83 protein-coding genes (2 of these 83 cut by a window edge) are annotated in these 115,343 nt (G+C 34.2%); 41 read left to right on the forward strand and 42 right to left on the reverse strand.

Features of this window, described 5'->3' with window-relative positions; genetic code table 11:
- Nucleotides 1–148, forward strand: the final stretch of a protein-coding gene (locus AC5YGG_RS13400; RefSeq protein WP_496144974.1) for a helix-turn-helix domain-containing protein. It extends 740 nt beyond the left edge of the window; 148 of the gene's 888 nt are visible here — the last part of the coding sequence; its start codon lies off the left edge, out of view; it ends in the stop codon at nt 146–148.
- 272 nt (nt 149–420) lie between these two features.
- On the opposite strand, the gene AC5YGG_RS13405 is transcribed toward AC5YGG_RS13400, so the two are convergent.
- Nucleotides 421–1,527, reverse strand: a complete 1,107-nt coding sequence (locus AC5YGG_RS13405; RefSeq protein ID WP_496144975.1) for a DNA topoisomerase IB — start codon at nt 1,525–1,527, stop codon at nt 421–423.
- Nucleotides 1,528–1,729: 202 nt separating this feature from the next.
- Nucleotides 1,730–2,167 (reverse strand): DUF6526 family protein, encoded by a 438-nt coding sequence (locus AC5YGG_RS13410; RefSeq protein ID WP_496144976.1) that lies wholly within the window; start codon nt 2,165–2,167, stop codon nt 1,730–1,732.
- A 339-nt stretch (nt 2,168–2,506) separates the two neighbouring features.
- On the opposite strand from AC5YGG_RS13410, the gene AC5YGG_RS13415 reads away from it, so the two are divergent.
- The 4 genes from AC5YGG_RS13415 (at nt 2,507) to AC5YGG_RS13430 (ending at nt 6,784) form a co-directional block, all read left to right on the forward strand.
- Complete coding sequence (locus AC5YGG_RS13415; protein ID WP_496144977.1) at nt 2,507–4,276, forward strand: aminopeptidase P family protein; 1,770 nt, start codon at nt 2,507–2,509, stop codon at nt 4,274–4,276.
- 287 nt (nt 4,277–4,563) lie between these two features.
- Entirely contained in the window at nt 4,564–5,130 is a 567-nt protein-coding gene (locus AC5YGG_RS13420; protein ID WP_496144978.1) for a Crp/Fnr family transcriptional regulator, read from the forward strand.
- A gap of 53 nt (nt 5,131–5,183) precedes the next feature.
- Nucleotides 5,184–6,209, forward strand: a complete 1,026-nt coding sequence (locus tag AC5YGG_RS13425) for an NAD-dependent epimerase/dehydratase family protein (protein ID WP_496144979.1) — start codon at nt 5,184–5,186, stop codon at nt 6,207–6,209.
- A complete protein-coding gene (locus AC5YGG_RS13430) occupies nt 6,206–6,784 on the forward strand; it encodes an NAD(P)H-dependent oxidoreductase (protein WP_496144980.1) in 579 nt (192 codons plus the stop codon). Before AC5YGG_RS13425 ends, AC5YGG_RS13430 begins: the two co-directional genes overlap by 4 nt.
- Nucleotides 6,785–6,831: 47 nt before the next feature.
- Here the strand turns inward: AC5YGG_RS13430 and AC5YGG_RS13435 are convergent, their stop codons facing one another.
- The gene (locus AC5YGG_RS13435; RefSeq protein ID WP_496144981.1) at nt 6,832–7,554 is read right to left on the reverse strand and encodes a siderophore-interacting protein; all 723 of its coding nucleotides are present in this window, start codon (nt 7,552–7,554) and stop codon (nt 6,832–6,834) included.
- 153 nt (nt 7,555–7,707) lie between these two features.
- The gene (locus AC5YGG_RS13440) at nt 7,708–8,616 is read right to left on the reverse strand and encodes a helix-turn-helix domain-containing protein (RefSeq protein WP_496144982.1); all 909 of its coding nucleotides are present in this window, start codon (nt 8,614–8,616) and stop codon (nt 7,708–7,710) included.
- 215 nt (nt 8,617–8,831) lie between these two features.
- On the opposite strand from AC5YGG_RS13440, the gene AC5YGG_RS13445 reads away from it, so the two are divergent.
- Nucleotides 8,832–10,550 carry an amidohydrolase gene (locus AC5YGG_RS13445; protein WP_496144983.1) on the forward strand — a complete coding sequence of 573 codons (1,719 nt, stop codon included), beginning with the start codon at nt 8,832–8,834 and terminating at the stop codon, nt 10,548–10,550.
- 77 nt (nt 10,551–10,627) lie between these two features.
- Here AC5YGG_RS13445 and AC5YGG_RS13450 read toward each other — a convergent pair whose 3' ends face one another.
- Nucleotides 10,628–11,263 (reverse strand): LysE family translocator, encoded by a 636-nt coding sequence (locus AC5YGG_RS13450; RefSeq protein WP_496144984.1) that lies wholly within the window; start codon nt 11,261–11,263, stop codon nt 10,628–10,630.
- Nucleotides 11,264–11,461: 198 nt separating this feature from the next.
- On the opposite strand from AC5YGG_RS13450, the gene AC5YGG_RS13455 reads away from it, so the two are divergent.
- Both AC5YGG_RS13455 and AC5YGG_RS13460 read left to right on the forward strand, forming a co-directional pair.
- The gene (locus AC5YGG_RS13455; RefSeq protein WP_496144985.1) at nt 11,462–12,058 is read left to right on the forward strand and encodes a helix-turn-helix domain-containing protein; all 597 of its coding nucleotides are present in this window, start codon (nt 11,462–11,464) and stop codon (nt 12,056–12,058) included.
- Between the two features lie 87 nt (nt 12,059–12,145).
- Nucleotides 12,146–13,633 (forward strand): serine hydrolase domain-containing protein, encoded by a 1,488-nt coding sequence (locus tag AC5YGG_RS13460; RefSeq protein ID WP_496144986.1) that lies wholly within the window; start codon nt 12,146–12,148, stop codon nt 13,631–13,633.
- 133 nt (nt 13,634–13,766) lie between these two features.
- Here the strand turns inward: AC5YGG_RS13460 and AC5YGG_RS13465 are convergent, their stop codons facing one another.
- Nucleotides 13,767–14,312, reverse strand: a complete 546-nt coding sequence (locus tag AC5YGG_RS13465) for a hypothetical protein (protein WP_496144987.1) — start codon at nt 14,310–14,312, stop codon at nt 13,767–13,769.
- A gap of 285 nt (nt 14,313–14,597) precedes the next feature.
- Between AC5YGG_RS13465 and AC5YGG_RS13470 the strand changes: the two genes are divergently transcribed.
- Genes AC5YGG_RS13470 through AC5YGG_RS13480 form a run of 3 tightly spaced genes read left to right on the forward strand, consistent with a single transcriptional unit; the run spans nt 14,598 to nt 23,317 of the window.
- Nucleotides 14,598–15,803 (forward strand): hypothetical protein, encoded by a 1,206-nt coding sequence (locus tag AC5YGG_RS13470; RefSeq protein ID WP_496144988.1) that lies wholly within the window; start codon nt 14,598–14,600, stop codon nt 15,801–15,803.
- Nucleotides 15,754–17,190: a hypothetical protein gene (locus AC5YGG_RS13475; RefSeq protein ID WP_496144989.1), complete on the forward strand. Its 1,437-nt coding sequence runs from the start codon at nt 15,754–15,756 to the stop codon at nt 17,188–17,190. Before AC5YGG_RS13470 ends, AC5YGG_RS13475 begins: the two co-directional genes overlap by 50 nt.
- A gap of 25 nt (nt 17,191–17,215) precedes the next feature.
- Nucleotides 17,216–23,317 (forward strand): alpha-2-macroglobulin family protein, encoded by a 6,102-nt coding sequence (locus AC5YGG_RS13480; RefSeq protein ID WP_496144990.1) that lies wholly within the window; start codon nt 17,216–17,218, stop codon nt 23,315–23,317.
- Nucleotides 23,318–23,393: 76 nt separating this feature from the next.
- Here AC5YGG_RS13480 and AC5YGG_RS13485 read toward each other — a convergent pair whose 3' ends face one another.
- The 7 genes from AC5YGG_RS13485 to AC5YGG_RS13515 form a co-directional block, all read right to left on the reverse strand.
- Nucleotides 23,394–24,632, reverse strand: coding sequence for a hypothetical protein (locus AC5YGG_RS13485; protein ID WP_496144991.1), 1,239 nt, complete (start codon nt 24,630–24,632; stop codon nt 23,394–23,396).
- The gene (locus AC5YGG_RS13490; RefSeq protein WP_496144992.1) at nt 24,632–25,558 is read right to left on the reverse strand and encodes a hypothetical protein; all 927 of its coding nucleotides are present in this window, start codon (nt 25,556–25,558) and stop codon (nt 24,632–24,634) included. The genes AC5YGG_RS13485 and AC5YGG_RS13490 overlap by 1 nt, the downstream gene beginning before the upstream one ends.
- 3 nt (nt 25,559–25,561) lie before the next feature.
- Nucleotides 25,562–26,590 carry a hypothetical protein gene (locus AC5YGG_RS13495; RefSeq protein WP_496144993.1) on the reverse strand — a complete coding sequence of 343 codons (1,029 nt, stop codon included), beginning with the start codon at nt 26,588–26,590 and terminating at the stop codon, nt 25,562–25,564.
- 921 nt (nt 26,591–27,511) lie between these two features.
- A complete protein-coding gene (locus AC5YGG_RS13500; RefSeq protein WP_496144994.1) occupies nt 27,512–28,645 on the reverse strand; it encodes a 1-acyl-sn-glycerol-3-phosphate acyltransferase in 1,134 nt (377 codons plus the stop codon).
- 398 nt (nt 28,646–29,043) lie between these two features.
- Nucleotides 29,044–30,216 (reverse strand): McrC family protein, encoded by a 1,173-nt coding sequence (locus AC5YGG_RS13505; RefSeq protein ID WP_496144995.1) that lies wholly within the window; start codon nt 30,214–30,216, stop codon nt 29,044–29,046.
- 75 nt (nt 30,217–30,291) lie between these two features.
- Nucleotides 30,292–32,781 carry an McrB family protein gene (locus tag AC5YGG_RS13510; RefSeq protein WP_496144996.1) on the reverse strand — a complete coding sequence of 830 codons (2,490 nt, stop codon included), beginning with the start codon at nt 32,779–32,781 and terminating at the stop codon, nt 30,292–30,294.
- Nucleotides 32,782–33,170: 389 nt separating this feature from the next.
- Nucleotides 33,171–33,677 carry a hypothetical protein gene (locus AC5YGG_RS13515; protein WP_496144997.1) on the reverse strand — a complete coding sequence of 169 codons (507 nt, stop codon included), beginning with the start codon at nt 33,675–33,677 and terminating at the stop codon, nt 33,171–33,173.
- Nucleotides 33,678–33,887: 210 nt separating this feature from the next.
- On the opposite strand from AC5YGG_RS13515, the gene AC5YGG_RS13520 reads away from it, so the two are divergent.
- Nucleotides 33,888–34,301, forward strand: a complete 414-nt coding sequence (locus AC5YGG_RS13520; RefSeq protein WP_496145143.1) for an XRE family transcriptional regulator — start codon at nt 33,888–33,890, stop codon at nt 34,299–34,301.
- 66 nt (nt 34,302–34,367) lie between these two features.
- On the opposite strand, the gene AC5YGG_RS13525 is transcribed toward AC5YGG_RS13520, so the two are convergent.
- The 14 genes from AC5YGG_RS13525 to AC5YGG_RS13590 all read right to left on the reverse strand — a co-directional run bounded on the left by AC5YGG_RS13525 (nt 34,368) and on the right by AC5YGG_RS13590 (nt 61,648).
- The gene (locus AC5YGG_RS13525; RefSeq protein WP_496144998.1) at nt 34,368–36,227 is read right to left on the reverse strand and encodes a DNA/RNA helicase domain-containing protein; all 1,860 of its coding nucleotides are present in this window, start codon (nt 36,225–36,227) and stop codon (nt 34,368–34,370) included.
- A gap of 60 nt (nt 36,228–36,287) precedes the next feature.
- Nucleotides 36,288–36,617: a nucleotide pyrophosphohydrolase gene (locus tag AC5YGG_RS13530; RefSeq protein ID WP_496144999.1), complete on the reverse strand. Its 330-nt coding sequence runs from the start codon at nt 36,615–36,617 to the stop codon at nt 36,288–36,290.
- Nucleotides 36,618–36,688: 71 nt separating this feature from the next.
- Entirely contained in the window at nt 36,689–38,614 is a 1,926-nt protein-coding gene (locus AC5YGG_RS13535) for an HsdM family class I SAM-dependent methyltransferase (RefSeq protein WP_496145000.1), read from the reverse strand.
- A gap of 21 nt (nt 38,615–38,635) precedes the next feature.
- Complete coding sequence (locus AC5YGG_RS13540; RefSeq protein WP_496145001.1) at nt 38,636–40,072, reverse strand: DUF8370 family protein; 1,437 nt, start codon at nt 40,070–40,072, stop codon at nt 38,636–38,638.
- 164 nt (nt 40,073–40,236) lie between these two features.
- Entirely contained in the window at nt 40,237–40,776 is a 540-nt protein-coding gene (locus AC5YGG_RS13545) for a hypothetical protein (RefSeq protein WP_496145002.1), read from the reverse strand.
- Entirely contained in the window at nt 40,773–42,023 is a 1,251-nt protein-coding gene (locus AC5YGG_RS13550; RefSeq protein WP_496145003.1) for a condensation domain-containing protein, read from the reverse strand. Before AC5YGG_RS13550 ends, AC5YGG_RS13545 begins: the two co-directional genes overlap by 4 nt.
- Nucleotides 42,020–43,291, reverse strand: a complete 1,272-nt coding sequence (locus AC5YGG_RS13555) for a condensation domain-containing protein (protein WP_496145004.1) — start codon at nt 43,289–43,291, stop codon at nt 42,020–42,022. The genes AC5YGG_RS13550 and AC5YGG_RS13555 overlap by 4 nt, the downstream gene beginning before the upstream one ends.
- A gap of 3 nt (nt 43,292–43,294) precedes the next feature.
- Entirely contained in the window at nt 43,295–45,697 is a 2,403-nt protein-coding gene (locus AC5YGG_RS13560) for a glycosyltransferase (RefSeq protein WP_496145005.1), read from the reverse strand.
- Between the two features lie 17 nt (nt 45,698–45,714).
- Entirely contained in the window at nt 45,715–46,473 is a 759-nt protein-coding gene (locus tag AC5YGG_RS13565) for an alpha/beta fold hydrolase (RefSeq protein ID WP_496145006.1), read from the reverse strand.
- The gene (locus tag AC5YGG_RS13570) at nt 46,464–46,763 is read right to left on the reverse strand and encodes an acyl carrier protein (RefSeq protein WP_002977699.1); all 300 of its coding nucleotides are present in this window, start codon (nt 46,761–46,763) and stop codon (nt 46,464–46,466) included. Before AC5YGG_RS13570 ends, AC5YGG_RS13565 begins: the two co-directional genes overlap by 10 nt.
- The gene (locus AC5YGG_RS13575) at nt 46,751–51,016 is read right to left on the reverse strand and encodes a beta-ketoacyl synthase N-terminal-like domain-containing protein (RefSeq protein WP_496145007.1); all 4,266 of its coding nucleotides are present in this window, start codon (nt 51,014–51,016) and stop codon (nt 46,751–46,753) included. Before AC5YGG_RS13575 ends, AC5YGG_RS13570 begins: the two co-directional genes overlap by 13 nt.
- Nucleotides 51,017–51,035: 19 nt before the next feature.
- Nucleotides 51,036–58,076 carry an SDR family NAD(P)-dependent oxidoreductase gene (locus AC5YGG_RS13580; RefSeq protein ID WP_496145008.1) on the reverse strand — a complete coding sequence of 2,347 codons (7,041 nt, stop codon included), beginning with the start codon at nt 58,074–58,076 and terminating at the stop codon, nt 51,036–51,038.
- Nucleotides 58,077–59,137: 1,061 nt separating this feature from the next.
- Complete coding sequence (glsA, locus tag AC5YGG_RS13585) at nt 59,138–60,151, reverse strand: glutaminase A (RefSeq protein ID WP_496145009.1); 1,014 nt, start codon at nt 60,149–60,151, stop codon at nt 59,138–59,140.
- Nucleotides 60,152–60,319: 168 nt separating this feature from the next.
- Complete coding sequence (locus tag AC5YGG_RS13590) at nt 60,320–61,648, reverse strand: hypothetical protein (protein WP_496145010.1); 1,329 nt, start codon at nt 61,646–61,648, stop codon at nt 60,320–60,322.
- 207 nt (nt 61,649–61,855) lie between these two features.
- Between AC5YGG_RS13590 and AC5YGG_RS13595 the strand changes: the two genes are divergently transcribed.
- The 4 genes from AC5YGG_RS13595 (at nt 61,856) to AC5YGG_RS13610 (ending at nt 67,135) form a co-directional block, all read left to right on the forward strand.
- Nucleotides 61,856–62,566, forward strand: a complete 711-nt coding sequence (locus AC5YGG_RS13595) for a hypothetical protein (protein ID WP_496145011.1) — start codon at nt 61,856–61,858, stop codon at nt 62,564–62,566.
- A 436-nt stretch (nt 62,567–63,002) separates the two neighbouring features.
- On the forward strand, nt 63,003–63,257 hold the full coding sequence (locus tag AC5YGG_RS13600) for a T9SS type A sorting domain-containing protein (RefSeq protein WP_496145012.1): 255 nt from the start codon (nt 63,003–63,005) through the stop codon (nt 63,255–63,257).
- Between the two features lie 75 nt (nt 63,258–63,332).
- Nucleotides 63,333–65,201 (forward strand): T9SS type A sorting domain-containing protein, encoded by a 1,869-nt coding sequence (locus AC5YGG_RS13605; protein WP_496145013.1) that lies wholly within the window; start codon nt 63,333–63,335, stop codon nt 65,199–65,201.
- Nucleotides 65,202–65,275: 74 nt separating this feature from the next.
- Complete coding sequence (locus AC5YGG_RS13610; protein WP_496145014.1) at nt 65,276–67,135, forward strand: T9SS type A sorting domain-containing protein; 1,860 nt, start codon at nt 65,276–65,278, stop codon at nt 67,133–67,135.
- Nucleotides 67,136–67,219: 84 nt separating this feature from the next.
- Here the strand turns inward: AC5YGG_RS13610 and AC5YGG_RS13615 are convergent, their stop codons facing one another.
- The 4 genes from AC5YGG_RS13615 to AC5YGG_RS13630 form a co-directional block, all read right to left on the reverse strand.
- Entirely contained in the window at nt 67,220–68,026 is an 807-nt protein-coding gene (locus AC5YGG_RS13615; protein WP_496145015.1) for a phospholipase D-like domain-containing protein, read from the reverse strand.
- Nucleotides 68,027–68,656: 630 nt separating this feature from the next.
- A complete protein-coding gene (locus AC5YGG_RS13620; RefSeq protein ID WP_496145016.1) occupies nt 68,657–69,790 on the reverse strand; it encodes a hypothetical protein in 1,134 nt (377 codons plus the stop codon).
- 123 nt (nt 69,791–69,913) lie between these two features.
- A complete protein-coding gene (locus AC5YGG_RS13625) occupies nt 69,914–72,547 on the reverse strand; it encodes a T9SS type A sorting domain-containing protein (protein ID WP_496145017.1) in 2,634 nt (877 codons plus the stop codon).
- A 52-nt stretch (nt 72,548–72,599) separates the two neighbouring features.
- The gene (locus AC5YGG_RS13630) at nt 72,600–74,372 is read right to left on the reverse strand and encodes a beta strand repeat-containing protein (protein ID WP_496145018.1); all 1,773 of its coding nucleotides are present in this window, start codon (nt 74,370–74,372) and stop codon (nt 72,600–72,602) included.
- A 1,307-nt stretch (nt 74,373–75,679) separates the two neighbouring features.
- Between AC5YGG_RS13630 and AC5YGG_RS13635 the strand changes: the two genes are divergently transcribed.
- The 3 genes from AC5YGG_RS13635 (at nt 75,680) to AC5YGG_RS13645 (ending at nt 80,237) form a co-directional block, all read left to right on the forward strand.
- A complete protein-coding gene (locus AC5YGG_RS13635) occupies nt 75,680–77,485 on the forward strand; it encodes a tetratricopeptide repeat protein (RefSeq protein WP_496145019.1) in 1,806 nt (601 codons plus the stop codon).
- Between the two features lie 114 nt (nt 77,486–77,599).
- Nucleotides 77,600–78,301, forward strand: coding sequence for a DUF1826 domain-containing protein (locus AC5YGG_RS13640; protein WP_496145020.1), 702 nt, complete (start codon nt 77,600–77,602; stop codon nt 78,299–78,301).
- A gap of 133 nt (nt 78,302–78,434) precedes the next feature.
- Nucleotides 78,435–80,237, forward strand: a complete 1,803-nt coding sequence (locus AC5YGG_RS13645; RefSeq protein ID WP_496145021.1) for a POTRA domain-containing protein — start codon at nt 78,435–78,437, stop codon at nt 80,235–80,237.
- Nucleotides 80,238–80,298: 61 nt separating this feature from the next.
- Here AC5YGG_RS13645 and AC5YGG_RS13650 read toward each other — a convergent pair whose 3' ends face one another.
- The 4 genes from AC5YGG_RS13650 to AC5YGG_RS13665 all read right to left on the reverse strand — a co-directional run bounded on the left by AC5YGG_RS13650 (nt 80,299) and on the right by AC5YGG_RS13665 (nt 84,252).
- Entirely contained in the window at nt 80,299–80,718 is a 420-nt protein-coding gene (locus tag AC5YGG_RS13650) for a helix-turn-helix domain-containing protein (RefSeq protein WP_496145022.1), read from the reverse strand.
- Complete coding sequence (locus tag AC5YGG_RS13655) at nt 80,693–81,451, reverse strand: tetratricopeptide repeat protein (protein WP_496145023.1); 759 nt, start codon at nt 81,449–81,451, stop codon at nt 80,693–80,695. The genes AC5YGG_RS13650 and AC5YGG_RS13655 overlap by 26 nt, the downstream gene beginning before the upstream one ends.
- A 1,250-nt stretch (nt 81,452–82,701) precedes the next feature.
- Entirely contained in the window at nt 82,702–83,217 is a 516-nt protein-coding gene (locus AC5YGG_RS13660; RefSeq protein WP_496145024.1) for a phage tail-like protein, read from the reverse strand.
- Between the two features lie 18 nt (nt 83,218–83,235).
- Nucleotides 83,236–84,252 (reverse strand): phage tail-like protein, encoded by a 1,017-nt coding sequence (locus tag AC5YGG_RS13665; RefSeq protein ID WP_496145025.1) that lies wholly within the window; start codon nt 84,250–84,252, stop codon nt 83,236–83,238.
- Nucleotides 84,253–84,807: 555 nt separating this feature from the next.
- Here AC5YGG_RS13665 and mnmE point away from each other — a divergent pair.
- From mnmE to AC5YGG_RS13720, 11 genes are all read left to right on the forward strand, one after another.
- Entirely contained in the window at nt 84,808–86,193 is a 1,386-nt protein-coding gene (mnmE, locus tag AC5YGG_RS13670; protein WP_496145026.1) for a tRNA uridine-5-carboxymethylaminomethyl(34) synthesis GTPase MnmE, read from the forward strand.
- 160 nt (nt 86,194–86,353) lie between these two features.
- The gene (locus AC5YGG_RS13675) at nt 86,354–87,493 is read left to right on the forward strand and encodes a tyrosine-type recombinase/integrase (RefSeq protein ID WP_168237406.1); all 1,140 of its coding nucleotides are present in this window, start codon (nt 86,354–86,356) and stop codon (nt 87,491–87,493) included.
- Nucleotides 87,490–88,314: a hypothetical protein gene (locus tag AC5YGG_RS13680; protein ID WP_496145027.1), complete on the forward strand. Its 825-nt coding sequence runs from the start codon at nt 87,490–87,492 to the stop codon at nt 88,312–88,314. The genes AC5YGG_RS13675 and AC5YGG_RS13680 overlap by 4 nt, the downstream gene beginning before the upstream one ends.
- A gap of 99 nt (nt 88,315–88,413) precedes the next feature.
- On the forward strand, nt 88,414–88,698 hold the full coding sequence (locus AC5YGG_RS13685) for a helix-turn-helix transcriptional regulator (RefSeq protein WP_168237404.1): 285 nt from the start codon (nt 88,414–88,416) through the stop codon (nt 88,696–88,698).
- A gap of 88 nt (nt 88,699–88,786) precedes the next feature.
- Entirely contained in the window at nt 88,787–90,016 is a 1,230-nt protein-coding gene (locus AC5YGG_RS13690; RefSeq protein ID WP_496145028.1) for a primase-helicase family protein, read from the forward strand.
- 214 nt (nt 90,017–90,230) lie between these two features.
- Nucleotides 90,231–91,061, forward strand: a complete 831-nt coding sequence (locus AC5YGG_RS13695) for a DUF8464 domain-containing protein (protein WP_168237403.1) — start codon at nt 90,231–90,233, stop codon at nt 91,059–91,061.
- A 124-nt stretch (nt 91,062–91,185) separates the two neighbouring features.
- Entirely contained in the window at nt 91,186–91,488 is a 303-nt protein-coding gene (locus AC5YGG_RS13700) for a plasmid mobilization protein (protein WP_168237402.1), read from the forward strand.
- Nucleotides 91,485–92,327, forward strand: coding sequence for a relaxase/mobilization nuclease domain-containing protein (locus AC5YGG_RS13705; RefSeq protein ID WP_496145029.1), 843 nt, complete (start codon nt 91,485–91,487; stop codon nt 92,325–92,327). Before AC5YGG_RS13700 ends, AC5YGG_RS13705 begins: the two co-directional genes overlap by 4 nt.
- Before the next feature lie 4 nt (nt 92,328–92,331).
- Entirely contained in the window at nt 92,332–94,149 is a 1,818-nt protein-coding gene (locus AC5YGG_RS13710; protein ID WP_496145030.1) for a type IV secretion system DNA-binding domain-containing protein, read from the forward strand.
- A 10-nt stretch (nt 94,150–94,159) separates the two neighbouring features.
- The gene (locus AC5YGG_RS13715; protein ID WP_496145031.1) at nt 94,160–94,369 is read left to right on the forward strand and encodes a hypothetical protein; all 210 of its coding nucleotides are present in this window, start codon (nt 94,160–94,162) and stop codon (nt 94,367–94,369) included.
- 14 nt (nt 94,370–94,383) lie between these two features.
- On the forward strand, nt 94,384–95,760 hold the full coding sequence (locus tag AC5YGG_RS13720) for a GIY-YIG nuclease family protein (RefSeq protein WP_496145032.1): 1,377 nt from the start codon (nt 94,384–94,386) through the stop codon (nt 95,758–95,760).
- Between the two features lie 127 nt (nt 95,761–95,887).
- Here AC5YGG_RS13720 and traM read toward each other — a convergent pair whose 3' ends face one another.
- Nucleotides 95,888–96,325 (reverse strand): conjugative transposon protein TraM, encoded by a 438-nt coding sequence (gene traM, locus AC5YGG_RS13725; RefSeq protein WP_496145033.1) that lies wholly within the window; start codon nt 96,323–96,325, stop codon nt 95,888–95,890.
- A 177-nt stretch (nt 96,326–96,502) separates the two neighbouring features.
- On the opposite strand from traM, the gene AC5YGG_RS13730 reads away from it, so the two are divergent.
- From AC5YGG_RS13730 to AC5YGG_RS13760, 7 genes are all read left to right on the forward strand, one after another.
- On the forward strand, nt 96,503–98,239 hold the full coding sequence (locus tag AC5YGG_RS13730) for an ATP-dependent nuclease (protein ID WP_496145034.1): 1,737 nt from the start codon (nt 96,503–96,505) through the stop codon (nt 98,237–98,239).
- A complete protein-coding gene (locus AC5YGG_RS13735; RefSeq protein ID WP_496145035.1) occupies nt 98,226–100,052 on the forward strand; it encodes an ATP-dependent helicase in 1,827 nt (608 codons plus the stop codon). The genes AC5YGG_RS13730 and AC5YGG_RS13735 overlap by 14 nt, the downstream gene beginning before the upstream one ends.
- 12 nt (nt 100,053–100,064) lie before the next feature.
- Nucleotides 100,065–100,373 (forward strand): hypothetical protein, encoded by a 309-nt coding sequence (locus tag AC5YGG_RS13740; RefSeq protein WP_496145036.1) that lies wholly within the window; start codon nt 100,065–100,067, stop codon nt 100,371–100,373.
- A 94-nt stretch (nt 100,374–100,467) separates the two neighbouring features.
- Nucleotides 100,468–101,145 (forward strand): hypothetical protein, encoded by a 678-nt coding sequence (locus AC5YGG_RS13745; protein ID WP_496145037.1) that lies wholly within the window; start codon nt 100,468–100,470, stop codon nt 101,143–101,145.
- Nucleotides 101,146–101,428: 283 nt separating this feature from the next.
- On the forward strand, nt 101,429–102,730 hold the full coding sequence (locus AC5YGG_RS13750) for a hypothetical protein (RefSeq protein WP_496145038.1): 1,302 nt from the start codon (nt 101,429–101,431) through the stop codon (nt 102,728–102,730).
- Nucleotides 102,731–103,351: 621 nt separating this feature from the next.
- Nucleotides 103,352–103,834: a hypothetical protein gene (locus AC5YGG_RS13755; RefSeq protein ID WP_496145039.1), complete on the forward strand. Its 483-nt coding sequence runs from the start codon at nt 103,352–103,354 to the stop codon at nt 103,832–103,834.
- A gap of 81 nt (nt 103,835–103,915) precedes the next feature.
- Entirely contained in the window at nt 103,916–104,893 is a 978-nt protein-coding gene (locus AC5YGG_RS13760) for a hypothetical protein (RefSeq protein WP_496145040.1), read from the forward strand.
- 34 nt (nt 104,894–104,927) lie between these two features.
- Here AC5YGG_RS13760 and AC5YGG_RS13765 read toward each other — a convergent pair whose 3' ends face one another.
- Nucleotides 104,928–105,176, reverse strand: a complete 249-nt coding sequence (locus AC5YGG_RS13765) for a S24 family peptidase (RefSeq protein ID WP_496145041.1) — start codon at nt 105,174–105,176, stop codon at nt 104,928–104,930.
- A gap of 469 nt (nt 105,177–105,645) precedes the next feature.
- On the opposite strand from AC5YGG_RS13765, the gene AC5YGG_RS13770 reads away from it, so the two are divergent.
- The 3 genes from AC5YGG_RS13770 to AC5YGG_RS13780 all read left to right on the forward strand — a co-directional run bounded on the left by AC5YGG_RS13770 (nt 105,646) and on the right by AC5YGG_RS13780 (nt 109,172).
- Nucleotides 105,646–106,554: a helix-turn-helix domain-containing protein gene (locus AC5YGG_RS13770; protein ID WP_496145042.1), complete on the forward strand. Its 909-nt coding sequence runs from the start codon at nt 105,646–105,648 to the stop codon at nt 106,552–106,554.
- Nucleotides 106,555–106,714: 160 nt separating this feature from the next.
- A complete protein-coding gene (locus AC5YGG_RS13775; RefSeq protein WP_496145043.1) occupies nt 106,715–108,316 on the forward strand; it encodes an aldehyde dehydrogenase family protein in 1,602 nt (533 codons plus the stop codon).
- A 40-nt stretch (nt 108,317–108,356) separates the two neighbouring features.
- Nucleotides 108,357–109,172, forward strand: a complete 816-nt coding sequence (locus AC5YGG_RS13780) for an SDR family oxidoreductase (RefSeq protein ID WP_496145044.1) — start codon at nt 108,357–108,359, stop codon at nt 109,170–109,172.
- An 845-nt stretch (nt 109,173–110,017) separates the two neighbouring features.
- On the opposite strand, the gene AC5YGG_RS13785 is transcribed toward AC5YGG_RS13780, so the two are convergent.
- The 3 genes from AC5YGG_RS13785 to AC5YGG_RS13795 form a co-directional block, all read right to left on the reverse strand.
- Entirely contained in the window at nt 110,018–110,833 is an 816-nt protein-coding gene (locus AC5YGG_RS13785) for an SDR family NAD(P)-dependent oxidoreductase (protein WP_496145045.1), read from the reverse strand.
- A gap of 63 nt (nt 110,834–110,896) precedes the next feature.
- On the reverse strand, nt 110,897–111,484 hold the full coding sequence (locus AC5YGG_RS13790) for a TetR/AcrR family transcriptional regulator (RefSeq protein ID WP_496145046.1): 588 nt from the start codon (nt 111,482–111,484) through the stop codon (nt 110,897–110,899).
- 142 nt (nt 111,485–111,626) lie between these two features.
- A complete protein-coding gene (locus tag AC5YGG_RS13795; protein ID WP_496145047.1) occupies nt 111,627–112,217 on the reverse strand; it encodes an NAD(P)H oxidoreductase in 591 nt (196 codons plus the stop codon).
- 293 nt (nt 112,218–112,510) lie between these two features.
- Here AC5YGG_RS13795 and AC5YGG_RS13800 point away from each other — a divergent pair, with 293 nt between their 5' ends.
- Nucleotides 112,511–113,356 (forward strand): AraC family transcriptional regulator, encoded by an 846-nt coding sequence (locus AC5YGG_RS13800; protein WP_496145048.1) that lies wholly within the window; start codon nt 112,511–112,513, stop codon nt 113,354–113,356.
- A gap of 8 nt (nt 113,357–113,364) precedes the next feature.
- On the opposite strand, the gene AC5YGG_RS13805 is transcribed toward AC5YGG_RS13800, so the two are convergent.
- Nucleotides 113,365–114,618, reverse strand: a complete 1,254-nt coding sequence (locus tag AC5YGG_RS13805; protein ID WP_496145144.1) for a TCR/Tet family MFS transporter — start codon at nt 114,616–114,618, stop codon at nt 113,365–113,367.
- A gap of 86 nt (nt 114,619–114,704) precedes the next feature.
- Nucleotides 114,705–115,343, reverse strand: the 3' portion of a protein-coding gene (locus AC5YGG_RS13810) for a helix-turn-helix domain-containing protein (RefSeq protein WP_496145049.1). Its footprint extends 255 nt past the window's final position; the window shows 639 of its 894 coding nt (coding positions 256–894); the start codon falls outside the window, past its right edge; it ends in the stop codon at nt 114,705–114,707.

Consider the following 115,343-nt stretch of genomic DNA (forward strand, 5'->3'; position numbering starts at 1 on the left):
ACTTCACTCAAGTAAAGATATCGCTGAGATTGCCTACGAATTAAACTTTCATACAGCTTCTCATTTTACACAGCTTTTCAAAAAAATTGCCGGGATAACCCCTAAAGAATACAGAACTCAGTTTTTGAGCAATAGAGTGACGGGTTAGACAGGAAGAGGGAAGCAGGAAGTTATTAAAGCCTAAAAAATTGATTGTTGTTTTTTATCAGATTTTTGCAATAAAATTGAGACTATCTTATGTCTATTATGTATCCAATGTCTTTTGTTATTCTGACGAAGGAAGAATCTCATATATGGATAGATTTATTTTGTTAAAAATCAAAAACCAACATAAAAACATTAAAAAATTAAAAATGACATCCAGAATAATATCGTCGAGTAGTACTTTCATCCTCCAGTTTCCCTCTTCCATCCCAACGCTTACATCTTCTCATTCTCAAGAATCTTAATTACCAGCTTTTCCTCCTTCGTCAGATCGGCTTTTCCATCATTTTCTTCAATGATTTCCAGTTCGTCCAGATATTTTTTAATAGAATTGTTTTCGTAAAGATTGATGACTAAAGGATGTACATAATACTTCTTACAGACTGCAATCGTATTTCCAAGATGGTCAGCTACAATATCTAAAGCCTCTTTAACCTTCTTTTTATATTCCGAATCATTTTCAGCATACCCGATTTCTTTAAAAGCAATCAAGGCACTTACCGTTCCCGACCATGTTCTGAAATCTTTAGCCGTAAAATCTTCACCGCTAATCTCCTTGATATAATCGTTCACCATTCCGGAATCTATTGAATGGCGGTTTCCATCATCATCAAAATACTGAAAAAGCTCTTTCCCTGGGATTTCCTTACATTTTTGTACTAATCTTGCCAGCCTTTTACTTCTGAGATCCACATGATGCATAACTCCTTTTTTTCCTTTGAATGAAAATGTGATTTTCTGCCCTTTTACCTCTACATGCTTATCCTTTAAAGTTGTTAATCCAAAAGATCCGTAAAGCTTTTCATAGACATTATTTCCAATCCGGATATTAGTTCGCTGCATCAGGCTTACGATTAAAGCTAATATTTTTCGTTTTTCAAAATTTCTTAGCGCAAGATCCTGTTCCACCTGAAGTCTGATGGTAGGCAGAGCATACCCAAACTGAAGCATTCTGTAGAATTTTGTGTGATTTCTAAGAGCACTCCATAAAGAATGATATCGATATTGTTTTCTTTTCTTTACATCAAAACCCGTTGCCTGAAGATGCCCGTTTTCCAGAGCACAAATCCATACATTTTCCCAGGCGGGAGGGATAACCAGTTTGTTGATGCGGCTTATTTCATCCTTATCTCTGATCTTTTCACCATCTTTATAATAAGAATATTTTTTTCCGGTTTTCTTACGGGTAATTCCGGCAGTCTCTGCATCGGTGGTATATACAAGATGTACCGCCTTTGCAGATGCTTCCGGATCCTTCATGATTTTAACAATCTTTGATGGCTTGAGGTGGGATATAATCTCCAGATCTGTATTCTTCTCCATAGAAAATGGTTAGGAGTTTTTACCCTTCGAAAAAATCAGGAAAAGAATCACTATGATTATACCGACTAGGAAAATTCCCCACCACATTCCGGCTTTAAAAATTGTTCCTACTGCTTCACAACTTGTTAGTGATAACAAACTTAATATCGTAATACTGTAAATGCTCCATTTTTTCATAATATATACTATTTATTGGTGTGTATTAAATTCTCAGTCTATCAGCTTTCCAGTTTTTAATGGATCTTTTGATCTCATCTCCAGAAATATTTTCATGAAGAGCCTTGTACAAAAGTTCCTTAAACTCTTCATCGTAAGCGAATCTCAGTGCCGCAATCTGGTCAAACTTCAGCTTCTCAACAGTTTCATCGGATCTTTTATTAAAAATCTCGAAATACCTTTGCTTAAATTCAAGGATTACCATGCGGTTCTGAAGTCCCAACGCATAATGCTGCCTTGTCATAAATGCAAGATAAAAAAGCAAAAAAATAACGATTGAAAATAATATCCAGACCAGTTGGTTACCGGGATCATCCCAGACTTTATAAATTCCTAAAATCTCCAATACAATCAACAAAGGGAGATATATAAAATGATGAGGTGGATAGAATTTTCTGTGGTTATTATAGTTCTGCTGTTTCATAGGAAATAATGTATCAATAATCTTTCCAAAATATTACTACTTTAACAAATAATTGCTTTTTATGGTATGAGTTTTATTTTTTTGAAAGAAAGAGGTCACCTCACTTCAACTTTGTCATCGTTATGATTAAAAAAACATCTCTAATATAAACACTGATAAGGAGGAAATTATAATGTAAAAATATAGCCACGGATGCACGAATAAAAGGCATTAGTGCATCCGTGGCTAATAAAACTACAGGACAGTTTAAAATTATCCCAATAATTAGGAAAATAGGGCTTTTATTTAATCTTCCGACTTCAAATTTTTCGTAACTTTCGGTGTTTAAAAATGAAAAAAATGACTTCAAAGGAAAAAGTTGCTGCGCTTCGTGAAGAAATGCAGAAAAATAATGTTGATGCATTTATCGTATATTCTGCAGATCCCCACATGAGTGAGTACCTTCCTGAAGAATGGCAGGAAAGAGCTTGGCTTTCAGGATTCTTAGGGTCTGCCGGTTTTGTGGTAGTGACTAAAGATAAAGCCGGGCTTTGGACAGACGGAAGATATTTTACACAGGCTGCAATTGAATTGGATGGTTCAGGAATCGACCTTTTCAAAGACGGAATAGAAGGAACACCTAATTATATCGATTGGATTATTTCTGAAATTCCTGCAGGCGGTAAAGTGGCTGTAAATGCTGTAGCGGCTTCAAATGCCAACTGGGAACTACTTTCTCAAAAATTTAATTCAAAAAATATTACGCTTACAGATATTCCCCTTTTAAAGGAAGTATGGAAAGAAAGAGGAACGCCGTCTGTGAACCCTATTTTTGTGCACCCTGTAGAAAGAGCTGGAAAATCTGTGACAGATAAACTTTCTGCAATCCGCCAGAAAATGGAAGAGCAGGAAGCTACCGTTCATATTATTTCAAGTTTAGATGATGTTGCATGGACATTAAACCTTAGAGGTAGTGATGTACAGAGCAATCCTGTATTTTTAGGATATATCGTAATTACTAAAAATGATGCAGTTCTATTTACAGGCTTGGAAAAACTGGATGTAGCAGCAAGAAAACAGATGGATGATTCTTTCGTGAAAATGATGCCTTACGAAGAATTCTATAACTATCTGAAGGTATTCAAAAATGAAAAAGTATTGGTTTCTCCAAACAGCAACCAGCAAATTTTTGAAACATTAAAAGCAGATAATCAATTTATCAAAGCTCCGGTACCAGGAAACCTGATGAAAGCTCAGAAAAATGAAACTGAGTTGGAAGGTTTCAGAAAAGTAATGGTAAGAGACGGGGTGGCTATGGTAAAATTCCTTTACTGGCTGACGCACACTGCCGGAAAAGAAGCTATGAATGAATATTCCATCGGTGAAAAACTAAGAGACTTCCGTGCTGAAGGAGAAAACTTTGTAGGCGAAAGCTTTGGTTCTATCGTTGGATATAAAGATAATGGGGCGATCATGCATTATTCTGCAAAGAAAGAAGGCAGTAAAGAAGTAACCAATGCGGAAACGATTCTGGTAGATTCAGGAGGTCAGTATCTTGAAGGAACTACAGATATAACAAGAACTTTTGCATTAGCAGCTCCATCTGAAGAATTCAAAAGAAACTCTACATTGGTATTACAGGGATTAATCCGTTTATCAATGGTAAAATTCCCGAAAGGAACCAAAGGAGTACACCTTGACGCTATTGCAAGACTTCCTTTATGGATGGAGGGGAAAGATTTCAACCACGGAACCGGACATGGAGTAGGAAGCTTTATGAACGTTCATGAAGGACCTCAGAATATCAGAAAAGACCTGAACCCTCAGGATCTTCTTCCGGGAATGGTACTATCCAACGAACCGGGATACTATCTTGAAGGACATTATGGAATCCGTCATGAGAACCTGATTGCTGTAAAAGAAGCAGAAAAAACAATTCACGGTACTTTCTATGAATTTGAAACATTAACGTTCTGCCCATTCTTTAAAGATGATGTTGTAAAAGAAATTCTTTCCGAAAAGGAAATCGCATGGCTGAATGATTACCATAAAACATGTGAAGAAAAATTAGCCCCTTATTTAGAAGGAGAAGTGAAAGAATGGTTCTTACAATTGGTAAGCCCGCTTTAATAAATACTAAACAAAATAATTGTTAGATTAGCAAAAGTCCTGTAAGTTGTTTCTTGCAGGGCTTTTCTTTTGTGCAACCGTATTTTTACGGATAAAAATTTAGGGATTCCCCTGAGGAGAGAAAAATGCAGAGGCTTTACCTTTGTAACAACAAACATCATTCATATCTTCATATAAATAACTTAGTCAATTCAAAACGGTAGATCATCCCATCTTGGGATGATTTTTTTATTTTCTGATGAAAAATGTCCCTGTTTTTCTTTATTTTCGCTGCATAACTAAAGATAATGATACGGGATTTCTTTCAAAGTTTTAATTTATTTTCAGAAGATGAGGTTGAAGCTTTTTTACAGCTTTTTGAATTGAGGAAAGTAGATAAAAATGACTATTTCATCCGGGAAGGTGAAAAATGTAAAGAAGTAGCGTTAATCAGATCCGGCATCTTCCGTTCTTTTTATCTTTCAGACGATGGTAAAGACATGACGTATTGTTTTAGATTTCCCAATACGATGATGGCGGCATATTCATCCTTTATTTCAGGATCTCTGAGCAGAGAAAATATGCAGGCGATTACAGATGCTGAGCTGTTTGTTCTGAAAAAAGAAACATTGGATGAAATAGCACAGGATAATATGAACTGGGCGAAGTTTTTGAAAATCGTTGCCGAACAGGAATATCTTGAACTTGAAAACAGATTTTTTCAATTGCAGAGAGACAGTGCCAGCCAGCGTTATGTAAGTCTTATTAAAAATTATCCGGATTATATTCAGAATATTCCATTACAATATCTTGCCTCTTATCTTGGGATTACTCAAAGACATTTAAGCAGGATAAGGAAGGAGGTTTCTTTTTAGACATTTGTCCTGTTAATTGGTTTTCGGGCTCTATACTTTTGTCAAAAAAAGTTATGGAAAACAATATTCTCATTATTGGAGGAAACGGATTAGTAGGCAGAACCATTGCACGCATATTACAATCTCGAAATCCTGATATTACTATTTTTATTGGCGGAAGAAAAGGTGGAAAAACAGATAAGCATCTTAAAATTGATGTTACAGATCCGGGCTCTCTCCAGATAATTACCGATAAAAAAATCAACCTTATCATTCTTTCTGTAAATGATCAATCAGACCATGTGCTGAGATATGCCATAGATCATCATATTGACTATCTGGATATTACCAAACCTACACCTGATCTTGTAAAAGCTTATCATATTGCAGGAAAAACAGAAGTAAACAGCCGAATTGTTTTCAGTTCCGGTTGGATGGGAGGAATTGTTCCTGGATTAGTGAATGTGATTTCACAAAATATACATGATATTTTAGAAGTAAAGCTGTTCGTATATTATTCTGTAAAAGATCTTGCCGGAGAAAGTTCAGCGCATTTTATGGCAGAAAATGTGTCCGTTCCTTTTTCTAATTATAAGAATGATAAGCCTGTTTTTGTGCGGCATTTTTTAAATAAGGAAACCTTTGATTTTTCTTTTGGAATAGGAAAGAGAGTGGCTTATAATTTTGATGTTCCAGATCTGTATATCTTAAACAAAGTTGAAAGAGTACCCAATGTCAATGTGAAAATGACGTACAGCTCTAAATTTATCACCTGGCTGCTTGGCGGTTTTCAGTATATCAGATTGTTTGATATTTTATCTTTAAAAGAAAGAAGAGCTATTTTTGGTGCCAGTGGAAATGGAGATCAATCCGTTTTCGAAATTGTGGTAAAAGATAAAAACGGAGAGAAAAAATTAAGCCTTCAAAGTACAAAAGGGCAGGCAGAACTCACTGCTCTATCAGCTGTTTTACACACCGAAGAATTATTGAGAAATCCTCATGAGAATCATGTCTACTTCAGTCATCAGCTGCATGAACCTCAGTTGTTACTGGCACAGCTTAATGCATATGAAACCATTCATATCACTATTCCATCATGAAAAAAATAGCCATTATCAACGGGCATCCCAATAAAGAATCCTTCAATTTTGGGGTTGCCGAAGCTTATAAGAAAGGAGCAATGCAGTCTGGAGCAGAAGTAAAGGAAATTGTCATTGCAGATTTAAACTTTAATCCTAATTTACAATTCGGCTATCAAAAAAGAATGGAATTGGAACCAGATCTTATTAAAGCTTGGGAAATTATTCAGTGGGCAGATCATTTGGTTTGGGTACATCCTGTTTGGTGGGGAGGTTTACCGGCTATTACAAAAGGGTTTATAGATCGGCTTTTTTTACCGGGGCTGGCTTATAAATACCGTGAAAACTCAGTATGGTGGGATAAGCTTCTGAAAGGAAAAACAGCGCATATTCTCACCACTTTAGATCAGCCGGGATGGTATTATCGTTTATTTTTCAGAAGACCAAGTGTGAATCTGCTTAGAAAATCTATTCTGGAATATTGTGGCGTAAAACCTGTTAAAGTTACTTATATCGGTATTATCAGGAATTCAACACAAGATCAACGGCTCCAATGGCTGCAAAAAATACAAAAGCTGGGAGAAAAGCTTATATAAAGAATATGAAGACCGGAAGCAGATATATACTCTTCCGGTTTCAGTTTTTACAATCCCTTTTTCCCTTCTATCCAATACGCCTGCGATCTGATACGTTTAGGAGAAACGCCTTTAGCTTTCAGGAATTTTCTTATTAAAGACATTCGGTTTCCGTTTCCGGTGAGATAAAAAGCAACCTCATCATGATAAATAGCTTCTTTTTCTTCTCTCAGAAAGTCGGTTAAGGCTTCTATCATTCGCATTGTACTGTTTTTAGGACTATGATATCCGTAAAGATTAAGGCTTTCAAGCGCAGAAGCTTCTTCCAGCTCATGAAGACAGATAAATTGAGAACCCAATTCTTCTACTGCTTTTTTGATAGAAAGAGAACTGCCCAAAGACGTTTCATCTCCAATAGAAAAGTGAATTTTTGCGCCGGATTCAAAAAAACGTTTTCCTCGTGGCATTAGAATTTTTATAGAGTTTCCTACTGCTAATCCGTTAACAAAATGACTTCCCACAGCATTAGAATCATGCACATGAAATATAACTTCAAAGCTTCCCATTTCTTTGTTAAAATTAAAGGGAGAATAATTACGGAAATCCCTTTCATTGATTCTTATTCCTATGGCATATGCCGGTTCAAAATCAACATCCTGTAAATCGGTTTCAAAATATACTCTGCGAAGATGTGGAGCAATAATTTCGATATGGGTAACGGTACAATCTTTAAATTTTGAGGACCAAACATTTTCTACGGTGTCATTGATCCATTTTGGTAAGCTTGGCATAAAATATTTTTATTGCAAAGGAAGCTGTAAAATCAAAATTGTGCGATAGCTGTTTCAGGGAATTAGTTGGACAATTCGTGGTTATGGATGATGGAGATTATTCAGTAAGATAAAAAAGACTTTCCATTACCGGTTTTCAGGTCACAGCTAAAATTACACCTGGGATTTCCTGAATTCTGAAGGAGTCCGGCTGTCTAATTTTGAAAATAAACGTGTAAAATAGGCGTGATCAGTATAGCCTAATTCATAAGCAATTTCTTTTACCGTAAGATGTGTAAATGCCAGCAAACGTTTTGCTTCAATTAAAATTTCCTGATGAATCCAGTGTTGAGCAGGCTTACCCGTTACTTCACGGATCACTTCCGTAAGATAACCTCTTGAGATATTAAGCTTTTCTGCATATTCAGATGGACTTTTCATGGTTTTATAGTGTTGGCGCACCATGATTTTAAATTCCCGACTCAATTGTAAAGAACGGTTTCCTTCAATATTTTCAGAATAACTTTCGTTAGAATATTTAAAGGCAAACATTCCTATAAAAGAATGGAGTAAAGATTGAATTACCAAAAAACCTTCTTTAGAAGCAAGCATTTCATCCTTATAAAAAGAATGGAGTAATATTGCCGTATTATTGAATTTTTCCACCCAGTTTTTATCAATCGTCAAGGGTTGTATTCCTTCCATAAACTCTTCAAAAACAGACCGTACCGGGTCAGGAACCAGATCAGATTTTATAGCAACAAACCATCCGTTTACATCGTCCATTAAAAGCCCCTGATGCACTTGTCCCGGAAGTACACAGAAGATTGTGGAGCCTTTAGCTTCTATAATATCAAAATCAACCATCATCTTTACATGTCCGCTTTCCATACAGGTAAAGATATAATGACTGTCACGATGTATTCCTTTATCAATAAGAATACTCTCTGCATTATAATTATGCTGATCCATTCTTTTTATGTGAAAACGATGCCTGGAAATCTCACTCAAGTCATACGTAGGAATTGTCTGCTTCATCTCTTCTGAAACTGGTTCTGCAAAGCTACAAATAACTCTGATCATGCTCCAAGTTTACTATAAAAGCATTTCTTGTATTCAATTGCGAATTAATACCCATCTCAGAAATTACGTATTTATACGGTTTTAAAAGTGTTTTATTTATCTCATATTTGTGATATAATTTTCTTTGCAACGAAATTTCAAATGATAAAATTGATGAACAATAATTAAAATTAAAACTTTTAAACCAATAAACTATGTTAAAAATCCCTCATTCAATGAAGAAAATCTGGAGATTTTTTGTCTTAACAGCAGGTGTTTCTGCTATTTCAATAGGATGTACCTCCCAAAAAGGAGCAGACCAGATCTTTGTCAATGGAGATATCCTCACAATGACAGGCGATAAGGCTTCCTATGTAGAAGCACTTGTAGTAACCGATGGGAAAATTACTTTTGCAGGACCAAAATCCCAGGCTATGGAAATGAAAGGTAGCAGTACTAAAATGGTAGATCTGAAAGGGCGTACACTGATGCCAGGATTTATTGATGCCCATGGACATGTTTCTCAATATGCTACCGCATCCCAAATGATCAATTTGCAGCCTGAACCTTACGGGAAAGTGATGTCGATTCCGGATTTACAGAAAGTTCTTAAAGATTTTATCATCCAAAACAATATTAAACCCGGGGTAATGATTGTTGGTAATGGGTATGATGATGCAATTATGGCAGAACACAAACATCCTACGGCACAGCAACTTGATTCGGTATCTTCTCTAAACCCTATTTATATAGAACATGCTTCGGGACACATGGGAGTAGGAAATTCATTGTTCTTAAAAAATATGGGGGTTACTTATGATACAGAGATTTCGGGAGGAGTTGTAGGAAAAGATCCTAATACTAAACAACTTACCGGGAAAATGCAGGAAAATGCCAATATTGAAGCTTTACAGTATCTCGCAGGACAATTACCAGCGCCTGCTGAAAGCGATAAGTTTAAATCTTTACTGAGTGCGGAAGCCGAATGGTTTGCAAACGGACAGACTACCATTTGTGAAGGACGTGCTACACCGGCAAATATCAACCATATTTTTGAAGCAAATGATAAAAAACTATTGCGTGGAGATTATATCATTCTACCGGATTATGATACCAATGCCGATCAGCTAAACCATTGGAAAGATTATTATCAGAAATATACAGGACATGTAAAGATAGGAGGAGTAAAAATGACCTTTGACGGATCTCCGCAGGGAAAATCTGCATGGCTTAAAGAACAGTATCTAGTCGCTCCGGATGGGGAAGAACAAGGTTTCAAAGGACATCCTATTTACTCAAGAGAAAATGCTTATAAAGGATTAAAAGCCATTTTTAAAACAGGAATGCAGGCACATATTCATTGTAATGGTGATGCAGCTATTGATGAAGGCTTGAACCTTATGGAGCTTCTTAAAAATGAAAAATTACTTACCGATAGTATGCGTTGTGTTTTGATTCATAGCCAGGTATGCCGTAAAGATCAGGTTCCCCGTTATAAGAAAATAGGAATTATGCCAAGCTGGTTTCCCACTCATGTTTATCTTTGGGGAGATTGGCATCGCGAAAATGTATTGGGAGAGGAAAGAGCAGAAAGAATAAGCCCGTTGAAAGAAGGTTTGGATCAGGGAATTCGCTTTACTATCCACCATGATTCTCCGGTTACTCCTCCTGACTTAATTTCAGCAGTATATGCAGCAGTGAACAGAAAGACCCGTTCAGGATATTTATTAGGTCCGGAACAGCGTATCAGCCCCTATGATGCACTCAAGGCAATTACCATTAATGCAGCCTGGCAGTGGGGAGAAGAACATGAAAAAGGAAGTTTAGAACACAATAAGAGAGCCGATCTTGTTATTTTAGATAAAAACCCTGTGAAAATAGATCCGTTGGGTATCAAAGATATTCGCGTTATGGAAACCTATAAAGATGGAGTTCAGGTCTATAAGAAAAATTAAGTTTTGACGATTTTAATAAAAAAACAGCATCCTGCTTATTGTAAGATGCTGTTTTTATATTCAGTATAGAAAATTTGTTATTTAGCTTTTGAAAATGCCATTCTGATAGCAAGATAAGTAAGAACGCTTGCCATAAACCATTTTTGAACCTTAATCCATGCCGGATTATTACTGAAAAATAAAGCAACCCTGGAAGCTGTCAATACAATTAAAAAATTAATACTAAAACTTACCAAAACCTGAACAACCCCCAGCTCCAGACTCTGAGTGAGCACAGAACCATATTCCGGTTTGATGAATTGTGGGAAAAATGAAAGATAGAAAACAGCTACTTTGGGATTCAGAACATTTGTCAGAAAACCAATGGTAAAAAGCTTTTTAGGACTATCATATGATGTGTTCTTGTCAACATCAAAAATATTTTTACTGTTGGGTTTAATAGCTTGGTAGGCAAGGTATAAAAGATAAATGGTTCCCAATGTTTTGAGAATGGTGTAAGCAAAAGGAACTGCCAATAATACGGCTGTTAAACCGAAGGATACCATGATAATGTGAAACAAAAACCCACACACTACACCCGTTAATGAAATGAAACCTGATTTTTTACCCTGCGTTATTGATTTTGAGATCAGGTAAATCATATTAGGACCGGGGCTGATTACTAAAATAAGAGCAGCCAGGATAAAGAATGAAAGTTCGTGAAGAGGAATCATTAATTTTTATGCAAATATCTTATTAATTAAAAGATTGAACAATACCTTTGAAATATAATCTCAAAACTTTGCAATCTTCACTGAGTAAAGTTCTTTAACAGTTTGCATAGAAAAGGTAAGCTCAATTTAATTTTATTTCGAAAAAACTGTAAATTTGCTCATAGAAAATAGCTAAAAATACTTCTTAAGAATTGTCTAATGTCTAAACTGAAAATTGCACGAGAACAGAAAAATCTAACTCAGGAAGAATTGGCAGAAAAATCAAAAATTTCTGTAAGAACAATTCAAAGGATTGAAGCAGGGACAGAACCGAAAGGACATACGCTGAGAGCATTGGCTGCTGCTCTGGAAACAGAAGAAATCTCTTTGCAGGAAACAGAAGTGATTTCCGAAGTGGAAAACATAGTGAATAAGGAAGCAGTATTATCCGAAAAAAATGAAACGGAAGTATCACAAACAGATGGCATCAATTATTCTCAGATCAAAATGATCAATCTTTCCTCCCTATTTTTTACTATTATACCTCCTTTAAATATTTTTGTACCCCTTTTGCTGATGTATGCTCTGAAGCAAAAAAACAGCCTTGCCAGACAAATCATTTCAGTACAGATGATATGGACCGTCATGGCACCTATTATTTTTATGCTGGGGATCTTTTTAAAATTCGGAAGACAATTTACCCTTATTCTGATGATCCTTATTGTACTTTCCAATGTGTATATTATTCTTCGAAATGCTGCAGAGATAGATAGAAAGAAGAAATTGTATTTTAGATTGAAATTCAGTATGATATAAAACCTGTCAGCACTTTGTCGGGTTATTGTCGGGTCCATTTTCAGGCTTAAAACAATTAGAAATCTAACCTTTGTCAAAAAAATAATAATGACAAAGACTATTCGTTTTATACTCCTTTTTTTCATTCCGTTTTTGGATAGCTTGTATGCACAATTGCCCAAAACAGATCCGCTTTACGGTATCATCATGTCAAAAGACAGTCTGCTTTTTTCGGTGGGATTTAATACCTGTAATGTAAAACAGACAGCAGCTATGCTAAGCGATCATCTTGAATTTTACCATGATAAAGATGGCTTTTCAGATAAAAAGAAATTCATCACAGACTTTAAAAACGGATTGTGTAAATCACCATCAGATTATCGTTCAAGGAGAGAACTGGATCATGAAAATATACAAATATTTCCATTATATCAGAATGGAAAACTTTACGCAGCTATACAAAACGGCGGTCATTTCTTTTATGAAAAAGAAGGATTGTCTCCTGAAAAATTAGTCGGAGGAGCTAAGTTTACCAATCTTTGGTTGATTGAAAATGGAGAGTGGAAATTAACGAGATCTTTAAGTTTTGATCATCACGCCAAAGAATCAATGGATATTAAACCTGTTTTTAATAATGATCAGCACATAGAAAGCTGGTTGAAGGAAAATAAAATTCCAACACTTGGGCTCGGAATTATAGAATCCGGAAAACTGAAACAGATCAAAGTCTTCGGTAACATTAAAGAAGGGGTTGCAGCTCCGTACAATACCTATTTCAACGTTGCTTCTCTTACCAAACCTGTGACTGCAATGGTAGCATTACGTCTGATAAGTTTAGGAAAATGGAAACTGGATGAACCTTTGGATAAATACTGGATTGATCCGGATATCTCAAAGGATGTAAGACATAAAAAACTAACCACCCGAATTATTCTTAGTCATCAATCCGGCTTTCCCAATTGGAGATGGATGAATGCAGATAAAAAACTGAACTTTCAGTTTGAACCGGGAACAAAATATCAATATTCAGGAGAAGGTTTTGAATACCTGCGAAAGGCATTGGAAGCTAAGTTTCAAAAATCATTGGATGAACTTGCCCGGGAACTGATTTTTCAGCCTTATAAAATGCAGGATACAGATTATATTTGGAATCAGGATGTTGATGAAGAAAGATTTGCCATCGGATACAATGAAAAAGGAATGTCGTATCCCACAGAAAAAAATAAAACAGCTAATGCTGCCGATGATTTGCATACAACCATAGAAGATTATGGAAACTTTATGACGAATGTGATGAAGGGTAAAGGTTTAACAGCAGAGGTATTTCGGGAAATGACCCAAAAACAGATTAAAACCAAAGAAAACAAATACTTTGGATTAGGCTTTGAAATCTATGATCTCGGAAATGATAACTATGCATTATCTCATGGCGGTGCGGACCAAGGAACAAGATGTATAGCTTTTATATTACCAAAATCAGGAAAAGGACTTCTGATCTTTACCAATGTAGATGACGGATACAAAGTCTATGAAAAACTGGTTCTTCATTATTTGGGAGAAAAAGGAAAGAAGATCGTGGATATAGAAAACAGATAGTTTCTTATTTCTATTCTTAAAACTGTAACGGATTGTAAATAAAACTTTTCGTTTAAAAACTTTAGGAAATCTAATAACATTTTCATCCATAAAAAAAGCCTGTCTTCACAATGAAAGACAGGCTTTAAAATTTTTACCTTACCTTTTCCAAAAGGTATAATTTGGCACCGGAAAATGCAAGCTTAGGCATCAGATTTCCTTCCAGAACCATTGTTTTATTATTGACGTCAATAACGGAGATATAGTTATTGGAATTATATTCAATATAGTTTTCTTTTTCCTTTGTGACAGGATTTTTCCCGAATTCCAGAGAGTATTTTACCCAGTCTTCCTTTTCAGAACTGCAATGTACAGGCTTGAATTTAGATTTTTTAGCCTTAAAAATGATTTGATCAAAGCTTTCCGTACAATCAGAAGTAAATGTACTTTCCGGATTCTGATCCTTCGAAAAATCTTCAAAAGAACCTTTATAAACTCCTACAACTTTCCAGGTTCCGTCCAGACGGTCTTCAGATATTTTACCTTTCGCTTTGCTTACCGCCCAGCTTATTCCGTTCACGGTTCCTTTTACCGCTTTATAGCCTACACTTACGGCTCCGGAAACCACTTTTGTAGCAGTTCTTACCACACAGGAATTCAGTAAAAGGACGGCAGAAGCCAGAAATATCATTTTTTTCATATTGTCAAATTTTTTACGAAGATAATATTTTATGCTGAGTTTTGAGGAGAAGAGAAGTTATATGCGGTAAGCTGAAAGAATAAAATTATTCAATGGATGACCTTTCAAACACGTTTTTAGCTGAAATTATTATATGGATTTTATTCATCCTATTTTTTGTATTTTTAAGGAAGATTAATAATGATGAACGCCAAATTCAATTATTTCATGTTTAAGTGTACAAAAGAACTTAAAACGCTCTTTTCTGTACTATTTTTTCTGTTCGTATATTCCTGCTCACCAAAGATGATCAGAATAGCAGTTTCAGAAGATAAAGCCAATTTCGGAATCTCGAAACCTACAAAAGCCGTTTTCTTCGTAGAAAATGAAAGTATTGGCGCTTCAGAAATTCATATCAATGACCATAAGAATACGGCAGATAAGATCTATGCCCGGTTCGGAGGAGCTACAGAACGGGTAATGGTAGGACGAACCAATGCTAAAACCTTTACATTTTCAAACGGAGATATAACCTGGTTTGTAGATGTCCAAAAATTCCCCAAACGTACCGCAATGGTTCTTTTCGACGGGAAAAATGAACCGATTATCGAATATAATACCAAGAAATATGAACATCTGGTTCAAAAATATATGCCTGAAGAGCTGAAAAAGGCTATACAATTTCAAAAAGAATCCCAAATAACAAAAAAAGAAACAAAAAGTATTCTGGATTCCGTTTGGTCAATACCTTTTATTCCTGATCAGAAATATGCTGACAGAATCATTAATCAAAGCAATACCATTTACTATCCTCTTCCTTTCTTTGAAGACAGCGGAATGTGCAACGGGCGTTACCAAACGGTATTTTATAAGGATGCCAAGGAAAAAGAAGTAAGCTATACCTCTAAAGTGACCTATCGAAACGGAAGGGTATTAAGCTATGAATATCTGCGGGATGGAGTTGAAAGTACACAGAAATACTACCTCGGAAATACAGGACTTTTAGATTCAATTGTGTATTACAATCAAAATGGGAAAAGGGAAATGAAGCTGAATTTTAAATATTTCCCCGATCAGTTTATCGTTCATGATGTCAATTTTGGTTCCAGAGAAGAATTTCATCTGAACACCAAAGGACAGGTCATTGAGAAAGCTGATTTTGATAAGAAAAACAGTCTCAAAAGAAAGATATACTATACCTATGATCAACTAGGACGGGTTTTATATGAGAAATCAATGGTAGACGGGGAGATAGAAAGCAACCGATTATATCAATATAATTCTGACTCCAAAAGAATGTATTCAAAACTGACATTAAAAGAAAGAGGAGATAAAATAATTTCTGAAAACACTACAGAAAATATTGACGGTAAAGATATATTCACCACAATATCCGATGGGAAAATACAATACAGATCTGTGTCTACCCTGAACAAAAACTGCGAAGGAAAAGTCTCCACTTATGACAGCAGCGGAAAAATTGTTTCAGTATATGTCCAGAAAAAACTTTGAGCATCTTGCAGGTATTCAATTGAAAAACTCAACACCAGAAAACGAAAAATTAATGATGAGAAAACGCTATTTACTTCTTAGTATATTATATATTCCAACCTATTTATTTGCACAAAATAAAACCGTTTACTTTGATTCAGAATGGAAGGAAACTCAAAAGAACAAAGCAAAATATTACCGTAAGCTTCCTCTTCTTAAATTAGGAAACCTAGAGCTGATCCGGGATCATTATATAAAAGGAGATTCGCCTCAGATGCAGGGATATTTTGTGACCGGAGATGAAAAAAACAAAGTTGGAGATGTCTTTTGGTTTTATCAGGATCAGACGGATGCATCAGGAACTTCGTATATCAATAAGACTTCACAAAAAAAGCTTACGTATTACTTTGAGGACGGCAAAATCTGGAAAACCATTCAATACGGAGACAGCTTAAAAGTAGGAAAAACTATTGAATATAAACCGGACGGCAGCATTTTAGGAGAAGCCATATATAAAGACGGCTATATTCAATCAGGAGTTGTAGGTAATCTGTTTTCCAGAAATGAATATCGTTCCTATAATAAAAAAACTCAGTCTGACGATTTTGTTAAGTTTCCAGAGAAAGCAGAAAACTCAGAATACAAGCAGATCTATTATTGGAAACATAATCTGAAAACAGCCGTTGAATACTCTTATCGTAACGGTAAATGTATACTGGAAAAAAACTTTGATAAAGAAGGTAATCTTGTTCAGAAGCTGGACAGTACGTCCTATTATATTTCAAGTAAAAACTTGAAAAACGGTAAAAATTTCTATTACCGAACTCAAAAAAGTGGAGTGGTAGATGAACCGCTTTATATAGAGTACAAAAGCTTCCCGTTCTCAAATGTTATCATGGAAAATGTAAGTCACATCATTCTTCATCGTGGAACTGTCAATTTTCTTGAAAAACATACCACACAGGATTTATATAGAGAAATCGAATACCAATTTTTTACAGAAAATGGCGTACAAACAATGAGATTAGAAAGAGATTTCAAAAATGAAAAAGCCTGGAAACCGATGCACGACTATAAGAATGCCGAAACTACTGTTGTTTCAGTTTCCGATATCGAACCTTTATCCGCAGAAAAGATTTTTCAGAAGTTTGGAAAAAGAAAATGGATCAATCCGTACTTCAAAAATAAACTCTTTACAGAATATATATACTTTTCATCTCCTGAATTTATGGGGAAAACAATACAGAATTCCTCATCAGGGAAAATACAGATCAATGACAAGGAATCTGTACTCATTTACATAAGCCTTATTCCCGGAAAATATATGATTCTCCGTGAGAATGGCGGGTATTTCATTCCAAAAACTACAGGTGACCTTATTGAAATTCCAAACTATGTTCAGGAATAATTTTTCCATTTTAAAACTGATTTTCATGAAATTTTCATTCAAAATATATTGTATTATATCATTGCTGTCGTTTACTTATGTGTTTTCGCAAATTCCTGTGCATAAGCGGAGCAATAAATCTCAACCTAAAGTTTCAATACAGAAAAAGCAACCTTCAGATTTCAAAATGTCTTTACGGGATTCTATTCAGAAAGAAATTCTAACGATGGTAGGCGAAGAGAATGTAGACAATGAAGAAGATGTAGAAGCGGAAAACCATGAGATCATGATTTTCCGAAAAAAAATAAATGAATCCAAAGGGTTGCGGAAAGCTGTTTTTCAATATTATCTTGCCAATATTTACATTTCTTCGCTTACATTCTATGGAAGAACAGCAAATAAGAATGATATCACACCTCTTGATCAGCTTCCGGAAGATTACAAGCAATGGGCAGTCAATGATTTTTATAGAGAAGCAGACAGACTTTACACCAGTGCGCTTAGCGATAAATCTGTTTTACAGGCTGAAAAAACTGAACTGTGGAATGAGATTATTGACCGCTTAGAATTTGCAAAGTATAAACCTACATTATATGATCTCATTGCGACGAATTACCTTAAATTTTTAAATGAATTACCATTTGATTATGACCAATCTGCAAAGAAAAAAATAGCTGCGATCAAAGAGGATTTAAATCAGTTTCATGCCAATGACAAGGATAAAACAGCGTTACTTTACCTGAAAAGTACTGAAATAGAAGGTAATTCTAAAAAACAGGCAAAAGAACTTCAGAACTTGGCTGCCAATTTCCCTGAAGAACCTTTTTCAGCATATCTGTTGTATCAGGCAGCGAGCCTTTTACAGCATGAAAATGATGAAAACAATTTTCTTAATGCCTTTAAGGTCTGTCAGAAAGCAATAGATAATTTTCCGTCTTCAGACTGGAGTAACCATTGTAAAAAATTGATCAATGAGCTCGAAGGTTCTTCAATGAGCATTAAGCTTCCTGCCAGAAATCTTCCCGGAGAATATATACCCTTAGAAACGACTTACAAAAATACAGACAGGGTAAAAATAGAACTGATAAAAAAATCAGGAATTATAGATTTTGATAAAGAACCATTGTGGAGAGGGTTTCATGAGGAAGAAAAACTGTTTTCTTTTATTAATAATGAATTGGACGAACATAGCTTCCGTACTGAAATTTTCCCTCTAAAAAAGTTTGGTGATTACAGATTTCATAAGACGATTCTGGCTCTTCCGCCATTGGAAGAGGGCTTGTATGAGATGAATTCTGTTTCTGAAGACTCTGAAAGTTCAACGATGTTTGCGGTTTCAGACTTATTCTATGTCAAAAGATTTGAAGACGATACAAAAGTCACTTTTCAGGCGATGAATACTAAAACCGGAAAAGCTATTGACAATTCAGAATATATAATGTATCAGAATGTCTATGATTATGAACATGATTATAAGAACAGAAAAAAAGACAATCAACTGATCAGAACAGGAAACGGAACTACAGATAAGCATGGAATATTCTCTTTGCCAAAATCAAAAAACAGGGAATATGACAATAGCATTATTTATTTTCCTCACCTGAAAAAGTATTTTGTCATTGATTATAATTACAATGAAATAAGAAATGTAAAAAAAGAGGAAGAGCCAATTACAGAACCGATCAACAGAGACTTTATCATCTTTACCGACCGAGCTATTTACCGTCCCGGACAGAAAATGTTTTATAAAGGGATTCTGAAGCAGGAATACTTCGAGAAAACAGGGATTCTCCCTAAACAAAAGATAGTGGTGACTTTGAAAGATTCCAATTATCAGGATATTTTAAAAGCTGAGACTGTCACCAATGAATTCGGAAGCATTACCGGAAACTTCATTATTCCTTCACAAGGGTTTACCGGAAATTATTATATAAGTATGGAAGCTGATTTTGAAGAAGATAAAGAAGAAAATAACAGCGTACTTGGAAGCAAATATATTAAAGTAGAAGAATACAAAAGACCAAAATTCCGGGTGGTGGTTAATCCGGTGAAAGAAGCTTACAAGCTGGAGGAAAAGGTAAAAGTAAGTGGGAAAGCAGAAGCTTTTTCAGGAGCCGATATCCCGGGAGCAACCGTGAAATATGACGTTAAGAGAAAGAGAATCCGTCTTTGGAGAAATTATTATCAAAGGTATTACCCACAATATAGCGAGAGAGAAACCGATATTGCTCATGGTGAAACTACTACAGACAGCAACGGGAATTTCAATATTACCTTTCAGGCAGAAGCAGATGAAAAGACTAAGAATGATACAAGAAATTACCAGTATTTCGTTTCATTTTATGTAACCGATGTCAATGGAGAATCGCAGAGCGGTAAGATCAAAATCAATATCGGAGAGGTCAAGGCGAAGATCAATCTGGATGCATCCGATCAAATGTTCCAAAATGAATGGGAGTCCCTGGAAATATCAATGAGTAATCTCAATGGACAGAAAATAAACGGGAAAGGAAACCTTACCATCACCAGAATACCGGAAGAAAAAAAGATCATTTTACCTAAGTTTACCGAAAAAGAAGAAAAGAGAGCCTATTATGCCGGAAATACAGAAGATAAGGCTTTATCGTATTCATCTTATGACAAAGAACTTTTTGATGCTTATTTTCCGCATGTAAGCTATATACAAACTGATAATTCTAAGGTTCAGAAGGGAGAACTGTTCTTTTCAAAATCATTCAATACTGAAGAAACCGGAACTATTCTACTCAAGAAAAATCCTGAACCCGGAAAATATCTTGTGGAAGCAGAATCTATTGTAGATCATGATACCATTAAAGCCTTTAAAATCATTGAAGTCATTGATAATATAACATTCCGAAACGGGAAACCTTCATTTTTCGGAATCCGTACAGATAAAGAACTGTATAAGGTAGGAGAAAAGGCAAAAGTTACTTTCTATTCAGATTTCAAAGAAGGTTTTGTCAATTATAGGTTTATCCGGAACGGAAAGAAAGAAGACTATCAGCAGATTGCTATGAGTAGAGGATCTGCGGATATTACATTTACAGTGACTGATACCGATCTGAAAAAACAGCTCTTTCTGGATTATGATTTTGTGCATGATAATGATTACACAAAAGGGAATATAAAATTCAAGATCAAAGAAAATATCAATCGTGAGCTGGAAATTACCACTCAGGTTTTCCGCGATAAAATTCAGCCGGGAGTTCCGGAGAAATGGATTCTGACCATTAAAGGAAAAGATAAGGAAAAGATCAATGCAGAAGTATTGGCTTCAATGTATGATGCTTCATTGGATGTGTTTGCCAAAAATGATTACCGCTTTACACGCTACACCCCTTATTCAGGTGATAACTATGATGATTATGATCCTTACCGTATGGAAGCTGATGATTTCTTTGCTGGATTGACTTCTTTTAACTCAATTGATGATGATAAGATATACAACAGATATCCTATTCGGTCAGATAAGTTTCCTACCCCGGAATCACCTTATTTTCAATATATGGCGGCTAGAATTGTAAGGACGGCGTACTTGACAACATCTTCAGCGCTTAATGCATCAGTTCAGGAAGTTGTAGTTGTAGGATATCAAAGAAAAAAATCTGAAAATACTGAAATCTTATATGTGATTGACGGGAAACCCATGAAAAAGAATATTCCCGAAGAGGAAATTGCTGAGATTAAAAAGCTGGAGAGCGCTGAAGCTGTTGCTTTATATGGCAGTGAAGCCGCGGGCGGAGCATATATTGTGACCTCTAAAAAGGCTGTGAGAGAAGAATTGCTCAAAAAAGTAAAAGTAAGAACCAATCTGGATGAAACAGCATTTTTCTTTCCTGATCTTTATACCGATGCAGAAGGAAATGTGAAACTGGAATTCAATACCCCTGAAGCCCTCACAGAATGGAAATTAATCCTCTTCGCACATACCAAAGACCTGAAAACAGGGTCAGCAGAATTCTTAACAAAGACCCAGAAAGAACTTATGGTGACTCCCAATCCGCCAAGGTTCCTGAGACAAGGAGATCATATAGAACTTTCAGCAAAAATTGATAACCTGTCAGACAAAGAACTGAAAGGAGACATGATGCTGTATCTTTTTGATCCTAAAACATCCCAACCATTAGATTCCGTATTTTTGAATACCAATGCCCTGAAAAAGATCAGCGTGACTGCCAAAGGATCAACACAGGCAAGCTGGGAAATTAAGGTTCCTTACGCAATAGATCATGTCGGTTATAAAATTCTTGCCAGAACCAAAGACTTTTCAGACGGAGAAGAAAATGTACTGCCTGTACTTTCCGACAGAATGCTGGTGACCCAAACCATTCCCATTTCCATCAAAGAAGGACAGCATAAAACCTATATAATGGAAGGACTGGCAAATAATACCTCATCTTCAGCCGCAAATTTTAACCTGAGTGTAGAGCTTACTTCCAATCCGCTATGGTTTGCTGTGATGTCTATTCCGTATTTAAGATCATTCCCTCACGAATGTTCTGAGCAGCTTTTCAGCAGGTTATACGGAAATATGCTTTCAACATACATCATGAATTCATCCCCGAAGATCAAGAAGATATTTGATGAATGGAATGCCAAAGAAACGCCATCCAATCCTTTGGAAGCCAATGAAAACCTTAAAGCCGTTCTTATAGGAGAAACTCCCTGGTTAAGCACTATTAAAGACCAGAACGAGCAGATGCAGCAGCTTTCACTGTTCTTTAATCTGAACAAAATGCAGCGCGATCTTAAAAAAGCACAGCGGGATCTGGTAGACCGTCAAAATCCTGATGGCAGCTTTTCATGGTTTCCGGGCGGAAGTAAAGATAAAACCATTTCCGGACATATTCTTGCAGGTTTCGGAAAGCTTGATAAAATGCTGAAAGGACAATCCGGTGAGTATTTCACCAATGAAATCAAACGTGTTATTGAAAATACAGTTGATTATCTGGATAAAGAATACAAAGAGCAATTGGCTAAACATCAAAAGGTAAATTTGGAACCAGATCTTAATGACTATTCTTCCTATTTTTACTATAGAAGCTTCTGGACGAAAAAAGAAATTCCGACAGAGCTGAAAAAGTTACTTCCTGCTTTAGTCAATACCTATGCAAAAGATTTTAAAGAATACAGTCTTTATCATCAGGTGATGATTACAACGCTGTTACAACGTTACGGCTATTATGATTTAGCTAAAAAATGTATTGCAGATCTGAAAAAAACTTCAAGAAAATCTGAAGAAAATGGAATGTATTGGGAGAATAACGATTCCGGTTGGTATTGGTATCAGGCACCTATAGAAACTCAGGCAATGCTAATTGAAGCCTTTTCAGAGATTACACCGGAAGACACAGCCAGTGTAGAAGAAATGAAAGTCTGGCTTTTAAAAAATAAGCAGACAGAAGGCTGGGGAACTACTAAATCTACTACTGAAGCTGTCTACGCACTGCTGAACTACGGGAAATCATGGCTGGATGCAGAAAAAGGAATAACCATGAAATTAGGAAACGAGACTATTTTCCCTGTTCAGGACGGATCAAAAAATTCAGAAGCAGGATTCTTTAAGAAATCTTACTACTGGAAAGACATCACTCCTGAGAAAGGGAAATTAGAAATTGAAAAAAACAGCCCCGGAGTAGCATGGGGCGGAATGTACCGACTGTATTATGAAAATATGGACAAAGTGATAGCAAATAACTCTTCCAATGTTTCCATTGAAAAGAAACTCTTCCTGAAAATGTTTGACGGAAAAGAAAGTAAACTTAAAGAAGTGACTTCGGAAACACCAATTAAATTAGGAGACTTAGTGGTTGTCAGAATCGTGATCCACACCGATAAAAATATGCAGTATATTCACCTCAAAGATATGCGGGCAAGTGGTTTTGAGCCAGTAAACGTTCTTTCTACCTACAAATGGCAGAACGGAGTAGGATACTATGAAAGCACCAAAGATGCAGCTACTCATTTCTTTTTTAACGACTTACCAAAAGGAACCTATATTTTCGAATACGAAGTGAAAGCCAATAATGCAGGCGAATTTTCAAACGGAATCACTTCCTTCCAGAACATGTATGCCCCGGCAATGGGCGCTCATTCACAAGGGATGAGAGTGAAAATAATAAAGTAACCTTTCATACGAGATCAATGATAAAAACCCACCTCAATTAAAGCTGAGCTGGGTTTTATTTTTTATAACAATAAAATTAAGATAGGGTAAATACCTTTACATATTCTTTCGGCATCCACATAAAGCATACTACTAACGTTGCAATTAACAGCAATGATAAAATTAACGTAGCCACCTTAAAACCATCCAATCTGAACTCTTTCTGAGGTTGATTTCTGCCTGAACTGTAAAATTCTGCAATGTCTTTCCCATAAGGTGAGTGGTTTCGGGGACTTTCCTGAACTCTTACACCCGTTGATAAAGAAGGAAGTGTTTCTATATCCTTATTTTGATTAATGATATTCACGAATGACCGCTTGTTTTCCTGATGTCGTTTTTTTGCAGATTCTATCTTTCCATCAGTTGTAAGGAAGCGTATTACTTCATCTATTTTCTTTGAATATTCTTCATATTCTTTGCTAATGATCTCTATTCCGTTTTTAGATTCCTTTATCTTGGTTTCATTGTCCTGATGTCTTTTTTCATTTTTTGAAACATGACTGTTAAGGAGTTCCAGAAGTTGTCTTTTCTCATCCTTCAAGCTTTCTTTTTCCCTTTCAAGATCAGCGATAGAATTTTGAATCGCCCGAAGTCTCTCCTCATGCAGATTCTCAATTTCTTTAGTAAAACCATTGGAATCAACGATTTTAAAAATTCCTTTCTGCCTTACAAACTCACCAATTTCGTGACTTTGGGTAAAATAGATGGTATCATAGATATTCAAAAGCTCGAAAGCCTGATTAAAAAGAATCTGCAATTGTGCTGCATTCGTTTCACAATAAACAACAAGATAATGATTGCTGGTCTGAGTAAAATTAAGATCCTCCATCTCACGGATATTAAAACCGATCTTATCAAAATCCATAGGCTTATGAATCGAAAACTGATCAGAATGATTGATCATAATCGTTCCGTCCTGCACATTGCTTTTCTCAAGATTACTGTGAAAATCGTTCAGGGTATTGATGATAAGGCTTTCTGAAGTTATCTTATCAACAAAAAGAAGGCTTGAGCCAATAAATGTTCCCCCTCTGTCCGAATTCTGTTCCTTCGCAAATGTATAAACGGAGTAGGAGATAAGGTTACATCCGCCGGCATAATCCTTCCGTATTGAATAGACGCTGGTTTGAGGAAACAGCTTAATAGCATCAGTTTTTAAATCAAATGTTCTGATCTCTTTTGCTATCGCTTTATTTCCACCCAGAAAAAAAGATTGCCTGAAGCCATTCGGATTCCCAAATGTACCAAATGCTGAGAAAAAATAAGTATTGCTCATTAATTTGTAAAGCTAAATTTTAAACGTTCCCAAAATGTTCCTTCATAATCAAGATCATAACCCACAATGCTTCTGTACAGCCATTTTGAAAGTACCTCAGCAGTAGAAAGATTCAACAGGCTGATTCTTTCACTTCCGGTTGCATTCTGTACACTTCCTACCGTGTAATAGGTTTTACTGAGCCCATAAGTATCAATACGCTGTGAAGTCATGGGTAAATGATCAGAAATAAAACTGTCCAGCGCTTCAGCACTTTCTACATCCATCCTTCCGGATTTGTCCCATTTGGAAATCACTAAAATCGCGTTCACAGACTTTAAGTTTTTACCCTTTCTCTCCAATTCATCCAGAAATTCATTGATTAAAGAGTCGTCTTTATAAGCAGACTCATAGCTCGTCACAATAATAAAAGTAAGAGGAATATTTGCATTAAGGAAAGTTTCTATGCTGCTGTGATAGTTTCCTCCTCGTCTGATATCATTATGATTTTCTCCGGAAGTTTCCAGAAAAGTAAGGTCAATAGGTCCCACTCTTTTTGATCTGTTATTCGGTTCAAAAACAAGATCAAGGCGGGTTACCTGATCTCTCGTCGTTCTGTTCGGAAGAACGCCCTGTCTTATATTTTCAAAGAAATCAGAAAGAAGAACATTCGCTTCCTTAGAGTTTGGAGTTCCAAGCTTGGGTCTTAAAACTCCGGCATATGACCTTAAATAATAAAGCATTGACGATAAAATTACAGACTTCCCAGATTCGGCAGTTCCAAAGAAGAAAACAAAATTACTTTCCTTGTTCTTGATGTCGTTGGAAATCGTTTTTGCAATCGGAACAAAATCTTCTTTAGTGTCATTTTGAAAATCAAACGATAAAGGTTTTAAAGTTTCCTCTGTTTCAAAATTCAAAGGTTTTAAATGATCATGAGTTTCCATAGCTTAGTTATTAGGGATGATGGTTTTACCGCTTCTTTTATTATTAAATACACTTCTGTTGTTATTTCCGTTGTAGTTCCCTGAATCCGTTACCAGTAAAATGATAATAACAATCACAAAATCAAGTAAAATACAACCAGCCAGCACTACAAATTGATACATTCCGAAGTTTTTAATCGCATGCTCAAAAGCAAACCCAATTTTGCCAACCTGCTGTGTTTTCGAAACAATAGGCTCAAAGTGTATCTTGTCATTTCCCAAAACCGTCTGGGCACGGCTTCCCAGTTTATTATAATCCGACAGGGACTCATCAATCAGCCCCTGAGACAATCCGTCTTTTTCCTTTTTCGATAAAAGAAGAAGATCCTGAATCGTTTTATTCCACTTGAAAGCCGCAGTATTGATATCCGATTTCAATGCTCTTTCCTCAGGAGATAAATCCGAGACGATATTATCAATCTGTTTTCCCATTCTTTCCGCAAGATCTTCGTAATCTTCACCTACAGGAGTCAGAAAATCAACCTTTTGCCCTGTTAATCTCTCTATATCCTTGATCAATAACTGTGCTCGACTTCCGATTCCTTTATTTCCAGGATCCTTGATCTGCTCCATCATCTGTTTCTTCTTGATCTCAATATTTTGAGTAGTCGCTTTATTATATTTATAACTTAATTTTGATTCTACATCATTCTCAAGGGTTGTGAAATTTTTATTGATATCCCGAAGCTCATCAGTATAAATATCTGTTTTCATAAACCTCGTGTACAAGGCATTAAAATTGGCGATAAAACAAAAAGAAGCAATGAAAATGTAGATCCCGACAAGGCTTCCTGTGGGTTTTCCTTCCAATTTTGCATTCCTAAGCATCCAGCAAAGAAACAGGAGCAGCAATGATAAAACTAAGGCTATGACAAATGATGCCGGACCAAAAATCTGTTGCAGTCCCAGCCAGGTCTGATAAAAACTTACGCTGATCAGTAATAAAGCAAGAATTCCCAAAAAGAGATCTGCAGGAGTCGTTTTTTTATTCATAATGTATTGTTGTTTTGTTGAATAAGCTTATAAAAACATACTGTTTTATAATGTTCGAAACTACAAACAACGAGCAGAAGAAAATTACGGGAACCCGTAAGAAGTAAGGTTCTTTTTACTGGGCTTGAATGATAATATTATGAATTAAATTTCACGGAGATGTTCCAGATTCCGCGGATGAGCTTCCGATGTATTAAAGCGAGAATTATATGGAATTGATTTTTTCTAAACAAATGAATATTAAAAGCTACTAATTCACGGTTTTTTTCTTTTCGTGCATTAGTGTCCAAAAAATATCTTCAGCTATTTCTAAGTTTTGTATTAAAACCTGTGCATATCTGTGGTTTTAAATTTTTTTTAAAACGCAAAGTTTTAAAGAGAATAATGGATATTTTAAGGAAGCTAAGAAGCGCGACTTTGTCGCTGACGAAGCTTTATGGCTATACATACGCTTAATAAGAATCAATTTCATTGATTCCGCACTTTGCTCTCTAGAAATGTTACGAAATAAAGATAAACCTTTGCGTTTATGTAACCCTCGATATTTTAGCTACTAATGCACGAATTTTTTCTTTTTATTCGTGCATTAGTGGCTAAACAAAGAGATAAATGCAGTTAAGGATATTTTTTTTGACGCAAAGGTTTTATAATCCAGGTGTAATATTTTAGAAAGCTAAGAAGTGCGACTTTGTCGCTGACGAAGCTTTATGGCTATACATACGCTTAATAAGAATCAATTTCATTGATTCCGCACTTTGCTCCCTAGAAATGTTATGAAATAAAGATAAACCTTTGCGTTTATGTAACCCTCTGTATTTTAGCTACTAATGCGCTAACTTTTTCTTTTTATTCGTGCATTAGTGGCTAAAAAATATCTTTAAGTCTTTCGAGGTTTTATATTAAAATCTGTGGCTAAAGAAATTACTTTTCTTCTGCTTTTAATTTATTTACCAAAGGATTTGCATACATCGCCAGGAAATACTCCTTAGAAACAGGATCAGACGGATCAATACGCATTTCCTGTCTTCGGATAAACAATTGTTTTTCCTGTTCTGTATATTGGGAAGCGTAGGTGTCTGTATTGTTGAGCAGATCGTAGGCTATATATTTTGTAGGCCAAAGTTTGTAATTCTTAATGATGGAATCATCAATCAACTGTACAATAGCCTGCAGCTGCTTGTTTTTATTCTCAATCGTAGCGGCAATATGATCCAATTCTGTATCAATAACATCACCCGCATGGATATGAATTCTTTTCTTTTGTCCTAAAATTCCGCTTAGTATAGTGTTAAAGTCTTCATTTTTACCTTTGATATATTCCTCATCCCTGTGTTGTGCCAGCAATTGAGGCATTTTTAGGGAATCTGTAGGATCATATTCATAGGAGATAGAAATAGGAACAATTTTTAATGTTTTAAAATAATCTATCAGAGACTGATCTCCCGCTGCCATCGCAAGCATTTTTAAAACCCCTTGCTGAGTGGCATCATTACCGTCTTTAGCACGTCCTTCACGCTGGGCAATCCATACAGAGCGGTTTTCTTCGTGCAGGAGCATATCAATATACTCAGAGAGGGTTTGTGAACTTGTAAGCTGCTCACGAATTGATAATCCTCTTTGAACTAAGAAATTGCGGTTCAGTTTAGCCAGTACATTCAAAAAGTTTCTTTTCACAAGGTTGTCACCAATGGCTGAAGCGGTCATCACATAGCCTCCTTCCAGCAGAACCAGATTAAGAAGTGAGGTATCCAGTACAATATCCCTGTGATTCGAAATGTAAAGGTAAGAGGCATTTTTATCAAGCTTATCGAAACCTGAAGTTGTTAAACCTTCAGAACTTTTAGCAAGAATCTGACGAACAGCATACGCAACAAACTGATGCTGAAAATCACTTATGGAATGGACTTCTTTAAACTGTTCCAGCCAAACCTGCTCATCCACACCGGGAAAAGTAAAGTTCATCAGTGCTTTCATCATCGGATCACGGGCTATGCTTTGTAATCTTTCATTCACTTCATGATCATGAAAATACCGTATTTCATCAAACTTCGACATGGGCTTATTTAAAAATTAAAACTTTTTGCAAAAGAACGAAAATTTATCTGGGGATGGGGTATAAAGGTTGTTAAAGTATTATGAATGGCGTAGAAGTTGGGGAAATTATCTAGTGAACTGGGTAGATTCTACTATATTTTTTTAACCATTAAGAGGTTTTAAGTTATTAAGAAAAGTTAAGATGAAAATCAGAGATTTTCTTTAGATTACCCTTAAAGCGAGGCTCTTCTTAATACTTTTATCTCATTAATTTTTTCTTAATGGTTCAAAATTAAAATACTCAATAGATGAATTGGGATTCCTACGGAATTACAAACAGAGCGCTTTATCTATTCATACACTTTGTCATTCCGTAGGAATCTCAGTTATGCTATCCGGGTTATTTACGAATTAAATTTTTATTCCATAGTCTCCAAGAAATTCTCTTTTAGAAAAGAGATGATATTTGTTTTCCATTGTTGTATATCTTTATGAGTAGAAATGAATGCCACTCCACATGTCAGTTTAGATTCATCATCATGTATAAGAGTATAATTCCCATTAATGAGTTTGCTTTCTTCTCCAGGATAAACTAAAGCTGTTCTTGAAGCTTTGAAGTATTTGTGATAAGCATACATCTGCCGAAGGTCTTCCGGTGATGGTTTAGCTTTATTATTTAGGTTTTTCCATTTAGTATCCAGAACAACTATACTATTATTGGCTTCTATAACAATATCGGGTTTCATTCTGCTAGATGTATTTTCTGACCTCCAAAATTCCTTTATTTGTTGGGATTTTATTCTAACAGCTTTGTGTTTTATGTTCTTTTTTAAAACAATATATACAAATTGTTCCCAAAGGAGGTTCATATCAAACATAAGTGCCAGTACATTATTCTTTCCCCTGGAAACATCAGGATGATAATTGAGTAAAAGCAGCTTTGCTATTTGCAGAGCATTTTCATAATGTAGATTTTTCCTATCGAAATTGATGGATTCAAAAGTCGACTCAGTCACTTTTATATCAGGCACTTCCGGGAAGTTTAATAATAAAGTTCCTATTCTGCTGCCCAGATCAGGCTGATTATAGTGTAGCTCAATTAATTTTAATGCTTTGTATAAAATATGATGGATCTTGTGATCTATATCATAATTAGAATATTTCACATAGAACCTTTCTTTATGAACCAGATTCTGTGAAATATGTTTTGAAAACTGTAAAGCCCCTTTCAAAGCATACAGGTTTCCTTCTTTCTTGTTATATCTTTTGATAAGCCCTCTATGAAGTAACTGTTCCAGTTCTTTTATATATAATTCAAAGTAAAGATCTAAGACTGTAGTATTTTTAAGCTTTAGGTCAGCACTACTGGATACCTTAACATCAAACCCCCAAACAGTTCTAATCATATCAATTAATAACTGTCTCCATACTCCTTTTTCATTGCTGCGATCCGCTTTTGGAAGTACTTCAATTGTTGTATGGCCTACTTTCAGAATACCAACATGCTGATTAAATTGCACGCCATTTTTTATCAGGCTGAAAAACGGAGTACCATCTCCATGATAATTTTCCAAAGCTATATCAAGCTTCATTTTTTTATGTTCTTCTTTGAAATGAAATGTTTCATGTTCAAAAACAACAATAGACTTCCTGGGTTTCATATGAAATTAATTCATTAATAACTTAATGGCTCTTTCGAAAGTCATTGTAACATTACCTTCCTCAAGTGAAAGCACATAATTAAGGTTTGGGTTTCTGTAATCTATTATTTCGTAAGATTCTCTTTCAGAATAACTATTTTCATAATCAAAGTCTGCAAATATGAAATCCTCAGACTTTTTATTTACAAATCCACGCCCTAATACCAACCCTATTTTGCCATAATCTCCAAAGAAATATTCCTGTAATAATGGAATTATATTTTTATAAAAAGAATCAATAATAGTTTCATTATCTTTTCCAATAAAGTAAGCGTGGCCAATGGCGTGGTCTTTATCTATGAGCTTTTCTATTCTTTGGTTGATAATGATTAATAGTTTTTCAAAATCTATTCTACCATATTCGCCTAAATCTGTGAAATATCCGGTCTTTTTTCCTTTGCCATCAGCTTTCATCTTTCCCCAAATTTCTTCCTTTACTTTCTTGTCTTTTAATTTTTCAGGAATTTTCAAAAGCTTAAATAATTTATCTTCTTGGGGCTTATATTCTATTTGATTCCAGTCATAATCTTTATATTCCCAAAGCAGGTTTTCTATCATATAGGATGGATTAAGTAAATAAGGTTTTGGTGGCATCTCTTCAAAAGAAAATCTTCTTCTTAAAGCTGTATCCAGTGCTTCTACACTTCTGTCGGCAGTATTCATGGTACCGATAATGTATAAGTTGGAAGGAACTCCAAATTTATTTTTGCTGTAAGGAAGTGTGATTTCTAAAGCTTCTTTATTGCCTAAGCGTTTATCTTCTTCAATAAGGGTAATAAGTTCTCCAAAAATTTGAGAGATATTTCCACGGTTAATTTCATCAATGATAAGAACATAAGGAAGGGTTGATGGTGCTTCTTTTTTTATGTCAAATTCTGCTTTTTCTTTAATTTTATTATTGATATAGTTTAAAACCGCCCAATACGCTGTGGAATTAGAACCTCCAATTACTTCTCTGAATTCTTTATTTATATTTTTGATAACAGAAAGATCTGGAAAAGCCTGTTGTAATTTTTTTGTTCTGGAGTAGGAGACTGTATAGATTTTAGAGTCTTCAGAATAAATAGGCTTTAAGTTTAAATTTCCCTGATCTGAAATATCCACTATTTTTAACCCTAATTTCGGTGTTTGTATTGTTAATGTAAGCAGTGTTTTTGTTTCCATGTGGATAGTGGCATCCTGCACAAGATCACTCCATGCATCATCAAACGTGTATTCTTTTATTTTACTCAGATCATTCAATACTGGCTTTTTTGCTGCATCCGCAATTCTTTTGAAAATGCCGTCTTCCACTTCATAAATTACTTTTTTTATTCCTTCTTTTCCCTCTTCAATCTTAGGTTTTATTCCTTCAATAAAATCCTCATAGGTCATACTCTGATGGAAAGTAGTAAAGACAATTTGTCCTTTAAGAACCAGTTCTTCATATTTTTTCTTAATTGCAGTTCTTGGATAAGATGACATAAAATCCGGATCAATAATCTGAACCGCTTTATTGATCGTATTATAGGTTTTACCTGTTCCGGGCGGACCATAGAGAATTTGGTTAATAGGTTGTTTTGCCATAGGGAGAGAAATAAAATTTTTTATAATATAATGTAGGAATTCTTCAAAATAATCTAATCCTTCATAATCAGAATTGTGGATTTCTTTTAGGATAATTTCAATAACATTGCGATCATAAGCATGCTTCCCCTCCTTGGAGATAAGGCCTTTGCTTTCAAGTTGGTGGAGAAAACCTAAAATCATTCCACTGTATATTCCCGGAGACTGATTATAGTTTTCTGTAAACCATTCATTAAACTCATCCAGTATTTTCCAGCTTTTTACACTATCTGAAACTTTATTTCCATGACTGGAATATTTATCAAATCTTTCATACATTTTAGCAATCATCCTTTCCTGTTCTTCTGGCAGAAAACTATTGGCTTTAAATGTAGGATAGATTTCCTTCATGTTTACTATTTCTTCATTCACAATTGGGATCACTTTTTCCAACATTATATTGAGATCATGAATAGACGCTTCAAAGGTGTCATAATGATCAGAGAGAGAGATCATAAAATACTCCATTTTAAGTTTTTCTGTACCTTCACTAAATACCAATGGAGTCAGATTTTTTAATCTGGGCTTTATATTTTTAATAAGTTTCAAGGCATATCTATTTTGCCTATCATCGGGACTTTTTGTCTGGTAAAACTGTATGTATAAAGATAATTTGTTATTTTTTTTCAGTGCAAAAACAAGATTAATTAAGTCTGTTGAAGAACCTGGATACGAAACAGGAATATTCCAGAAAGTTGTGGAAAAATACCTGGATTTTTCAGTCCCGATAAAATAGTTGAGTTCTGCTCCTTGATTTGCTCTTTGTCTTACAGAAAAAGTAAATTGAGGATTTATATCATGCAGGTGTTTTAGCCAGTTATAGGCTTTTACCTGAAGTTCATGGTAATTCATTTTTTAATTGATTCTCCTTTTTAGTTTCAAACGCAATAATAAGAAAAATATCTAGTTTTTCTTTACGGGAAAGCATAAAAGGCGATTAAAGCAATCATTAAAAAGGGCTTAGCCACTTCCAAAGTATCTCGAGGTATTTCAATACCCATCTATAGGCACTTTGGAAGAACCTTTAGTCCCTTGGGGAAGTGGCGATACCCCCTTACCTAAGGGGGTATCTCGGGTTGCATAAACGGCTATCGGGGCTTGTGAAAGGGCTGTAGACCGTTGTTTAAGGGTCTGGAGCTACTTGTATAATTCCTTAGAGGGACTTTAAAGGCAGAGTGAAGGGGGAGGGCATGAAAAAAGCACGTGAAAACGTGCTTTGTAATGTAACTGTTATTCCAATATTATCCTTGCGGATTATCATTATTAGAGGGCGGTGGTGGAGGAGATTGAGGCTGCTGTGGTGTTATAAAAAATTGCTTCATATCTTCATAGACAACATTGGTACCCGGAACATTCTCTTCAGATAAAAATCTAAGGTTTCTGTAAAAACTGATCGCATTGTGGTAGTTGTCATGATCTAATAATACTTTGGTATCAGACAACTGCTCTGTGATGGAATCTAATAATTGTAACCGTTGTTCTACCTGCTCTCTGGCGATATAATCCCTGTCGAATTCTGCTTTGTCCAGAAAGCCCGGAACATGTTGGGCATACTGTTCCATATAGCTTTTGGCTTTGTTTACGAAAAGCTTGTTCTGTTCTGCAATTCTCCCGTACTGTTGTCTCTGGTCCGGAGTAAGGTTAATGGTTTTTCCTACAAGGACAGTCTGGATGTCCTGAATAGCCTTATCAATAGTTTCTAAGTCGCTTTTCGAAAAGCTTACACTGATTAAATTGTCTAGTGCCATAATATCATGTTTTTTGATTTGTTCCTTCCAAATATAATAAGGAAGAGGTTTGAAAAAGCGGTGATATCATAACTTTTCAGAGGTCATTCATGAGATAGTGAAAAAGGGATAATGGGGTTTGTATTTTGGAGATTTTTGATGTAAAAAAGACTTCATAAAAAGAAAAATAAAGAAGATCGATCAAAAGCTAATAGTAAAGCAAGTAGTATCATCGAACACAAAATACATCAAGAAGGCAATGTAAAACGATTTAGTGAAATGCTGGGCATCAAGCAGGAAGCACTGGATTTTGACCTTGGGGACGACTGGAACCAGAAAAAAGTTTCTCTGCTGGAACAGAAAAAAATTATTGAAGATCCTTTACTGAAAAGAATTTCTGAAGTATTGAAAATTCCGGTGGAAGCATTTCAGAATTTTGATGAGGAACAGGCGGTGAATATTATTGCTAATACATTTACAGCCAGTGATAATGCTACAGGCTTTATGTATAATCATCATCCTACATTTAATCCAATAGATAAAATTGTAGAATTATATGATGAAAAGGTTGCTCTTTATGAAAGGATGCTGAAGGAGAAGGATGAGATGATGGGGAGATTGGAGAGGTTGATTGAGAAGATATAATTTTAATAAATAAAAAAGGTTCAGCATCTGCTGAACCTTTTTATTCTTATTGTAAAAATAAGATCATTATTCTTGTTTAAGAGCATTCTTAAAATATTCATTTGTTTCTTTATCTGTACAATAAATATAACACCCTTTCATCCCTCTTGTCATTAAAGTCCTATATGTATTTTTAATAATATTTTCAAGTAATTCTTTCGTAGATTTAGGATTCTCTTTTAGCATTTTTTTATATCCTCTTACCGTTGAATCATTTGAGTCTCGTTTAGAGGGATCAATAAGTATTTTACCATTTCTTACAATCAAATCTTCACCTATTACAACACCTATATAATCTACTTCTAGTCCTTGACAAGTGTGAATACATCCTATTTCATTTACAGATTCTGGTTGTATCATCCATCTCATACCATCATCTTCCAAATTCCACTTCATGGAAAAGTTATCAGATAAAACGATATCTGTTTTTAAGGGATCTTTTTTACTAACCCATTTCCAACAATAACCAGCTACAATCCTTGCTTTATTATTGATAAGATTTTTTTCGAAGATCAATTCTCTTAAGTCATCTGGGTTATCAAAAACTTTAAAATCAAATTCTTCTGTGTCAATTTCCGTATTTGCTGTTTCGCGTATTTGTAGAATATAATCTAACCAAGCTAAATATCCATCAGATCCGTTACATCTAAACTGAGAAGTTAGTTCTAATTCAGTTACTGTTGCTCCAAAATGTTTAGCCCATTTTTTAATTTCATCTTTTTCACCAATATCATGAATCGCTACTTTTTGATTTTCGTCAATGAAAAATACTGTGAAGGCAGCGCTATTGATAATTTCTTTAATTTGATTATCTCCTAGGTTTTTAAACATTCCTGACTTTTCGTTCAGTCTGTGTGCTTCATCAACGATTAGCACATCAAATGCATTTGATGCACTATTAACAAATGAACCAGAACCAGTAAAGAAATTAGAAATTTCAGTTTGTTTGAATGTACCGGTTAATTTGGTTTTGTAAACTTCTCTTGGTGCAGCATTTTTCGTTACATATTGTGACAAAAGCCCTATTTTGGTTAGATTTACTAATAGATTGATTGCAACAACAGATTTACCAGTGCCTGGGCCTCCTTCTATAATCAATACATTTTTATTTGTTGCGCTACTTTTACGAGCCAATTGTAATGCTGTTTCATAAACTACTTTTTGCTCATCTATCATTAAAAACTCTTCATTTCCTTTTAACATGGAAGCGAGGTTATCAGAAAGGCTTTTTGAAGGACGTATTCTTCCTTCATCAATAGTTAACATTACTCTATTTTTATCTCCGTACTTTACAAAAGACTTAATAAAGTCACGAAGTTTATAAGTATCCTCTTTAAGAAATAATGGAGCTTTATCAATATAATTTTTATAAAAATTATTATTGATTATTCCATCATTTGCATAATTATGTAAATAAGCACATGGAATTAATTGTATTTCAGAAGTATATATCGCTTCATTAAATCCGTTCAATAACGCTGCATAAGTCCATGCCTGATAAGATGGGTGGCTTAATTCGCGTTGTCGCCCACCAACAAATGTTGAGATAATACCATCTTTTGTAGTCTGTTTTGACGTTGACCATTGTTTTAATTCTATCAAAATAGCATGATCAATATTATCATGGTTTTGGCCTGTAATAATAAAATCAATTCTTTTAGAGGTTTGAGGAATTTGATATTCTACAACAATACCAATATCATCTGGTATGTCAGAATCCATAAGTACATTATTCATGTACAACATTGAATTTTTCCAGGAATTAATTTCTCCTTCAGTTGTTCCTTGTCCTATTTTCTTTTTAAAAAAATCAAGAATAATATGCTCAATATTATTACTTATTACATCATCAAAAAAATTCTTTTTTGTATTTTGGTATACAATCATAGTACGTTCACTCTATCATTAATGGCCCCGAAATATAATTTTATATCTAAAGTTATAAAACTATAGCTCATTATATTTTTTACTTGTTCCCTTTGCTTTTTCAACAGGATATTTTTTTTCATTTCTTGACATCTTATCTTCTATGATATTAGTAACATCTAAATCAAATTTATCAGCAATATTTAAAGCAAAAGTAAATATGTCCGCTAGCTCCTCTTTTATCTTTTCTACATCTACATCTTCTCCTCTTTTCCAAAGAAAAAGTTCCAAAAGTTCCGATGTTTCAATATTTAAAGCAATAGCTAGATCTTTAGGGTTATGAAATTGTTCCCAGTCCCGATCGTGATTGAATTTTCGTATTTTTTCTATTAAGGATTTTATTTCTGACATGAATTGTTTTTTTAGTGAATTTTGTAAACAAACTATTGTCTGTTATAGTTATCAATGATCGTAATGTAACTTTAGTCCGTAATTTTAATCAATTGTTTTTCAATATCTCTTACAATTTGATTTAGTTCTAGAGTTTTGTTTTGTGCTACATTAAAGATTCCTTCAAATTTAATATTTTCTTTTAATTCGAAACTATTATCATTAATAGTATTGTTATCTAATATTGTTTTGATTTTTTGTATGCTTAAATTAGTTTCAAATGTTAAATCTTTCAATTGGTTAATTGCCATTTTTCCAAGCTTTTGTTTCTGACTGTGTATGAATTTCTTTTGATCATCTTCTGATAAAATAGGAATCATAATATTCTCTAAATAAGTTTTAATATATCGTGTGCCTTTCTTAATCTCATTTGATTGTTCTTTCAGGAAGTATAGTAAAAACTCTATACTGATGCTTTCATTCTTGGGAATAATTGCTAAGACGTCGCGACCTATAAAAATACTAGCAGATTTATCAGGACTATAGATAATGGGATTTATATAATTTCCTCTGTTAGCTATAAGGATGCATTCCTCAGTTATTAATTTATTTTCTTTATTGGTTGTTGAACCTAAATTTTTTATATCAAGAATAATATCAATTGGATTTTTTGATAAATTTTCAAAGTTTACAATTGGAAATTTATCATCAAGAGTAGGTGAAAATTCTAAAGGTATTGTTCCAGAAATTATTTTAGCAATCTTGCTTAGAAATTTTGCTTTAGTCTTGTTTGAAAACTCCTTATTACTAAAATTGTTATTATATTCTGCTAAAAGATTTAAATTTTGATCTAGATCCTGGATACCTATAATTTTAATTTTTTCATTATCATTATCACAGAAATAGTCATCAACTATATTTTTAATATCATAAAAACTGTTATGTTCAAAATTTGGTGTTGAAATTATAAATTTAATTTTATTTTTTAAGCAATCATTTTTATTTTTATTAATAACTAGGATTGAATATTTTTTTTTCACATAAGAATTAAAAATCTCTTGGGGTAAACTGATAATAGTTTCAATTTCATCATTTTGAATGAGGTACTCACGTATTTTTTTTGCATTTCCTTTTTTATTCAGAAAAGTATCAGGAACAAGTAAAAATGCTTTTCCATAACTATTTAGACGTATATAACATTGTAAAAAATATAGTGATGAAAGCTCTTTGGGTTGTTGGTTAAAAAGTTTTAATTCCCATCCATCAAAAGAAATATGTTTTCTCCCAGGAATATCTTTGTGGGGTAGCTGCCCTATAACAATATCAAACGTTTCTTTATTACTTTTCCAAAAATCATTTTCCTTTTCAATTATTTTTTTTGGGGCACCGTACATTAAAAGGTTCATATTAGGAATAATATTATTAATTTGTGAACCGTGAATTTGAAGATGATTTAAGGAGATTAACTTACTTAATAAACCTCCAATTCCAGCAATTGGATTATAAATTATTCCACCTTTGTGTGGTTCTAATATTTTATAAAGTAATTCTTTAATGTCCTCCGGAATAAAAAAAGTGTATGCATTATCATCTTTTAAGTTTTTCCATAGAACATATTCATAGAATTGTCCAAATTCTTCGTCATTGAAATCTAGTGTGTTAATTTGAAAAAATATATTTTTAATTTTAATTTGATCATTCTCAGGTATATTCATTAACATTCCTGATACTGATGAAAATAAAGGATCATTTAAACACCAAGCATAATCATAAGTATCATACTCAAAATTATTTTCGATCGATTGATTATATTTTTCATTGAAGTCTTTGAAGAAATCCAAGTTTAGCTTTTCAATTTTTTTTTGATCAAAAAATCGTTTACAAAAAAAAAGGACACACAATATTTTTTGATTTTCAGAAGAATCAAAGTAATTGTCTAATATATTTTTAAGTATTTTATACTGATTATCTATTTCTTTGAATTTTATACTTTCGTATATTTCTTGGTTAAGTTTCACAATAAATAACTATTATAGGATTTAATTTTTTAATTTAGAAGCACTAGATTTTTCAAGAGTTGCATCTACAATTATTGGAATTATTTCTTTTTTTATTTCTTTAGAGATTTGTTTACTTACTTTTTGTAATTCCTTTATTTTCTCAATTTCTTGATCAGAATAACATATAACTAAAAAATAGCCTTTAGTTACACCCTCTACTTCCATATATTTTGGTAATTGTAATCTCACTCCATCCCAAAATCTGCTATTTTTTGCTAATTTTACTTCTATTAATGCCTTATTTTTATGTCCTTGCGAAAACTTAAAATCAACAGGCCCTCTTCCAAGATTACTTTCTCTAGTTAAATCAATATTATTTGCTTTACATAAACTTTTAGTTAATGCAACAAATATTAACTGGGCAGCCTCTTCTTTTTTTGTTGTCTTATTATCATTCCAAAGCAATTTGTAGCCATTATTATTTTCTATATAATTTGTAAAGTATTTGATAATATCATCTATAACTTTATCAAAAGTAGCTTGGTTATTAGGTTCATTAAAACTAATAGGATTCTCCTCTCCATAATTAAAGGATGCTCTAGAAGGTTGATATATTCCAAGTATATCTTTTTCAATGTCGTAAGAACTAAAATCCCTTGAAGTCATAAATTTATTATACAAGGATATCCAATCGGTACGTTTTTTTGCAATATTTATGATGCTTTTTTTATCAATTTCACTTTTTATAGCAAAGCTAAATTCGTCTCTAACATCACTATTTTTATTGTCCCAAACGTAATCTAAAAATGATTCCTTAGACATATAACTATCAATATTCAATATTTTTTTGGGGCATAATAATATCCCTTTATTATTATATGGATTAACTGGTAGCTCTACAATTTCTTTTTCCCACACTAATGTTTTTATATTGAATTTAGTGTTTCGTACTGGAAATTTTTTAGTAGTTATTTTATCTGGATACCTTTTTATTATTGTTTTTGTATAGTTTATGAGATCTGATTTGATAATATTTGCTGTAATATCACTAATTCTATCTCTCCCAATTCCCATACTAAATAGTCCAATATTTTCAAATCTATCAATGTTTTTTAATCCTGCTTCAATAGAATTGTATATACCGTTGAGGATATCTTGACTAAATCCTCTTCCCGATCCAGCTCCTTTCGTAGAAGTAGAGTATCCTAAACAAAGTTCTTCCACTTCTGGAAATAAGAGCATACTATTTAACTTTCTAAAAAATAAATCGGAATTTTTTCTTTCACTTTTTGCCGCTATTTCAAAAGTATTTTTAAAGAATTCCATAATTTCTTCATATGACTTTAAAAATGGTTTTAAACCAATATTTGATAAAAGTAATGGATCAATGAAAAGTAATGTATCTGTCTGTAAAATTGGGTCAAACCAATCATCTTTTAATGTCGGTTTAATATCATAGTATTCTGAAAATGTCATGCTTATTGTTTTTTATAAAGGTATTTAATGTTTTTTTATAAAACAATAAGTAGTATGTTTTAAAACATGATATTTTTTACGTTTTATGGTGAGTTTTGGTTGTATTTACTTTATAGGTTTTTTTTATATGTTAGATTATACATGTCTTTTTTTGCTATAATTACTTATATGATCATATTTTCAATTCTCCTACACATCCACCTCCTCAACCTCCACACCGGCAAATAAACAAATACCACAGACAAAATCCCAGCCAATATCCCCACCACCACAGCCATTGCCGTAGCATCCAGCTTATAATCCTTAGAAAAATTATACTGTCCTAAGAAAAGCATAGCTAATACCAAAGAACAGGTAATCACGCCATGCAGAATACTCAGCTTGGTCATTAACTTTTTAATATTCAAAGCTTCATCTACGGTAAACTCAATGGCGCCTTGTCCGGCGGCATCGGTTACTCTTTTGAGGATGTCTATGGTGAGGACAACGGGGAGAAATAGGGCCATGGGTAGGGTAAGGCGGGCCAGATTTTGTTCGCCGGAGAAAAAATGGGTGTAGCCTAATTCTTTGAAGCTGGCATAGGCAATGATGAAATTGAAAAATACATTCGGAAGGACATAGTAAATCGTACGCTTGATGAGAAAGCGTTTAAGGGTAGTTTTTTTGAGCTTTTTAGGCGGCTTGGGCTTAAATTTCAATTTCATGAGGTGGTCATTAGCGCTATGGCTTTCTCTTTTATTTTGGCAGCTTCCGCTTTAGGAAGGAAGTCTTCGTTGGACAAAAATATAAAATCCATCTGATGATTGTACGTACTCGTCACCAAAGTATTTGAGTTCAGCCATGGGAAGGCTACCGTAGGACTGAAAATGGTTTCAATGCTGAAGTTTTTGTAATCGTTCGGGATATTGATCCTGCCCATATTGGATAAGGTTACATCATGGCCACCATTGCTGGATTTGAGCATGGAGATCATACGGTCCACAATCGGGTGCATCTGTTCACCCATCCACAGCAGTTCGCGGGCTTCCATTTTTCCTATTTTCTGAACAAGGTCTTCTTTAATGTGCTTGGCATTGTTCAACAGATCAGAGCTTCCTTTTTTAATCGCAAGATCAACCGTTGGGGCAAAGGCAAATAAATGATCTTCTTTGATCTCCGGAATAAAATGACGCACATCTACCGGACTGATCACTTTTCCTTTGGCTTCTTTTCCTTTTACTTCCTGGAAAGCCTGCATAAACGCAGAACACAATAAAGCATGTACAGAAACGCCATTGGCTTTACATCTTTGAGTGATTTGAGAAGTGGTTGCCGGATCCAGTTTTTGGTGAAGAACATAGTCTTTCCCAAGGTTTCTCTTCTTACTTTTTTGCTGTAACATAAAGAAGAACCTGGCAAAGGTCAGATAAAGTTTGGCTTTGAATTTCTTACTTTTTGCGTTAAAGTTGGAAGGTAAAAATTCATCTACTGATTGGAAAGCTTCGTAATGTTCTAATTCTAAAGCAGGGTTATCCAAAAGCTGAAGAAGTTCCTTCATTAAAGTCACTCCGGTTGTTCCGTCTGAGATGCAGTGGGGCATTACCCAAAAGATTTCAGAAAAATCCTGTCCTCTGATCCAAACTAAACGGGCGAGAGGGCTTTTTTCTTCCTCAAATAAGATTTTCCATTCTTTTTGAGATTCTGTAAGCCAGTCTTCATCTGTTTTTCTTTCTACAATGCGGAGTGGGATAGGAGCGATGTCTTTTTCTTCTTTAAAAAAAGGATATCTTTCACTTTTAGTATCTACAACCACTCTCAGCATCGGATGCTTTTGCTGGATTTTTTCCAGAGCAGTTTTAAAATTCTGCTCCGGAAGTTCTCCTTTTATTTTAGCGGTAAATATACAGTTTATGGGTGTTTCGGGATCTACATACATGATCCTTTCTACCATCATTAGTTTTCTTTTGATCATGATACAGCGATATATTCCAGTTGGGTTTTAATAATCTTCATGACTTCATCACGGATGGCCAGGGCATCGGTATACGGTAAATACCCTTCACTTCCTACAAATGAAAAATCCATTTTTCCACGATACGTAGAAACTACCAGTGTAGTTGTGTTTCCCAACGGACCAATGACGGACGGACTGAAAATAGTATCTACACTAAATTCTTTATACTCATGAGGAATCTGAATGCGTCCCAGATTGGAAAACATACAGTCGTTAGACGATTTTCCGTTCTTTAAAAGTTTGGTGAAATTATTCAGCGCATCATGTCCGGATTCCATCACCATCATGGTAATATAAGGGTCAAGCTTAGAGGTTTTACGTTCTACAGAAGCCTGCATCGCATGTAAATTTTCTATAAAGCTCAGCTTTTCATTGGCGGAAACTACGATCATCAGCCCAAAAGCAAAAATATGATCGTTCTTCACCTGGGTAGCAAAACGTCTGATGTCTACAGGACAGGACACTTTATTGAAAGCTCCGGTTCCTTTTATTTTCTTGAATGCCTGAAGCAAAGCAGCACTTAAAAACGTGTTCACGGTAGCACCATTGGCTTTGCAATAGGAAATCAGTTGCTGGCTTACGGTTTCATCTACTTTCCAATTGATTAAATAATCATTTTGACGGTCAATAGATTTTTTACCGGTAGGGATGACCTTAATGGCTGTAGCCGCTAATCTTCCAATGAATTTGGCTTTTAATTTTTTCTTCCGGCTGTTTAAAATATTCGCCGGAACGACATCCTGAATGCCTAAAATAGGACTTTCTATCCCAATATCAGCTTTTGGATCATCCAATACTTTTAAAAACTCATAAAGGAAAGCCATTGCAGAACCACCATCGCATAAACAATGGTGGAACGCAAACAGCATGTCAGAAACGTCTTCCCCCTTGATCCAGACAAACCGGATAAGAGGTAATTTTTTAGGATCGAATAAAGTATTCCATTCCCTTTTGGATTCTTCCTGCCACTGATCTTCTCCTTTTCTGGCAATAATTCGCAACGGAATGGAGATCGGGTTTTCAGGAACATCAAACCAGGGGATATTTTGATCATCGTGAGCAATAAGCGCTCTTAACCACGGATGTTTTTGCTGGATCTGAGCCAAAGCCTGCTGGATATCCTTCAATACAAAGGTACCTCTGAGCCTGAAAGGGATCACCGCATTGAAGGGTTCTGTTCCGTCTCCCAGTAACATTCGTTCGCCAAATAACAATCTTCTTTTCATAGGCTATACGGACGCTAATGTGGAATGTTCCTGTACAAAGTTTTCCAGCAATTCTACTGCTTTATCATTTCCTCCGGCAAGATGGAAAGTATTTTGAACTTCTTTCGCAGCTGCTCTGTATTTAGGATTTTCCAGTAATTCAAAAACGGTTTCACGAAGGGCATCTACACGAAGTCTTTTGTATCGGATGCTGATTCCGCAGCCTGCCTGCTCAATTAATTTCGCAATATGGAAATGGTCGTAAGCGATAGGCGTGATTAACATCGGTAATCCGTTACGGAAAGTATCATTCACCGTATTGAAACCACCGTGGCAGATCACCATATCCATTCTCTGCATCACTGCCGATTGAGGGACAAAGCTGTTCACAATAAAGTTCTCCGGCCATTCTTCAAAGATTTCCGGTGGAGTAGCGGCAACAATGGTAACCGGCTGGTCTTTGAATGCTGCAATGATCTTTTCGAAGAAAGCTTTTCTGATGTCTACCAATAGAGTCCCCAGTGATACGAAGATCTTAGGAGTAGTAGAAGCATTTAATTTATCCCAGTCAAATGGCGCATCATTCGGACGACCTTTTACCGGACCTACAAATTTCATGTGAGATGGTACGGTATCAAAACCTGCAAAAGCCTGTGAAGTAAAGACCATATTCAGTTTATGGGAATGGATATAAATGCCTTCCTCATGAATTCCTACTTCTTTTTGTAAGTCTTTGATCAGGTTTTGCTGCCATTCCCAGATTTTAGGGGCACTTTTTTCAGTATCTCCCATTACATCCGGTGGAACGGGTGTTGTGGTTACACAAGGAATATTATGCTTGTGAGCGAAAAGCGCACCTCCGAATGTGATACAGTCGTTCACAATTACGTCAGGCATCCAGCTTTCTGTTAATCTCGTTAACCCCGGCATCATCATTTTGGCAAAAGGTACATAGGTTTCTTCCAGTGCTAATTTCATGACTTCAGGTCCGGAACACGCAGGTCCGTCATCCTGTCTTTTTAAAATGCGGGCAATTTCGTTCTGATAAGGAATAAGGTCTTCTTCAGGATAGAAATAAGAACCTCCTTCCGGAATATGTTTGCTGTCTAAAGGCGTAATACCAAACCATTTTACTTCATGGCCACGGGCAATCAGACTGGCTCCCACACTTAACGTAGGGCTCACATGTCCGAAAAACGGCGGAACAACGAATAAAAATTTAGACGGTTTTTCCGGTTTTGAAGCTTTTGTGATGGCTTCTTCCAATAAATTAGCTGCTGTAGCTGCACCTCCTGCTTCCATAAAAGATTGTCCTACTTTTTGAGCTGCCTCACGGTAGCTTGGGTTATTTAATATTTGTTGTACAGCCTCTCTCAGGTGATTAGCTTTAAATCTGTTGAAATTAAGTCTTTCTCCTGCTTCTGTACGCACTACACGTCCTGCAACATGCGACTGGTCATACGCAATAGGAATCACTACCAAAGGAATTCCGTTGGATAAGGTTTCGGAAACGGTATTGTGACCGCCATGGCAAACCACGCCATCAAGATGAGGTAACAGATCCAGTTGCGGAACCTGCTGATACACCATAAAGTTGTCCGGCCACTGCTCGAAAAGCTGCGGATCTGAAACCACGACAACCGTTAAATCTTCGTCTTTAAAAGCATCTACTACCTTTTGGAAGAATGCTTTTTTATGATCGTGATCGAAAGTGGTTCCGATACTTACTAAAATCTTTTTATTGGTGGCATTTTTCAATCTGTCCCAATCGAATTCACATGAGATACGACGCTCTGTAAGAACTGGTCCCGTAAATTTATATTGAGAAGGCAGATCCTCCATGTCCCCAAAGAAATACGTTGAAGTTAAAACAAGGGTCAGAAGATCTGAAGTGGCCAGAGAACGCTCTTCATTGAAGCCTAATTCTTTCTGTAAATCGATGATCTGATTGACTTCCCATTCGTGAACTTTAGGCAGCTCATTCATGATTTTAATGGCAGCCGGAGCGGTAACGGAAGTTGCACAAGGAATTCCTAATGCTTTGGCAGCTACCGGAGCCGCAAATAACTGGTGGTCACCGATAATCAAATCGGGTTGGTAGGTCTTTAATAAAGCCACAATTCCATTATAGCAATGTCTGTTCAACGGAATAAGAACTTCTTCGTAAAGGAACTTCACGCTGTCTATTCCGTAGACTACTTTTTTGGAAATAATATCGAGATACTGTTCACTTTCTTTCTTTTCTGCGTCGGTCTGATCGTATTGGATCAGTAATAATTTTCCGCCCTCCGGAAGTTTAGCCTCTAAAGTAGGGTCAAGGCTGATCCATGCTACTTCATGCCCTCTTTCCAGCAGCGTAGCACCGATGCTTAGGGTAGGATTCACATGTCCTGTTAAGGGGGGAACTATAAATGCAAATTTAGCCATGGTTCTTCGTTAAGATATTAGATAAAAAACTGAGCAATCGTCTCTGCGATAAGCTGAGGTTCCTGGATGGGAATATTGTGATCGCCGGAAATCAATTCAAGTTCGGATGAACCGATTTGAGACTGCAGCCATTCTCCTGTAGGCCTGCAGTTGGAATCAGCACCATAAAGCAATAAGGTGGAAGCTTTCAGTTGATTGAAATCAGCTTCTCCAAGGAAATGTTTTTCCTTAATCATATCTGCTTTGATGCTGGTTTGATTAAACAGAAACTCATACATACGATGGTTCTTTTCCATTTGTCTTTTGCCCATCTGGACTTTGGTGGTATCTGTAAAATTGGCTACATAATGCTCAAGGAATTCCTTGCTGTATTCATCAATGATATTACGGGCTTTTTCGTCCTGAGGATCCGGAGCTTCCATTACTACGAGTTGATTAACGCGTTCAGGATATGTTAATGCTGTCTTTAAAGCAATAAGACCTCCGAAGCTATAGCCTACAAGATGTACTTTTTCCAGTTGAAGGTGATCTATTAAACCTATCAGATCGGATGACATGTTATCAAGGTCGTACCCATCTAAAAAGCGTTCACTCATACCGTGACTTTTCAGATCGTACATCACCACATGGAAATGTTTTGCCAGAACAGGGGCAATATTAAAATAATAAATGGACAGGTTACTGAACATACCGTGGATTAAGACCACGGTTTGTTCGGCTCCTTTATTGAGTTCCTGTATATGAACTTGTCTGTTATTGACAGTGATTATTGGCATTCGTAGATATAATTGATGATCATACTAAGGTCAAGATTAATAAGCTGGTCAAGATCCATAGAAGATAACCAACCTGTAAAGTCGATCTGATCGCCAAAATGCGCCTTGATCTTTTCAGAGAAAGAGACAATCTCGATGCTGTCCATTTCAAGATCTTTGGTGAATGAACTTTCCGGAGTAATATCCATCTCCTCTACAAATTCAGCCCCTATCACTTCAGTAATAAAACCTTTTAATAAAGTAAAAAGTTCTTCGTGGTTCATTTTTAATGTTGCGTTTACAGTGTCCATCCGATAATATAATTTTTATGTTTAACAGTTTTGATTTCAATGTTGTTGATCCACAAGTGATCCTCTTTTATTTGTTCGACTTCGAAGGCTTTTGGATTTCCTTTCAGTCCGGTTCCTAAGAACTTTCCGTAAGCCTCTTTGGCTACCCAGAAACGGGTGGTCCATTCTGCCTGGTCTTTTCCTTTTAATAAGGCTAATTCATTGTCCGTAAATACCAGATCATAGAATCCTTCGCTGCGTTTTTCCATGAGTTCCATATCGATTCCTACAGATTTGCCATATCTCGCAATTCCCACAGCTTCTTTTCCTTTGTGAGCCAGTGAAATATGGATGTCTTCTGTAAAATCACTGATGAGGTAAGGTTTCCCTACTTCATCGGAACGGATCTCAAAAGTGATCGGGAAGCAGGCATGATTTTTTTCCTTACGAAGAAGGTTTCTAACGGCATCTTTCACCGCAACACGGCTTACCATCCAGTTTTTCTTTTTGTTGGGTAATAATTGCTGGTGATGCTGTTTTTCCGTCTGGTTGAAATATCTTTTCAGGATAAAATCCCATGAAGCGACTCTGGTATAGGCCTGGTGGAAGAAAAATACTTCAGGAGCAATCTCTTCAGAAAGACGGTTGTGCAGTGGCGACATGGAAACATTCCATAAAGCGGCATCAATTTCCAGTCTTCTGTTCTGCCAGCCTGTGATGGCGCACCATACTTTTCCGTCTCTTTTCAGGATAATATCTGCGATGGCAAATTCATCATTCAATTCGGTCAGCATACAGGTACATTCAAAAATACCATCCTGATCGTGCATATCGCCAAAGAATTCAATGTCTCTGATCTTCACCGGGAAGGCGATACGGTCTTTCACTAAAGTAAGCTGCAGCCAAAGTCCGAATAATTGTCCTGCATTGTCCAGCAGAGAGCCTTTTCCTCCGTTTCCTTTGATCTTTCCAACAATTCCTTTATTTCCAACCGCTGAAACTTCTGTAATTCCCTGGTATTTTTCCCCATGGAACATGTGGGCATCATAGATTTCTTCAGGGGTTCTTTCAATCGGTAAAAGATCACCAATGGAAAGGTTGAAAGTTGGAGTAGGAACAGGTGAAGATTTTAAGATCACTTCAGCATTGGCGAAGTTCTCAATATCCAGATACGCATGGTTTTCACCACGCCATTGTCCTTTCACAGTTTTCTCAAAAGGCTGGGCCACGTTCATCCATTGGAATACACTTACATTCATAATTTTATGAACCTGTGTTCCTGGAATTTCCGCTTCTGCAATTTCTGCAAGCTGCTCGAAGATCATGGTCATCGGGATGACCGGTTCCATATCGGCTACATGAGCCCATCCTTTTGGCTGTCTCAATAAGCTGTGGTCAATCAGGTATGGATGACTTTCAAGTGTCACATACAGATCTTTTGAGAAGGTTGTACTTCTTGGTGCTTGTGGAGCAGCGTGCTGTGCTATAGGAGCAACCTGGGCAGGACGTGGCATCGTAATCTCCGGACGGTTTTGGAATAAAGTCAGGACTTCTTCCTGCATACGGATCATATCGTTAACATTGTCCTGGAACGCCTGTACCAGCGGATGACCACTTTTAGCAGTCATGGCTGAAGCCGAAGCAGTATATTGTTTTGGTGTTTCAAAGGCTTGAGCTAAGGCTTTTACTTCTTTAAAATTTCGGATAATAGGCGAGCCTAATTCCAGTTTAATGCCTTTTCCTGATGATTTTTTTGATTGCTGCTGAACTTCTAAGAAATCAAGAGCAATGGTTTTCCCTTCTACAAATAATGAAGCGACAACACGTTGTAACTGTGCCAATGCAGAACGGGCAGGAACGCTGGAAGGAATGGTGCTGAATGCTTTTCCTTTCAAGGTATCATCTATAAATCCGATCAGTCCGCCGGTACCCACCTGGATGAATACTCTGGCACCTTCTTCATATAATTTATCTGTCAGTTCACGGAAACGAACAGGCTCAACCAAATGCTCGGCACTCAGTTTTCTGATCGCTGCCTGATCTGCCGGATAAGGTTCTAAAGTCGTAGCAGACCATAATGGAATCTTCGTTTTCTGGAACTGTGCTTTTTCCATTCCGGCAAGGATCACATCCAGCTTATCAGCGATAAATGGAGAGTGAAATCCGGATTGGAACGGCAGTACCTGATGGAAGATCTGTTTCGACTTTAATTGCGGAACCAATTCATCCAATGCAGCATTGCTCCCACAAAGAATGACCTGATTAGGGCAATTGTCATTGGAAATATACAGGTCTGAAATTTCAGTAATAAAAGGCTGTACGACATCAATTCCGGCACCGATGGCAATGAATTTGGAGTCTTTTAATTCAAAAGTTTCCGGGTTCAGCACATCGATTAAAGCTTTTACAGAATTGGCTTCTGCTAACTCTGATGAATATCCTGCCAGCCATTCTCCTAAACTGTGTCCGGCATTCATATCCGGAATAATGCCCAGTTTCTTCAATGAATTGTCAAGGATACTGCAGTTGTTGAATATATTTAAAGCATCGGTTAAAAGACCTTCACCCTCTGTTTCTATAGGCGCTGTTAATCCGAAATAACGGCTTGCACTTTCCACTTCACCTTTTGCCAGGCCATCCAAACCAGGGAATACAAAGGCTACTTTTCCACCATCTTTTAATAATGGAGTAGAAGTGTACCAGATGTCCTGCTTGTTTTTCCAGATCAGGTTTTTAGAAACAATTTTAAGGGCTTTTTCTATTCTTGCAGGCGTAGGATCGAATATGGCTACTCTGAAATCTCCTTCTCCTAAAGTGGTATCATTATTTTGTAATGCAGAAACCAATTCTTCATGCGTAGGTCTGGCCAATAGCAATACCTTGTCTTTTTTAGGCATATCATAGCCTTCAAGAACAACATGAGCATTGATTCCTCCAAACCCGAAAGCATTAACCGCTGCTACTTTTGGAAGCCCTGTTTTTGACCAGTTTTTGGCTTCCTGTACCGGTTCAAATCTTGTATTTTGCATTTCTGCCGTTGGATTTTCACAGTACAATGTTGGCGGTAAAGTATCGTGGTGTAAAGCAAGACAGGTTTTAATCAATCCTGCGATTCCTGCAGCCGGCATTGCATGTCCGATATTGGACTTTACAGAACCGATTCCAGCCACTGGAGCAGCTTCTTCTTTTCCGAAGAACTGTGCCAAGGTCTGAAGTTCGGTTTTATCTCCAAGAGGTGTTCCGGTTCCATGGGCTTCAAGGTACCCTACTTTATTTTTATCCAGATCAGCATTGATCCAGGCTTGTTCTAAAGCTTTTAATTGTCCTTTTACGGATGGGCTCATTACACTGGTTCCGTTACCGTCACTGCTTACGCCCACTCCTTTAATCACAGCATAGATTTTATCCTGATCGCGAACGGCGTCTTCCAATCGTTTTAACACGACGAAACCACATCCTTCGCCAATCAGTAATCCATCAGCATCCATACTGAAGGGTTTGATCTGCTGTTGACGGGACATCGCGCCCAATTGAGCAAAAATACTCCAGAACGCAGCATTTTGTCCGGTGTGAACACCTCCGGCGATCATCATATCGGAACGTCCTCTCTGAAGTTCCTGTACAGCGTGATCTACAGCGATTAAAGCACTGGCACAAGCAGCATCCACGGTAAAAGCAACGCCTCCAAGGTCAAAACGGTTGGCTACCAATGACGCTACCAGATTGGGAATTAATCCCATGGCAGTATCAGCTGCGAAACGTCCTTTGCGTTCCTGGAAAGCATGTTTTACTTTTTCAATATCAGCAGAAGAAACCTGAGGGAGCAATTCCTGCAATAAGGAGGAAATCTGTTCTCCGGTTCTTACAATTTCAATGGCACGGGTAGCTCCCGGCCCGGTATAGTTTCCTTTCCCGATGATAATTCCTGCTTTTTCAAGGGAGGTATTCTTTTGGAATACTCCGGCATCCTCTAAAGCTTTCTGAACTAAATCAAGGGTCAGTAAATGATCGGGTTCTGTTCCTTCCACTGCAAGGGGTAAAATCCCAAAAGTGGTAGGATTGAACTCATAATCAGGAATAAACCCGCCTCGTTTGCAATAGAAACGATCGACAGGGTTGGTGGCATCACTAAAATGCACCGGATCTATCCTATCTGCCGGAGCGGATTGGGTAGAGTCTACTTTATTGACAATATTCTGCCAAAAAGTATGGGCATCCTGCGCCCCGGGAAAGACGCAGGATAGTCCAACTACAGCAACATCTGTTTTTTTCATGTTTAGTGTATACAGAGGGTTACCAATTATTTCCTGACATGATAAGCACCTGGCTTTCAGTTCCGTATTTTATTTCGTTAAGGAAGATTTCTTTTCCTTCATCCAATGGGATCATGGAAATTCCTCTGCGTTCGTATTCAGATTCAAGGGTGGAAGAAACCATTCCGGCTCCTTTCCAAGGTCCCCAGTTGATGGAGATGACTTTTCCTTGCAGTCTTTTATTCAGAGCGTTAGCGTAATCATCCAGTACACTGTTTGCCGCTGCATAATCTGTCTGACCTTTGTTGCCGTATACCGATGCAATACTTGAGAATAATACCACAAACTGGCAGTCTGTACGAAGTTGTTCAGCCAATACACGAAGTGGTTTTACTTTGGTATCGAATACACGTCCGAAAGAAGAAGTTGTCTTTTGTTTGAATAATTTATCTTCTAAAAGACCTGCTCCGTGGATCACTCCATCTAAACGGTTATATTTTTCGTAAATACTGCTGATTAATTGGCTTAATCCTTCTTCGTCACAAAGGTCTAATGACTGATAAATAATGATGTTTCCAAGCGCTTCCATATCACGGATTGTGCGTAGGATCTGGTTATTTTTGAAAACTTTTGTAGTTTCTTTTTCGATTTCAGCAGGAGAAGTGAATTTTCCAGACTTGATCAGGAATGCTCTGATTTCCTCTTTCGTTTTCATCCCTTCGAATTCTTTAGCAGAAGCTTCATTTCTTGGATCTGCTGATCTTCCTACTAAAATATAAGTACATGGATAAGCCTGAGACATGTGTTTCACCAATTCTGCTGTGATTCCCTGTGCACCTCCCAATACCAATACTACTGATTTCTGATCTAACTGGATGTGTGCTTCATTTAAACTCGTTGATAATGGGGAAGGGATGATATCGACCTTATGTCTTTTTTCGTTCTTATAAATCACTTCAGCAGGTTTATCGTTTGTTAAGATTTCCTTTAAAGTAATATCAGCGATCTGATCAACTTCCTGAGGAGTGCTTAAACTGATGAATCTGCAAGTTGTATGATCGAATTCTCTTGCTAAACTTTTGAAAAGTCCAGGATAACCTTGGTGATGACGCAATACACGGGCATCAGTCACTTCCTGGATATGAGCAGCAATATCGGAAATTAAGTAGACCCATTTTGCTTTATCAAAATCCAGTTTTTTAATCAAATCAACATGATCGATGATGCTTGGTTTATCTGTAGCTGAAAACAGGTCCAGCATGATTAATCCATCAACATTTGAAAGATCTTTGTCTGCGTCTACCAATTCTACAATAGCTCCGTGTTTTTCCAACTCAGCTTTAATGGCTGAGGTTTGTTGGGTGTCATCCTGAGTGATCGCGAAACGTTTTCCTTGCAGAATATCTGTATTTTGTACGGATGAAGCATCGGTAGGCGTGATGTCAAAACGAAGACGTGATAATACATTGTTGGTAGGTTCAGAAGTTACTTCTTCCTTTACTTCGTTTTTTGTTTCGGTAGTGTCACCGCTCATTTCACTGATCCAGCTTGCCAATCCACGAAGGGTTTTAATGGCTGCTAATTTCTCCATCACATCATCAGCCTGTTCAAGGTTTTCACCAAAACCGATCTTGTTTTTAAGATCAGCAATGATTTCCATACGCTTGATAGAATCAATACTAAGATCTGCTTCCAAATCTAAATCTAATCCTAACATCTCCTTTGGATACCCTGTTTTTTCGCTTACGATATTCAGGATAGCATTTTGAAGGTCTTCCAGTGATAATGCAGATTTTGCTTGTGGTTTTGAAGAGACCTCAGGTGCAGTTCCGTTTTTTTCAGGAGTTGCTGCAGCTGTATCTCCTGAGAATTCAGTAAGCCATGAAACTAATCCGCTTAAGGTTTTAATTCCTGCCAATTGTTCCATCACCATATCTTCATTGGTATTGCCTTTAGCTAATGTTCCCAGCTCGTTACGAAGTGTTCCGATGATTTCCACTCTTTTGATAGAGTCGATACTTAAATCAGCTTCAAGGTCCATTTCCATACCCAGCATTTCCTGAGGATATCCTGTTTTATCACTTACCACCTGTAGTAATAATGCTTTGATATCTCTGGTAGGAGCAGCTTTCACAGCAACGGCAGTAGCAGCTACAGCAACAGTTGCTGTTTGTTGAACCTGTTGTACAGGAATAGTACGTTCAGGGGCTGGAGCCGGCATTGGCGTATTATAAACAGGCATTGGATTTAACTGAGGATTCTGTCCCATAAAGGAAAGCATCACATCACGTTGTGCCTGTATCATTAATTTCATGCTGTTCAAATATTCCTGCAGCATACGTTCTGCCGTAGATAGGCTTTCCGGTGCAGGAGCTTGCGTATTATGAGTAGTAAAATTGTTCATGAGAATAGGGTTTATGATAGGGAGTGCACCATTAGCAGGCAATGAACCTGTTGTCGGATGTGCAGCTTGTCCGTTAACACGCCAGATGGCAGGGCTTTTCTTATAAAGTTCAGGCTGATTGATATTCACAAGCTGAACGAAACGACCATCGAAAAGTTTCTCAATATTGAAGTTGCGCCCGGTTCCTAAATATTGCGCTAACATGCACAATAAATGAGTGAACTTGTTACGGCTGCTGTCTTCAACATATAAAGTCAACTGGTCTTTTTCAATACATGATTTTGCCAATCCTGTAAGGACTTTTCCTGGTCCTACCTCGATGAAGATTCTTGCTCCGTCGTTATACATTGCCTGCATCTGTTCTACGAATCTTACAGGCTGTACCAAATGCTCGGTTAGTCTTTCTTTGATATCTGAAGGTTTCGATGGATATATTTCTGCTGTCGTATTAGACCATACAGGGATCTGCATTTCCTCAAAAGGAACTTCTTTTAATACATCAGCATACAATTCTTTTGATTTGGCCAGTAATGGACTATGGAATGCACACGCCACTTCCAGTTTTTTAGCAGAAATTCCTTCCTGTTTAAGGACTTCCAGCAGTTTGTTAATGGCTTCTGTAGTTCCTGCAATAACACATTGGGTAGGGGCATTGAAATTAACCGGATAACATCCTTCCACTTTAGCAATGATCGGCTGTAAACGTTCGTGAGTAGCACTTGCCGCCAACATTGAACCCGGATCTCCGCCTTCTACTGAATTTAAAATAGATTGCGCTCTTTGAATACTTAAATCAACCAGTTTATCCTCACCAAATACGCCTGAGAAACACAAAGCCGGTAATTCACCATAGCTATGACCAGCCAGCATATCAGGAATGATTCCCAATGATTCTAAGAATTTAGCCAATGCAAGATCAACGATTCCTAAAAGCGGTTGTGCTAAACGGGTGTCTTTAATGGTTTCTTTTTGTTGCTTTAAATCTGCTTCATTGAAGGTTGTAGAAGGGAAAACTACTTTTTCAAGTTCAGGATAATTGTCAATCACCTTACGCATAGCCGGGAATACTACGAACAGATCACGGGCCATATTGATTCTCTGACTTCCCTGTCCAGGGAATGTGAAGGCTACTTTACCTTCTTTTTTGCTGACAGTGAAAGTATCTTTGGTTTCAATTCCTACCAATACTAACTCAATTTTCATCATCAGATCCACAGCGGTATCAGCTACAATACTGAACTGAATCGGCTTTTCTGAACTGATGCTTAAGCTGTAAGCAATATCTTTTAATGGAATCTCATCATTGATTTCCAATAATGTTTTGATTTGACTTGATTGCCCTTTTGCTTCTTCATAAGTATCCCCACGGAATACAAATAGTTCTGAAGGCCAGGATTGCATCGCAATAGAATCATCTTTTTTCGGATGGTTCGCAATGACAGTGTGGAAGTTGGTTCCCCCAAATCCAAAAGCACTGATTCCTGCATAACGGTTTTTCTCCGTCCATAATCCCGTTTCAGCATGGAAAGAGAATGGGCTGGTTTGTGCGTTATAATAAGCATTTGGCTGCTTAAGGTGAAGGGTAGGAGGCTTCACACCATGGTAAACGGCAAGAGAAGCTTTGATTAAACCTGCTAATCCCGCAGCACATTTAGTATGTCCGATCTGCGTTTTTACAGAACCTAAATGCGTTTGTCCCGGTAATGCACCTGAACGGCTGAATAGGTTTGTTAGCGCACTTAGTTCTGTTTTATCTCCAACAACGGTTCCTGTACCGTGAGCTTCTACCAATCCTACAGACGCAGCACTGATTCCAGCTTGAGTATAAGCACGTTCTAGTGCTCTCACCTGACCAACTTTTCTAGGAGCAGTTAATCCAAGGGCTTTACCGTCACTGGATCCGCCAACTCCTTTGATGACAGAGTAAATACGATCACCATCGTTGATGGCGTCTTCATATCTTTTCAATACAAGGATGGCGATTCCTTCTCCAAGGGCAATTCCGTCTGCCTCACTGTCAAATGTTGCACATCTTCCTTTTCTGGAAAGAGCGTGTGTGCTTGAGAACATCAGATAATCGTTGATTCCGTTGTGTAAATCTGCCCCTCCGGCAAGAACCATATCAGATTTTCCTAATACAAGTTCCTGGCAAGCTAAATCCAGGGCTGCCAAAGAAGAAGCACATGCCGCATCTACAGTGAAGTTTCTTCCACCAAGATCCAGACGGTTCGTAATCCTACCTGCGATCACGTTAGCCAAAATACCAGGGAAAGAATCCTCTGTGGTATGTGGGAAGGCTTCTTTTACTTCTTCGTGAAGTTCTCCGAAAACCTGTTTATAATATCCTCTGAAACTATAGCTGTTGGCAAGGTCGTTACCGCCTTCAGCTCCGATAATTACAGAAATGTTTTCTCTGTTAATATGTTTTTCACCATATCCTGCGTCTTCCATCGCACGTTTTGCTACCAATAAGGTAAGCAGTTGCGTAGGTTCAATAGCGGCAAGCGATTGTGGCGGAATACCGAATGCAAGCGGATCAAAATCAATTTTCGGGATGAAACCGCCCCATTTTGAATGGGATACATCTGCTTCATCTGAATCCGGTTTGTAATAAAGGTCTTTATTCCATCTTTCGTCAGGAACTTCGGTAACACTGTCTTTTCCTAAAATAATATTTCTCCAGAATTCATCCAGGTTTTTAGCACCAGGGAAAATACATTCCATTCCTACGATTGCAATGTCTAACGGTTTTTCGCTGGATGCAGGTAATTCTGATAATTCAGCGTTTTGGATATATTCGTAATTGTTGATACTAACGTTTTGGTGAAGTTCCTCAAGCGTAAGCACTTTGTTGTGCATCGTTGCAATCTGCCCGATCATGTACATTCCAAGATCCAACTGATCGTCTTTAGGAATGTTGATTAACTGGTCTCCCTGGCGTTCGATTCCTTTAGCGGCAATTCTTAAACGGCCTACGTTAAGTTTTTCCAGCTTTTCCCAAACTTCTTTTTTATCTGTTCCGGCTGCTAAAAGCTTAGCTTTCTCAGTATTGAAGTGGTTAGCAAATGCTGTATTTAAACAACGGGTTTCATGTCCTGGAGCTGTTTCTAATAGAACAGTATCCTTAGCCTGCATCGCCTGTACCTGGAATTCTTCCTGAATCGCACCTGTTTGTACAGCTTCCTGAGTGTACAGATAAGCAGTTCCCATCAAAACCCCCACTTTTACGCCTCTGGCAGCTAATGGAGCAGCCATGATGGAAACGAATGCTGTTGAGAAATCATTATGGATTCCACCGGCAAAAAATACACTGATGTTTTCCGGATGGTCTTCTTTTAATATACGTTCAATTTGTTTTTCCCAAAGAACCATACTTGATAATGGCCCTACGTGGCCACCACATTCACGACCTTCGAAAATAAAATTCTTTGCACCTTCTTTAAGGAAAATATCCAATAAGGCAGGAGAAGGAACGTGAAGGAATGTTTTTATCCCCGCTTTTTCAAATATTTTTGCCTGTGCCGGTCTTCCACCTGCGATTAATACTACAGGCGGTTGAGCTTCCAGAATGTATGAGGTTTGCTCATCTCTCAATTCCTGAGGGGCAAATCCTAAAATACCTACACCCCATGTTTTATTACCGGCAAGTTCTTTGGTTTCCATTACCAGAGATTTTGCAGAATTTCCTTTCAATAAGGATAAGGCAACAAATGGTAAGGCTCCGGCTTCTGCTACTGCATTGGCAAATCCGGGAACATCGCTTACTCTGGTCATTGGACCTTGTGCGATTGGATATGTTAATCCAAGTTCCTGTGCTAATGGATTATTCTGATCAATAACCTGAAGAGCTTTTGCTTGTTTCAGATGTCCATACATAGCTTCTTTCAGCCCGAATGTAAGTTTTTTCAGTGTTCTGAATTCTTCATACAAATCTACAGCTAACGAGATGTCTTGTCCCATTGGAATATAGCTTCTGCTCAAATCCAGATCTACAAAATATTGTTGAAGTACTTCTTCTGTTACATCATCAGGTAACGAAGGTGAGTTAGGTCTTACCAATACTCTGTGATTGGCAATAATTTTTGTCTCTGTTCCATTTAGTTTTGAGGATAAATCTTTAATATCCTGTGGAACGGAACTTTCAGGGAATAAAGCAAGCTGGCTATCCAGAATAATTCCTGTTGCACCTAATGCTTTTACAGCTGCTGCGGTGTGAAGTCCTATTCCTCCTTGCACCCATACTGGAATGTTCTTGATTTCCTTGATAACACGTTGAAACAGTACGAAAGTAGATTCGTATCCGATCTTTCCCCCGGCTTCATTTCCTTTGATGATAATTCCTTTAGCTCCTGATCGTTCAGCCTGTCTTGCTTCTTCTAAGCTGGTAACCTGATAGATGATATCCAGAGAAGAATTTTGATTGATTGAGATACCGAATGGTAAGATTGCAAATTTCACATTCTCGGGAAATTGAATTGCCAAAAAATGTTCATTAGAAATGTGAATACCGTAAGAAGGTATCTCGAATTGGTGAAGTAGACTTAAGGCTTCTTCGGCAGTTGCCAAACCATACCCTAAACTCAGTACAGGAAATATACCCGCCTGATGCATCTTAGGCATAAGATTGACATCCGGCCTTTCAAAAGGCGTTAGTCCGATAATAGTTAAGTTTTTCATGGCGTTGATATGTTAGTAAAAAGTTACACAACAAACATCTAACTCTTTGATATATAGAGTGGTGTTTACTATGAACAAATAAAATTGGTTCTTGTTATATCTTTAAATATAAAGTGTTTTTGATAATTATTTTGCAATAATAGAATATCAACCCAAGAGTGATTGTGGGGATGGTTGATTTTTGGCTTTCTAAAAGGCATTAGCCTCGCATTGGTCAAGTTTTTCATTTCATCTATAGTATTGAAAATAATATATTGGTCTCTTAACGATATTTAATCCTTTGTAAATAAAGGGAGTTTATCAATTATGAGTGAATAAAAATAATAAAATTATAATATATTTTCAACCATAAATACAATTTAGTAATGATTTTTTAATACAAAAATATTAATTGTTCAAATGCTATTAAAATACACAGTTTTATTACTTATTCTTATAAACAAGCCGGTACAGTCACAGTAATCACAAAATATAAATAATTATAATTAAAGGAACGTCAAGCAAAGATAGGAATAAAAAATAAAATATTTCAAAAAGTAGAGATTTGTTTTTTTATATATTACATAATAATAATATACGGAGATAGCTATGAAATCTATAGGAAATAACGTTATGAAAAACATAAAAAATTCTGAATTATGTCGCATTATATTGAATTGTAATAAAATAGAAGAGAAAAAAAGATATGCGATTTGTGACTTATTTAATCGGTTTGATTAAGGATATGATAATTTTGTCTTTTAATTCATTTTTTAAAGCTTTAAAATATTGTGCAAAATTGAGATTATTGAAGAATAAAAGTTATAACATATGTTACTTTTTCTATAACAAATGTTTAAGAGAAATTGTTTTATATCAGAAGGATGGTAACTCTGGGAGGTATGTAAATAGAGTTTTCTTAACTTTTATGCAGAGTGGAAATCCTCACAAATATCTGTTTGTGAGGATTTTGCTTTATTCTGCTTTTGCGGAAATGAAAAAAATCTATAGGCTTGCTTGTAGAGTGTGGGTTGCCTGAAATGTAGTTTATCCGTTATAATGAAGACTGTAGATCTTTACAATTAAAAGATACTTAGTTGGTACTGTTTTACCAGATCTAGAATCATATGATAACCGGCTAATGAATTTCCATGCTGATCCAGGGCGGGGCTGAATACTCCAATACCCATTTTCCCTGGAACACTTACAGTAATTCCGCCACCAACGCCGGATTTGCTTGGTAATCCTACAGTTCGTGAATATTCTCCACTGAATTCATACATTCCTGCGGTAAGCATTTGAGATTCTATCAGCTTTGCTAACTCAGTATTTTTATAAGTAGAATCTCCGTCAAAACGAACGCATTGATTAGCAAAGAAATAACCGATCTTAGCTAAATCTTCAGCTGTCAGTTCGATAGAGCATTGTTTAAAATAATTATCTAATTGATCTTCGTTTCCTGAAATTAATCCGCTGTTTTTCATAATGTAAAACATTCCACGGTTACGGTGTCCTGTAGATTTTTCAGACTCATAAACCGATTTGTTGTAGTCAATTGCAGGATTTTTTGTGATATAACGAACCATATCTAAAACTTTTAAAAATGGTTTTTCTCCATCACCGGAAATCAGGGAAGTGGTGAGGATGGCTCCTGCGTTCATCATAGGATTAAGGGGTTTTCCAGTGGTTTCAAGATTGGAAAAATGATTGAAAGGTCTGTCTGAGCCGAAGTAGCCCATTTTATCAAAAACATTTGCTTCACCTCTTTCATTAACGGCAACCATTAAAGCAATAATTTTAGAGATGCTCTGCATAGTGAATTTTTTGCTGACATCACCTGTGTTAAATACTTTGCCATTTTTATCTACAACTGAAAAAGCAATAGCTTTTGCGTCCATTTTTCCGAGTTCAGGAATATAATCCGCGACTTTACCTTGAGAAGAATAGGTTCTGTTTTTTTCCAGAATACTGCTTAAGGTTTTCTCCGAAATGGTTGAAATATCTGCTGTTTTTTGAGCATGCATTACTGTGTTCAGGGATAAAAACCCGGCTATAAGAATTCCTTTTGCAGAAAATAAAAAGCTATTTTTTTTCATTTAGAATATTTTCGAATAAAAGTTTTAATGTTAAGTCTCGAAAAAACAAAGATAAGGTATTTCATTTTTTATGCAACGTTTGATGGAAATTCTCATGATATGGCTTTAAGGGATGAAAGGCGTCTTTTTTTTTCTTTTATAATGAAGAATTCAGTCAGGATTTCAATTTTATCTGTTTAATTCAAAATCTTTGTAAAATAATACTCCGTGCTGATCCAGCATATGATTTTTCTCGTTTTCAATTTTACCGTCTATTGTATTAATGTAATAAAGTTTTATTTTTTTATTACGAATAGCTTCTTCCTGTTTTTTAGAAAGATTTTTAACGATTTCAGTATTCGGATTTTTATCAAATTTTCCTACCAGCATAATTTGCTCCGAGAGATTGCCTACATGGAAGATGGCGTGTTGGTCTTTAGATCGATTTTTAATTTCCTGCACAAGATTATGGCAATATTGTAATCCCTGATCTTCATAATCTTCATTTGTAAACACGATTCCTTTAAAATGGTTTTTTTCAGCGGTAATATGGATAAAAAAAGGCGATAGAAACAAGAAACATAAAACAATTTTCATAATCTGTTCTTTCATTATATACTGTAAAAGAATCAGAACAAATGGAACTGACGGTATGAGATAACCGGGTTCTAACGGGTATTTTAGAAAGAAGATAAGATTTGAAATGATCATGATAACACAGAATGTTATGAAATGATTTTTACTCAAGTCTTTTATTTTTTGAGATTCTCCTGTAAAAAACTGCATTATTACCCCCAAGCCAATAGCGAGAGTTCCTATAGCTCCATATATATACAATGTTGCCAGACTCAGAATACTTGCCAGATTGAATTCTGAATCTCCTGAGTTTTGCAGAAAATGAGTCCCGTATTTTATAAGGACAGGTGAGAATAAGAAACAAGTAAAAAGGATGGATAAAAATGAGTAGAAGAAAACTTTTCTGGTGCTTTTTCCTGTGTAAAAGTAAGTAAGGAAAAGAAGTGCGGGCAGAAAAATGATATTATTAAACCTGGTACTTACCATCAATCCGAAAAAAAGTGCAGAAATCCAAAGGTTGTTCTTTATGATACAATAAATGGCACTCAGTAAAAAAAACAGGGACCAATTGTATTCCATTGCGATGGTGCTGTTCAGGTAAATAACCGGAATGAAAGAAAATACTATGGATATAGACAGTGAAAATTTTGCTTTTAGAAAATCCAGTATTTTAAAAAGGAGCAGGCTGCAACCGGCTGTAAAAAGTACAGAAAGCAAATTGATACACCAATACGGAGCATTATAGACTAATGAATATAAGAATTCCGGAACCGGATAACCTGGAAAACGGGATACCTGGTAAATATGCTGTTCATGTAATATTTTTCCGGTATAAACTTCTCTCCAGCCATCCAAATCGGAGCCAAGGCTATTAAAAATAAAGGGTAATCGTGACAGAATTACAATGAGCACGATCATTATTTCCTTAAAATATTTTTTCATAGCAGCTGATCTTTTTTTCGCAAAATAAGTTCTTTTTTACTAATATAATTAGAGTTTTTTATAATTGCCTGTATTTGTAGTGCAGAAAATCAAATAAAATATTTTATTCTCTTCCGGAGACTTGAAGGTTTAAAATTTTGGATTAATATTAAAATAAAAAACAGGTTTAAAACTTTTTGTAATATTACTGCTTATTATAAGGATACAATGAAAAGAATACTACTATTATCTGTTTTTGTATTAATTATTTCCTGTAAGGGGCAAAAACAAGGGCAGCCTATTGGAGAGGGGGCGTTAAATCTTGAGAATTTTGACTTTAATACAGGAATTTCCACTTTGTTTCCTGAAAAAAATAAAGTTAAAACCTATGATAATGCATTTGAAATAAAAGTGAATGATTCGGAAACGTTTATGTTCCAAAAAGATACGACGTTTGTGTTCTCTGATGGCAGAAAACCTATTGGTTTTGAATATCGGCAGCTCAATTGGAGTTCAAGATATTCATTGGCTGATTTTCAGGAATATTCTTTTCAGAAAGTAAATATTGCCACTACGATGGATGGTAAGATAAAGATCATCGGAGCGGTAGCAGACGGAATATCATCGACAGATAATAATAAGCTTCTGAAATTATTGAATGCAAAGTACGGCATTCCTAAAAAATTAAACGGCAGCTGGAAGGACGGGTTGATTATTTTTGAATGGACTAAGAAAGACAGAATCATCAGATTTATAACTGTTCATGATAATGAAAATAGTACTTTGAAAATTGAAATTGATCCGGCAAAGGCAAAAATTACTGAAGGTAAAAAGAATCCACACCTTACAAGTTATTTGTTTATCATTAATCCGGCTTTTATGAATGAGGTTTTTGGAAAATTGAATACCGGGGATTTTGTGTATCTCGATAATGAATAGTATAAAATAATAGGACGTTATTATAAAAAATCGTTTTCAGGAATGGAAATGATTTTTTTATTTTTATTGTTGTTTATGATTAGGTATTTTTCATATTTATTTTTATAACATTTTTATTGGTATTTGTGTAATTGTTGCATTTCATGCTTATATTTTGTGAATTTTTTACTTTGATTTATTTGTAAAAAGCGAATAAAATTCACTTAATGTTTATTAGAATGAAAATAAATTAGTTTTAAGGATAATTGCAATATATGTAAAATAACATATAACTACGATAATTGCTATATTGTTGATATATGAGTTGTGTTTTGGTGATATTTTTCACGTATAAATGATTTTTGTGTTATTATTTTTATTATTTTTCAAATGAAAATTAATGCATTTTAATAACCATGAAAAACACCACTTATGTCACTAGACAGCGCGTCTTCGGATGGCTGTTACTCTGTTGGTTTCTCAGGCAGGAATACAGATTTACCCGAACCCAGTACAGGATGTTCTTCATATCAAAAGTAAAGATCCTTTGATTTCTTATGAAATTTATGGTGCAACAGGACAATCGGTAAAGCAAGGCAGTTTGGCTTCGGTAGAAGAGCAGTTGATATTATCCTCCCTTCAGACAGGAATTTATTATATCCGGCTTAAAACAAAATCAACAGTTATCACTGAGAAATTTATCAAAAAATAAACCTTTAATCCATTTATAATGCAGATGATGTTCCTCTAAAAGAGCACTGTCTTTTATAAAAAATAACTAAGAACTATGGGAAAACTTTACAATTTAAGCCGAATGTTACTCCTATTGCTGCCTGTATTATCTTTCAGCCAGAATTATCAGTGGCAATGGGCAAAACAGGTTGGCGGTGTTTTTGGCTCTCCGGATAGTTGGTTTGATTATTCATATGATGAATCCATACGTGATATCGCCGTGGATAATGACAATAATGTTTACTATCTCACAACAATTGGTAAACAGGACCAGAATCTGGATGGTATACCGGTTACCCATTATGGCGTTAGAGATCTGTTGCTTTTTTCTACCGATTGTCAGGGAAATATAAGATGGTCTACCACTATAGGAGGTTCCGGAAATAAAGAAAGTGCCTGGCATATTGAATTAGATAATAATGGCGGACTATATATACTGGCTACACTTTATAGTTTTGCAGATACTACCGACCCGAACGGTATTCCTATACATTTTGATGAGACTCATACTATACCTCCTTTTACCTATGTAGACACGGATACCACAGATCCCGGATATAAATCTGCTTATCTGCTGAAGTATAAAACATCCGACGGGAAGCTGACATGGAGCAAACCTTTACAGGGTGATGTAAGTTTTTTAAGTCGCTTTTGTGATATTCATATGACGTATATGGATTCTTCCAAAAATATACATTCTATTATGGGATTTAGAAAAGGAACTCATCTGAACAGGATGATCACAGTACCGGACAGCTATACTTCCTCTTATCAGTATTATCTGGTTAAATTTAATTATGATAACGGAAACATGACCGTTCAGCCACCATTATTGCTTCCGATTACAGGAGGAATAAGCGCGGCAGAACCGTTTGGACGTGTGAACCTGTTGTACGATGAAAACCTGAATCAGTATTATCTTGCCGGGAAAAGAATTTGGGGTGAGTATACCACTCAGTTTGAAGACTTCTCCTACAACAATATTCCATTTACAAAAAATGCTTACCTCTTGGCATTTAACGGAACTACCGGAGCCGAATTATGGAGGAAAGAATTTACAACCACAATGCCGGACTCAAAAGACGATGAAATACATTCCATCATAAAAGATACTTCTTCCTCTGATATTTATATTTCCGGACGATATTATGATCTTACTACTGATGTTACTTTTGGGAACTATACTTTTCCTTTACGTCCCTATGCAGGACAGACTCCTTTTGTAATGAGACTTGGTGCTGATGGCGTTGTAAAATGGGCAAAAATTCCTGATGGAATTACCTCTTTCGGTGGTTACAGAAGTTTGAAAGGAGTAATTGCTATTAACGGAAATGAAATTGGCTTTGCAAAAGGCAGCTGGAATGACATTTGGGGAGATTATGCCATGACGCGCCCCAATTCAGATCTGCAGGACCCTTTATTAGTGCGTTTCAATAAAGAAACTGGAGACGTAATAGGAACGGCTGAAATCCTTAGTGATTTTAAAAGAGAGGACGAGTTTACGGCAATTGCTGTAGATAGAGATGGAAATTATATCCTTGGAGGCTATTTTCATAATAATCTGTTTGTTGATCCCAATGATGGAGTCAATACAATGTCCGTCAACGTAATTGGTGGTGAATCCCAATCATTTTTTACAAAATATGCGAAGTCTGCATGCAGTCAGTTGTCTGTTATAGAAACCTCAGCTTCTCAGGCAGGAATACAGATTTATCCGAACCCTGTACAGGATGTTCTTCATATCAAAAGTAAGGATCCTTTGATTTCTTATGAAATTTATGGTGCAACAGGACAGTCAGTAAAGCAAGGCAGTTTGGTTTCGGTGGAAGAGCAGTTGATGTTATCTTCCCTTCAAACAGGGATTTATTATATTAAACTGACAACAAAATCGACTGTCGTAACAGAAAAAATAATCAAAAAGTAATACCATTTAAAAAATAATAACCCCTGTAATTTTACTTTTCGCACAAGTAATTTTATGAAAAACGAAATCAATGTATGAAACAAGTTAAAAAAAATATATCCCAGCTATTTCTTTTACTATTACCTGCATTATCCTTTAGCCAGAATTATCAATGGCAATGGGCAAAACAGGCAGGTGGAGTAAACGGTTCTGTTGATTACGGCTTCAATTATATGTATGATCAGTCTATCAAGGATATTGCGGTGGATAATAACAATAATATCTATTATCTGATGTCTATGAATGCTCAGAGTCAAAATGTAGATGGTACACCCGTTACCAATTATGGGCTCAGGGATTTATTCCTTTTTTCTACTGACTGTGCAGGTAATTTAAGATGGACAAGAGCAATCGGAGGATCACAGGACGGAGAATTTGGCTGGAATATAAAACTGGATAATAATGGAGGTCTGTATATCTTATCTACGATGTATAGTGCTGCGACAGTTGGAGATCCAACCGGTGTGCCTATCCATTTCGATGATACCCATATTATTCCACCTTTTACTTATGTTGATCAAACTACGGTAGATCCTAACCTGATATCATCTTACTTACTGAAATATAACACATCCAATGGTAATTTGATTTGGAATAAACCTTTACAGGGAAATGTTAGTGTTCAGACACGTATTACTGATTCTCATCTGATGTATATGGATTCCTCCAAAAATATTCATACCATTATAGGACTCAAAGCAGGAACTCATCTGAATGGGACTGTTACAGTACCTTCAACCTATATATGGGAGTATCAGTATTATTTGGTGAAGTTTAATTATGATAATGGGAATATGACTATGGCAACGCCACTTTTGTTGCCAATATCCGGCGGATTAGAGATGGGAACATTTAATGGTAAAACAAATTTAATTTATGATGAAAGTTTGAACCGATATTATCTGGAAGGAAACAGGCTTAACGGCAGTAGTGTGTTACAGAACTTTTCATATAATAATTCTCCCATTCTAAGAGGTTCATTTGTATTGGCATTTGATGGTACCACCGGTGCTGAAATATGGAGAAGAGAACTGAACTGCGGATATACAGAGCCGGATGAAGAAATTCAGTCCATTATAAAAGATCCTGGTTCTTCAGATCTTTATCTTTCAGGACACTATTTTAACGGAAAACCAGCTCCTGCTACCTTTGGAAACTATACCTTTCCTTCTAGAAGTTATAATGAAACTGTTCCATTCGTGATGAAAATTAATGCAGATGGAATTGTACAATGGGCAGCAACACCGGAAACAATGACGAATAATTACGGATTCCGTTTCGCAAAAGGGAGATTGGCACTTAATGGAAATGAGATTGCATTCGCAAAAGGAAGTCGCTCCGATGTTTGGGGAAATTATGCAATGGAAGCACTTGCTGATGCAGACCCGTTACTAGTACGTCTTAATAAAAATACTGGGGCGATAATAGGTACTCAGGAGATTCACAGCCAGCCTGGAAGCTGGGACGAATTTACAGCCATTACCACAGACCGTGATGGAAACTATATTCTGGGTGGATTCTTTCATCAAAATTTATTCACAGACCCTAGCGATGGACTGAATATGATGACTAAAAATGTTATTGGAAATAAATCTCAGGCTTTCTTTGCCAAATATGGAAAATCAGTATGCAGCCAGCTTTCCGTGGTAGAAATTTCGGCTTCTCAGGCTGGAATTCAATTGTATCCGAACCCTATACAGGATGTTCTACACATTAAAAGTAAAGATCCCTTAGTTTCTTATGAACTTTATGGCTCTACAGGACAATTAATAACACAAGGAAGTTTGTCTGCAATACAAGAAAAAATCAGTCTTTCTTCTCTTCAGGCAGGAATATATTACATTAAACTTACAACCAAATCGGCAGTTGTTACAGAGAAAATAATCAAAAAATAAGACCTTCGATAATAGTTACTTTAAAGATTCAGCGGGCTCCAAAGGAGCCCGCTGATGTTTTTATCAATAAATAAAATGCATTCATTAATACAATTCCTCACTGTAAATCTTTTTCCCAAGATAAAAAAGCTCATGCTTTCGTACATTGATATTATCCTCAAAAATATCATGAACAAAACTCACCAATTCATTCACTTTTTCCCTTTGCGTAATTCTGATACGAGATTCAAAATTGGTAGTAAAACCACTTTTAGTGTAGTTTAATGATCCCAGGTATGCCACTTTTCTATCAATTACATATATTTTTGAATGGATAAACTTACTGTCATAACGGCTGTTTCGGATATATTTAAAATTCAGTTTTTCAGAATAATGATACGTGTAGATTTCCATTTTTTCTACCACCGCTTTCATTTCCCAGCATTTGTAAAAACCAAAAAAAGATCCAAGAGAAATAAGTATTGCAAGAAAATTATTGGAATTTGTAAAATCATCTACCACGTGCATGCCGAAATAAATAAGGGAAAAAATTCCAAGACAGAACAAAGCAACAGAAGAGAAGAACAGCATATTTTTCTGGCTATCTCTTTTCTCTTTTTTCTTTACATCAGTTACTCTGTGCTGATGAATCAACTTCGTGAGAATCTCCCTGTATTGTTCCGGACGAAGATCACTGAAAGCCAGCCTTACATTGATATTTCTATTCTTTAATGCAATGAGATCATCCAACTTTACTTCATCGATATAAGGTGAGATAATTAAAACTTCCTCTTTTGCATTCAGAATATCATGATTCAATTGTGTTCCTGCATTTTGTCCTACGAAGACTTCAATGCCTTCACTAGGCTCTGTATCAATTCTAAAATAAAATCTTTTGTTCTCTTTAGACACTTTTATATTTCTTGGATTATATCCCGGTTTAAGCGGGCGTCAAATATACATTTTTCTTAAACAGTATTACCTGAAATGGAATTAGGTTTAATACTTTTTTACATCTCAAACTTACATCTCTTTTTAACTTACATTTTACGGTTTCCCGTAAATCAATACACTCCTTTCAGTATTTTAATATATTTGTGAAGAATAAACACCGCTTTTACCTCAACATCATCGTTGCAGATTAAAACCATCATAAAATACTCTATGCCTAAAATATTAAAACTAAGCCTTCTTGCTACTGCTATACATATTGCTATCACTATATCATTGTTTAAATATGATAAATTCCTGTATACCTATGACTTAGAAAACCTTGCAATATTTATCACTATTTTGTTCATTGCAACAGCTTTGATTTTAGCTATACAGTCAAGAAAGACTTTATTAGGCATTTTGCTGATCATTGCGAATAGTATTTGTTTAGTCTTCGGTCTTTTTCTCTGGTATTTTGCAGTCAATTATACTTTTAAGCTTTAGATGCTGTAATCTTTAAATCCATCTTGTGATGGACAATTTATGTTGGGATAAAAAAGGCTGTTACTCATTTATTGGAACAACCTTTTGATTATTAAGGATATGACGTTATTTTATAGTAATCGAATTTTTAAAGACTTCAAATAAAATATCCTCGTAAATATTTTCCCAATTGTACTGAGAAGCTGTAATTTCAAAACTGTAAGTACCGTTATTTTTATTTTCTATTTTCTGAATAGGAAGCAAAATATCTGCATTATTTTTAGCTATAACATACCCATTATTTTTATTAGATTCCAGCAACGTTTTCATTAGACTGTCACCTTCTTTGTTTTCCTTAAAACTAAACAGAATCTTATCTTTTTTCCGGTATTCCGCTGCCTGTTCTTCGGTAATTTGAGCTTGTCCTTTATAATTTAAATCATAAATAGCCTTTACAAACTTCATATTTTTAAATATAAACTCAGCTTCTGTTTTTTTTCCAGCATAGATATTCGTTGTATAGTCACTTCCTTTTGGAATAAAAGTAAAATAAGAAATACTATTTTCTGTAGATGAACATTCCTTCTCCAGCTCCTTAAAATGAGTTTTATAATTTATTTGTTCATCATTTGGAAAAGATAAAAACTGACCTTCAATAGACCCATCAGTTATTTTCTTTTTTCGCATGTATTCTTTAATGCATTTATAAATAGGATGAATCGTTTCATCGCCTGGAATAGGGTAGATGGATAAAATGTTTTCTTTCAGTATACGTTCACCGGATTTTCTTTCAGCATCCGTATTAAAATGAATGATAAATTCATTATAAGAAGGCTTTTCTAAGGTGAAATCATGAATGTTATTTCTCTGTAAAGAATTTTTTATAAATGAAACATCAAACGTTCTGTTAACAGCGTCTTGATACATTTCAATAATATTGGTTTTCACAATTTCAGGTTTCATGGTTTCCCATTCTTCCAGATCTTTTTTATTTAATTGATTCGCTTCCTTATCATTCTGCATCTTAGCACGCTCAATAAGTACTTTGCTAAAAATCGGAATGTAATTTTGATCAGTATTTTTATTCCACACAGAATCCGAATGGTCAAGAACCTGAGTAACTATTTCATTTTTAAAATTGCTTGTAATGAAATTGGAAAGAAAGTCTTTTTCATTGAATTTCACTTTCAAATCATATGCTCCGTTTTGTGAGTAGAGAAAACCGGATGTAAGAAATGAGATTAATAATATTTTTTTCATTTTATAAAAGTTTAATTTATGAATGATAGCTGAGATAATATTCTTTTATAATGTTTTGAAAACAATGGATATAAAAAGAGGCGCATCTAAGATGCTGCCTCTTATATTTATAGTAAGATCGAATTAGTTTACTATTAATTTGAATGATTTTGTAATACCATTAGCATTTACTTTTAAGATATAAAGACCAGCAGTAAGGGTATCCGTAGAAATTTTACCTCTTGCCTGGATATCTCCGGATTTTACAACAGCACCTTTAGAATCATAAATTACAAATTGCCCTTCTAATGCTTCAGTAGAACCGAAAGAAATATTTTCACCCGCTTTTACAGGATTAGGATAAATTTTAAGATCTCCCAATACTTGCTTTTCTTCTAATGGAGTAGCCATTAATTTTTTGAAAGAATTGGCTGCCATTTTTGCTGTAGCATAAGGTGATAGAGGAGAATTAGGTGCTCCAAAGACCGTCTTATTAGTATCCGCAGGGTTCTTTACAGAAGTATCCCTTGCATCCATGATACCATCATTATCTGCATCCACAATTGGAGTAATAAATCCGGCACCTATTAAATCCAGGTTTTGTTTTCCTATAGCATACAGGTCAAACGTATTAGAATTACTTGAAACATCTAAATAATCAGGAATACCATTACCATTCGTATCAGCTAAAGGATATTTCATTACCCCAGAATCCGGAGCTGTTTCTAAAATATCTGCAATACCATTATTTCCTACTGCAATATCAGAATCAATGACTCCATTTTTATCTTTATCAATAGTATTGATAACAGATAAAGGAATACCAGACTCAAAAAGATCTAAAATACCATCATTATCAGAATCTAAATCTCTATAATTAGGAACAGAATCTCCCAATGCAGCGATAAAGTTCAAATTACCTTCTTTATCATCATCTGTATATAATCCATTTTTATTAGTGTCTTCAACTGAATCCGGAATACCGTCATTATCAGAATCTTTGTCACATGAATCTTTCAAGCCATCACCATCTGAGTCAATAGAATTAGACTTGTCATTCACCTCGCTGCATTTTTCAGCACAGTCAGGAATACCATTTCCATTCGTATCAATAGCATCATTTCCACCAGGGCATTTATCATTACAATCCGGAACACCGTCACCATCAGAATCTACCTGTACAAATGAATTGTAGATATAATATTGTTCCCCTGTCCCAAGTGTTATTCCCGGAGCAACTGTAATTTTCATTCTGTCAAAAGGAGCAGGAGCTGTCATTGCTACCCAATACATATTGGATTGTGCTACGAAGAATTGACCACTAAACAGCTCGCCGGCAGATTTACTTCCTACCAGTGTTTCTCCTTTATAGAGATCAATAGTAACCATTCTTAAGAAATCAATGGATGCCAGCGTTGCACTTTTTATAACATTAAATCCTGCAAATGTTCCTTTCGGATATACTTTTCCTTCTGTATTTTTTACAGTAGCATAAGCTCTTGGAATAAGTATATTGATAGGTGCAATATTGATGGTAGCATAATTGTTTAGGTCAGTGTCAACTATTCTTGCAGGATTCTTAATATTGGTAAGATTTAGAAGTGGTAAGTTTCCGGATTGTCCGGTCCAGTTATAACCGGAAACAATATCACCTTTCTGAGAAGAACCTGATGTCTGAAGAAATTCATTACAGTTATTACATGTTGTTGGTTCCTCAAAGGCATAATACACCTTTAAAGTTCCCAAATTAAATCCAAAAGTCTGGTTTACTTTTAAACGGATTTCATTAAAAGGCTTTGTTGTTTTTAAAGAAATTTTCTGCTTAAAGCTACCAAAACTTAATGCCTTGATATTAATAAGCCCGCCACCGTCTAAAATTGTTTTGGAGTCCTGTAGCTTACCATAAAGATAAGTCTCAACAACCATATTTTTTAGAAATTCAGCAGATAAGATTTTACCCTGATCATCAGGTTCAATTACCCATCCGGCGTTTACCCCTGCAGGATATACCTGATCTTTGTCAAGAACGCCCACAGAATAAGAACCTAAAACCCCTATAGGTAAGAAAATTTTAGCAGCTGAGTTTTTATTACCATCAGCAAGATTTTGATGGTCAAAAATATACGAGAATGGTGCAGCAAGAGATCCTTTAGTATCTACAATCATTTCAGTTCCAGAACCTCCAATAATATCATCACAGATTTTATTATCTTCTACAGGAACCTTATTAGGATCAAATGCAAAGGCATAATATACATTCATCGTGCTAAATAAAGAAACTAATGTCGTTTGATATAATCTTACTTCATCAAAAGGCTTCGTGGTTTTTAAATGTAATAAATTAGTATTGTTTAACCCACCAAATGCAGGTACTGATACTAAAGATGCACTGTTCACCGAAACCTCCTGAAGCTGACCATTAAGATATGTTGCTATACGCAGTGAACTTAATAGCTCTGCAGTAATTAAACTTGTTCCGGTATCCACCTTGAATCCCGTTACATAGCCTGCCGGATAAACGATATTTTTATTTTTTACTGAAATACCATTTCCACTAATAAGGTTGGCAAAACTACCCATGCTTACCTTATTATTCAAATCTGCATCAATTAATGGAGTTAAGCTCCCATTATAGCATCCTAAGCAAATACCAGCCTGTCCCACCGGGCTTGCTTCAATACCTATTCCTCGAATAGGCGTGTATCCTTGTGCAAAAGCTTTTATAGAAAATGCTGTAAACACCAGGATAATCAAATTTGTAAAAAAGTTTTTTTTCATTCCCTTTGTATTTAAAAATTAATATTTAAAGAATTGTCTGAACAATTCTGAATTAGTATAAATTTTGCCAGCTAGAACCGTCACATCCCTGATGTTTTTTCAAAGCAGCATTATAGCGTATAGCTCCTTCACTGCTGGAATCACAGCTGGAGTTAGGCGCCTGAGGAACAATACGAATTGCGGTGCTCACTGTTAAGTCACTTTGAATAGCATTCGCATCAAATGTTGAAGGATCTACGTTAATACCAACTATGGTCTTACTGTTAGGAGAAGAGTGTCTAAAATAATGAACATCATTACTGTAAAGAGTATTAAATGATTTGCCTGATAGGGTACCAAAATTTCCCAGGATCATGCTTCCGGTTGTAGTTGCTCCTGTAATACTGTTCTGTCCACCCAAAATAAAACCAGCATTATTAGCTATGTTATTACGCCCAATAGTATATCCACTACCAATAGGATTGTCTAAAGTTCCATTATTGTCACCTATTACCATTGAAGTTTGATTGGTAAAGTTTGTTCCTCCAATTACAATGGAGTTTGCTGCTGGTACAGTATTATCATTTCCGAAAACAAATGTTCCCCCTTTAAATGAAATATCTGTATTGGCAGCAGATACGGTATTTCTAAGCCCTACAACAAAATTCTTCTGCCCGGATACTGTATTTCCATACCCTAAAGCCATTGAATAAGCTCCTGAATTTGTATTGTTTGTTCCGGCTGCATCATATCCTATTGCTATAGAGTTTGTAGATGATGCATTATTATTACTGCCAATAGCTACAGAGTTATTACCAATTGCATTATTACCCGCTCCTAAAGCCACTGATGAATTACCGCTTGCTGTATTATTGGTACCCCATGCAAGAGAATTTAATGTTCCGCCGCCTCCATTCAGAGAACCATCAGTTCCCAAAATAGCTTTGGTAATATTATTAGTGCCTAATGCTAGAGACTTGGCATCTTTAGTTCCTATATAGTTTGTAGACGTGGCTCCTAATGAACCTGCACCCGATGTAGCTGAATTTCCAGTCAATTTCCAGTCACTTGTATCTGCTGTCGCAGGAATACTGCTTACTACAGTAGCACCAAGAGTCCCCGTAACATTTCCGGCTACTCGGAGATTAGCTGAAGAAAAATAATTGGGAGCCGCTGCTGCACCTGAATTATTGCCAAAAATAGTATTAGCACCCGCATTGGTTAAACTAAAGTTTAGAACTGGTGTTGTGGTAGTCGTATTTTCAGTTGTTGTAAATAAAGGAACTAAATCTCCTGCCGAAAAATTAGTAACTGTTCCGGAAGTTGGAGTAGAAGGCGTCCAGTTTGTTCCGTTATAGATAAGAGTCTGCCCATTAGCTGGCGTTCCTGATACAGCAGAACCGTTTAATTGATTGGCATTCCATAAAGGAGCAGTATTATTCACCGTGAGTGTGGTATTGGCACCATTGATTACCGCTCCATTACCATTTACAACTGTAAGAGGGGTAGTTGCTGTAGCTGAACTTGCTCCCCCGGATGCCAGATTATTTCTATTGATACCTATTGTGGCATTACTTCCGGAAACAGATGCCGTAATGGGTGCTGTTGCGATAATATTATTTAATGTTCCGCCTCCTGTGGGAATTGTAGTCCAGGTACCTACACCATTGGCATCGGAAACTAATACTTTTCCGGAACCTGCATTGGAATTGTCTAATCTAAAAGTACCTTTGATGTGTAATGTTTCGGTAGGACTTGTAGTATTGATTCCTACATTACCTTTCTGTGCAGTAGCATTAGTAAAAGCTAATACCAAAACTGCAATCGTTAAAATATTTTTTTTCATAACTAAAAATGGTTTTTTATTTTTTTAAAGGTGTAAGTATCATTCTTGCATTTCTTACTGGGATAGTATGATGAATGTGTGTTTTAAATATGAGCGTTAAACTATGATCATGTGATTATTAATGGTTTTGAATCTCATAATACAGATCAGACAGATTCTGATATTTTTTATTTGAGATATGTAGAACCAAATAAATGTTTTAACAGAGTCTGTGAATTGAGTGCATGTTATAATTAAGTAGGATTGATAGCATCACAATTTTCTATGATCATTTATTAATCATGAGTAAATATGAGAAGCTTAATCATTGGAAACTTGTGTAACACAATATCTGATAGTTAGAATTACAGTTTCAGCTTAAATAATTATAACAAAAGACTATTCATGTCGTAGATTAAAATTCGGATACCTTAAATCTTTGTTTTAGTAATTAGAAAAAGATTGCATAGAAGTAGTGATGCAATATAGAGTCAGATATGAAGTAGCAATACCTGAAGGAAGAATGGAATTTTTTTTCATAACTTTTTGTTTTATTTTATCATTTGTAGTGCGAAAATAATACAAGAATAGGAAGTGTGGCTTTATTTATCATTAAATTATATGTACACCGTGCGCTGGTGTTATATACAATTTGTGTATATTTTAGTGTTAACTGATAGATTTGTGTTTTGATTATTGAATAAATTTATCGCTGTATTATATGAATTAGGATTGTTGAAGGTTTGGATAAATGTGATTTTTATAAATACACTGAAGAAGCATAAAGATATGCTCGGTTCTTTGATTTATTTTTAAAACTTTTGTTTCGTTGATCTCACATTTTGCTTTAAAAATTGTCTGGAAAAGAAAAGTATTTTAAGTTTTTTCATATAAATAATCCATCAAGGTTGAAAACGTATAAAATCATATTTTTTATAAGCATCTTAAAGCTTAAACTTAGGTGTAAACTTCATGGTAATTTTTAATCTACCCTATAAAACCTTACAAACAAGCGCTTGTAAGGTTTTACACTTTTATTGAATTAATTATTTGAATAATACATGTCGCCAAAGCCTTTCCTCGTTTCATTAATTGTTAAATAAAGGGAAATGTTACTAATTGTTATGTATACAAAATGTATACATGATAATTTGATTCATGAGTATTTTATTGATATTGAAGTGTTTATATTAGGTTTTTGAGGTGGTTTTTTGATTGTGGTGCATTGGTAGGAATAGGGTCAAAAACTAAAATATTTATCTAATTTTGACATCATAATTACGCATTATGTGTAATGATTTATATTTAAAAAAACACGAATCGGATTGATGAAAAGAAATGCTTTTTTCTTGGTAATTATATTATTCTTTGGATCAGGGATAATGTATGCTCAGAGTGATAAAGACAAAGATCAGCAGACTTTATATACACTGCTTTATGCCAAACAATATGCTCAGGCAAAAAAACTCATAGATGAGAAATTTCTCCAGACGAATGACAATTCCAGAAAATTAATAGGCTATGTATATTTAGTCAATTACTATTCTTTTTCAAATGATAATGAAACCAAGAAAGTTGAAGCATTAGAAAAAGCAAAAAAACTGGCTGGAAATTCTAAAAATGAACTTGATGATGCTTATGTAGAATTTGGGAATGCCCTATACTATGAAGCGCTCGAACTCAATGACCCTTTTGTAAAATCTGTTAATAAAAGTATTAATATTTTCAATAAATATTCAGACGAAAACTTCATGCTTTCGGTATTATATTTTATAAAATATCGTTTTATAAATCGAAACTATATTAATGTTGAAAATGAATATATTCAATCTGATATTATCCAGGGGAATAAATATGCCAAGAGGTCTGGAAATGCACTTTTAATCAATCACACCTATAATATTATGGCTTATTACTATCATAAAAAATTTTATGAAAATAAGACAAAGTCTCCTGATGAAAGAAAAAAGTTTCTCGATTCCGCAGGTATATATTATCAGAAATCCTACGAGTTTGCCCAGAAAGTCACGGAACCGGCGGCTCAAAAAAAAGCATTAGTTACTTATTTTTCAAACTATAGCAGCTTGCTTCTTGCTTTAACTCCTGTTGATAAGCAGAAATGTCTGGATATGTATAATAATGTTTTGAAATTAAGTTTAGGAGATACTCAACTGATCGACTTTACCTGTGGAGCTTATAATGATCTTGGATATTTATATGAAACAATGGGGGATTATAAATTATCGGAAATGTATTACCTAAAGGCTTATGATATTACTAATACATCTAATAATCTGGGATTGACTAATAAGATTGCTGTTTTTGATAATCTTTCAAGGCTGTATCAACAGATGGGACAGTATGGAAAAGCTTTGCATCTTGAAAGACGCGCCAGAAAAGAAACTGAGATGAGTATTGAAAAATTCGCAAACAGTACCAAATCACTCGACGTATTTTATCGCACAGAAAGAAAGAATCAGCTGATAAACCAGTTGGAAAAAGAAAAAAAATCCTTAGTCAGAGAAAATCTACTTTTTCTAGGAGTGACGTTAATTTCAATTATTGCGTTGATTTTCCTATTCCGTTTAACAAAATTCCGAAATAAACTAAGTAAACAAAAAAATGAATTACTGGAAGCTGAAAAACAGGAAACCCAATTGATATTACAATTAGAGAGAGAGGAAAAAGCCAGAATAAAAGCTGAGCAGGATTTACTTATGACCAATCAGGAAAGATTAAAGAAGATTGCGCTTACTACTTCCATGCGGCTGAATTATAAAACCAGTTTTATTAAAGATCTTAAGACCAAGATCAATGAAAAGCCTGATATTAAATTACAACAAATCCTAAAGGAAGATCAGTTAAATGATAATGATTTTTCAGAAATGGAAAATTTAATAGAAAATATTCACCCCGATTTTCATAAAAGGTTAAAAGAAGTTTCAAAAAGCAAGCTTTCCAATATGGACTTTAAATATGCGTCTTATTTATATCTTAATATGACTAATCAACAGATCGCCAATGTATTAAAAGTGGATTCTAATACGGTGCGTGTGACAAAATACAGATTAAAACAAAAAATAGGACTTGGTAAGGATGAGGATTTGCAGACTTATATTCAAAACTTAAACTAATTACAGGTTTCCAGTTTTGGAATCCGTTTGATGATATGAACATCACATTTCCATATTTGTATTCTGGTTAATCCTTATTTTTGCAAAGATTAAGTACAAAAACCAGCTGTAAATATGAGTAGTAATATGTTTTCTGACAATAAGCAGACAGAGGTTGTTTCTGATTTTCCGGAACTTGTAAATACCAAATTTCAGGGAAATGTAAATGCAATTTGCTGGAAAAGAAATTTAGATGGTGATTTTGAAGAAATTGTATCGAAACTTCAGCTAAAAGAGGATATTACAGAAATTTTTCCCAGCGACCTTTTAAAATTACAGCTCTCAGCAAAAGGAATTGTAGCAAGGGATATTATTCTCAATGATTTGCAGTTATTGACGGATTCTGGAGCCTTGCCTTCACTCAATCTTCTGAAAAATTATGAACGGGACGAGGAATTTGATTTCATCTCAACAGATGTTTATTCATATCATGTGGATCGTTCACCTATTGGGACAGATACCTTTTTATGTACTTATTATGGTGCAGCAAGTGATATTTTACCCAATGAACAGGCTGTACAAAAAATACTGATTCCCGAGATCCGGGAAAAACTCAAACAACTTCATGATGGTCATGAAGAAGAATTTGAAGACTTTCTGAAAGACTGTTTCTTTGACCTTCATTATCACGCTAAAGCTGATGCAACACCTACAAATCTTGGCTTGGGAAACCTGTGGCGACTGGCGGTAGATCATCCGGAACAAAACGTTTTGCCGTGTGTGCATAGAGCCCCTTTTGAAAATGAAAATGAATATCGTCTGCTTTTAATCTGTTAAAATCTTTCGATAATACTAGCCATTATAGTTGTTTTTTTATCTAAAAGGAGTATCTTTAAAAATATAATTCTTTTTTTACAGTCTGTTGACGTGTAAAATTATTGCTCCAAACTGTATAGAATTTTGATGATTAATGAATAGATCGATTGTAATTGTTGTTTTCTTTTTATGTGGTGTTTTCTCATTAAATGCACAGGAAAAGAAAGATTCACTTTATTATAAAATAGAAGAGTTTTCCGATAAAAGAAAAGTTACCAAATTTCTTCATCGTTTCATATTTCGTAGAGAAGCAGATTCAACCTCTGTTAAGTCAAGAACCGAAAAATTATCACAGGAAACTTATAATAAAAAATATATCCGTACTATTAGGATCGAAACCATTGACCCTTTTGGGTATGATTCCAAAGATCAGAAGGAAAAATTAAAATGGTACGACTGGTTTACAGATCATCTTCATGCTACAACAAAAACGTCTACCGTTAATAATTATTTACTTTTTAAAGAAGGAGAGGAGTATAACGCTCAGAAACTTTATGAATCTGAACGTTTGCTAAGAACAATGCCTTTTATAAACAGGGTGAATATCAGTGTTTCTGAGGATACTTCCGACAAGGATTCTATTGATGTTGTAGTCAAAGTTCTTGATTCCTGGAGCTTAAAACCAAGAGTAAGCTATTCTGGGAGCAAAATAGGATTGGGAGTAACGGAAGAAAATGTATTGGGTTTAGGGCATACATTAGATTTTCTTTACAGAAATGATTCTAAAGAAAAGCAGGATTATCTTATAGGGAGCTATACCACCTACAATCTTTTTGGAACATATATGAATGCTCAAATTCTTGGGGAAAGAGATTTTTCAAGAAATGAAAGAATTAATTTCAATATCAGAAGAGACTTTTTCTCTCCTTTGACAAAATGGGCAGGTGGTTTTACTTTTGAATATTTTATGCGGAATGTTGTGCTTCCTATAGAAACTGATACTGCAGAATTTCCGGAAGCCAGGATTAAAGTTTACAGCCAGGATTTATGGGGTGGTTATCAGATACCGGTTTCATCCGATCCCAGCGAAAAAGTTTCCAGTAATATTGCCGTGATAGGAAGATTCCAGAATTATCAGTATAAAGATAGCCCAGGAATTGATCAGTATAAGTATTTCAGCTCTTATAATAGTTTTTTGATGTCTGTAGGGCTTATTAACAGACGCTTTTCTGTTCAGAGAAATATTTTTCAGTATGATTTACCTGAAGATATTGCTTATGGAAATTCTGTGAATATTATTGCAGGTGGTTTATCCAGAAATAAAGAAGTGAATCCGTATGTAGGAATTTCCGCATCTTATGGTAGTTTTACAAAGCTAGGATATTTTACTTTGAAAGCTCAGTTTGGGAGATTCTTTAATGAAGATAATCAAAACAAGGAATCTTTCCGTGTAGACGGAACCTATTTTACCAATCTTACGGATTGGAAATTTGCTAAAGTAAGACATTTCTTTTCACCTACTTTAGCCTTGGGAAATCCACAGCACAACTATTCTTACAAAGATAGGATTAACCTTTCTTCATCAGATGAGTTTCCAGTTTATAATGCAGATTATATCGGAACTAAAAAAATGGTTCTGAGGTATCAGCTTCAGATGTTTATAAATAAAACATGGAAAAACTTTCATTTTAGCCCCTATTTAACAATGGCTGTTGGCTGGTTGGGGATGCCGGATGAAAAGCTATTGAGTACCCATGCCAATACTAAAATAGGAGTGGGGGTTCTTATTAATAATCCATTTTTGGTTTTCAACAGGATTCAGGTTTCTTTTACTTATTATCCTCGTGTTCCTTTTGATAATAACTCAATGTTTGATTTTAACAGTAACCGTAATAATCTTCTTCCAATGAACAGCTTTGCAACGGAGATCCCGCATTTTGTAAACTTTGGAAATTGATAGAGATAAAATCATTTACACTAAAATGAAAGATGGTATTGAAAAATAATCTGTTGTCATTTTATACTTGGGAAACTTCATGAATACTATTCTCATTTTTTAAATGTTTAATGAAATAGGATGGAGTTACTCCGTGCTCATTTTTAAAAGCATTAACAAATACCTGAGTAGAGGCATAGCCACATTCCTCAGCAAGATAACTTATTTTATATTCTCGGTATTTTTTTTCATTATATAGTTTATTAGTGATATAATTGATTCTTAAACTATTGATATAATTATTAAAATTCTGAGTTTTACTTTTATTAATAATCTGGGAAAGATAGGTTGCGTTTGTTTTAAACTGGCTGGCAAGGAGGTTTAGTGAAATATCACGTTTTAGAAATTTCTCCGATGCTTCAAATGCTTCCAGCTTTCTTAGGAGCTTCTGTTCCGTTTCAGAATATATGGTATTGTTATAGACGGTTTCCTTTTTTTTCAATATCCGATTTCTGTACAGATTTTTCACTATTCAGTTTGTCGATCAATTCGTCATATTTTTGGTGGTACTTGCGTCTTCCGTACCTATTGTATTGCTGGGCGGCTATTATGATTAGCAGGATAATTCCGCCAGAAGCAAAGAAAATATTTCTTCGGTCCTTGTGAAATTCTGCTTCTGCCTTTTTTGTTGATTTATTGATTTGGTTTCTGGCATCATTTACAATAGCTTTTCTTTCTACGCTGTCTTTACTGTCCTTTAATGCAGTATATAATTTCAGATATTTGCGTTCTTCTTCAGCATTTTGCAAAATACCATAAGCATCTTTGAGACGGCTAAATGCTAGTAGTCTTTCCTCTATTTTTCTGTTTGTTTTTTCAAGTTCCAGTACTTTTTTAGAATATTCGATGGCTTTTGTATAATCTTTCTTTTGAAGATAAAAATTACTTACAGATTCGTACACTTCCATACCTGCTCGCTTAAAATACTGGGGATGCGTTGTAGAATAACCCATCGCTTTTTTAAAACACTTTTCAGCGAGGTCTTTTTTCGAGGGATCACCACTTTCATTATAAGCAATTCCCATATTCATCAACTGAAAAATGAGAAAGTGATAATAAATAATTTTCTGATGTGCCGTCATAGGCGTAGTCGGAATAGCTTCTACTGTGGCAAGACTTTTTTGGGTGTAATATACAATAGAATCACATATACTTTGACAGCTGTACACTTTCATACACATATTTAAAAATTTAACCTATGTTATAATTGATATAAATGGCTGATTTTCATATATGTTTATTTGTATATCCCTTTAATGAAAAAAATCTAAAATGTTTTGAATTCATCACACCCAACTTTTTTCACTACTATCTCTTTGTAAGATTACAACACCTAAGCGCGATAAAAGTAAACCTACTATAGTATACAATGCTTATTTAATTATTCGAAAGCAGCCTTAATATCCAACCGAAACGGATTATTATAGTTTTTTGTTTAAAGGTGATTTTTGTAGCAAAATACAATAGGATAGCAATTGCGTCATCTTATCATACATTAGCTTTTAATTATTTTACATAAAAACACGCAAACAACTCATAAGTAAGTAATCTTTATCGTAAAAAAACATTTACATTTTTAAATTCACTTAATTTTATAAAAACAACATTGAATGAAATTAAATGATTGAAAATCAAATATTTAATACGTATTTAGATTCGTAGTGTAGCTATGTCGTATGTGTTTTTTTGGAAATAATTACGAATATTAAATATGTTTGCCCTGTGAAAAATATTATTATTTGAAATTGAAGTTAAAAAGCAATTCATTTAAATATTATAAATCTTCCCGCCTTCAATTGCAGCGATTAAAAAGCTAAAGGCACAAATGATGAAAAATCTGGGAACAGGATTTATTTTTACAGGCTAAACAAGTATACAACACAAACGAAGAAAAAAAGAGGCCTATATTAACACAATACTCTACGATGAAACTATATCTAAAAAGATATACAATCTACTAAATTGTTTAGCTAAAAGAGATTACAATTACCTCATTGTAATCTCTTCTTTTTATCACGTATACTGAATCAATCACAAAAGTTGTGGACTATGCAAAAAGTTTGGTTAATCTAAAGAGAAAATTTTTATTGAAGAAACGCATTCTTTTAATCGCAAAGAAAGATATTCAAATACTTTATTTCAGGAAGCTAAGAAGATACCTCGTCGCTGAAAAAGTTTGTGGATAGGCATTCGCTTAGAAAGAATCAATAAAATTGATTCCATCCTTTGCTTTCTTAAGAATATGAGATAAGGTTAAAAACTTTGCGTTAAATTAAATTATAAAAATTTGATCCTCAGTATTTTGATATAGATCAATATATTGCTTATAAAATAAAAAAAGCAGTGGTATAAATCATTATACCACTGCTCCAATACACATTATAAACTTATATAAACCGGATTTCCGGCATGATTTATATTTTAATTATTTCCAGTAATTCCATACTGATCCGTCAAATATAGCTAACGTTTTACTTGCTGTATCATAGCACATCATTCCCGGATATGGGTTCTTCACATTTAAATGGGGTGTTGCGATCTGTGGAAGGATCATTGCCTTATCTGAAGATTCCAATATCAATACACCGTCTGCGGTACTGGTTGCAGCCCCCATAATTACTCCTTTCCCTAGCTCTGAAGATGTATTCGCAACAATGGTACTGGAGTTTCCGGCATCTGAAAGTGATTTCCAAGTATCGTTTTCATATACTTTCACTTTATTATCAGTCACATCAAAGATAAAGGTTCCATTTACTAGAGTTCCGGTAGGAAGTCCGGATGTTGCCGGAAGGATTAATCCTTTTGTATTTCCTGCTACATTATTGAAATCCAAAACTGTGCTACTGCCGTCTACCACTTGTTTTCCAATAGCTACCTGAGCAATAGAAAAGTTAAAAATAACAAGTGTAGCTACTATAATTATATTTCTTATATTTTTCATAATATCTTATCAATAAGATTAATTGTTACAACTTCTTTCTACACATTTCCAATGAGTTCCATTATAAAGCTTTACGCATTTATCCTGGATATCATATAACAGCATTCCTTCTTTTGGATCTGCAATTGCATCTCCCGGTTGTGGAGTCTGGCTTACGTGCTGAACTCTTGTAATCACAAAACCTTTATTTTTTGCTTCCATAGCAAGAAAACCATTAGGTACATTTTCAGGCCATACACTATTTTTCTGTTGTACTGTAATTCCGAATTTGGTAAAACTATCAGGAGTCCCTGTGGTACCAGCCTGCGTACAGAATGAATCTATTTTATCAATAATCACAGGTGCATTACCACAAACACCTTTATCGTCTGATAATCCGCTAGGCCAAAGAGATGGGCATGTAGCTGACGTAGCATTAGGACCACAGAAACTTGCATTTCCCATACCGAGACCTATAACAGATCCCATAGCGATTGCCACAATCTGGCTATCATTACTTATTACTGAAGCTCCACCACCTCCACTTACCTCAGCCTTGGCAATACAATAAGCTCTTCCTGTAGGTACGCCTACATACTTAACAGATGGATAGGTCGTAGATTGTTGTGTAAAGGTTCCACATATTTCTACCACACTGTTTGTTCCCATTTCTATCATAGAAGTACGTCCCGGATAAAATCCTCCTGAGCTTGGATCTCCCTGAACTACAGCTCCTGTAAGAGAAATAAATGATTTTGTTCCTAACCTAACTCTTGAATCTTTATTACTTCCATAAACTCCGATTGTAATGGACCCATTAGATTTCACACTTGCCCCATCAGCAATTTCAAGGTTTCCCATAACCTGAATACCTGATACTTGAAACTGTCCGGACTGAACAATAAGAGTTACCCCATCAGGAATACTTACACCGCTTGATGTTGTATATCCTCCATTGATGCAATAAGTATTTCCAGCAGTCATTGGCTGTCCTGTGTACGGTATGCACTGTGCGTTTATGATGTTGTAAAAGGTAACCATTAATAGAAAAATCATTTTCTTATTAATATTGAAAAAAATTAAATCCCTCATGTTTTTTTATAGTATTTTAACGAATTATTTTCATTTTATTGACAAAAATATGATATTTTCACATCCACGTTCGCCTAATCAACAATTAACATACCAAACTTGTAAATAGCAGTAAAATAATTAAATAATACTGTATCTACTTTTCGTTTATTGAAGAATACTTTTTATAATATCAGATTTAAAACAAATACAAACAACTAAAGAGCAACATTTTATCTACTTAAAATTAGAGATATTTAAGATATCTTTTTATATTATTTAAAATTTCAATATTATGATCAATAATATGGGTTTGGTGATTATGAAAAAACAAAACACATGTTTAAGAATTTCATTAAAAAATGAAACTTTAGACACTTTATTCGCGTATTACTAAGATTTCACTTTTAAATTTAACTACATGAATTGATAGTTTTAACCTATATATTTATAATTTCAATCAGTAAATTCAAAAACCAAAGATTTTCCAGAATTGTTTGTCCTGAATACAATTTGCTTTAAAAAACGTAAATTTGTGCCATGAATAACGATACCATTTGTGCACTGGCTACAGCCAATGGAATAGGTGCCCTAGGCATTATCAGAGTATCAGGAGATGATGCTTTACCTATAGTTCAGAAAAGTTTTCCAGTAAAAAAGCTGGAAAAACAGAAGTCCCATACTATTCATTACGGATATTTTATGGATGGTGAGGAAGCTATTGATGAGATTATGCTTTCAATTTTTCTGGCTCCAAAAAGTTTTACTACAGAAAATTCTGTGGAGATTGCTTTTCACGGTTCTCCCCATATTGGTAAACGTATTCTTGAAACCCTGATTAAAAATGGAGCCCGAATGGCTAAAGCCGGAGAATTCACTCTACGCGCTTTTATTAATGGAAGGATAGATCTTTCCCAGGCAGAAGCTATTGCAGACGTAATTGCTTCAGAAAACGAGGCTTCCCGAAAGGTCGCAATCAATCAATTGAAAGGAGGAATTACTAATGAAATATCTTTATTAAGAACTGATCTTCTGAATTTTGTTTCTCTTATTGAGCTGGAACTCGATTTTGCAGAGGAAGACGTAGAATTTGCAGACAGAACAGCTTTGAGTAGCTTACTTGATAAAATTGAATTAAAATTAAATTCTCTTATTGAAAGTTTCCAATACGGAAATGCGATCAAAAACGGAACAGCCGTAGCTATTATCGGAAAACCGAATGCAGGGAAATCAACCCTTCTGAATGCTTTACTTAAGGAAGAAAGAGCCATTGTAAGTAATATTGCCGGAACAACCAGAGATACTATTGAAGAAGTTCTTCATATCAAAGGTCATGCTTTTCGTTTAATTGATACTGCCGGTTTACGTGAAACTGTGGATGAAATTGAGGCTATTGGAGTAAAAAAAGCCAAGGAGAAGGTAGAGAATGCTAATATTCTTGTGTATCTAGCTGATGCTGCAACTGAAGATTTTGCTGAAGATATTGAGATGATTCAATCTTTATTGAGAGAAGATCTGAAATTAATTATCTGTGCAACAAAAATTGATGAGGTTACTCCTACAAAGTATGAAACTGTAGAAAATATTTTCAGAACTGAGATTAAGCATGAGTTTGACTTTATTAAGATTTCAGCGGTTGAAAATCAAAATATTCAGGATCTTAAAAATGAATTATCATCTTATGTTGAGCATTTAAAAACTGAAGAAAATAATGTTGTGATTACTAACCAGCGTCATTTTGAAGCACTTCAAAAATCATTAGATGCTGTAAATAAAGTAAAAGAAGCTATTACTTTCCAGATTTCTACAGAATTATTAGCATATGAACTAAGAAATGCATTGGAACATCTTGGAGAAATTTCCGGAGAAGTTACTAATGATGAAGTGCTGGGGAATATTTTTTCTAAGTTTTGTATCGGGAAATAAATTCATTTTCTTTTAGTTTCTCTTGTTTTCTTTTATTTGATTTACAGTAAATTAACTTATTTTTATTTTCTTATTTAAGAGTTTGTTTTTACTTTTGTTACATCTTTAGTACACCTTTCAATATAAAAGGTGTACAAATGTACATCTGTAATATTATTGTATGAAAATTACTCTTAAACAAAAGCTACTTAAAAATGGAATGGTTAGTCTTTATATTGAATACTATAAAGGCTCAACAAGTGATTCATCAGGAAAAAGAATTCATCTAAGGGATTTTGAGTATTTGAAAATTTATTTATACCAATTTCCTAAAACTGCTCAAGAAAAAAAAGAGAATAAAGAAAATGAAAAACTGGCAGAAAATATTCTTTCAATACGCAAAGCAGAATATGTACAGGGAAAATTTGATATAAAGAACACTAGCAAATCCAAAAGAAGATTTCTTGAGTATTTTTCTGAAAAGACAGAAGAAAAACAGAAACAAGATACTTCTAACAATTATGGAAACTGGTTTTCTACCCTACAACATTTAAAGAAAATCATATCACCAAACTTTACTTTTGATGAAGTTGACGAAAACTTTATTAAAAAGATTAGAAATTATTTTGACAACGAAGCAAAAACTAAGAGTGATCTTCCATTATCCCAAAATTCTAAATATTCTTATTTCAACAAATTTAAAGCATCATTAAGGAACGCTTTTGATGAAGGCTACCTTTCTATCAATTATGCCAGTAAAATAAAATCATTTGAACAAGCCGAAAGTCAAAGGGAATACTTAACATTTGATGAGTTGCAAGCCCTAGCCAGTACTCAATGTAAATATGATGTACTCAAACGTGCTTTTTTGTTCTCTTGTTTAAGTGGGCTTCGATGGAGTGATATTAATACAATGGTTTGGTCAGAGGTAAGAGACGAGGGTGAAATAAGCAAAATCAACTTCCGCCAGGAAAAAACAGATGGAGTTGAATATTTATACATTTCTCAACAAGCAAGAGAACTACTTGGTGAAAGACAGTCTCCGGAAGACAGGGTTTTTCGTGGGCTTAAATATGGGATGGTTTATAATACTGAAATTGTAAGATGGTGTAATAGGGCAAGTATCTCAAAACATATAACATTTCACAGTGCAAGACATACAAATGCTGTTTTATTATTAGAAAACGGGGCAGATATTTATACTGTCTCTAAAAGATTAGGTCATCGTGAAATTAGAACAACAGCAATTTATGCCAAAATTGTAGATAAAAAGATGAAAGAGACCGCCGAAATAATTCCTGAACTTAAAATTAAATTATGAAAAAGAATCGTTTTATAATCAAGGCATATTTATTTATTGCTTTAATTATTGTTATTTCTGCACTTCTACTCTGGGGAATTTATTTCTTTTCTTTAGAAGACAGAGTTTTTTTATTAAAACTACTCTTGTTTTCTTGTATACTATTTACCTTTTTCCCTTTTTTTAAAGTTAATATTAAATGGATTCTAAATTATTTTCTTTGCATAGATAACACCTGGTGGGATAAAAGAATTCAAAGACCAAGAATACTTATATATATAGTTTATTTTGGAGTATTATATCTAGTCGTTACAAACTTTCCAAGTAACAAAAATGATTATGTACTAATACTAAATCGTCTTTCACTTATTTTTTACCTTCTCATTGGATCTTTTGTGGTTGGAAGATTAATTTGGTCTAAAAAATTTGAAACCCTAATTCTTCCTGAACTTAAAAATATTGTTAGTCATGATATCAAGATTATGACATCAGATTCAAAAGTTTTAGATTCTCTAATAAATGATAACAAAAGTAATATTGATAAAAGCTCAATAGAAGATTTTAAAAAACTTTTAAATGGAGAGAAATTGGATTCTAGAATTAAATGGGTTGGAACTTCTGGCAAAAATAGTATTACATATACCGGAATTTTTTTAGTGTTACATTCGGTAATTGAAGGAGGCGAAATTAAATTTTCGAGAGAGAAAAGAAAAGCCTTAATGAATTTCATTACGGATAATTTTGTAAAATTTGAAGAAGAAGAAATTAAAGAGATTTCCTTTAATACTATTAATGGAGCATACACCAACTTTATATTACCCAATAATACTCTAAAAAGATAGTCTAAACTCATACTAAAAGGGACTTTTAGAGTATCAGAGTATTTTTTTACTTACATCACAGTCTTTCCTTTGCTGTCATAAATCCAAAAAAAACAAGCAATGGAAAGTAACCTAATCTTACAAAAGCTTAACCGACTTGAAAAATTATTAGTCGGTGCAAAGAGTATTTTTAATGTTGAAGAACTTGCAGATTATACAGGTTTTAGTAAATCGTATATCTATAAGCTTGTACATTCTAATATTATTCCTTATTCAAAACCAAACGGCAAGACTTTATTTTTTGAAAAGTCTAAAATAGACAATTGGCTAAGAAGCAACTATTCTAAATCCGATACGGAAATTACCGAAGAAGCTGAAAATTATATTTTCAAATCTCAAAAATAACAAAGCGCAACTATTGCAGTAGTTACGCTTATATCTTTTGTTTAATCAATCCGTAGTACAAATATACGGATTTATAATCCAATTACTTATGAACGAGGAAAATCCATATATACGTGTGGGAACATCATACTATAAGATCATTCGAAAACCAACAATATCAGGTGATACAATTTCTCTGATGTCAAAATGGAATAGAGAAACAATAATTATTGATCATGGTAAAGATTTTATCAGTAATATTCCTAAACTAGATGATTTTATTTGTATTCCCGACAATCTAAATTATGAGAGGATAATTGGTAATTTTTACAATACTTATAATGAACTTCCATTTAAACCAGTTGAAGAAAAAGTTGATATTGATTCTCCGAAAATTGAAAAATCAATTTTATTTCTCAATCATATTTTTGGAAATCAATTTCTCCTGGGGATAGATTATCTAAAAATCCTTCTAGAACTCCCTACTCAATATCTACCAATACTTTGCTTAGTAAGTAAAGAGAGAGCGACCGGAAAAACGACAATGATAAAGTGGCTTAAAGCTATTTTCGGACTTAATATGACCTATATTAAAGGGGATTCCTTTAGTTCTCAATTCAATGCAGATTGGACAGCTAAACTTATTGTTGCCATTGATGAAGTATTTTTTGACAGAAAAGAAATCACAGAGCGTTTAAAATATCTTTCCACAACGGATAAAGATAAAATTGAAAGAAAGGGGCATGACAGAGAAGAAATTGATTTTTTCGCAAAGTTTATACTTTGTTCGAATAACGAGGACAATTTTATCCAGATAGACGAAAATGAAATCCGGTTTTGGATTATTAAAGTAAAACCTATCAAAGAAGAAAATACAGAGTTCTTACATCAGCTAGTCAATGAAATCCCCTATTTCCTCTCTTTTCTGTTAACACATCCATTTACAACAGAAAAAAAATCAAGAATGTGGTTTTCTCCTAATGAAATTAAAACCGATGCACTACGAAAACTGGTTTGGAGAAACAACAATAAACTTGAGAGACAAATGATAGAACTTTTCAATGAGATTTTTGAAAATTTTGATGAAAACGAAATACAGTTTACTCCAACGGATATAGTATCAATGTTAAAAACTATGTTTAAAGCATACTGGTCGGTGTCTGATGTTAGAAAACTATTGAAAAACAACTGGAAAATAGAACCGAAAAACAATTCTTTAGCCTATGTAAAATATGATATTGAATATAATGGAAGCTTTTATCAGCTAAATAAGATTGGAAGATATTTTACAGTAAACAGAAATTTCATTACAGAAATTTATGATGAAATGATGAGATAGATATATAAACATCTAATTAATAACAAATTATAATTCATCAAAAGCTCATCAAAATAAAAATTAACACTTTTTGATGAGATAACGATGAGACAATTAAACAATTGTTTGATGAATTGATGAGTATTTGATGAAGTAACAAATCAATGAAAATCAATTATATACTTTCATTTTTCATCAACTCATCAAATTTCCAACTAATTCAAACCCGAAATTTATGAATTGCCAAACTCTAAATAATAATATAAGACTGGAAGAAGTTCTGGCTTCTCTAGGACACCTACCTGTAAAATGTAATGAAAAAGAAGCTTGGTTTCTTAATCCTTTTGGACTAGAAACAGAAGCATCTTTTAAGATAGATAGACATAAGAACGTATGGTATCTATTTTCTGAAGGCAAAGGAGGAAAAACAGCAGATTTTATTGTGAAATACTTCAACTGTTCTGTTTCCGAGGCTTTATCATGGGCAGAAGAAAAAAACTTTAATTTTTCTTTTCAAAAGCAAAACGATTTATCAAAAGCTAATATTAATATTACTGAAGTCAAACCACTTTCTAATTATTATCTCAAAAAATATCTTAAAAGTAGAGGGATTAGTAGTAAATCTTATCATCTACTTAATGAGGTGAAATTTACAATCAGCAATAGGAAGTTGTATGCAATAGGTTTTAGAAACCTTTCTGGGGGTTATGAATTACGCAATAGTTTTTATAAAGGATGTACCTCAAAAGATATTTCTTTTATTCAAAAATCAGATGCTTCAATTTCGGTTTTTGAAGGATTTATTGACGCTCTTTCATACCTAGAATTTACTACTTCAAATGCTGAAAGTTTATTGATTTTAAACTCGGTTTCTATGCTTGAAAAAGCAAAAACACAGTTGCAAAATTTTAGCTCAATAAGGCTTTTTCTAGATAATGATAAGGCAGGAGAAAGGTCAAAAAACGAAATTTTATCTTGTTTTTCTAATGCTGAAGATTGCTCAAAACTATACGAAGGCTACAAAGATTTTAATGACTTTTTTATTGACAAGCAAAAAACACTTTAGTTATTACGGTGCATAGGTCGAGAAGTGCCTTTGTCCTGACAAAACCAAATTCCGCTCCGCTACATTTCGTTTTTCAGTCCTAAAGGCTTCTCGTTTTGCTCCCGTTGGTCGCAAAAATTTCACAATGAAAAGGAATAAGAAAATTGAAATCAGAGTTTCAGAAAATGAAAAGAAAATGATTTCTGATAAGGCTGAAAAAACAGGTCTTAAAACTTCCGAATATGTAAGAAAAGCTTCGTTAGATAAGAGTTTGAATTTCCGCTTTTCAAAAGAAGAAATTGAAGCTTGGAAAAATTTGACTTTTATCAGTACAGCGCTCCGAAACCTAACTAATATTTTAAATAAGGAAAATAGAGAGGAACTGATTTCTGAGTTAAAAAACATTAATGAACAAATTAAAGTTGAAATTCAAAAATTCCTAAGATGACAGCAAGTGCAAAATCCATAAGAGGAAGCCGGCAGGGTGTCGATTATTTAATTGCCGAGCATAAAGGATATGAATTAGACAGAAATCTCATTTATGGTGAAACATCCACTGAAATAATGAATAGTTTCAGAATCCAGCAATCTGAAAACTACACATGTGATAAAAAATTTTTCACGGCATACATTAGCCCAGATCCTAAAGACGGACAGAAGTTAACAGATAAAGAGCTAAAGGAAATCAGCCATGACTTTATGAAAGGAATTGGTGTAAATCCTGAAAAGCAAGCTTATTTGGCAATTGTACATACGGAAAAGAATCACAAACATGTTCATTTATTGATCAATCGTATAGACGAAAAAAACAAGGCTATTAAAGACAATTTCATTGTACTTAAAGCTCAAAATACTGTTCACAAAATAGCAAAAGAAAGAGGGTTAACCTCCGCGAGGGATATCATGCATAAAAATCAGGAAAATAAAATTATGCAGTCCAAAGAGATAAAGAAACAAATCTTTGAATCTCATAGCCAAGTAATGAAGATCAAACCCCAAACTTTTTCCAAGTATATGGAATACATGAAAGCTTTAGGACATGAAATAAAGCCAACCATTAATAGGAAGGGGGAAATACAAGGTTTCACTGTAAATGATAAGAAATCAGGACAGGAATTTAAGATGTCTGAAATTAAAAGAGAAATGTCCGCTAATAATCTGGCTAAAGAATTAAAGTATGATTTGGATTATAAGTTTAATTCAGTTTTGGATAATAGTCGGAAAAAACAATTAGAAACTACAAAAAATAAAGAGAAATCACAAAATTTAGGAATAAGTAAAAATTAGAATTATGAATCAACTAGGTTGTTTACCTCAGATATTAAAAGCTTTAGCAGTTGTTACTTGTATAGCTTTTATAGCAGTAAACTTTATGTTTATTACTGCACCAGTCACTAAATATTTTTTACCAGAAAAATATTCACATTCGCTTTTAGGGTTATTTGTTAAAGCCCCAATTTGGTTAAATATATGCTTTTCACTTTTAGGATTGTCGTTCTGGCATATTGTATATAAGTTGGGGAAGTTTAAGAGCATTCCAACCGGTCTCGTATATGTTGGAATTTTCACAGTACTTTCTATCTTTTTAACGGGGCTTATTGGAGAAAAAACAAAATCATCTTTAGGAAATTTGGGAGTAATTCTGATTTTTACTCCAATTTTAATATCCGCTTTTTATCTTATCCGGGATCTAAGTAAGCCCAAGATAAAATATTCACCAATACAAAAATTCGCAAAAGAGGTTGATGATGAAAGTCTAAACTTTAAAACAAAATCAGGAATTATAAAACTAGCTAATCCATTCAGAGGAATTTACATACAAGGTGGTGCAGGTTCTGGAAAGAGTGCAAGTATTTTTGAGCCTATTATCAAACAAATTTCACAGCAAGAATATACAGGTATTCTCTATGATTTTAAAAGTCCTGAATTAACAAATAAGGTTAGGTCAAGTTATTACAATGGCAATGTTTGTCTTAAAAATGTAGATTTTAAAAATCCTCAACAAAGTGATAGGATCAATCCGATTGCACCCCACTATTTAACAAAAAGCGTTATTGCTATTGAATATTCACAAGCATTGGTCAACAACCTTATCCCTGAAAGTATTAAGAAAGCTGATTTTTGGTCAAATAATACTAAAATGATTATTGCAGGAGTAATATGGTGGCTTAAAGAGGAACATCCTGAATATTGTACTTTACCTCATGTAATTAGTTTACTATTACACACTGATATTAAATTACTATTATTAAAAATTTCCCAAAATTATGAAGCCGGAGGAATGGTTTCTTCCTTGCGACAATCATTAGAAAATGAAGCGCAGAATCAAGTTGCAGGTATATTGTCTACCATTCAGACAGCTGTTGCTCAACTAAATACAAAAGATGTATTCTGGATTTTGTCAAAAAACGATGTTGATTTGAATTTAAACAATCCCAAGAATCCAACATTTTTATGTTTAGGAAATGATAGTACACTTCCGCAGGTTTATGCCCCTGTAATTTCTCTAATTATAAGTGTGGGTATGCGACAAATGAACAAACCACAACAGCAAAAAAGTGTTGTCTTGTTAGATGAAGCTCCAACGATTTACATCCCTAACATAGAACAAATTCCTGCCACAGCTCGAAGCAATAAAATTGCAACAATATTCGGAGTGCAGGATTTTAACCAACTAGTCGACAATTATGGACAAGATAAGGCGCAAATCATTATTTCGAATTTAGGAAATCAATTTTTTGGCAGAGTTACAAATGGAAAAACGGCAGAAATGGTTAAAACCCTATTTTCTAAAGAAGACAGAACCTTCATTAATAGGAATACAGGAACAGGAACAAGTGGAACTGTAATACATATTCAAAGTAATGATAGCCAAAGTAAAAGTGAAAATATTCAAGAACGAGACCGAGTAAAAGTTAGTGACTTGATTAATCTTAACCCAGGAGAGTTTTATGGTATCATAGCAGAAGGCGAACCAAAGGAGTTCTTAAAAACTCAATTTTTAGAAGACTTTGCATCTGACAGACCCACTTCTAAAGAATTTGTCAGTGATAAAGAAATGAGTGAAAATTATTTTAGAATTATTGAAGAAAGCAAAAACTTAATTTAAATATTATACAATGAATAATAGACATATCAATTATACTATAAAGCAAATTTTCGAATTACCGGACAAAATAATTTTGGTAGAAAGGGAAACTCAGCAATATGATAATGATTTTAAACCTAAGATTGGAGAATACTATACTTTTAATCTGAATGGCAGACATATTACCACCACAGTAGAACGAATTGAAAACAACATCATTTTTATAAAGAAAACCAAATAACAGAATATCAAATTATGGAAAACAAAGATTTTTATGTAATTGAACTTAAACAGAAAATTAAAGTAGGAATTACACAGGATTTTAAAAGTAGATTTAATAATATTAAAACAGGTTCAGGTATAAAAGATAATGAAATCATCAATGTATACCATTATCCTGATTTAAGTTCCTTAGAATCACGTATTAAAAGATTATTCTCGAAACAAAATATTGCAGGTGAATGGTTTTATAAAAAAGAAATTGTTTTGGATTTTATTGAGAGTTTAAAAGAGGGACATGCTCCTAGCATTGATTTGCTCAAAAAAATAAAAAATAATAGTGTAAAATATTCTAATGTTTTTAAGACTGGAGACTTTCCTTATGAAAACTATGCGATCTTAAAGGAAAATGCAATCAATCTTTTAGAGCAAATAAAATCAGAACGAAGAGGAATTGGCTATCCGGATAGTATTGACTTGGCAAAATTTATGAGAACAAAAAGAGCAAATTATCGAAATATGGTATACTATGCTGATGATGAGTTTAAATACTTTGAACGAAAACCTAATTTCAGTATCGAGAATATAAAAAATAATCAGATTATTGAATGCTTAAGGATTATTAGAAATACAACAGCCAACAATAAAATCAAAGATCTGCTTCAAGATTATATAAATTCAGTTTTTGCTGAAAGAGATCTTTATATTGTAAAAATCACAGAACTTATAAGATCTTTTTTCTTTGATAGTCATAATTCTACTAATGAATTATTTATAGAAACGGATATTTCTTATTCCAATATTGAAATGGAGTTAGACAAAGAACTTAATGTTTATTCTTTATCTAGATATTTTGAAAATCTTAACAAGGATGAATTATTGTTTTTAAAAAATGCAAAACACCACAATTTGCGGGTTTCTATTTTTGGGAATATCGATTTTGATTATAAGGAAAGGTTTTGCTTCTGTTTTTTTGAAGTCGAAAATTATTTACGAGTTTTAAATTTTCTATCAGTAACAAGACTGGAAGAAAATGGAGTAAGATTATTTTTCAATGACACGGATAAATATTCTAAAAGTTATATTTTCCAATACAAATATCATTTATTAAACTCTAGTGAAAAAGAATTTATCAGCTCACTTGAAATAAAAGACATATCGTTTTGCTATATTGAGTTTGAAAAAGATAAGCAAACATATTACTGTTTATTTGATGATATAGAAGTTGTTTGCAAAGAGCTAAAAATTAACTTGGATAAAAATACAAAAGTAAAAGTAGAAGTTGAACCGTTGAATGATGAATCAGGTTTTATTGCAGATATTATAGAATCTGAGAAACAAATAAAGGATGGACGTTTTATTCAAATAAGTTCAAGAAGTCAACTTGATAATTTCCTGAATAATCTATCTTGACGACAATTTTTCAGTCGTCACTTCCTCAGACTACTCGTTTTTTCAAAACGCTTGTCATTCGTTGCTCCTTTGTTCAAAATTTACGTTTATAATCAAAAGCCCGGTGTATTATAATACCGGGTTTATATTAATTATATATCATTAGAATAGCGTTAGTACCACTATTTTGAATTTCAATTGGCTTCTTAGAATTAGGCATTCTTCCATTAAGACCAAATCCTTCTATTCCATTTTCTGAACATACTTTTATTTTAGCAGGATAAACTTTACCATCAATTTTGACAGTACTAACATCAACATAAAGTCGTCCGTCTTGTTCTCTGGCTATTCCAGATAGGATTTGACCTTTTTTTGTAGATACATCAGCAATTGAAGTGGGTTCGGAGAGTATGAATGTTAAAGTACTTCCACTTTGAATTTTTCCACTGGTTAATAATCTTGCTTTTATCTGCTTATCTGGTAAGTTGTTTGACAAAACTTCAGTTTTATCTTCTGACTTAAACGATGTTTGGGCTGATACTGAAAATGCTATGATTAGAGATATAGCTGTTATTATTCCTTTCATATTAAAATGATTTTGTTTTATAAAAATAATTTTTTTCTGATAAATAAAAAATAAATCAAGTATTTATATAATTAAAAACTAACAGTTTTTCAGTTTCATTCTATAGAGTTTCTTTTGTTCTCTTTTTGTACATTTATTGATTAAAAAACTTTTAGCAAAAGATAAGACGCAAATAGTATGGGAATAAGATTACAATCTATAAGAATAAAAGGATTTAGAGGATTTAAAAATATAGAGGTCGATTTTGAAGACACTTCCGTTTTAGTAGGAACTAATAATGCAGGTAAAACTACTTTATTGAAGGCAATGCAAATAGCATTAACCAATTCACATTTTATTTCAAATGATGATTTTTATTATTGCGAAGATCATATAGATGATACAATAATAATTGATACTTTATTTGTACCAATTAGTGAAAATGAGATTTCTGATAAATTTGATGAACAGTGGGCTGACATATTTAAAGCAGAAAGAATTGGTATTACAGAGGATAGTCAAATTATGGCATTTAGAACAGTTATAAAGGAACATAATAAAACTTTTAGGAAAAAGCAATATTATATTGACCAATGGGAAGCTTTTTTTGATAATGCAACACATTGGTATGAATATGAATATGAAAATGAATTGAGCTTTTACTTTGATGAAATACCTTTTTTTTATCTTGAAGCAAACAGGGATATTTTAGAAGATATAAAATCAAAATCTTCATATTTAGGTAGAATTTTATCATCACTTGAATTTACAAATGAAGATAAACAAAAGATTGAGCAATTGATATCTGAACTCAATGATGCTACAATTGCAAGTTCTGAAATCTTATCTGATTTACAGATGACATTAGAGGAATTGGATACCGCAATGGATAATCCAAATAACTCTGTACAACTTACTCCATTTACTAAAAAAGTTCGAGATCTTAATAAAGGAATAAGAATAAACTATTCTGAATTTTCAATGGATTATCATGGAATGGGTACACGTAGTTGGTCATCCCTGCTCGTATTAAAATCTTTTTTAAAACTAAATGAGAAAATTTACATAGCTAATGAAAAGCCTTATTTTCCTATTATAGCAATTGAAGAACCTGAATCTCATTTACATCCTAATGCTCAGAAAAAACTATATTCTCAAATTAGTAATATTGTAGGACAAAAGCTTATTTCCACTCACTCAAATTATATAGCATCAAATGCAGATTTAAGAGAAATAAGATCTATTAATAAAAATCGAGATAATATCAAAATCGGGAAATTAGCTAAAGAAGGTTTTGAACCTGAAGACTTAAGGCAAATACAAAGGCAAGTTGTAAACACAAGAGGAGAATTATATTTTTCTAAGGTTGTAGTTTTATTTGAAGGAGAAACGGAAGAACAAGCTTTACCATTACTTGTTAAAAAACATTTTGGAATTGAATATGTAGAGCTAGGAGTTAATTTTGTTGGTGTTGGAGGTTACAAAAAATATCTTCCTTTTATTAGATTTTGTGAATCATTTAATATTGAATATTTTATTTTTAGTGACAATGAAACAGATGTCAATGCAAATGTTTTACTACAAATATCAAGATCACAAAAGAATGATCCAACAAAAGTTATTTTTGTGGATGCTGGCAATGATTTTGAAAAAGAACTATGTAATAATGGTTATTTAGATGAAGTAAAGCTTGCCTATCATAAAATGGAATTAGAAAAATGTCACAATGATAACCATAGGAGAGCAAAACAAATAGAACTAAACAGAATACCAGACTCAGATTATTATAACATAATTACAAATATGAAAACTCAATTTGCACCATTAATTGCAAATGAGCTATTAATATCAGAAAAACCTTTACCTACAAAAGTTTTGAATCTGTTTGAGAAAATAAATGAAATATTAAATCCAGTTACAAATGTCGAAAATTAATTTATCAACAAAGCAATCAGAAATTGTAAACTTGAGAGAAGGTGCTTTTTTAGTAGAGGCAAGTGCTGGTAGCGGAAAAACCAGGGTTTTAACAGAAAGAGTTAAAAAGCTTTTAGAAGATAACTCTTCTAAAATTTTAGCCATTACATTTACAAATAAAGCAAGTGAGGAGCTGAAAGAAAGACTTTCTTTAGATAAAATTAAAAACAAAAATATTTTTATAGGAACATTTCATTCACTCTGTCAATCTATTTTAGAAAGTAGATTCAAAATTTTAGGTTTTCAAAAAATGCCCCATATTTTTGAAGATGAAAGTGATAGAATTGAAATTGTTGAAGATGCTATAAAATCAATACCATATTTTACAGAACTTTATAAAAAAAAGGATCCAAAGCAAAAGTCATCTTTCAAATCAAATATTTTGGATTTTATTTCAGAAGTAAAACGAACACTGGTAGAACCTGAAGATTTATTAACAGAAGAGGAAGATGAGCATTATATTACACTTTTCAATGAATATCAAGATATTTTAAGATCAAATAATGCAATAGATTTTGATGATTTAATTTTATTGACTTATAAATTGTTTATGAACAATGAATCTGTTCAAAACTTATATTCTCAATCATATAATTACATTTTTGTAGATGAAGGACAAGATTTGAATAAAGCTCAATATTATTTATTAAAATCTTTATGTGGAACTAACATAAAAAATGTAATGATAGTAGGAGACCCTAATCAATCTATTTACGGTTTCAATGGTTCTACTCCAGAATATATGCAGAAACATTTCTTTGAAGATTTTAATGCTCAAAAAATTACTTTAGAAGAAAATTACAGATGTTCAAAAAAAGTAATCGATGCCGCTAATCAATTAATGCAGTTAAATGTTGAAGCTGTTAATTATGTGATAGAAGGAAGTTTTCAGATTTATAAAGCTTTAGACGAGCTAGATGAAGCCAAATTTATTGTTGAAAATATTAAAAGTCTAATAAACTTGAAGAACCATAGAGATATTGAGGGAGAGATCGATTATAGCAAAATTTCAATTTTGGGAAGGAATAGGTTTGTTTTTAAATATATTGAAGAGCAATTAAAAGAAAATAAAATTCCATATTATTTTAAATCAGGAAATACTGGAATTAAGTTCGACACTATCTTCATGAAATTGTTTGATTATTATTTAAGAATTAAAATTAACTCTTCAGATAGACTACATGCTAAAAGACTAAAAAATTTATTAAAAATCGAAGATTTTGAAATTGAAGACCAAGTGACAACTTCAAAATACAATTACTTTTCGTTTATAAAAAAGGTAATTGATGATCTTACCGTTGATAATTTTAAAAAGTCTATGAAAGCTCTTGAAGATTATATAAAGGAAAACAATTCATTTTCAGAAGAAGATAAAGTTCAAATTTCAAATGAATTAGAGGGTATAGTAAACCTTTGGGTAACGTATTCTTTTAATACTTTAAAACCAACATTAACAGGCTTTAAAAATGCGATTTCATTAGGCACTGTGGTGAAAAATATAAAACAAGAAGGAGTCTGTATTAGTACTGTTCATACAATGAAGGGGCAAGAATCAGAGATTGTTTTTCTAATTGGATTAGATGATGGAACATTCCCATATTATTTAGCAATAGACAAAGGAGGAGAAGAACTAAATCAAGAAAAAAATAATTTATATGTTGCCTTTACTAGAGCGAAAAGATTCTTATACTTAACATATCCTAGTATTCGGAAAATGCCTTGGGGGGATAATATGCGGAGATCTAAATCAAGATTTTTAAACCATTTTAATTAACAATTATTTTACATGCAAATATCTAAATCACTTCCTAAACCACAGAATTGGCAAGACTTTGAGACTTTATGTAAAAAACTATGGGGAGAAATATGGGATTGTCCAGAAATTAAGAAGAATGGAAGACAGGGACAAGCTCAAAATGGTGTGGATGTTTGTGGAATTCCTAAAGGAGAAACAGCTTATTTTGGTATCCAATGTAAAGGAAAAGATGAGTATACTAATAAAAACTTCACTACAAAAGAAATTGATAAGGAGATAGAAAAAGCTAAAGATTTTAAACCAAAACTTAAGAAATTACTTTGCAACTACTGCGGATAAAGATTCTAAAATTGAGGAATATATTCGAGAAATCAATTTAGAAAGTATAAAAGAAGGCGGATTTGAAATACATTTGTATTGTTGGGGTGATATTGTGGAGCTTATATTTGAAAATCGAAATACTTATAATTATTATGTAAATAGTTTTAATTTTAAAGATAATTATTCTGCAGAATTGACATTTTTAAATGACAATAATATTCTAGAATTATCACCCAAATTTAGAAAAGATACTGTTATTAAAATAGCCAAAATATCTAATCAATATAATCCACGAAATAATACATTAGATCTTTTAGGACCATCCTTTGGTTCAAGTAAGGAAAAAATAAATGCTAGCCTATGTAGATTACAGTTTAAGTTCGTTAATACAGGTAAGAAAGACATAACTAATTTTAAAATTATTCTGAGCTTTGAAGGTGAAGTTTTAGATATTGTAGAAGACAATAAAAGATTTAGCCGTAAAAATATTATTTCAACATCAAATATCAAGATAGAGAAAGAGAAAAAACAGGTTGAAATAATACCATCAAAAGAAATTTTAGTTGGGGATGACGTATATATATCAGATGATTTCTTTATTAGAACACTAACAGATGATCATTCTATAAAGATAAATTGGAAATTATTATCAAGTAATTTTAAAACAGAAGGAGTTTTATTTCTTGTTATAAGCCCTCAAATAATAAATAGTGAACTAAAAAGTGAGGCTGATTATTCGTATGAAATTGGAAAGATTATTGAAAAACCTATAGAAGATTACTGGAGTTAAAAATTAATAAACAATGGAAAGTATAAATATTGATTAAATAAACAATGGAAATCAATGTAGATAAATTAATAAATCACCATAATAAGCTTTCAATTTTAGAATAAAATTCACCTAATATGGTTATTTATATTTTATTTTTACGGAAAACCGTAAAGTTTATTATAAATATATTTATAATTTTAACTGAGAATAAAATTTATCAAATTAAAAGTTAATAGGACTCTCAATTTTTGAGTTCTATTACTACAATCTAAAAACAATAACCACTAAATTAAAATCAAGCATGGGAGAATTAGAAACAGCTAAGAAAATTGTTCCACAAATTGTTTTACCTGAAGAACAACTAACTTATCTACAGAGAGAACTAATAAATGTACGACCCGAATTATTCGATAATAAATATATAATTGAGGCACATAAAGTACTAACAGCTGGAGGCTTAAGAAGTGCCATTGGTTGCTATTGGAATGCTGTAAGTGATGACTTGAGACGCAAAGTTATACACCGAAGTTTGGACTTATTCAATAAAGAAATGAGTAAAAATGTAAAGGATTACGAAGGTTTCCAACGAGATGTTACCGATAATGACTTAATTGAAGGAGCTTATAAAATCGGAGTACTTAGTTGGGAAGCTAAAAAGGTGATTCATCAAGCAAGAGAAACTAGAAATATTTTCGACGGTCACCCTGATAGTTCAGATCCAAGTCTATTTAAAGTACTTAATATGTTGGCAGATTGTAATAAATATGTTTTATCACAAGAATATCCAGTTCCAATTATAAATGTGAATGACTATATCACTAAAATGGATACAGATACTTATGACAAACACGAACTAGCAGTTGAACAAGCTTTTATTGACTTACCTATAATCTATAAAACAGAGATGGCAAATAAATTTTTCACATATTATACCTCAGATTCCATTTCTACACGATTTAGAGGAAATATTGAATTTAGTTTTCCTATTTTATGGAGGGTTCTGCCAAAAGAATCTAGAGAGCAAATAAGCCAACGGTTTGATAAAACATATTTAGAAGGTGATGCAGATAAAAATCAAAAAGGAATTGAACTTTTAAGCTTTGTAGATGGTCTTCGTTATTTAAATACGACAACACGTAAATTAATTTTTGAACCCAAAATTAAAGAACTTGAAGATAATCTTGACAACTGGGATGAAGAAGCTAAAATTGCAAGAGATTTATCAGGTTATGGTTCTGTAATTCCTGATATGCTTGTCAGCAGATTTGTAAATGCAATAACTTTAACTTATGTTGGCTATAAAGGTTCAAGTTATAGCTATGCTCGTACTGCATTTTTTTCTGATGCCGCAGCTTCGAAGATTTCTAAAATGTTTGAAAAATTTGATAATAGGTCAGCAGAGGAGTTTGTTCATACCATTAAAAGCGACTCAACTCTAAAATCCAGAATTGGTAACGTTGGTCAATTAAAAAGACTAAGAACCCTTGGAGATATATTATTAAATAAACCTGAAATTACAGGAGAAATAAGAACATTTCTTGAATTACTTGTAGATGAAACAAGAACGAAAGATTTTTTTCATGAGATTAATAAGAAAAATTAATATCTAATTACTTAAAATCAAATAATAAGTCAAAAAATTCTGGTGAGAGCTGGAATTTTTAATTTTTATACCCGCAAGAAAGATTAATGATTTAAAAATCCTATTAGAATTTTGAATAAAAAAAACTCTTTCAAGTACATCTTCAGTACACCTTACCATTATCAAAACACTATAAAACAAACAATTAATACATTCTGTATCGGAAAGTAATTTAGAAAAGAAATCAGATTTATTTTGTGATTGGGCAGATGGTATAATAAAGAATTTTAAAAATGAAATCCTTCAAAAGTATTCTAAAGAAAAGTACTTTTTTTATTCAGAATCTGCTATTAATTGGATTGAAGAAAATAATGCAATTGAAAAGCCTGGTGGATTAGGATGGATAAAACATAAAAAAAATTGAATTCAAAATAAATACATTAGATGAAATAATGATGGTGAATTTTGGAGGAAGAAATCTTGATAATTTTATATATTCCAAGCAGATAGAATAAATCTGCTTGGATATTTGAACTAAGGTAAAAATATATAAAGTCAAAAAGAAGAAAAAAAATAGAAGTTATGTCCTCCAAACAATTGAACTTTTTTATCACTCCCGACGAGTATAATAGAATTAACGAGATGATTTTAACAAAGAATATTATCGTAATTCTCAAACAAAATATTTCAGATAAAAGGGAAGTTATTATTTCAAAAACTCTACCTCCAGTAGAAGATGAAATATTTCAAGTATATTTATCAGCACCTCAATTCTTAGATAAAATTGAAGTTCTTTCAACAGATAATGGAAAAAAATATTTTGATATTCTTAGAAGTTATTTGTTGGAATTCAGTTTAGGAGGGTTTTACCCTTATAATAAAAATCTTTTGCAACGTGCCAGATTATATTATGTAAAGTCATTTTATGATAAATATGATGATCTGGAACAGAAATCTAACTCTTTTTGTGAGTGGTGTGATAATGTAATCAGAGACTTTAAAAAAGAATTTTTAAAGAGATATTCTGATGATAAGGGTGACTTATATTCCCAATCTGCTGTAGAATGGATAAATAACAATAACGCAGTTAAAACTGTTGGCGGATTAGAATGGAAGAAAACTTAATAAGTTGCTGCGGTAGATTGCTTATTCATACATCATTTAAATTAAGAAAAAATAGATTGAGAATGATTTAAATTGAAAATTATGAACAATAGTCCATATGTGATTTTTAGCAACGATGAATCACTAAAGTCGAAGATTTTAGGAAGGGATTTACATATATCTGAAGTAGATTTCATTAGTATCCAAAAGTGGTTCGACTTATTGCTCCTCAAGCATGAGGAAGCGACTGGCGGTTGGGATGGACAATTAGTGGCAGAAAAAGAGTTAGAAATTAAATTTAATGAGTTGATTTTCTCAGAAATCGAAACAAAAAGCTATAGATATATTCTTCCGAGGTTACTGACTTACAATAATATTTTTCATGACAGTTATTTGCGGTCTTTATATATAGCAAGATTAGGTGCACTACTAAGAGATAACCTCATTCCTAAACTTGTTAATGATAAGATGATCATTTATACAGCAGAGGACTTTATGCACGTTACCCTTTACCTAAGGGATCATTATTTTGTTTCTCCTAACAGTAATCTTCTTGAGAACACCCTTAAAATAGAAAGTGTGCGTAGTATTTTAAAGAAAGCTTCAGTTGAAATCAAATTTGAAACGTTGAAGAATATCCTGCATATCATTTATCAGAAGACTTTTCATCATGATATCATCTGTTTCAGGAAGATTTTAAAATTAGTTTCCCCAAAAGATGTTGGCTTAATTGATTATCTGAAAAAATATCAAGTTGAAAATGGGCAGGGATGTTACAGGATTATTCATGAAATCCTAAACTTGGATTTTTCCAAAGAAGTATGGGATGACTTCGAGATAAAACTTCATCTAATTAATTTTCTTGATTCGGGTCGTGGTGCTAATCCTTCTTCAAGCTGGACTAAGAAATTTCAGGAATTAGCAGTAACTATTGATACCAAAATGTTTTTACAGATTTCACGAGCTATTTTGAAGAATGAAAATTGTAAAAATTATGAACTCTCTTACGGTGCGGTATGGGGTGACGATGTGGCTAAACGATTTTTAAAATCTGCTGAATGGATTAAAAAGCTTATTTAGTGTGTAAAATCAATACTATTTATTCTTCAGATCATCAATTTGCTGCATTAGCTTTATGAGTAGATTTTTGATATCTTCGTTTGCCATCTAATATTTTCTGTTCCCGATTGGTAAAGCTTTCGGCATATAACCAGATTTCTTTTAAATCGTGAAATGGGATCTCCAGATTAGCATAGAATGGATTATCTGATTTTACAATGATTGAAGCTTTATTGATAATTTCAAGACGTTTAAAAATAAAACCATCCCGGGTAACCAATAAATACGTTTTTCCAACAGTCATATCAGTTATATCTTCTATGTATTGACCAATAATGTACGCACCATCTTGATATGGTGGTATAGAATCACCTTCCACAGGAAATGTTCTGTACTTTCCTTTATGGAGAAAAGGTAAGGTTACGGCTAAGGGTAGGAAGGGTTACGGCGGTAGAGATAGTTACTATTATAGTACAACGGAGTATTTTGCTATTTCATCAAAGAAGGACATATCTGTGAAGATCAGCTATGACTTTCGTAACTATATGGAAAAGAATCTGAAGGTCAATATTTTTCGGGATCTTGGACCCGATGAATGGGATACGGTTGATGCTTTAAAAGGACTGAATACACATCATATTACGATCACACGACATTATTTCATATCTAGCTTAAGTGCATGGGTTTACATCTGCAATATCTGTTACCTTATCTGCAATTTGTGTAATTTTCAGACAGAAAAGATTTTTAATTTTGTCCTATAAATTTTCAGTATGAAAAATCAAATTATCTCAATAAATTCAGTCAGTGAGTTATGTAGTGTTTTTGGATTTGATAAACCCAAACATCCACTCATTACGCTGATAGATGCCGATCAGATTAATGTCCCCAAATCTCAGGTTGGAACAAAGGTGGTGCTAGATCTATACATGATTGCCTTGAAGGATAAAGATTGCGGTATTGAATACGGAAGAAATCATTTTGACTTCGAAGAAGGGGTAATGGCATTTTCGGGTCCGAAGCAGGTAAATACAATCGAAAAGGAAATGAAACCTGGGGAAGTAAAAGGCTGGATGCTTTATTTTCATCCTGATTTAATACGGGGTACTCATTTAGGCAGCATAATATCGGAATATTCATTTTTTGACTATAAAGTTGTGGAAGCACTGCATCTGTCCGAAGATGAAGAAGTACTTGTAACCGATACGGTTACCAATATTAAAAATGAATTTTCTCAGCGAATCGATAGCCATAGCCAACGGGTAATCGTTTCTAATATTGAGTTGCTTTTAAATTATTGCCTACGTTTTTATGATCGCCAATTCTTTACCAGAACGAATCAAAATCAAGATATCTTTTCACGTTTTGAAAAGGAATTAAAATCATATTTCGATACAGAAGAGCAGCTGAAAAACAGCCTTCCCTCCATAAATTACTTTGCCGAAAAACTGAATCTCTCTTCTCATTATTTCAGTGATCTCCTTAAAAAAGAAACCGGACGTTCGGCCAAAGATCACATCAATGATTATATAATAGAACTGGCTAAAAATTACCTTTTGGGAACCAGCCAGACTATTAATGAAATAGCCTATTCCTTAGGATTTAATTATCCTCATTATTTCACAAGACTCTTTAAATCAAAAACGGGCTACACTCCATTAGCTTATAAACGGCTCAATTAAGCTAAGGCTGAAAACCTAATGAGAAAAGCGATTCATCTATTTTTATGAGTCGCTTTTTTATTTCTGTCAGATCTGCAAAAAGTGTTTTAATATCAATGAAAAGTGTTAATCTCCTCAAAATAGGCAACATACCTTTGTCTTATAATTAAAGCATAAAGTTATGAGAGCACAAGAAGCATTTGACTATTTAAACCCGGAATTATGGGCAATTACGTCAGCAGTAGAAAAACTTACTCTACTCGAAGAGATACAAAAGAATTTAGAGAAATACTCGGAGCAGCTTGCTTTGGCGGATATAAAAATGAAAAACAATTATATCGGCACTGAAATTTACACAAAAGCATTTGGGTTAGCCGGAACGGCGGGACCTGTAGCTGGTGTACTTATGGCAAGTAGACATCTGTACGAAAAATTGGCGAATGGAGAGAGATTAGAACCTGTTAGTATTCAAAATTTAGGAGATGGTAACACATCTATTCAGACCTGGCCTATTTTTCCAAAAGATAAAATTGTGGCAGGAAAACAAAAAGGATACCTGTATGTAAAAGGAGAACCAAAACAGATTAATCCACTTGATAAGAAAGCGGGAATTATTGCTATTTCAGGGGCTGGAAATTACAGTTCATCAGTAGAAATGGTAAAAGCATTATTCTTTGAAAACAAAGCAGTAATTCATAAACCACATCAAAACAATGTGGAAACGGATAAAATTTGGGCAAAAATATTTCAGCCTCTCATTGACCGAAAGGCTTTGGTATTCATTGAACCGGAAGAAGGAAGAGCGATGACAGGTCTTGAGGGATTGCATGCCATTTATTTTACAGGTTCTTCGGGAGTTGCCCATACTATCCAGAAAAATGCCAAAGCACCATTAATTTCAGAATGTGGAGGAAATAATCCCTTATTGATTATTCCCGGTGAAAAACCATGGGCAGATAAGGAAATAGCACATCAGGCATTGCAAGTCGTTTCTGTGGGTAAAATGAACGGTGGAGCTGTCTGTGGTAGAGTCCAGACTATTATTACTTCAAAAAAGTGGCCACAGAGACAGCAGTTTTTGGATGCTGTCAAAAAGGCAATTTCAGAAGATACTTATGCCGTTGGAACTTATTATCCAGGAGTAGAGGAAACAAAAAAAGCTTTTCTAGAAAATCAGCCCACTGCTGAAGTTTTAAAAGTTGAAAACGGTAAGTATCCCACAACCGACGTAGTCTTAATTTCCAGTATTCAGGAAGACGATTTCGCGGTTAAAAATGAAGCATTCTGTCAGATCTTTTCAGAAATAGCTTTGGATACTGAAAATAATGTGGATGATTACCTTACAAAAGCAACAATATTCTGTAATGAAAAGCTTCTGGGAACGCTTGGGTGTATGATCGCAGTTGATAATGATACGATGAAAAAACACGAAGCACGAATTCATCAAGCCATCAATGAACTAAACTACGGCGGGATCGCTATCAACACGATTCCTCCAAACATCTTTATGAATGCCTATTTAACATGGGGTGGCTGCAATGAAAATCAGGAAGATTTTATTTCAGGGGTAGGAAATTTTGGGAATGCCCATAATTATGAAAACGTGATAAAGTCGGTTTTAATTGATGATTTTAATGCTCAGGGAATGTTGATGACCAACAAAAGCATGATGGAACATTTATTTACCAATTCAACTCAGTTTGCAATCGATAATAGCTGGGGAAATTTTGCAAAAATGGCCGGACAAATGATCTACGACGGTTGTAAAAAGAAAGACTTCTAAACACGACATTTAATACATAATTCAATAAAAATTAAAACATATGAACAAGACTATTTTAATAACAGGATGCAGCAGTGGTATTGGGCGGATGACTGCCAAATATTTTCAGGAAAAAGGTTGGAACGTCGTTGCAACTGTCCGCAAATTCTCTGATAGTGATGCAGAACTGACAGATTTGGGAAATGTGTTGGTTACAGAACTTGATGTTACCAAAGAAGATATGATCAAAAGTACAATAGAGCAAGCAATAGCAAAATTTGGAATAATCGATGTGCTATTGAACAATGCAGGATACGGTTCTTACGGAATTTTGGAATCTACCCCGGAAAATAAAATCCGGATGCAGTTTGAGGTCAATGTTATTGGACTGTTATTGGTAACTAAAAACATTATACCTGTTATGCGTAAACAGGGAAATGGTATTATTATCAACATTTCTTCAATGGGTGGCAAAATAACCTTCCCAATGGGAACATTATACCATGGTTCAAAATTCGCTGTTGAAGGAATGAGTGAAGCTTTATCGTATGAGCTTGCAGAAATTGGAATTCAGGTAAAAATGATAGAACCAGGTGTTATCAATACGAACTTTGCTACCAGCTCTTTTGATTTAAATATAGACCCTGCAATAACCGAATACAAAGAGTTTACAAATAAAGTTTTACAAGCTTTTGAAGCTGGTGCAAAAGGAAGTGAACCGGTTTTAGTTGCCGAAACCATTTATAAAGCAGCTACAGACGGTACCAGCCAATTGCGTTACATAGCCGGGCCGGATGCCGAGCAGATTATTGCAGCCCGCAAACAAATGAACGATGAGGATTATCTGGCTATTATCCGTTCACAATATGGCCTATAGAATGGATTTCATACAAGAATTGAATCTTTGGACAAAAGGTGACGCCCTTCAAGGAAAAGTAATGGTAGGTCTAGGACTTATTTGGGCTCTTGCCTTACCATTATTATCCAACAAAGTAAATACTTTGTCAAATTACTTAGATATCTCTACTATTTATAATCCTGATACTGGTAAAATGAAGAGGAAACATTATTTAGAACTACATATATACAAACGTCCAAAAACCGAGTAGAGAAAATTATACTCAGGAACAATGGCACTTGCTGACTATGTAAGAGCTCAGCGCCAGATTGATTTACAAAACAGGAGGTTTGATTTTGTTTCCAATACAAAAATGAAGTCTAATTTTTACTTGCCGATACATATTTTGAGCAATCACATACTCATTGCTCACATTGATGTCTATCTCCAATTCTTTCCTTATCATTAAATTCAAGTATTTATCAATGAAATTTTTATCTCTCACTAGATGTAGTGATTCAGTTTCTATGTGATCCATACCATTATTTTTCTTATTTATTCTAAACAACTTTTATACCGTATTAATTATTTATAAGCAAAGAAAACGATTGATTGTTTGATATTTACTAAAAAACGAATTTGATGGAAAAAAATTTCAAACACCCCAATCATCTCTTTTTTAGATAATGTGTTGATTTATAAGAGTTTTTTGAAACAATAAAGGGATGATGAAGAACTTGCCCACTTTCATTTTAACAGAAAACTAGCTGATAAAATATATTCAGTATCCACTGAACTAAACCTTTGTAGTTTTTTTCACTTATTGTTTAAGCTTCTAAACTACAAAGTTTCAGTTTCTGTGTTTCAATACTTAGAGCTGAACATTATCCATGAGCCTTCTCAGAAACATCTTTCCATTCTTCAAAACTCGCCAAACGCTTTTCATACGTATCTTTGACTGCCGGATAAGCAATCTTTCCAAGTAATAATCGTAATGGAGGGTTGGGCGAATCAACCAGCTTTTCTATTGCTGTCACTGTGGCTTCAGGATTTCCGTAAATATCAGGTGTTGCACTTTTCAGAAAAGCCTCTTTCACCGGCTCATATATTTCCATCGGCTCGGTTTGAAAAGCTGATGCTCCTGACCAATCCGTGGCATATCCATTGGGTTCAACCAATGAAATATTAATACCCAGATGTTTAACTTCACTTGCCAGTGTTTCGCTAAATCCTTCTACTGCAAATTTTGAAGCATTGTATAACCCTAATATGGGTAAGGTAACCAATCCCAGAAAGCTGGAAACCTGTATAATATGACCGCTTTGCTGAGCCCTCATAACAGGAAGTACTGCCTGGGTCATCCATAGCGTTCCAAAAAAGTTAGTCTCCATTTGGTCACGTGCTTCTTTTTCGGAAGTTTCTTCAATAGCACCGAAGAGTCCATACCCGGCGTTATTAATCAGTACATCGATCTTTCCAAACTGTGCATGTGCTTTTTCCACAGTGTCAAAACAAGCATTACGACTATTTACATCAAGCTGAAGAGGAAATATATTCTCCCCGTATTTTTCAACAAGATCATGTAAGGTTTCTTTGTTACGTGCTGTGGCAATGACTTTATCGCCACGTTTTAAAAATGCTTCTGCCCAAAGCTTCCCAAATCCGCGGGATGCTCCGGTAATAAAAATGGTTTTTGACATAATTTCTATTTTAAAATATTAATATTATATATGACCTTTCGGTCATTTTTGTTTTAAAAAAAATTAAGGCAATTGTGCCTCAATCATTTTTTTCAGACTTTTATTGATAATGCTCATTTTATCTATTTTCTTAGTGGTATTGCTGATAAAAATACCTCCTTCCAGCATGGCAAACATTATTGTAGAAAATTCTTCGTGATTCCAATCCGCTTTAAAAATCCCTTTCTCAATGCCTTCTATAATAATTTCACTGATGAGGTGCTGACTTTTATTCACGAGATCCGCGACTTTCTGAAGTATTGCAGCATTTTGATCATCTGCTTCCATTCCAAAGTTCAACATGGGGCAACCTCCAGCTACCGGAGGATTCAATGGATTCTTAAATGCATCTATATAGGCAAATAACTTATCTTTTGGATTTTTAAATTTATGTATAGAAGCTATTATTTTCTTTTGTAATTGTTCAATATTATAATCCACAGCAGCCTCTACTAATACTTCTTTATTTTCAAAGTGAACATACAGGCTGCCTTTGGAAAGCTTTGTAACATCCATGATATCGCTCATTGCTGTTGCTGCAATTCCTTTTGTATTAAAAAGTGGAGCTGATTTTTCAATGATCATCTGCCTTGTTCGTTCACCTTTATTCATCACATAGATTTTTTACGTAACAAATATAAATGACCTTTCGGTCATTTACAAGATTTGAGGCAACTTTTTTTGATATTTTTTTACAATGGTCTTTTGAGTATGAGATTTTTTGCTTTAAAATGCTGAATAAAAGTCATTTAAATTAGTCTAAAATTTTTATAAAGTTAACCGCTTGCTTTATTAAGTCATTATAATGCTCTTCTTTATTGATTTGATGACGCCCAATGGTATCATAGATTAGTTTTACTTTTGAATCTTCAACGCCGCAATACTCGGCTAAGCCGACATTAAAATAATAATCCATGTATTTATCATAATCACGTTTTTGAATGCTGACCTCTTTGCTACCTACTAATCCTATCCAACGAATGGCTTTTACCGGTAGCCGATGGATATTTCGATCACCATAAAATACACCGTAATTCCAAACTCTGTCAATATAACCCTTAAGTATTGCCGGTAAAGAATACCACCATATTGGAAATATAAAAATGAGGTAATCTTTATCTAAAAGTTCTCTTGCCAATGCTTCGGATTCAGCATTATATTGCTTATTTGTATCATACCAGTCAGGCTCATCATCGGTTTGTAATACTGGATTAAAACCTGAAGAGTATGCTTCCCATTCGGTTACAACAAAATTTTTATGAGCTTCTTTTTTTACAGCTTCTACGATTCTAGCTGTCAATGAGTCTTTTCTTGGGTGTGCCCAAATTATATGCATTTTTTTCATTGAAATAAATTTGTACAGCAAAAGTACAGTAAAGGCATGTCTAATAATTTGTAATATTATGCTCTTTTTTAGTATATTCAGGATAAAATTGTTATAGTTTTAAATTTTATCAAATCGAATTTTAAACCATATTTTTTGCTCAATAATTGCCTTTTTATTGATATGATGTTAAATTTTATGGACTTATTCGACTGCTTAAGAGTACGAAAATAATTGAAAAAGGATTTATTAATACAGATTTTACCTTGCTAATTTGTATTTTTACGCTTTTTATATAAATAAAACACGATTATATGTATAGCCCTTATGAAATTAACTATGAAAAAGTAAATGAATGTCCATTGGAAGGGCAGGTTCAGCATTATTTCGAAATTGTTTATATTATTTCAGGTAACGGACAGCAAAAAATAAATGGGCATCTTGTGCCTTACACTGGTGCTGATTTGTTACTTCTGACTCCAAATGATGTTTGTAGTTTTAAAGTAGAGGATACCACGGAGTTCTTACGTATTGCATTTCACAAAAATTATATAGAAAACAATGCACTAGCGATGGAAAATAGTTTAAAATTGGAACATTTATTACAAGCAGCTACCACTACAAAAGGATGTGTTTTGTACAATCGTTCAGATAAATATTTGGTGAAATCTTTAGTAGATGGAATTGTTCGCGAGTGCATTAATAAAAGTTTATATAGTAAAAGTCTTATTGAGCAACTTATGAATTCGTTAATTCTATTGGTGGCTAGGAATATCGCTTTAGAAATGCCAGAGGAATTATGTGAAACTTCTGAAGACAAAATATTAAATATTCTACAATATATTCATACCAATATTTATGATCCTAAAAAGATTAAAATAGAAAAAATAGGAGAGACATTTGGTTTGTCCACTACTTATGTTAGCCGCTATTTTAAAAAACATACTAAACAGACACTACAGAATTATATTGCCTATTATAGGCTCAATTTAATTGAAAATAAACTTCTTTACACTAATCTGAGAATCGGAGAGATAGCATTTGAGTTAGGATTTACCGATGAAAGTCACATCAATCGCTTCTTCAAAAAATACAAAAATGTAACACCTTCACAATTTAAGAAAGAGTATTCTAGTTTAAATCCTGCCGGCAATATTTAAAATATTCTCTAATCTTTTGTTTTACCTTCCTGTTTATATTGTATTTGAAGATTTGTTTTTTTTGCTGTATAATATATGATAACTGTACTTAAAATCATTAAAATAGAAGCCAAAAAGAACGGAGCGCCTGAAAATTTAAACGGTGCATTGTCATGCGTAAAATAGTAAAAAAGATTAGTCATAATAGGCGGTCCGATAATTGAAGTGGCACTTACTAGACTTGTTAATGCTCCCTGAAGCTCACCCTGCTGATTTGAAGAAATACTTTTGCTGATCATCGACTGAAGTGAAGGTCCACAGATGCCACCCAGTGAATAAGGAATAAGAAATAATAGCATCATCCAACCTTCATTTGCAAAAGAAAATAGTAATAAACCTATCGCATAAAAAATCAAGCCGGCGTATATGCTTTTTTGCTCACCTAATTTAGGGGCTGTCCATCTTATTAAGACCCCTTGAACCAATCCAAGCAAAAGTCCTAGTACTCCTAATGACAAGCCTACGGTTCTTTCTGTCCAATTAAATTTATACATAGTAAAGAAATGCCAGTTACTTTGTACAGCTTGAAGCCCAATATAGACTAAAATTAAAGCAATCACTAAACCTGAAATTTTTGGATGCTTTGCTAAAAACTTCAGAGATCCAATGGGATTTGCACGTTTCCAATCAAAGGGTCGCCTTTTGTTTTTATCCAGACTTTCAGGAAGAATAAAATAACCATAGAGAAAGTTCAATAAACACAGAACTGATGCAACATAAAAAGGAATTCTAGCACCATAGTGTCCTAATAATCCTCCGATTACTGGTCCTAAGATGAATCCCAAACCAAATGCAGCACCGATTAACCCAAAATTCTTAGTCCGGGTTTTATCGGTAGATACATCGGCAATATAAGCACTTGCGGTTGAGATACTGGCTCCTGTGATCCCCGCGATAATTCGTCCGGCAAACAACCAGCCAATAGTAGGGGATATTGCAAGGAGCAGATAGTCTAATGCAAATCCCAGGAGAGAAATTAATATAATAGGACGTCTTCCGTATTTGTCACTAAGGTTTCCGAGTATTGGGGAAAATATGAACTGCGTGAAAGCATAAGCAAAACCCAACCAGCCGCCATATGTTGCCGCCTCAGTAATGTCACTATGAATAAGCTCTCCAATAAGTTTAGGGACAACAGGAAGTATAATTCCCCAACCTGTAATATCAATCAGTAAAGTGATAAATATAAACCCAACTGCTGCTTTTTTATCTGTTTTTTTCATGTCATAAAAATATACAGAGTCCAAAAAGCAGGCATTGACATGTTAATGGGTTTTACGTACAATTTGTAAAGTAGTCTGTGAATTACCTATGGAAGCCGGTTTATTATTTTTTGATTCCTATATGATTTTGGAGATACTCCGGTTATTCTTTTAAAATATCTACAGAAGACGCTTGTCTCCCCAAAGTTTAATTCATTGCTGATTTCCTTGATTGATAAATTGGTTGATTTAAGGAGTGTTTTAGCTTCCAATATCAACATATGATCAATCCATTGCGATACAGATCTACCCGTTTTTTTTTTCAGAAAAGAGGAAAGATATTGAGGGGTTAAATGAAGTTTCTCGGCATAAAAATTAACATTTCTTTGTTCTTTGGTATATTTTGAAATTAATTGATAAAAGTCATCTATAATTTCGTGTGTTCTACTTTTTGAAGAACTTTTACAATCAGGCATTTCAGTATATACTTCGGAGATCATATTGATCATTACCATGACAAGATGTCGAAGAATTTCAGCTTTATTTGGACTTGGCTTTTTGTTGTAAAAATTTTTTATCAAAGCTATCAGTTCATTTTGTAGCATTATTTCATCCTCTCGAAGCCTAATTATGGGCTGCCATCGTATCTGATCATTCATTACAAATTCACGCAGTATTGGAAATGCTGACATAAAGTCTAAAGAGATGCCTATTGTTACTATTTCTGCGTCATCACTCAAGTATTT

This window comes from Chryseobacterium sp. CS2K3 (assembly GCF_059515185.1).

Excerpts from the sequence above, each read along its gene's own strand:
- AC5YGG_RS13680 (WP_496145027.1), top strand. The coding sequence starts at position 87,490 with ATGAAAAAGAATCGTTTTATAATCAAGGCATATTTATTTATTGCTTTA.
- AC5YGG_RS13545 (WP_496145002.1), bottom strand. The coding sequence starts at position 40,776 with ATGAAATTGAAATTTAAGCCCAAGCCGCCTAAAAAGCTCAAAAAAACT.
- AC5YGG_RS13435 (WP_496144981.1), bottom strand. The coding sequence starts at position 7,554 with ATGCCAAGCTTACCAAAATGGATCAATGACACCGTAGAAAATGTTTGG.
- AC5YGG_RS13700 (WP_168237402.1), top strand. The coding sequence starts at position 91,186 with ATGAAAAGGAATAAGAAAATTGAAATCAGAGTTTCAGAAAATGAAAAG.
- AC5YGG_RS13665 (WP_496145025.1), bottom strand. The coding sequence starts at position 84,252 with ATGATTTTTCTATTAATGGTTACCTTTTACAACATCATAAACGCACAG.
- AC5YGG_RS13570 (WP_002977699.1), bottom strand. The coding sequence starts at position 46,763 with ATGGACACTGTAAACGCAACATTAAAAATGAACCACGAAGAACTTTTT.
- glsA (WP_496145009.1), bottom strand. The coding sequence starts at position 60,151 with ATGAAAAAAAATAGCTTTTTATTTTCTGCAAAAGGAATTCTTATAGCC.
- AC5YGG_RS13595 (WP_496145011.1), top strand. The coding sequence starts at position 61,856 with ATGAAAAGAATACTACTATTATCTGTTTTTGTATTAATTATTTCCTGT.
- AC5YGG_RS13730 (WP_496145034.1), top strand. The coding sequence starts at position 96,503 with ATGGGAATAAGATTACAATCTATAAGAATAAAAGGATTTAGAGGATTT.
- AC5YGG_RS13740 (WP_496145036.1), top strand. The coding sequence starts at position 100,065 with ATGCAAATATCTAAATCACTTCCTAAACCACAGAATTGGCAAGACTTT.
- AC5YGG_RS13415 (WP_496144977.1), top strand. The coding sequence starts at position 2,507 with ATGACTTCAAAGGAAAAAGTTGCTGCGCTTCGTGAAGAAATGCAGAAA.
- AC5YGG_RS13655 (WP_496145023.1), bottom strand. The coding sequence starts at position 81,451 with ATGAAAGTGTACAGCTGTCAAAGTATATGTGATTCTATTGTATATTAC.
- AC5YGG_RS13635 (WP_496145019.1), top strand. The coding sequence starts at position 75,680 with ATGAAAAGAAATGCTTTTTTCTTGGTAATTATATTATTCTTTGGATCA.
- AC5YGG_RS13795 (WP_496145047.1), bottom strand. The coding sequence starts at position 112,217 with ATGAAAAAAATGCATATAATTTGGGCACACCCAAGAAAAGACTCATTG.
- AC5YGG_RS13450 (WP_496144984.1), bottom strand. The coding sequence starts at position 11,263 with ATGATTCCTCTTCACGAACTTTCATTCTTTATCCTGGCTGCTCTTATT.
- AC5YGG_RS13480 (WP_496144990.1), top strand. The coding sequence starts at position 17,216 with ATGAAATTTTCATTCAAAATATATTGTATTATATCATTGCTGTCGTTT.
- AC5YGG_RS13510 (WP_496144996.1), bottom strand. The coding sequence starts at position 32,781 with ATGAATTACCATGAACTTCAGGTAAAAGCCTATAACTGGCTAAAACAC.
- AC5YGG_RS13495 (WP_496144993.1), bottom strand. The coding sequence starts at position 26,590 with ATGAATAAAAAAACGACTCCTGCAGATCTCTTTTTGGGAATTCTTGCT.
- AC5YGG_RS13465 (WP_496144987.1), bottom strand. The coding sequence starts at position 14,312 with ATGAAAAAAATGATATTTCTGGCTTCTGCCGTCCTTTTACTGAATTCC.
- AC5YGG_RS13630 (WP_496145018.1), bottom strand. The coding sequence starts at position 74,372 with ATGAAAAAAAATATTTTAACGATTGCAGTTTTGGTATTAGCTTTTACT.
- AC5YGG_RS13575 (WP_496145007.1), bottom strand. The coding sequence starts at position 51,016 with ATGAAAAAAACAGATGTTGCTGTAGTTGGACTATCCTGCGTCTTTCCC.
- AC5YGG_RS13515 (WP_496144997.1), bottom strand. The coding sequence starts at position 33,677 with ATGGCACTAGACAATTTAATCAGTGTAAGCTTTTCGAAAAGCGACTTA.
- AC5YGG_RS13620 (WP_496145016.1), bottom strand. The coding sequence starts at position 69,790 with ATGAAAAAAATATTATTAATCTCATTTCTTACATCCGGTTTTCTCTAC.
- AC5YGG_RS13405 (WP_496144975.1), bottom strand. The coding sequence starts at position 1,527 with ATGGAGAAGAATACAGATCTGGAGATTATATCCCACCTCAAGCCATCA.
- AC5YGG_RS13455 (WP_496144985.1), top strand. The coding sequence starts at position 11,462 with ATGTCTAAACTGAAAATTGCACGAGAACAGAAAAATCTAACTCAGGAA.
- AC5YGG_RS13625 (WP_496145017.1), bottom strand. The coding sequence starts at position 72,547 with ATGAAAAAAAACTTTTTTACAAATTTGATTATCCTGGTGTTTACAGCA.
- AC5YGG_RS13505 (WP_496144995.1), bottom strand. The coding sequence starts at position 30,216 with ATGAAGCTTGATATAGCTTTGGAAAATTATCATGGAGATGGTACTCCG.
- AC5YGG_RS13560 (WP_496145005.1), bottom strand. The coding sequence starts at position 45,697 with ATGGCTAAATTTGCATTTATAGTTCCCCCCTTAACAGGACATGTGAAT.
- AC5YGG_RS13530 (WP_496144999.1), bottom strand. The coding sequence starts at position 36,617 with ATGTCAGAAATAAAATCCTTAATAGAAAAAATACGAAAATTCAATCAC.
- AC5YGG_RS13775 (WP_496145043.1), top strand. The coding sequence starts at position 106,715 with ATGAGAGCACAAGAAGCATTTGACTATTTAAACCCGGAATTATGGGCA.
- AC5YGG_RS13540 (WP_496145001.1), bottom strand. The coding sequence starts at position 40,072 with ATGACATTTTCAGAATACTATGATATTAAACCGACATTAAAAGATGAT.
- mnmE (WP_496145026.1), top strand. The coding sequence starts at position 84,808 with ATGAATAACGATACCATTTGTGCACTGGCTACAGCCAATGGAATAGGT.
- AC5YGG_RS13420 (WP_496144978.1), top strand. The coding sequence starts at position 4,564 with ATGATACGGGATTTCTTTCAAAGTTTTAATTTATTTTCAGAAGATGAG.
- AC5YGG_RS13695 (WP_168237403.1), top strand. The coding sequence starts at position 90,231 with ATGAATTGCCAAACTCTAAATAATAATATAAGACTGGAAGAAGTTCTG.
- AC5YGG_RS13555 (WP_496145004.1), bottom strand. The coding sequence starts at position 43,291 with ATGAAAAGAAGATTGTTATTTGGCGAACGAATGTTACTGGGAGACGGA.
- AC5YGG_RS13425 (WP_496144979.1), top strand. The coding sequence starts at position 5,184 with ATGGAAAACAATATTCTCATTATTGGAGGAAACGGATTAGTAGGCAGA.
- AC5YGG_RS13720 (WP_496145032.1), top strand. The coding sequence starts at position 94,384 with ATGGAAAACAAAGATTTTTATGTAATTGAACTTAAACAGAAAATTAAA.
- AC5YGG_RS13410 (WP_496144976.1), bottom strand. The coding sequence starts at position 2,167 with ATGAAACAGCAGAACTATAATAACCACAGAAAATTCTATCCACCTCAT.
- AC5YGG_RS13685 (WP_168237404.1), top strand. The coding sequence starts at position 88,414 with ATGGAAAGTAACCTAATCTTACAAAAGCTTAACCGACTTGAAAAATTA.
- AC5YGG_RS13640 (WP_496145020.1), top strand. The coding sequence starts at position 77,600 with ATGAGTAGTAATATGTTTTCTGACAATAAGCAGACAGAGGTTGTTTCT.
- AC5YGG_RS13785 (WP_496145045.1), bottom strand. The coding sequence starts at position 110,833 with ATGTCAAAAACCATTTTTATTACCGGAGCATCCCGCGGATTTGGGAAG.
- AC5YGG_RS13675 (WP_168237406.1), top strand. The coding sequence starts at position 86,354 with ATGAAAATTACTCTTAAACAAAAGCTACTTAAAAATGGAATGGTTAGT.
- AC5YGG_RS13780 (WP_496145044.1), top strand. The coding sequence starts at position 108,357 with ATGAACAAGACTATTTTAATAACAGGATGCAGCAGTGGTATTGGGCGG.
- AC5YGG_RS13610 (WP_496145014.1), top strand. The coding sequence starts at position 65,276 with ATGAAACAAGTTAAAAAAAATATATCCCAGCTATTTCTTTTACTATTA.
- AC5YGG_RS13600 (WP_496145012.1), top strand. The coding sequence starts at position 63,003 with ATGGCTGTTACTCTGTTGGTTTCTCAGGCAGGAATACAGATTTACCCG.
- AC5YGG_RS13445 (WP_496144983.1), top strand. The coding sequence starts at position 8,832 with ATGAAGAAAATCTGGAGATTTTTTGTCTTAACAGCAGGTGTTTCTGCT.
- AC5YGG_RS13705 (WP_496145029.1), top strand. The coding sequence starts at position 91,485 with ATGACAGCAAGTGCAAAATCCATAAGAGGAAGCCGGCAGGGTGTCGAT.
- AC5YGG_RS13430 (WP_496144980.1), top strand. The coding sequence starts at position 6,206 with ATGAAAAAAATAGCCATTATCAACGGGCATCCCAATAAAGAATCCTTC.
- AC5YGG_RS13760 (WP_496145040.1), top strand. The coding sequence starts at position 103,916 with ATGAACAATAGTCCATATGTGATTTTTAGCAACGATGAATCACTAAAG.
- traM (WP_496145033.1), bottom strand. The coding sequence starts at position 96,325 with ATGAAAGGAATAATAACAGCTATATCTCTAATCATAGCATTTTCAGTA.
- AC5YGG_RS13490 (WP_496144992.1), bottom strand. The coding sequence starts at position 25,558 with ATGGAAACTCATGATCATTTAAAACCTTTGAATTTTGAAACAGAGGAA.
- AC5YGG_RS13770 (WP_496145042.1), top strand. The coding sequence starts at position 105,646 with ATGAAAAATCAAATTATCTCAATAAATTCAGTCAGTGAGTTATGTAGT.
- AC5YGG_RS13565 (WP_496145006.1), bottom strand. The coding sequence starts at position 46,473 with ATGCCAATAATCACTGTCAATAACAGACAAGTTCATATACAGGAACTC.
- AC5YGG_RS13710 (WP_496145030.1), top strand. The coding sequence starts at position 92,332 with ATGAATCAACTAGGTTGTTTACCTCAGATATTAAAAGCTTTAGCAGTT.
- AC5YGG_RS13525 (WP_496144998.1), bottom strand. The coding sequence starts at position 36,227 with ATGATTGTATACCAAAATACAAAAAAGAATTTTTTTGATGATGTAATA.
- AC5YGG_RS13580 (WP_496145008.1), bottom strand. The coding sequence starts at position 58,076 with ATGAAAAACTTAACTATTATCGGACTAACGCCTTTTGAAAGGCCGGAT.
- AC5YGG_RS13755 (WP_496145039.1), top strand. The coding sequence starts at position 103,352 with ATGATTTTAACAAAGAATATTATCGTAATTCTCAAACAAAATATTTCA.
- AC5YGG_RS13605 (WP_496145013.1), top strand. The coding sequence starts at position 63,333 with ATGGGAAAACTTTACAATTTAAGCCGAATGTTACTCCTATTGCTGCCT.
- AC5YGG_RS13765 (WP_496145041.1), bottom strand. The coding sequence starts at position 105,176 with ATGACTGTTGGAAAAACGTATTTATTGGTTACCCGGGATGGTTTTATT.
- AC5YGG_RS13800 (WP_496145048.1), top strand. The coding sequence starts at position 112,511 with ATGTATAGCCCTTATGAAATTAACTATGAAAAAGTAAATGAATGTCCA.
- AC5YGG_RS13735 (WP_496145035.1), top strand. The coding sequence starts at position 98,226 with ATGTCGAAAATTAATTTATCAACAAAGCAATCAGAAATTGTAAACTTG.
- AC5YGG_RS13500 (WP_496144994.1), bottom strand. The coding sequence starts at position 28,645 with ATGTCGAAGTTTGATGAAATACGGTATTTTCATGATCATGAAGTGAAT.
- AC5YGG_RS13475 (WP_496144989.1), top strand. The coding sequence starts at position 15,754 with ATGACAGCAGCGGAAAAATTGTTTCAGTATATGTCCAGAAAAAACTTT.
- AC5YGG_RS13460 (WP_496144986.1), top strand. The coding sequence starts at position 12,146 with ATGACAAAGACTATTCGTTTTATACTCCTTTTTTTCATTCCGTTTTTG.
- AC5YGG_RS13645 (WP_496145021.1), top strand. The coding sequence starts at position 78,435 with ATGAATAGATCGATTGTAATTGTTGTTTTCTTTTTATGTGGTGTTTTC.
- AC5YGG_RS13550 (WP_496145003.1), bottom strand. The coding sequence starts at position 42,023 with ATGATCAAAAGAAAACTAATGATGGTAGAAAGGATCATGTATGTAGAT.
- AC5YGG_RS13440 (WP_496144982.1), bottom strand. The coding sequence starts at position 8,616 with ATGATCAGAGTTATTTGTAGCTTTGCAGAACCAGTTTCAGAAGAGATG.
- AC5YGG_RS13805 (WP_496145144.1), bottom strand. The coding sequence starts at position 114,618 with ATGAAAAAAACAGATAAAAAAGCAGCAGTTGGGTTTATATTTATCACT.
- AC5YGG_RS13690 (WP_496145028.1), top strand. The coding sequence starts at position 88,787 with ATGAACGAGGAAAATCCATATATACGTGTGGGAACATCATACTATAAG.
- AC5YGG_RS13485 (WP_496144991.1), bottom strand. The coding sequence starts at position 24,632 with ATGAGCAATACTTATTTTTTCTCAGCATTTGGTACATTTGGGAATCCG.
- AC5YGG_RS13750 (WP_496145038.1), top strand. The coding sequence starts at position 101,429 with ATGGGAGAATTAGAAACAGCTAAGAAAATTGTTCCACAAATTGTTTTA.
- AC5YGG_RS13660 (WP_496145024.1), bottom strand. The coding sequence starts at position 83,217 with ATGAAAAATATAAGAAATATAATTATAGTAGCTACACTTGTTATTTTT.
- AC5YGG_RS13790 (WP_496145046.1), bottom strand. The coding sequence starts at position 111,484 with ATGAATAAAGGTGAACGAACAAGGCAGATGATCATTGAAAAATCAGCT.
- AC5YGG_RS13715 (WP_496145031.1), top strand. The coding sequence starts at position 94,160 with ATGAATAATAGACATATCAATTATACTATAAAGCAAATTTTCGAATTA.
- AC5YGG_RS13470 (WP_496144988.1), top strand. The coding sequence starts at position 14,598 with ATGATCAGAATAGCAGTTTCAGAAGATAAAGCCAATTTCGGAATCTCG.
- AC5YGG_RS13590 (WP_496145010.1), bottom strand. The coding sequence starts at position 61,648 with ATGAAAAAATATTTTAAGGAAATAATGATCGTGCTCATTGTAATTCTG.